This window comes from Caballeronia sp. LZ029 (genome assembly GCF_031451275.1).
In the GTDB taxonomy this organism is placed as follows: domain Bacteria; phylum Pseudomonadota; class Gammaproteobacteria; order Burkholderiales; family Burkholderiaceae; genus Caballeronia; species Caballeronia jiangsuensis.
In genome coordinates this window covers 799,356-912,144 of the sequence record NZ_JARUXO010000001.1, presented here as the reverse complement: position 1 = coordinate 912,144, position 112,789 = coordinate 799,356, and the positions used below count along the sequence as shown (strand labels likewise).

At 64.1% G+C, this 112,789-nt stretch carries 106 protein-coding genes, 3 tRNA genes and 2 pseudogenes (1 of these 111 running past the window's edge); 57 read left to right on the top strand and 54 right to left on the bottom strand.

The annotated features are described in order from the left end of the window. Nucleotides 1-1,603, top strand: the 3' portion of a protein-coding gene (locus QCE73_RS04265; protein WP_309879920.1) for an EAL domain-containing protein. 827 nt of this gene lie to the left of the window's left edge; 1,603 of the gene's 2,430 nt are visible here — the last part of the coding sequence; the start codon falls outside the window, past its left edge; it ends in the stop codon at nt 1,601-1,603. 8 nt (nt 1,604-1,611) lie between these two features. Here QCE73_RS04265 and QCE73_RS04260 read toward each other — a convergent pair whose 3' ends face one another. From QCE73_RS04260 to QCE73_RS04230, 7 genes and pseudogenes are all read right to left on the bottom strand, one after another. Continuing rightward, the gene (locus QCE73_RS04260; RefSeq protein ID WP_035506289.1) at nt 1,612-2,070 is read right to left on the bottom strand and encodes a CopD family protein; all 459 of its coding nucleotides are present in this window, start codon (nt 2,068-2,070) and stop codon (nt 1,612-1,614) included. 274 nt (nt 2,071-2,344) lie between these two features. Beyond that, nucleotides 2,345-2,587 (bottom strand): annotated as a pseudogene (locus tag QCE73_RS04255) (helix-turn-helix domain-containing protein); the annotation flags it as partial. Further along, nucleotides 2,574-2,705 (bottom strand): annotated as a pseudogene (locus tag QCE73_RS04250) (addiction module toxin RelE); the annotation flags it as partial. The pseudogenes QCE73_RS04250 and QCE73_RS04255, both read right to left, overlap by 14 nt. Nucleotides 2,706-2,771: 66 nt before the next feature. Continuing rightward, on the bottom strand, nt 2,772-5,090 hold the full coding sequence (parC, locus tag QCE73_RS04245) for a DNA topoisomerase IV subunit A (RefSeq protein ID WP_309879919.1): 2,319 nt from the start codon (nt 5,088-5,090) through the stop codon (nt 2,772-2,774). A gap of 38 nt (nt 5,091-5,128) precedes the next feature. Beyond that, nucleotides 5,129-7,108: a DNA topoisomerase IV subunit B gene (locus tag QCE73_RS04240; protein ID WP_309879918.1), complete on the bottom strand. Its 1,980-nt coding sequence runs from the start codon at nt 7,106-7,108 to the stop codon at nt 5,129-5,131. 257 nt (nt 7,109-7,365) lie between these two features. After that, nucleotides 7,366-9,300 carry an ATP-binding cassette domain-containing protein gene (locus QCE73_RS04235; protein ID WP_309879917.1) on the bottom strand — a complete coding sequence of 645 codons (1,935 nt, stop codon included), beginning with the start codon at nt 9,298-9,300 and terminating at the stop codon, nt 7,366-7,368. A 201-nt stretch (nt 9,301-9,501) separates the two neighbouring features. Further along, nucleotides 9,502-9,885 carry a DUF4399 domain-containing protein gene (locus tag QCE73_RS04230; RefSeq protein ID WP_371881110.1) on the bottom strand — a complete coding sequence of 128 codons (384 nt, stop codon included), beginning with the start codon at nt 9,883-9,885 and terminating at the stop codon, nt 9,502-9,504. 243 nt (nt 9,886-10,128) lie between these two features. Between QCE73_RS04230 and QCE73_RS04225 the strand changes: the two genes are divergently transcribed. After that, a complete protein-coding gene (locus QCE73_RS04225; protein ID WP_250483321.1) occupies nt 10,129-10,311 on the top strand; it encodes a rubredoxin in 183 nt (60 codons plus the stop codon). A 14-nt stretch (nt 10,312-10,325) separates the two neighbouring features. Here QCE73_RS04225 and QCE73_RS04220 read toward each other — a convergent pair whose 3' ends face one another. The 3 genes from QCE73_RS04220 to QCE73_RS04210 form a co-directional block, all read right to left on the bottom strand. After that, entirely contained in the window at nt 10,326-11,063 is a 738-nt protein-coding gene (locus QCE73_RS04220) for a class I SAM-dependent methyltransferase (protein WP_309879915.1), read from the bottom strand. Beyond that, entirely contained in the window at nt 11,063-11,860 is a 798-nt protein-coding gene (locus QCE73_RS04215; RefSeq protein WP_309879914.1) for a hypothetical protein, read from the bottom strand. The genes QCE73_RS04220 and QCE73_RS04215 overlap by 1 nt, the downstream gene beginning before the upstream one ends. A gap of 139 nt (nt 11,861-11,999) precedes the next feature. Next, nucleotides 12,000-12,074, bottom strand: a tRNA-Arg gene (locus QCE73_RS04210). Nucleotides 12,075-12,247: 173 nt separating this feature from the next. Between QCE73_RS04210 and QCE73_RS04205 the strand changes: the two genes are divergently transcribed. Next, nucleotides 12,248-12,553, top strand: coding sequence for a hypothetical protein (locus QCE73_RS04205; RefSeq protein ID WP_309879912.1), 306 nt, complete (start codon nt 12,248-12,250; stop codon nt 12,551-12,553). A gap of 7 nt (nt 12,554-12,560) precedes the next feature. Here QCE73_RS04205 and QCE73_RS04200 read toward each other — a convergent pair whose 3' ends face one another. Together QCE73_RS04200 and QCE73_RS04195 are read right to left on the bottom strand one after the other, a co-directional pair. Continuing rightward, the gene (locus QCE73_RS04200; RefSeq protein WP_309879911.1) at nt 12,561-12,725 is read right to left on the bottom strand and encodes a hypothetical protein; all 165 of its coding nucleotides are present in this window, start codon (nt 12,723-12,725) and stop codon (nt 12,561-12,563) included. A gap of 60 nt (nt 12,726-12,785) precedes the next feature. Further along, entirely contained in the window at nt 12,786-14,690 is a 1,905-nt protein-coding gene (locus QCE73_RS04195) for a TIM barrel protein (protein ID WP_309881906.1), read from the bottom strand. A 254-nt stretch (nt 14,691-14,944) separates the two neighbouring features. Here QCE73_RS04195 and QCE73_RS04190 point away from each other — a divergent pair, with 254 nt between their 5' ends. Next, nucleotides 14,945-15,802, top strand: coding sequence for a shikimate dehydrogenase (locus tag QCE73_RS04190; protein ID WP_309879909.1), 858 nt, complete (start codon nt 14,945-14,947; stop codon nt 15,800-15,802). Nucleotides 15,803-15,874: 72 nt separating this feature from the next. Here QCE73_RS04190 and QCE73_RS04185 read toward each other — a convergent pair whose 3' ends face one another. Continuing rightward, a complete protein-coding gene (locus tag QCE73_RS04185; RefSeq protein WP_309879907.1) occupies nt 15,875-16,555 on the bottom strand; it encodes a TetR/AcrR family transcriptional regulator in 681 nt (226 codons plus the stop codon). Between the two features lie 130 nt (nt 16,556-16,685). On the opposite strand from QCE73_RS04185, the gene QCE73_RS04180 reads away from it, so the two are divergent. After that, the gene (locus tag QCE73_RS04180) at nt 16,686-17,081 is read left to right on the top strand and encodes a hypothetical protein (protein ID WP_309879906.1); all 396 of its coding nucleotides are present in this window, start codon (nt 16,686-16,688) and stop codon (nt 17,079-17,081) included. Here the strand turns inward: QCE73_RS04180 and QCE73_RS04175 are convergent, their stop codons facing one another. Further along, a complete protein-coding gene (locus QCE73_RS04175) occupies nt 17,082-18,560 on the bottom strand; it encodes a sensor domain-containing diguanylate cyclase (RefSeq protein ID WP_309879905.1) in 1,479 nt (492 codons plus the stop codon). It abuts the gene before it with no gap. 326 nt (nt 18,561-18,886) lie between these two features. Here QCE73_RS04175 and QCE73_RS04170 point away from each other — a divergent pair, with 326 nt between their 5' ends. The 6 genes from QCE73_RS04170 to QCE73_RS04145 all read left to right on the top strand — a co-directional run bounded on the left by QCE73_RS04170 (nt 18,887) and on the right by QCE73_RS04145 (nt 23,049). Beyond that, complete coding sequence (locus tag QCE73_RS04170) at nt 18,887-19,390, top strand: YbhB/YbcL family Raf kinase inhibitor-like protein (RefSeq protein ID WP_238210150.1); 504 nt, start codon at nt 18,887-18,889, stop codon at nt 19,388-19,390. Nucleotides 19,391-19,490: 100 nt separating this feature from the next. Then, the gene (locus tag QCE73_RS04165; protein ID WP_238288135.1) at nt 19,491-20,858 is read left to right on the top strand and encodes an MFS transporter; all 1,368 of its coding nucleotides are present in this window, start codon (nt 19,491-19,493) and stop codon (nt 20,856-20,858) included. Nucleotides 20,859-20,973: 115 nt separating this feature from the next. Continuing rightward, on the top strand, nt 20,974-21,522 hold the full coding sequence (locus QCE73_RS04160; RefSeq protein WP_309879902.1) for a type 1 glutamine amidotransferase domain-containing protein: 549 nt from the start codon (nt 20,974-20,976) through the stop codon (nt 21,520-21,522). 23 nt (nt 21,523-21,545) lie between these two features. Then, nucleotides 21,546-22,064 (top strand): DUF4142 domain-containing protein, encoded by a 519-nt coding sequence (locus QCE73_RS04155; RefSeq protein ID WP_035506262.1) that lies wholly within the window; start codon nt 21,546-21,548, stop codon nt 22,062-22,064. Beyond that, nucleotides 22,061-22,423 (top strand): DUF1488 domain-containing protein, encoded by a 363-nt coding sequence (locus QCE73_RS04150; RefSeq protein ID WP_051627088.1) that lies wholly within the window; start codon nt 22,061-22,063, stop codon nt 22,421-22,423. Before QCE73_RS04155 ends, QCE73_RS04150 begins: the two co-directional genes overlap by 4 nt. A 53-nt stretch (nt 22,424-22,476) precedes the next feature. Continuing rightward, nucleotides 22,477-23,049, top strand: coding sequence for a glycine zipper domain-containing protein (locus QCE73_RS04145; protein WP_035506258.1), 573 nt, complete (start codon nt 22,477-22,479; stop codon nt 23,047-23,049). A gap of 59 nt (nt 23,050-23,108) precedes the next feature. On the opposite strand, the gene QCE73_RS04140 is transcribed toward QCE73_RS04145, so the two are convergent. Continuing rightward, nucleotides 23,109-23,354 carry a hypothetical protein gene (locus QCE73_RS04140; RefSeq protein ID WP_309879900.1) on the bottom strand — a complete coding sequence of 82 codons (246 nt, stop codon included), beginning with the start codon at nt 23,352-23,354 and terminating at the stop codon, nt 23,109-23,111. Nucleotides 23,355-23,540: 186 nt separating this feature from the next. On the opposite strand from QCE73_RS04140, the gene QCE73_RS04135 reads away from it, so the two are divergent. Continuing rightward, nucleotides 23,541-23,993, top strand: coding sequence for a PA2169 family four-helix-bundle protein (locus tag QCE73_RS04135; RefSeq protein ID WP_035506253.1), 453 nt, complete (start codon nt 23,541-23,543; stop codon nt 23,991-23,993). Nucleotides 23,994-24,098: 105 nt separating this feature from the next. On the opposite strand, the gene QCE73_RS04130 is transcribed toward QCE73_RS04135, so the two are convergent. Together QCE73_RS04130 and QCE73_RS04125 are read right to left on the bottom strand one after the other, a co-directional pair. After that, on the bottom strand, nt 24,099-24,332 hold the full coding sequence (locus tag QCE73_RS04130; protein WP_035506251.1) for a hypothetical protein: 234 nt from the start codon (nt 24,330-24,332) through the stop codon (nt 24,099-24,101). Nucleotides 24,333-24,656: 324 nt separating this feature from the next. Continuing rightward, the gene (locus QCE73_RS04125; protein WP_035506249.1) at nt 24,657-24,998 is read right to left on the bottom strand and encodes a BON domain-containing protein; all 342 of its coding nucleotides are present in this window, start codon (nt 24,996-24,998) and stop codon (nt 24,657-24,659) included. Nucleotides 24,999-25,450: 452 nt separating this feature from the next. Between QCE73_RS04125 and QCE73_RS04120 the strand changes: the two genes are divergently transcribed. Further along, complete coding sequence (locus tag QCE73_RS04120; RefSeq protein ID WP_309879899.1) at nt 25,451-26,938, top strand: RNA polymerase factor sigma-54; 1,488 nt, start codon at nt 25,451-25,453, stop codon at nt 26,936-26,938. Between the two features lie 111 nt (nt 26,939-27,049). Here QCE73_RS04120 and QCE73_RS04115 read toward each other — a convergent pair whose 3' ends face one another. The 9 genes from QCE73_RS04115 to QCE73_RS04075 form a co-directional block, all read right to left on the bottom strand. Further along, complete coding sequence (locus QCE73_RS04115; RefSeq protein WP_035506244.1) at nt 27,050-27,961, bottom strand: YihY/virulence factor BrkB family protein; 912 nt, start codon at nt 27,959-27,961, stop codon at nt 27,050-27,052. 137 nt (nt 27,962-28,098) lie between these two features. Further along, nucleotides 28,099-28,446 carry a hypothetical protein gene (locus tag QCE73_RS04110; protein WP_035506242.1) on the bottom strand — a complete coding sequence of 116 codons (348 nt, stop codon included), beginning with the start codon at nt 28,444-28,446 and terminating at the stop codon, nt 28,099-28,101. Between the two features lie 132 nt (nt 28,447-28,578). Beyond that, nucleotides 28,579-30,033, bottom strand: coding sequence for an alpha,alpha-trehalose-phosphate synthase (UDP-forming) (otsA, locus tag QCE73_RS04105; RefSeq protein WP_309879897.1), 1,455 nt, complete (start codon nt 30,031-30,033; stop codon nt 28,579-28,581). A gap of 191 nt (nt 30,034-30,224) precedes the next feature. Next, nucleotides 30,225-30,461, bottom strand: a complete 237-nt coding sequence (locus QCE73_RS04100) for a hypothetical protein (protein ID WP_035506237.1) — start codon at nt 30,459-30,461, stop codon at nt 30,225-30,227. A 224-nt stretch (nt 30,462-30,685) separates the two neighbouring features. After that, nucleotides 30,686-30,904, bottom strand: a complete 219-nt coding sequence (locus QCE73_RS04095) for a hypothetical protein (protein WP_309879896.1) — start codon at nt 30,902-30,904, stop codon at nt 30,686-30,688. A gap of 221 nt (nt 30,905-31,125) precedes the next feature. After that, the gene (locus QCE73_RS04090; RefSeq protein WP_035506232.1) at nt 31,126-32,529 is read right to left on the bottom strand and encodes a sigma-54 dependent transcriptional regulator; all 1,404 of its coding nucleotides are present in this window, start codon (nt 32,527-32,529) and stop codon (nt 31,126-31,128) included. A gap of 333 nt (nt 32,530-32,862) precedes the next feature. Then, the gene (locus QCE73_RS04085) at nt 32,863-33,099 is read right to left on the bottom strand and encodes a hypothetical protein (protein ID WP_309879895.1); all 237 of its coding nucleotides are present in this window, start codon (nt 33,097-33,099) and stop codon (nt 32,863-32,865) included. Between the two features lie 81 nt (nt 33,100-33,180). Next, nucleotides 33,181-33,498, bottom strand: a complete 318-nt coding sequence (locus QCE73_RS04080; protein WP_035506227.1) for a YqjD family protein — start codon at nt 33,496-33,498, stop codon at nt 33,181-33,183. A gap of 51 nt (nt 33,499-33,549) precedes the next feature. Then, a complete protein-coding gene (locus QCE73_RS04075) occupies nt 33,550-33,906 on the bottom strand; it encodes a hypothetical protein (RefSeq protein WP_238210133.1) in 357 nt (118 codons plus the stop codon). Nucleotides 33,907-34,491: 585 nt separating this feature from the next. Between QCE73_RS04075 and QCE73_RS04070 the strand changes: the two genes are divergently transcribed. The 3 genes from QCE73_RS04070 to QCE73_RS04060 all read left to right on the top strand — a co-directional run bounded on the left by QCE73_RS04070 (nt 34,492) and on the right by QCE73_RS04060 (nt 36,922). Then, complete coding sequence (locus QCE73_RS04070; RefSeq protein ID WP_187607176.1) at nt 34,492-35,559, top strand: sigma-54-dependent Fis family transcriptional regulator; 1,068 nt, start codon at nt 34,492-34,494, stop codon at nt 35,557-35,559. Nucleotides 35,560-35,846: 287 nt separating this feature from the next. Then, nucleotides 35,847-36,401, top strand: coding sequence for a hypothetical protein (locus QCE73_RS04065; protein WP_035506224.1), 555 nt, complete (start codon nt 35,847-35,849; stop codon nt 36,399-36,401). Continuing rightward, nucleotides 36,398-36,922: a hypothetical protein gene (locus QCE73_RS04060; RefSeq protein WP_238288141.1), complete on the top strand. Its 525-nt coding sequence runs from the start codon at nt 36,398-36,400 to the stop codon at nt 36,920-36,922. The genes QCE73_RS04065 and QCE73_RS04060 overlap by 4 nt, the downstream gene beginning before the upstream one ends. A 62-nt stretch (nt 36,923-36,984) precedes the next feature. Here the strand turns inward: QCE73_RS04060 and QCE73_RS04055 are convergent, their stop codons facing one another. The 4 genes from QCE73_RS04055 to QCE73_RS04040 form a co-directional block, all read right to left on the bottom strand. Next, nucleotides 36,985-37,386, bottom strand: coding sequence for a type II toxin-antitoxin system HicB family antitoxin (locus tag QCE73_RS04055; RefSeq protein ID WP_309879893.1), 402 nt, complete (start codon nt 37,384-37,386; stop codon nt 36,985-36,987). A 12-nt stretch (nt 37,387-37,398) separates the two neighbouring features. Further along, on the bottom strand, nt 37,399-37,599 hold the full coding sequence (locus tag QCE73_RS04050; RefSeq protein ID WP_309879892.1) for a type II toxin-antitoxin system HicA family toxin: 201 nt from the start codon (nt 37,597-37,599) through the stop codon (nt 37,399-37,401). Nucleotides 37,600-37,773: 174 nt separating this feature from the next. Then, nucleotides 37,774-39,123: an AAA-associated domain-containing protein gene (locus QCE73_RS04045; protein ID WP_035506214.1), complete on the bottom strand. Its 1,350-nt coding sequence runs from the start codon at nt 39,121-39,123 to the stop codon at nt 37,774-37,776. Nucleotides 39,124-39,135: 12 nt separating this feature from the next. Further along, nucleotides 39,136-40,899, bottom strand: coding sequence for an ABC transporter permease subunit (locus tag QCE73_RS04040; RefSeq protein ID WP_035506212.1), 1,764 nt, complete (start codon nt 40,897-40,899; stop codon nt 39,136-39,138). A gap of 730 nt (nt 40,900-41,629) precedes the next feature. On the opposite strand from QCE73_RS04040, the gene QCE73_RS04035 reads away from it, so the two are divergent. Both QCE73_RS04035 and QCE73_RS04030 read left to right on the top strand, forming a co-directional pair. After that, on the top strand, nt 41,630-43,315 hold the full coding sequence (locus QCE73_RS04035) for a diguanylate cyclase (RefSeq protein WP_309879890.1): 1,686 nt from the start codon (nt 41,630-41,632) through the stop codon (nt 43,313-43,315). 106 nt (nt 43,316-43,421) lie between these two features. Next, complete coding sequence (locus QCE73_RS04030; RefSeq protein ID WP_016344740.1) at nt 43,422-43,685, top strand: hypothetical protein; 264 nt, start codon at nt 43,422-43,424, stop codon at nt 43,683-43,685. Between the two features lie 31 nt (nt 43,686-43,716). On the opposite strand, the gene QCE73_RS04025 is transcribed toward QCE73_RS04030, so the two are convergent. Then, nucleotides 43,717-45,057 carry an ATP-binding protein gene (locus tag QCE73_RS04025; protein ID WP_309879888.1) on the bottom strand — a complete coding sequence of 447 codons (1,341 nt, stop codon included), beginning with the start codon at nt 45,055-45,057 and terminating at the stop codon, nt 43,717-43,719. Beyond that, a complete protein-coding gene (locus QCE73_RS04020; protein ID WP_035506204.1) occupies nt 45,041-45,763 on the bottom strand; it encodes a response regulator in 723 nt (240 codons plus the stop codon). Before QCE73_RS04020 ends, QCE73_RS04025 begins: the two co-directional genes overlap by 17 nt. Before the next feature lie 245 nt (nt 45,764-46,008). Between QCE73_RS04020 and QCE73_RS04015 the strand changes: the two genes are divergently transcribed. Then, a complete protein-coding gene (locus tag QCE73_RS04015) occupies nt 46,009-46,602 on the top strand; it encodes a periplasmic heavy metal sensor (RefSeq protein ID WP_035506202.1) in 594 nt (197 codons plus the stop codon). Between the two features lie 72 nt (nt 46,603-46,674). Here the strand turns inward: QCE73_RS04015 and QCE73_RS04010 are convergent, their stop codons facing one another. Further along, entirely contained in the window at nt 46,675-47,373 is a 699-nt protein-coding gene (locus QCE73_RS04010; protein ID WP_309879887.1) for a pirin family protein, read from the bottom strand. Nucleotides 47,374-47,830: 457 nt separating this feature from the next. Here QCE73_RS04010 and QCE73_RS04005 point away from each other — a divergent pair, with 457 nt between their 5' ends. From QCE73_RS04005 to QCE73_RS03990, 4 genes are all read left to right on the top strand, one after another. Continuing rightward, nucleotides 47,831-48,517 (top strand): histidine ABC transporter permease HisQ, encoded by a 687-nt coding sequence (locus QCE73_RS04005; protein WP_309879886.1) that lies wholly within the window; start codon nt 47,831-47,833, stop codon nt 48,515-48,517. Nucleotides 48,518-48,544: 27 nt separating this feature from the next. Continuing rightward, the gene (locus QCE73_RS04000; RefSeq protein ID WP_035506196.1) at nt 48,545-49,258 is read left to right on the top strand and encodes an ABC transporter permease; all 714 of its coding nucleotides are present in this window, start codon (nt 48,545-48,547) and stop codon (nt 49,256-49,258) included. A 27-nt stretch (nt 49,259-49,285) separates the two neighbouring features. Further along, nucleotides 49,286-50,065 carry an ATP-binding cassette domain-containing protein gene (locus QCE73_RS03995; RefSeq protein ID WP_309879885.1) on the top strand — a complete coding sequence of 260 codons (780 nt, stop codon included), beginning with the start codon at nt 49,286-49,288 and terminating at the stop codon, nt 50,063-50,065. Between the two features lie 553 nt (nt 50,066-50,618). Continuing rightward, entirely contained in the window at nt 50,619-51,767 is a 1,149-nt protein-coding gene (locus QCE73_RS03990; protein WP_035506350.1) for a porin, read from the top strand. A 560-nt stretch (nt 51,768-52,327) separates the two neighbouring features. On the opposite strand, the gene QCE73_RS03985 is transcribed toward QCE73_RS03990, so the two are convergent. From QCE73_RS03985 to QCE73_RS03970, 4 genes are all read right to left on the bottom strand, one after another. Continuing rightward, nucleotides 52,328-54,238, bottom strand: a complete 1,911-nt coding sequence (locus QCE73_RS03985; protein ID WP_309879883.1) for a bifunctional transcriptional regulator/glucokinase — start codon at nt 54,236-54,238, stop codon at nt 52,328-52,330. Next, the gene (gene pgl, locus QCE73_RS03980; RefSeq protein WP_309879882.1) at nt 54,219-54,929 is read right to left on the bottom strand and encodes a 6-phosphogluconolactonase; all 711 of its coding nucleotides are present in this window, start codon (nt 54,927-54,929) and stop codon (nt 54,219-54,221) included. The genes QCE73_RS03985 and pgl overlap by 20 nt, the downstream gene beginning before the upstream one ends. Nucleotides 54,930-55,059: 130 nt before the next feature. Next, on the bottom strand, nt 55,060-56,520 hold the full coding sequence (gene zwf / locus QCE73_RS03975; protein ID WP_035506191.1) for a glucose-6-phosphate dehydrogenase: 1,461 nt from the start codon (nt 56,518-56,520) through the stop codon (nt 55,060-55,062). A gap of 170 nt (nt 56,521-56,690) precedes the next feature. After that, nucleotides 56,691-57,059 (bottom strand): hypothetical protein, encoded by a 369-nt coding sequence (locus QCE73_RS03970; protein WP_309879881.1) that lies wholly within the window; start codon nt 57,057-57,059, stop codon nt 56,691-56,693. A 45-nt stretch (nt 57,060-57,104) separates the two neighbouring features. Between QCE73_RS03970 and QCE73_RS03965 the strand changes: the two genes are divergently transcribed. The 5 genes from QCE73_RS03965 (at nt 57,105) to QCE73_RS03945 (ending at nt 64,374) form a co-directional block, all read left to right on the top strand. Continuing rightward, complete coding sequence (locus QCE73_RS03965) at nt 57,105-58,358, top strand: ABC transporter substrate-binding protein (protein ID WP_035506190.1); 1,254 nt, start codon at nt 57,105-57,107, stop codon at nt 58,356-58,358. Nucleotides 58,359-58,539: 181 nt separating this feature from the next. Further along, the gene (locus tag QCE73_RS03960) at nt 58,540-59,478 is read left to right on the top strand and encodes a carbohydrate ABC transporter permease (protein ID WP_035506189.1); all 939 of its coding nucleotides are present in this window, start codon (nt 58,540-58,542) and stop codon (nt 59,476-59,478) included. Further along, the gene (locus tag QCE73_RS03955) at nt 59,468-60,325 is read left to right on the top strand and encodes a carbohydrate ABC transporter permease (protein WP_035506188.1); all 858 of its coding nucleotides are present in this window, start codon (nt 59,468-59,470) and stop codon (nt 60,323-60,325) included. Before QCE73_RS03960 ends, QCE73_RS03955 begins: the two co-directional genes overlap by 11 nt. Before the next feature lie 34 nt (nt 60,326-60,359). After that, nucleotides 60,360-61,478 (top strand): ABC transporter ATP-binding protein, encoded by a 1,119-nt coding sequence (locus QCE73_RS03950; protein WP_035506187.1) that lies wholly within the window; start codon nt 60,360-60,362, stop codon nt 61,476-61,478. Nucleotides 61,479-62,262: 784 nt separating this feature from the next. Continuing rightward, complete coding sequence (locus QCE73_RS03945; RefSeq protein ID WP_309879879.1) at nt 62,263-64,374, top strand: prolyl oligopeptidase family serine peptidase; 2,112 nt, start codon at nt 62,263-62,265, stop codon at nt 64,372-64,374. Nucleotide 64,375: 1 nt separating this feature from the next. On the opposite strand, the gene QCE73_RS03940 is transcribed toward QCE73_RS03945, so the two are convergent. Next, nucleotides 64,376-65,587 carry a Bcr/CflA family multidrug efflux MFS transporter gene (locus QCE73_RS03940; protein WP_309879878.1) on the bottom strand — a complete coding sequence of 404 codons (1,212 nt, stop codon included), beginning with the start codon at nt 65,585-65,587 and terminating at the stop codon, nt 64,376-64,378. A 151-nt stretch (nt 65,588-65,738) separates the two neighbouring features. Between QCE73_RS03940 and QCE73_RS03935 the strand changes: the two genes are divergently transcribed. The 8 genes from QCE73_RS03935 (at nt 65,739) to QCE73_RS03900 (ending at nt 72,936) form a co-directional block, all read left to right on the top strand. After that, nucleotides 65,739-66,227 (top strand): hypothetical protein, encoded by a 489-nt coding sequence (locus QCE73_RS03935; RefSeq protein ID WP_309879876.1) that lies wholly within the window; start codon nt 65,739-65,741, stop codon nt 66,225-66,227. A gap of 152 nt (nt 66,228-66,379) precedes the next feature. Further along, nucleotides 66,380-67,663 (top strand): glutamate-1-semialdehyde 2,1-aminomutase, encoded by a 1,284-nt coding sequence (gene hemL / locus QCE73_RS03930; RefSeq protein ID WP_035505435.1) that lies wholly within the window; start codon nt 66,380-66,382, stop codon nt 67,661-67,663. 18 nt (nt 67,664-67,681) lie between these two features. Beyond that, complete coding sequence (gene ribD, locus QCE73_RS03925; protein WP_035505432.1) at nt 67,682-68,794, top strand: bifunctional diaminohydroxyphosphoribosylaminopyrimidine deaminase/5-amino-6-(5-phosphoribosylamino)uracil reductase RibD; 1,113 nt, start codon at nt 67,682-67,684, stop codon at nt 68,792-68,794. A gap of 27 nt (nt 68,795-68,821) precedes the next feature. Then, nucleotides 68,822-69,436: a riboflavin synthase gene (locus QCE73_RS03920; protein ID WP_309879875.1), complete on the top strand. Its 615-nt coding sequence runs from the start codon at nt 68,822-68,824 to the stop codon at nt 69,434-69,436. Between the two features lie 146 nt (nt 69,437-69,582). Continuing rightward, nucleotides 69,583-70,746: a bifunctional 3,4-dihydroxy-2-butanone-4-phosphate synthase/GTP cyclohydrolase II gene (gene ribBA / locus QCE73_RS03915; protein WP_187607199.1), complete on the top strand. Its 1,164-nt coding sequence runs from the start codon at nt 69,583-69,585 to the stop codon at nt 70,744-70,746. Between the two features lie 52 nt (nt 70,747-70,798). After that, nucleotides 70,799-71,308, top strand: a complete 510-nt coding sequence (ribH, locus tag QCE73_RS03910) for a 6,7-dimethyl-8-ribityllumazine synthase (RefSeq protein WP_035505424.1) — start codon at nt 70,799-70,801, stop codon at nt 71,306-71,308. After that, the gene (nusB, locus tag QCE73_RS03905; RefSeq protein ID WP_035505419.1) at nt 71,305-71,742 is read left to right on the top strand and encodes a transcription antitermination factor NusB; all 438 of its coding nucleotides are present in this window, start codon (nt 71,305-71,307) and stop codon (nt 71,740-71,742) included. Before ribH ends, nusB begins: the two co-directional genes overlap by 4 nt. Beyond that, a complete protein-coding gene (locus QCE73_RS03900) occupies nt 71,743-72,936 on the top strand; it encodes a pyridoxal phosphate-dependent aminotransferase (RefSeq protein ID WP_309879872.1) in 1,194 nt (397 codons plus the stop codon). It begins immediately after the preceding gene. A gap of 69 nt (nt 72,937-73,005) precedes the next feature. Here QCE73_RS03900 and QCE73_RS03895 read toward each other — a convergent pair whose 3' ends face one another. Further along, entirely contained in the window at nt 73,006-74,151 is a 1,146-nt protein-coding gene (locus tag QCE73_RS03895; RefSeq protein ID WP_035505414.1) for a transglycosylase SLT domain-containing protein, read from the bottom strand. A gap of 588 nt (nt 74,152-74,739) precedes the next feature. Between QCE73_RS03895 and QCE73_RS03890 the strand changes: the two genes are divergently transcribed. Genes QCE73_RS03890 through QCE73_RS03880 form a run of 3 tightly spaced genes read left to right on the top strand, consistent with a single transcriptional unit; the run spans nt 74,740 to nt 78,003 of the window. After that, complete coding sequence (locus QCE73_RS03890; RefSeq protein WP_309879871.1) at nt 74,740-76,338, top strand: UbiD family decarboxylase; 1,599 nt, start codon at nt 74,740-74,742, stop codon at nt 76,336-76,338. Beyond that, on the top strand, nt 76,335-77,330 hold the full coding sequence (locus QCE73_RS03885; protein ID WP_309879870.1) for an asparaginase: 996 nt from the start codon (nt 76,335-76,337) through the stop codon (nt 77,328-77,330). The genes QCE73_RS03890 and QCE73_RS03885 overlap by 4 nt, the downstream gene beginning before the upstream one ends. Before the next feature lie 4 nt (nt 77,331-77,334). Next, complete coding sequence (locus QCE73_RS03880) at nt 77,335-78,003, top strand: LysE family transporter (RefSeq protein WP_309879869.1); 669 nt, start codon at nt 77,335-77,337, stop codon at nt 78,001-78,003. Nucleotides 78,004-78,013: 10 nt separating this feature from the next. On the opposite strand, the gene QCE73_RS03875 is transcribed toward QCE73_RS03880, so the two are convergent. From QCE73_RS03875 to QCE73_RS03865, 3 genes are all read right to left on the bottom strand, one after another. Continuing rightward, nucleotides 78,014-78,979 (bottom strand): threo-3-hydroxy-L-aspartate ammonia-lyase, encoded by a 966-nt coding sequence (locus tag QCE73_RS03875; protein WP_238288165.1) that lies wholly within the window; start codon nt 78,977-78,979, stop codon nt 78,014-78,016. Between the two features lie 128 nt (nt 78,980-79,107). Then, nucleotides 79,108-79,413: a hypothetical protein gene (locus tag QCE73_RS03870; RefSeq protein ID WP_035505397.1), complete on the bottom strand. Its 306-nt coding sequence runs from the start codon at nt 79,411-79,413 to the stop codon at nt 79,108-79,110. 338 nt (nt 79,414-79,751) lie between these two features. After that, a complete protein-coding gene (locus tag QCE73_RS03865; RefSeq protein WP_016344705.1) occupies nt 79,752-79,913 on the bottom strand; it encodes a hypothetical protein in 162 nt (53 codons plus the stop codon). 789 nt (nt 79,914-80,702) lie between these two features. Here QCE73_RS03865 and QCE73_RS03860 point away from each other — a divergent pair. From QCE73_RS03860 to trmB, 3 genes are all read left to right on the top strand, one after another. Further along, a complete protein-coding gene (locus QCE73_RS03860; RefSeq protein ID WP_035505394.1) occupies nt 80,703-81,263 on the top strand; it encodes a YggT family protein in 561 nt (186 codons plus the stop codon). Nucleotides 81,264-81,317: 54 nt separating this feature from the next. After that, nucleotides 81,318-81,392, top strand: a tRNA-Gly gene (locus tag QCE73_RS03855). Between the two features lie 76 nt (nt 81,393-81,468). Then, complete coding sequence (trmB, locus tag QCE73_RS03850; RefSeq protein WP_309879867.1) at nt 81,469-82,215, top strand: tRNA (guanosine(46)-N7)-methyltransferase TrmB; 747 nt, start codon at nt 81,469-81,471, stop codon at nt 82,213-82,215. Between the two features lie 80 nt (nt 82,216-82,295). Here the strand turns inward: trmB and QCE73_RS03845 are convergent, their stop codons facing one another. From QCE73_RS03845 to QCE73_RS03835, 3 genes are all read right to left on the bottom strand, one after another. After that, nucleotides 82,296-83,129: an undecaprenyl-diphosphate phosphatase gene (locus QCE73_RS03845; RefSeq protein ID WP_035505387.1), complete on the bottom strand. Its 834-nt coding sequence runs from the start codon at nt 83,127-83,129 to the stop codon at nt 82,296-82,298. A 63-nt stretch (nt 83,130-83,192) separates the two neighbouring features. Continuing rightward, nucleotides 83,193-83,786: a DUF1439 domain-containing protein gene (locus tag QCE73_RS03840; protein ID WP_309879865.1), complete on the bottom strand. Its 594-nt coding sequence runs from the start codon at nt 83,784-83,786 to the stop codon at nt 83,193-83,195. Between the two features lie 69 nt (nt 83,787-83,855). Continuing rightward, nucleotides 83,856-84,143, bottom strand: coding sequence for a YkgJ family cysteine cluster protein (locus tag QCE73_RS03835; protein ID WP_035505380.1), 288 nt, complete (start codon nt 84,141-84,143; stop codon nt 83,856-83,858). 137 nt (nt 84,144-84,280) lie between these two features. Here QCE73_RS03835 and hemN point away from each other — a divergent pair, with 137 nt between their 5' ends. The 10 genes from hemN to QCE73_RS03785 all read left to right on the top strand — a co-directional run bounded on the left by hemN (nt 84,281) and on the right by QCE73_RS03785 (nt 97,401). Next, nucleotides 84,281-85,663: an oxygen-independent coproporphyrinogen III oxidase gene (hemN, locus tag QCE73_RS03830; RefSeq protein ID WP_309879862.1), complete on the top strand. Its 1,383-nt coding sequence runs from the start codon at nt 84,281-84,283 to the stop codon at nt 85,661-85,663. A gap of 149 nt (nt 85,664-85,812) precedes the next feature. After that, a complete protein-coding gene (locus tag QCE73_RS03825; RefSeq protein ID WP_309879860.1) occupies nt 85,813-87,192 on the top strand; it encodes an amidase in 1,380 nt (459 codons plus the stop codon). 143 nt (nt 87,193-87,335) lie between these two features. Beyond that, complete coding sequence (locus QCE73_RS03820) at nt 87,336-87,854, top strand: disulfide bond formation protein B (RefSeq protein ID WP_309881904.1); 519 nt, start codon at nt 87,336-87,338, stop codon at nt 87,852-87,854. 265 nt (nt 87,855-88,119) lie between these two features. Next, entirely contained in the window at nt 88,120-89,637 is a 1,518-nt protein-coding gene (xdhA, locus tag QCE73_RS03815) for a xanthine dehydrogenase small subunit (RefSeq protein ID WP_309879858.1), read from the top strand. Further along, nucleotides 89,625-91,976: a xanthine dehydrogenase molybdopterin binding subunit gene (gene xdhB / locus QCE73_RS03810; RefSeq protein ID WP_309879856.1), complete on the top strand. Its 2,352-nt coding sequence runs from the start codon at nt 89,625-89,627 to the stop codon at nt 91,974-91,976. Before xdhA ends, xdhB begins: the two co-directional genes overlap by 13 nt. A 41-nt stretch (nt 91,977-92,017) precedes the next feature. Further along, nucleotides 92,018-93,034: a xanthine dehydrogenase accessory protein XdhC gene (gene xdhC / locus QCE73_RS03805; protein ID WP_238288178.1), complete on the top strand. Its 1,017-nt coding sequence runs from the start codon at nt 92,018-92,020 to the stop codon at nt 93,032-93,034. Nucleotides 93,035-93,074: 40 nt separating this feature from the next. Beyond that, nucleotides 93,075-94,097, top strand: coding sequence for an adenosine deaminase (locus QCE73_RS03800; RefSeq protein WP_309879853.1), 1,023 nt, complete (start codon nt 93,075-93,077; stop codon nt 94,095-94,097). A 5-nt stretch (nt 94,098-94,102) separates the two neighbouring features. Then, nucleotides 94,103-95,476: an NCS2 family permease gene (locus tag QCE73_RS03795; protein ID WP_309879851.1), complete on the top strand. Its 1,374-nt coding sequence runs from the start codon at nt 94,103-94,105 to the stop codon at nt 95,474-95,476. A 24-nt stretch (nt 95,477-95,500) separates the two neighbouring features. After that, complete coding sequence (gene guaD, locus QCE73_RS03790) at nt 95,501-96,829, top strand: guanine deaminase (protein ID WP_309879849.1); 1,329 nt, start codon at nt 95,501-95,503, stop codon at nt 96,827-96,829. A gap of 137 nt (nt 96,830-96,966) precedes the next feature. Further along, a complete protein-coding gene (locus QCE73_RS03785; RefSeq protein WP_404989762.1) occupies nt 96,967-97,401 on the top strand; it encodes a hypothetical protein in 435 nt (144 codons plus the stop codon). 12 nt (nt 97,402-97,413) lie between these two features. Here the strand turns inward: QCE73_RS03785 and QCE73_RS03780 are convergent, their stop codons facing one another. The 8 genes from QCE73_RS03780 to QCE73_RS03745 all read right to left on the bottom strand — a co-directional run bounded on the left by QCE73_RS03780 (nt 97,414) and on the right by QCE73_RS03745 (nt 105,563). Next, a complete protein-coding gene (locus tag QCE73_RS03780) occupies nt 97,414-98,478 on the bottom strand; it encodes a 2-aminoethylphosphonate aminotransferase (RefSeq protein WP_309879845.1) in 1,065 nt (354 codons plus the stop codon). Continuing rightward, on the bottom strand, nt 98,478-99,635 hold the full coding sequence (gene aepY, locus QCE73_RS03775) for a phosphonopyruvate decarboxylase (protein WP_309879843.1): 1,158 nt from the start codon (nt 99,633-99,635) through the stop codon (nt 98,478-98,480). The genes QCE73_RS03780 and aepY overlap by 1 nt, the downstream gene beginning before the upstream one ends. Further along, entirely contained in the window at nt 99,628-101,325 is a 1,698-nt protein-coding gene (gene aepX, locus QCE73_RS03770) for a phosphoenolpyruvate mutase (protein ID WP_309879841.1), read from the bottom strand. The genes aepY and aepX overlap by 8 nt, the downstream gene beginning before the upstream one ends. After that, nucleotides 101,322-102,098 (bottom strand): phosphocholine cytidylyltransferase family protein, encoded by a 777-nt coding sequence (locus QCE73_RS03765; protein WP_309879839.1) that lies wholly within the window; start codon nt 102,096-102,098, stop codon nt 101,322-101,324. Before QCE73_RS03765 ends, aepX begins: the two co-directional genes overlap by 4 nt. A gap of 23 nt (nt 102,099-102,121) precedes the next feature. Next, a complete protein-coding gene (locus QCE73_RS03760; protein ID WP_309879838.1) occupies nt 102,122-103,138 on the bottom strand; it encodes a flippase-like domain-containing protein in 1,017 nt (338 codons plus the stop codon). Continuing rightward, nucleotides 103,135-103,947, bottom strand: coding sequence for a 2OG-Fe(II) oxygenase (locus QCE73_RS03755; protein WP_309879836.1), 813 nt, complete (start codon nt 103,945-103,947; stop codon nt 103,135-103,137). The genes QCE73_RS03760 and QCE73_RS03755 overlap by 4 nt, the downstream gene beginning before the upstream one ends. Continuing rightward, on the bottom strand, nt 103,944-104,642 hold the full coding sequence (locus tag QCE73_RS03750) for a CDP-alcohol phosphatidyltransferase family protein (protein ID WP_309879834.1): 699 nt from the start codon (nt 104,640-104,642) through the stop codon (nt 103,944-103,946). Before QCE73_RS03750 ends, QCE73_RS03755 begins: the two co-directional genes overlap by 4 nt. Nucleotides 104,643-104,849: 207 nt before the next feature. Continuing rightward, nucleotides 104,850-105,563, bottom strand: coding sequence for a DUF4136 domain-containing protein (locus QCE73_RS03745; protein WP_309881903.1), 714 nt, complete (start codon nt 105,561-105,563; stop codon nt 104,850-104,852). 222 nt (nt 105,564-105,785) lie between these two features. Here QCE73_RS03745 and pepN point away from each other — a divergent pair, with 222 nt between their 5' ends. From pepN to QCE73_RS03720, 5 genes are all read left to right on the top strand, one after another. Then, the gene (gene pepN, locus QCE73_RS03740; protein ID WP_309879833.1) at nt 105,786-108,503 is read left to right on the top strand and encodes an aminopeptidase N; all 2,718 of its coding nucleotides are present in this window, start codon (nt 105,786-105,788) and stop codon (nt 108,501-108,503) included. A gap of 115 nt (nt 108,504-108,618) precedes the next feature. After that, nucleotides 108,619-109,638: a class 1 fructose-bisphosphatase gene (locus tag QCE73_RS03735; RefSeq protein ID WP_035505328.1), complete on the top strand. Its 1,020-nt coding sequence runs from the start codon at nt 108,619-108,621 to the stop codon at nt 109,636-109,638. A 53-nt stretch (nt 109,639-109,691) separates the two neighbouring features. Continuing rightward, nucleotides 109,692-109,767 (top strand) — tRNA-Thr (locus QCE73_RS03730). Between the two features lie 607 nt (nt 109,768-110,374). Continuing rightward, on the top strand, nt 110,375-110,524 hold the full coding sequence (locus QCE73_RS03725; protein ID WP_035505326.1) for a hypothetical protein: 150 nt from the start codon (nt 110,375-110,377) through the stop codon (nt 110,522-110,524). Between the two features lie 235 nt (nt 110,525-110,759). Then, a complete protein-coding gene (locus QCE73_RS03720; protein ID WP_309879831.1) occupies nt 110,760-111,362 on the top strand; it encodes a chorismate mutase in 603 nt (200 codons plus the stop codon). A gap of 7 nt (nt 111,363-111,369) precedes the next feature. On the opposite strand, the gene QCE73_RS03715 is transcribed toward QCE73_RS03720, so the two are convergent. Next, nucleotides 111,370-112,515, bottom strand: coding sequence for an exonuclease domain-containing protein (locus tag QCE73_RS03715; protein ID WP_309879830.1), 1,146 nt, complete (start codon nt 112,513-112,515; stop codon nt 111,370-111,372). Nucleotides 112,516-112,789 lie beyond the last annotated feature (274 nt).

The window sequence follows — 112,789 nt, the reverse complement described above, 5'->3', positions numbered from 1 at the left end:
CGATCCGATCGATCATGTGAAGCGCATCGTCTCGTACCGGCATATCGACGGCTATCCGCTCGGCGTGCTCGTCGGTCTCTCCGAGCGCGAAGAGATGATCGACTACAACCACACGCGCAATGTCTATCTCCTGATGGCGAGCTTCATCTCGCTCGCGATGCTCGGCTTCTTCGCGGTGGCGACCGGGCTCATCGGCAAGCTGCTCGGGCGCGAGCGCGAGATGACGCATCTCGTCGAATTCGACCTGCTGACCGGTCTGCGCAACCGCTATTCGACGCTGCGCGCGCTGAGGCAGGACGTGGCGCAGCCGGAGAACATCGGGCGGCTCGCGCTGCTCTTCATCGACCTCGACAACTTCAAGACGGTCAACGACACGCTCGGCCACAACGCCGGCGATATCGTCCTGCAGATGACCGCGTCGCGGCTCGCGGAGACGGTGGGGCAAAGCGGCACGCTCTCGCGCATCGGCGGCGACGAGTTCGTGGTCGTCGTGAAGGGCGACGACGTCGAACAGCGCGCGGTCACGCTCGCCGACGACATCGCGACGATGTTCGCCACGCCGTTCGACGTGCGCGGCAGCGCGTTCGTGCTCCATGCGAGCATCGGCATCGCGCTCTTTTCGGTATCGAACGAAAGCGAGATCGATCTGCTGAAGAAGGCCGATCTCGCGATGTACAGCGCGAAGGACGCGGGCAGGAACTGCTATCAGTTCTATTCGCCGCAGTTGTCGCATCGCGCGGACCATCTGATGAAGTGGGAGCAGCAACTGCGCGTCGCGCTGACGGAACAGCAGCTCTTTCTCGTCTATCAGCCGAAGATCGATCTCACGCGCCGCTGCATCACCGGTTTCGAGGCACTCGTGCGCTGGAATCATCCGCAGCACGGGCTCATTCCGGCGAACGAGTTCATTCCGGTGGCGGAATCGACGGGACTCATCGTCGCGGTCGGCGATTTCGTGATCTACACGGCGTGCATGCAGCTCGCGCAATGGCAGCGCGACGGTTATAACGGGCTGTCGCTCGCCGTGAACATTTCGGCCGTGCAGTTCTGGCGCGGCGACTTGCTGGAGACGGTCGCGCGCGCGATCGAGGCGAGCGGCATTCCGCCCGACAAGCTCGAACTCGAAATCACCGAGACGGTGATGGTCGAATATCCGGAACTCGTGCAGGAGAAGATCGTCGCGTTGAAGCGTCTGGGCGTGCGCATCGCGCTCGACGACTTCGGCACGGGCTATTCGTCGCTGTCGTATCTGAACCGCTTCTCGGTCGATACGCTCAAGGTGGATCGCTCGTTCGTCCAGGCGATTCCCGAGGACCGAAGCGTGTGCGTGATGGTGTCGGCGATCATCAATCTGGCGCGTTCGCTGGGGCTGACGGTGGTCGTCGAAGGCACCGAGCGCGAGGAGCAGATTACGTGGCTTGCGGCGCTCGGGCCGGTGGAAGCGCAAGGCTTCCTGTTTTCACGCCCCGTGCCGGCGGATGGCGTGCAGGCGCTGCTCGATCGCTTCGGCGTGTGCGGATGGCCGCGCGGACAATCGCCGCGCTCGCGCAACGATGCGGGCCGCGAATCGAGCGCCGCGCTCAGTGACGAGCGCGGCGGGTGACGGCTAACTCAGAACCCGCGCGACAGCACCGCTGTGCCGATCGTCACGACGCCCAGCACGAGATTGATCACGACGAGCCGTCTCACCGTCCCGACCGCCCTCGCCCCGTCGGGCCAGTTCTGCGCCTGCACCGCGCGACGGATGCGCGGAAACACGGCGAAGCGGATATGACCGAAGATCAGCATCATCACGATGCCGAGACCGGCCATCGCATGTAACGGCCACGCAGCGTGACCGCCGCCGAACTCCACGAGCAGGAACCCGCCGGTGAGCAGAATCACGATCACCGCGACGCCCACCCAGTTGAAGAACCGTGCGAAGACCGACTCCCAGAGCGGCAGACGCAGTTGCGGCGTGAGATCGCCGAGCGCGGGACGCAGACAGAAATGCGCGAAGATCATGCCGCCGATCCAAACGGCTACGCCGAGCAGATGCAGGAAGAGCGCCGCTTCGATGGCTTTGTTCATTGAGGATTCCGGATGCAGTTCAAGACTTGATGGACGGGTTGCCGTGACAGCCATGGGCAGACACCGCCGGACTTACGCCGAAGATTGAATATTGCGGCTGCAAAATCACGAGGCGAGCCGGTCGAACCCAGAACACTAAGAATACGAGTCGCGTAGGGAGTTCCCGCTTTTGGGGATTTTTATGATGCAACGCGCAATCACCGCGATGCCGCTCACCACGGTCACCGTATCGCTCGCAAACCTGAATTCCCCATCACGCGGCGAAAACAACTTCGACTCGTGCCAGCAACTCCAGCATCTTCGCCTCGCTGATGCCCCGGAACTGGCCGCGCAGTAGTTGCGATAGTTTGGGCTGACTGATGCCCAGCACCTCCGACGCGCGCTGTTGTGTCCAGCGGCGCGCCTTGATGATCTCGCCTATCTTGCTGGCGAGTTGCGCCTTGACGCGCATTTCGTCGGCATCGGCCGTTCCCAGGTCGGCATAGACGTTGCCGCTGCCCTTTTCAATCTCGATCATTGCGTTCTCCTGCGGCATGGTCCTGCGCAGCTTTCAGCCTTGCCCGAAAGATGTCGATGTCCGGTTTCGGCGTGGCGATGCCGTCTGTCGACCTCTTCTGGAAACAGGGCAATACAAAAGCCCGCACGAAGCGGGCTTTCAAGGCACGGAGCAAACGAACTCAAGGGATGCCAGATCGAAACCGTCACCCCTCAAACACCGGCCTCAACTCCATCACCTTCAGCGACGAATCCGGCGCGCGCCCCTTCCTCGCACGCTTGCCGAGATGCAGTTGCAACTGCGACCCGCTGAGCTTCTCGTCCTTCGCCTTCCCGCCACGCCCGGTGCCGATCATCATCACGCCACGCGCATCGAACGCGAGCGCCTGGCGCAGCGTTTCCTTCGCGTCGAGGCCCATCAGAATGACGCCGCGACCGCCGCCCGACAGCGTCTTCATCTCGTCCATACCGAAGACGAGCAGCTTGCCCACGCTCGACAGGCACGCGACATAGGTCGCGCCGTGAACGACAGGCATCGGCGCAAGCGGAGCCGCGCCTTCGTCGATCGTCATGAACGCCTTGCCCGCCTTCTGACGGCTCACCATGTCGCCGAGCTTCGCGAGGAAGCCGAAGCCATTGCTCGATGCGAGCAGCAACTGTTGCTCCGCATTCGCCGCGAAATAGTGCAGCAGATGCGTGCCCGATTCGAGCTCGATCAGCGACGTCACCGGCACGCCGTCGCCCCGCCCGCCCGGCAACGCCGACACCGGCACCGAATACACACGCCCCTTGCTGCCCCACGCGACCAGCGAATCCGGCGTGCGCGCGAGGAACGCCGCATAGAGTCCATCGCCCTGCTTGAACGTGAAGCCCGCCGGATCGAGTCCATGACCCTTCAACGCGCGCACCCAGCCCTTCTGCGACACGACGACCGTCACCGGTTCATCGACGACACGTGCCTCGAACGTCGCGCGCTTCTCCTGCTGAATGAGCGTGCGGCGATCGTCGCCGTATTGCTTCGCGTCGGCTTCGATCTCCCTGATGAGCACGCGCTTCATCGCGGCATCGCTGTTGAGCAGTTCTTCGAGCTTGGTCTTTTCGTCGCGCAAGTCGGACAGCTCCTGCTCGATCTTGATCGCTTCCATCCGCGCCAACTGACGCAGCCGAATCTCGAGGATGTCTTCAGCCTGCCTGTCGGTGAGATTGAAGCGCGCGATCAGCGCCTGCTTCGGCTCCTCCGATTCGCGGATGATGCGAATGACTTCATCGATATTCAGGAAGACGATCATCCGCCCTTCGAGAATATGGATGCGGTCGTTGACCTTGCCGAGGCGATGCTGCGTGCGCCGCGTCACGGTCACGAAACGGAAACCGATCCACTCGTGCAGAATTTCGACGATGCCCTTCTGACGCGGCCGGCCATCCGCGCCGATCATCACGAGGTTGATCGTCGCGTTCGATTCGAGGCTCGTATGCGCGAGCAGCGAATTGACGAACTCCGTCTGATCGATGCGGCTCGACTTCGGCTCGAACACGAGACGCACGGGCGCGTCCTTGCCGGACTCGTCGCGCACGGCGTCGAGCAGGCCGAGCAAGGTCTGCTTGGTCTGAACCTGCTCGGGCGTGAGCGTCTTTTTGCCGAGCTTGATCTTCGGGTTGGTGAGTTCCTCGATTTCCTCGAGCACCTTCTGGCTCGATACGCCCGGCGGCAATTCCGTGATGACGACCTGCCACTGGCCCCGCGCGAGCTCTTCGATCTTCCAGCGCGCGCGCACCTTGAGGCTGCCGCGGCCGGTCTCGTAAGCCGCCGAGATTTCCGCGGGCGACGAGATGATCTGCCCGCCGCCGGGGAAATCGGGACCGGGCACCTTCTCCATCAGACCCGCGTGGCCGAGCTTCGGATCGCGGATCATCGCGACGGCGGCTTGCGCGACTTCGCGCAGATTGTGCGACGGGATTTCCGTCGCGAGACCCACCGCGATGCCCGATGCGCCGTTCAGCAACAGGAACGGCAGGCGCGCGGGCAAAAGCTTCGGCTCTTCGAACGAGCCGTCGTAGTTCGGCATGAAATCGACCGTGCCCTGATCGATTTCATCGAGCAGCAAACGCGCGATGGGCGTGAGGCGCGCTTCCGTGTACCGCATGGCCGCCGCGCCGTCGCCGTCGCGCGAGCCGAAATTGCCCTGACCGTCGATGAGCGGATAGCGCATCGAAAAATCCTGCGCGAGACGCACGAGCGCGTCGTACGCCGATTGATCGCCGTGCGGGTGATACTTGCCCAGCACGTCGCCGACCACGCGCGCCGACTTCACCGGCTTCGCGCCGGACGCGAGGCCCATCTCGCTCATCGCGTAGAGGATGCGGCGCTGCACGGGCTTTTGTCCGTCGCAGACATCGGGCAGCGCGCGGCCCTTCACCACGCTCACCGCGTAGTCGAGATAAGCGCGCTCGGCGTAATCGCCGAGCGTCAGTTGTTCGCCGTCCGGTGCGGTCTGTTCGGCGAAGAGATCGTCTGTGATTCCCATCGAATATCAATATCCGTTGTGTGTTGCCTGAGTCGAGCTCAGATGTCCGCTTCGACTTCGTTGCCCTTCTCTTCGAGCCAGCTTCGGCGCGAGGCCGCTTCGCCCTTGCCCATGAGCATCGTCATGCGCGACACGGTGAGATCGAAGCCGAGATCGCCGAGGCCGACCGGCAGGAGGCGGCGCGTGTCGGGATTCATCGTCGTGTCCCAGAGTTGCTCCGCGCTCATTTCGCCGAGGCCCTTGAAGCGGCTGATGGTCCACGCGGTTTCCCGCACGCCGTCCTTGCGCAGCTTGTCGAGGATGGCTTCGAGTTCGCCTTCGTCGAGCGCGTAGAGCTTCTGCGCGGGCTTCTTGCCGCGCGCGGGCGCATCGACGCGAAAGAGCGGCGGACGCGCGACGCACACATGGCCGCGTTCGATCAGTTGCGGGAAGTGCTTGAAGAAGAGCGTGAGCAGCAGCACCTGAATGTGCGCGCCGTCGACGTCTGCGTCCGACAGGATGCAGATCTTGCCGTAGCGCAGATTCGTGAGGTCGATCTGATCGTCGGGACCGTGCGGATCCACGCCGATCGCCACCGCGATGTCATGCACTTCGTTGTTCGCGAAGAGGCGGTCGCGCTCCGTTTCCCACGTGTTCAGCACCTTGCCGCGCAACGGGAGAATCGCCTGAAACTCCTTGTCGCGGCCCATCTTCGCGGAGCCGCCCGCCGAATCGCCCTCGACGAGGAAAAGCTCGTTGCGCGCGATGTCCGTCGATTCGCAATCGGTCAGCTTGCCCGGCAACACCGCGACGCCCGAGCTCTTCTTCTTCTCGATCTTCTGGCCGGCGCGCGTGCGGGCCTGCGCCTGACGAATCACGAGTTCCGCGAGCTTCTTGCCGTACTCGACGTGCTGATTCAGCCACAATTCCAGCGCGGGCCGCGAGAACGACGACACGAGCTTCACCGCATCGCGGCTATTGAGACGTTCCTTGATCTGCCCTTGGAATTGCGGATCGAGCACCTTCGCCGACAGCACGAACGACACGCGTGCGAACACGTCTTCCGCGAGCAGCTTCACGCCTTTGGGCTGAAGGTTATGAATCTCGACGAAGTTCTTCACCGCCTGAAAAAGACCGTCGCGCAGGCCGGATTCATGCGTGCCGCCCGCGGGCGTCGGAATCAGGTTCACGTACGATTCGCGCAAGAGCGGCCCTTCCTCGCTCCACGCGACGACCCACGACGCGCCCTCGCCTTCCGCGAAGGTTTCCTCGGTGTTCTTCGAGCTTTCCGCATAGCGCTCGCCTTCGAACAGCGGAATCAGCAGGTCGCTGCCGCCCATGCCTTCGAGCAGATACCCGCGCAGGCCGTCTTCATACTTCCACGTCTGACGCTCGCCCGTCTTCTCGATGACGAGCGCCACTTCGACGCCCGGCAGCAGCACGGCCTTCGAGCGCAGGAGACGCTGCAACTCGCCGAGCGGCAGATTGGCGGAATCGAAGTATTTCGGATTCGGCCATGCACGCACGCGCGTGCCGCTTTTCTTGGCGCCGCGCTCGGCTGTGCGCGTCGTGAGTGCTTCGATGACGTCGCCGTTGGAAAACGCGAGTTGCGCGACCTTGTTGTCGCGCCAGACCGTTACTTCGAGGCGCGTCGCGAGCGCGTTCGTCACCGAGACGCCGACGCCGTGCAGACCGCCGGAGAACGTATAGGCGCCGCCCGCCGCTTTATCGAATTTGCCGCCCGCATGCAGCCGCGTGAACACGATCTCGACGACCGGCACGCCTTCTTCCGGATGCAGGCCGAACGGAATGCCGCGGCCATCGTCTTCGACGGAGACGGAATTGTCGTTGTGCAGCGTGACGATGATCTGCTTGCCGAAGCCGCCGAGCGCTTCGTCGGAGGCGTTGTCGATCACTTCCTGAATGATGTGCAGCGGATTCTCGGTCCGCGTGTACATGCCGGGCCGCTGCTTGACCGGCTCCAGGCCTTTGAGCACCTTGATCGATGCTTCGCTGTAGCCGGCTGCCTTGGCGTTCATGACGAGGCGTTTGCCTCGTTCAGTGCCTGTCGCCATTGCGCTGGATTTTTTCGTGGACATAGTTGAACGTTGATCCGGCTCTCGGGCGTTCTCGCGGGAAATGCCACAACGTGACGCCCGATCTGCCGGCGAATGCTTGATGAAAATGCCTGGCCGGATGCCTGTGAGCGAGGCGGAAAACCGCCCGCCGATCCGAGCCGCGCTAGGAGAATAGCGGTTTTCGCCCGCCGCGCCCACCTCGGACCGATAAAACGCGCCTACTTGCGTTTTGCTTCCAGCTCTTCCCAGCGTTCGAGCGCGACGAGCAATTCTTCTTCGATTGCCGCGTGGCGCTCCGACAGCCGCGCGCCTTCCTTCGCATCCTTCGCGAAGATCGAGCCGTCTTCGAGTTGTGCGCCGATCGCCTTCTGCTCTTCCTCCAGCTCGGCGATACGCCCCGGCAGCGCTTCCAGTTCGCGCTGTTCCTTGAACGACAGCTTCACCGTGCGCTGGGCGTTACGGCCCGCGGCGCTTTCCTTCGGCGTGTCGTCCTTCGGCGCTTCCTTCGCGGTCTGACGCGCCGCGTCTTCCGCGATACGCTCCGAACGTTCGCGCTGAATCTGCCAGTCTGAGAAGCCGCCGACATACTCGCGCCACATGCCGCCGCCCTCCGCGGCGAACACGGACGTCACCACATTGTCGAGAAACGCGCGGTCGTGGCTCACGAGCAACACGGTGCCGTCGTAATCCGCGAGCAGTTCTTCGAGCAGTTCGAGCGTGGGAATGTCGAGGTCGTTGGTCGGCTCGTCGAGCACGAGCACGTTCGCGGGCCGCGCGAACAGCCGCGCGAGCAACAGGCGATTGCGCTCGCCGCCCGAAAGCGAGCGCACAGGCGAACGCGCGCGTTCCGGTGCGAACAGGAAGTCGCCGAGATAGCTCATCACGTGCTTCTTCACGCCGTTCACTTCGACCCATTCGCTGCCGGGGCTGATGGTATCGGCGAGCGATTTGTCGAGATCGAGCTGCGCGCGCATCTGATCGAAGTACGCGACCTGAATGTTGGTGCCGATACGCACGCGGCCTTCGTCGGGTTGCAGTTCGCCGAGAATCAGTTTCAGCAAGGTCGTCTTGCCCGCGCCGTTCGGGCCGACGAGACCGATCTTGTCGCCGCGCATCACGGTGGCCGTGAAGCGGTCGACGATCGTGCGCTCGTCGTAGCGCTTCGTCACATCGGTCAGTTCGGCGACGATCTTGCCCGACTTCTCGCCCTGCCCGACATCGAGCTTCACGTTGCCCTGCACATTGCGGCGTTCGGCGCGCTCGTTGCGCATTTCCACGAGCCGCGCGATGCGCCCGACGCTGCGCGTGCGCCGCGCCTCGACGCCCTTGCGAATCCACACTTCCTCTTGCGCGAGCAGCTTGTCGAACTTGTCCTGCTCGATTTTTTCGACTTCGAGCTGCTGCGCCTTTCTCGTCTGATACGCGCTGAAGTTGCCCGGATACGAGAGCAGACGCCCGCGATCCAGTTCGACGATGCGCGTCGCCACGCGATCGAGAAACGCGCGATCGTGCGTGATGAACAGCAAACCGGTGCGCAACGTGACGAGCAGGTCTTCCAGCCAGCGAATGCCGTCGAAGTCGAGATGGTTGGTCGGCTCGTCGAGCAGCAGCACGTCGGGCTGCACGACGAGCGCGCGCGCCAGCGCCACGCGCTTTTTCATGCCGCCGGAGAGGTCGCCCGCGCGCGCGTCGCCGTCGAGGCCGATTTGCGCGAGCGTCGTTGCGACACGCGTGCGCCAATTCCACGCATCGCGCAAATCGAGCGCCGATTGCAGCGCGTTCATGCGCGTGAGCAAGGCGTCGTGCTGCGCGCCTTCGGGCGTATCGGCGAGGGCGTGCGCGACGGCGTCGTACTCGTCGAGCAGTGCGCGCGCATCGGTCAGGCCGGACGCGACGACATCGAATACGGAGGCGTCGAGATCGAACTCGGGCTCCTGCGGCACGTACACGGTCGTGAGCTCGCTCTGGCGCGTGACGAGGCCGTCATCGGGCGCGGCGAGCCCCGCGACGATCTTGAGAAGCGACGACTTGCCCGCGCCGTTGCGGCCGATCAGCCCGACACGCTCGCCCGCTTCGAGCGAGAAGTCGGCGTGGTCGAGCAATGCGACGTGGCCGAACGCGAGCTGCGCGTCCGAAATGAAATAAAGCGACATGGGAAAACCGGATGAATGGCGAAGAATCGGCGACGAACACGACGACCGATGGAAGCGGCCATTGTACCGGGCGCCGCGCCCGACAACGCACGACGCACGCGGCTTAAGCCGAACGGATGAGGCTTTGCAGCCCAAAAAACAGCAAGGCCGCCCGGATTCGATCCGTGGCGGCCTTCCCTTGTCTCGTACCGGAAAAACGCGTTACTTCACATGCACCTTGATGGTCTGGCTCATTTCCGGCCCGTAGGAACGGTGCGCGCCGTCGCCGAACTGCATCGTCAGCGTGTGATCGCCGGGCGGCAGCTTGACGTCGGCTTCGGTCTGGCCCTTGCCAAAGTGCAGCGACGTGTCGTTCGCCGGAATCACGGTGCCCTTCGGCAGCGCCTTGCCATCGATCAGCAGATGGTGATGGCCGGTGCCATCGGTCATCGTCCCCGCCGGCGCGATCGACATGCCGTCGACGCCGAACTTCACGTGCACGGGGCTCGTGACGGTCGCGCCATCCTTCGGCTCGATGAAATAGACGCGCGCCTGCGCATGCGCCGCGCCGGCGTATTGCGCGAGCAGGATCGCGCCTGTCAGCATCGCACCCAAGACCTTTTTGTTCATCGTTTTCTCCATGTTGTGAAACCGGTCGCTGGCGCGAATGCGGCGCCCGAGACCCAAAAAGCATACACCGGGCTTTCGGTTTGGCGGAATCGGGACCATCCTGCGGACGGTCCGTCCGGGGACGATCGCGCCGATTCCTGTAAGATGCCGGGTCGCCGCGCCGCGCATCGTCTTCGAGCGCACGCGGTCCGTTTATTTCTTTCGAATCAAGAGTCTGTCGTGAGCGAAGTCATCGAATTCAAGAGCTGGGTCTGCCTGATTTGCGGCTGGATCTATAACGAGGAAGACGGTCTGCCGGACGAAGGCATTCCCGCCGGCACCCGTTTCGGCGATATTCCCGGCGACTGGCGCTGCCCGCTGTGCGATGTGGGCAAAGCCGATTTCGTCGTCGTCGAGTTCTGATACTCACTGCTGTTTCACCGTGCCACCGCGATCAGCTCGCGGCTCGTTTCGTCCACCGGCGCGCGATCCCAGTCTCCGTACCAGTCGATACGCGCAAAACCCGCATCGGTCAGCAGGCTCGCGAGCGCGTCGAGCGTACGGAAGCGTAATTCGCTCGCGGCGCTCAACGTTTCTTCGGGCGCCGACGTGAAGCGATAGTACGTCGTGAACGCGGCGTGGCCTGTCGTCGAAGGATCGGGTTGCGCGTGCAGTTCCTGCCACACTTCCACCGTTCGTCCGTCCGGCGCTTCGACGCATCTCGATGAGCGCTCGCGCGTCCAGTTTTCCCACGCCCGCGCCGCCGGATTGCGGCTCTCGAACGCGATCGCGCCGCCCGGCCGGATCGCGCGGCGCGCAGCCCTGAGCGTCGATAAGAACGCCGCATCGTCGAGAAATATCTGCGCGACGTGGCCCGTCATCACGAGCAGATCCGCCATGCCGACGAACGGCAGCGCGCTCGCATCGCCTTCGATCCACGTCACCTTGTCGCCTTCGGGACGCGCCCGCGCGACACGCAGCATCTGCGCCGACGGATCGATGCCCGTCACGCGATGCCCGCGCTTCGCCAGTTCGCACGCGAGCAAGCCCGTGCCGCAGCCCAGATCGACGACATGTTCCGCCGACTCCGCCAGCGCGAGATAGAACGCCGTATCGGACGCGAACGGATTGAGAACATCGTATAGCGCGACGAGGCGCGGATCGTCGTAGAGCATCAGCGGCTCTGATACGCGAGGGCGTCGCGCATCGGCTGGCTGCCGACCATGATCGGGCCGGTGAACGGCGTATCGAGATCGAGGATCACGAGCACCGCCGATGCGATCGACAGCGCGCCGAGCATGATCGTCACGAGAGAGAGCGCGTTGCGCGGCGCGATCAGCCCGAAGCACAGAAAGATGATGAGCAGCCAGCAGACGAGTATCCGGTCGAACGGATAAGAAATCGATCCGTGCGCCTCTTCCACCAGCTTCCAGCGCAGCGCGATGAGTTGCTCGAAGCGCGCGGCGGCTTCGGCGGCAAGCTGGCGATGATAGTCGTCGTGCGGACGGAGCAGGCGCACTTCGCGCTGAGCCTTGCTCAAGATTGCGCCGAGCGTGTTGTTCGCGAGGCTGTCGGTGTCCTTCGACGGCTCGACGTTCGGATATTCGCCAAGCGGGTGCGGCTCGTTCGGCCACGTGCTCGCGAGCGCGCCCGCCGTGTACGAGCGCAGGAGTTCGCGTGCGTGATCGAGATCGGCGCCGTAATCGCGCATGGCGCGGTCTAGCTCGATGATCGAAGTCGCGTAGCTGCGCATGTCGTTGTTCGTGGTGTCGAAGATGGTTTTCGCCGATGCCGTCAGAAGGCCGAGCACGAGCGCCGCGAACGTGACCAGCATGCCGACGAGCAGCTGCACGAGCTGCACCGTCTCCTGCGCCTTGTGCTCTTCGGGCAGCAGCGGCCGCACGATCGCGCCCAGGCCCGTGCTGGCCAGCAGAAGAATGAAGACGAGCACCGCGGACTGGATTTCCGTCATGAGCGCGCGAGCCGAGATGGCGTGACCGAAGTGGTCGCATTATCGGCGGGAAAGCGCTCGCGGTCCAATGTGAACCGGATGAAGAGAAAAGCGCGATGGGACAGCGGCAGGAAGGCCGCGAAGGCGGCGTGTGGGATCGTGGTCCCCCCGGCAGGAATCGAACCTGCATCTAGCGCTTAGGAGGCACTCGTTCTATCCATTGAACTACGGGGAGTGGACCGCGCGTCGCCGACAGCGTCGGCAAGCGAGCGCAGAGTATAGCAAACGCTATCGGCGGCATCGGGGTCGGCGCGAAGAAATTCGAACGCGGCGGCGCGCGTCGGAAAAAACCGTCCGGCTAGGGTTTGCACCTATCAAGTTTCGCCAAGCCGCGCCGCCATCGGAGTAATGGACCCATTCCCCGATACCAAGCCGCAGGGCGCGTTCTCGGCGTTGCTGGCCGACCAGGACCTGACGCACCTCGAAAAGGTGCTGCGTCGTTCATTGTCGTGCGATCTCGGCGGGCCGTTGCTGCCGCCTTCGTACTGGCGCGAGCGGCTCGCATCCATCACGCGTCAGTCACATCTCTCTCACACGCAGATACAGACCGTGCACCGGTTGTATCTGCATATCGACGCATTCGAGGCGACGGCGCGCGAACACGAGCAGCCGCCGGCCGTCGCGGCCGGCGGCGGGAAAGCTCAAAGCGCCTGAACGCGCTTCAATGCCGATGCCTCAGCCACCACTCGCGCAACGGATGCCGGTGCGCTGGGTCTCGCGCCGCCACGCGCCTGCGATGTTCATCGCGCCAGTCCTGCGCGAGCAGCACGATGACGATCGTCGCCAGGCATGCGAGCCCGACGAAAATGCTCGGAAAATCCCACATGACGTCCTCCTGCTTTTCCCTGGCGCCATGTATCGATTTTAGGTCACGCGTAGCCCCGCTTCACGCCGCCTGACGCGCGCGCTGCTGCTGTTGCGCGTGCGCCGCGAGCCGCACCGCCGCGTTGGCCGCGCCGTAGCCGTCGTAGCCGCCGCGCCGCTCGATCACTTCGAGGAAGAAGCGCTGATCGAGCTGCTCCGTATAGGCGTGGAAGAACTCGCCGCCGCGCTCGTCGCGATCGTAGAGGATGTTGTGCTCGCGCATCTGGTCGATCTGATCGTCGGGCAGACCGAAGCGCGCGACGAGATCGTCGTAATAGTTGCCCGGAATGCGCAGGAATTTGACGCCGTCGGCTTCGAGGCGCGGAATCGCATCGAAGATATCCGGCGTGCTGAACGCGACATGGTTCAGGCCCGAGCCGCGATACGTCGATAACGATTCCGACACCGCCGTATACCGATCGACCGACGCATTCAGCGCGATACGCACCGAGCCGTCGCGGCTTCGCACCGCGCGGCTGCGCACGAGGCCGTACGGATCGGGCACGAGCACGGCGGCCTCGGTCTCGAAACCGAATGCGCTTCTGAAGAACAGCACCCATGTGTCGAGCGCGTCGGCGGGCAGCGACAGACACACGTGATCGATGCGCGAAAGCGGGCCCACTTCGTACGGTCCGTCGATGTCCGTCAGAATGAAGTCGGACTCCCACAGCGTCGGGCCGCCGGGCGATTCGTCGACGAAATAGTCGAGGCTGCCGTCGGGCGACTGCACGCCCGGCACCACGCGCTCATTCGGGCCGACTTGCCCCGAGAAAGGGGCCGAGCCGTACGCGGCGGCGCGCTCGAACGCCTGCTTCGCGTCATCGACGTGAAACGCCGACGCGCACAGCGACAAGCCATGCTTCTGAAAGAACGCGCTCGCGAACGAATCGGCTTCGGCGTTGAGCACGATCGACCCCGCGCCGTGTCGATACAACGCGACATCCTTCGAACGATGCTTGCCCGCGAGCCTGAAGCCGAGCCGGCCGAGCCATTGCGAAAGGTGCTCGCGCGTGGCGTCGTCGACGGCGAATTCGAGAAACTGAAAGCCGATGTGCTCGGGCGGCGCGGGCGGATTGAAGAGTTCCGGCGGCACGTCCTTGCCCGTCGAGACCATCAGTTCGCGTGTCTGCTCTTCGAGGAAACGCAGCGATCGATAACCATCCGCCGCGGTGATCGCGGTCGGCGCGGCGCGAAAGCCATCGTTGAAGATTTCAAGCGACAGCGGGCCCTTGTAGCCCGCTTCGAGCACGCGCGCCGTGAATCCGGCGACATCGAAAGCGCCCTGCCCCGGAAAACAGCGATAGTGACGGCTCCATTCGAGCACGTCCATCGCGAGCACGGGCGCATCGGCGATCTGCACGAACGCGATGCGATCGCCCGGAATCGACGCGATCTCTTCCACCGAATCGCAGATCGACAGCGTATGGAACGTATCGAGCGCGAGGCCCAGATTCGGATGATTCACCGCATCGACGAGCTTCCACGCGTGCTTGTACGAGTTCACGTAGCGGCCCCACGCGAGCGCTTCGTACGCGACGATCACGCCGGCGTCCGCTGCGATCTTCGCGAGCACGCCGAGCTGATCGACGAGCAGCGCGTCGTCGCGGATCGTATCGGGCGACACATTGCTGCACACGAGAATGCGGTCCGTGCCGAGTTCGTGCATCAGTTCGAACTTGCGCTTCGCGCGCTCGACGTTCTTCGCGAGCCGCTCGGCGCTCACGCCGTCGAAATCGCGGAACGGCTGAAACAGGTAGATCTCGAGGCCGAGATCGGCGCACATGCGGCGCACGTCGGCAGGCGTGCCGTCGAAATACAGCAGATCGTTCTCGAAGATCTCGACGCCATCGAAACCGGCCGCCTTGATGGCCCGCAACTTCTCGGGAAGCGTGCCGCTGATGGATACCGTTGCGATGGAAGTCCGGATTGAACGCAGCATCGCTGCCTCCTCGTTGCAATTCATTGAACGCGGGATGGATCGAAAGCGGTGCCTTCCAGTGTAGGCCGTCCGCATGACGGACGCGCGCAATCCATGTCAGTTTGCGAGATAATAACAAACTAACTAGACCGTACAAATTAGTGAAAACACGAACCGACAAGCCTCGCGCGTGCGTTCACACTGCGGCCTGATCAATCTCGCACTGCAGCATGCAGTGCTCATCCATGCCGGAGCGCGCTCGCATGACCAACAAGACTTCGTATCTCATCGGCCTGATCGGTTCCGGCATCGCCGGCTCGCTCACGCCCGCCATGCATGAAAAGGAAGGCGGCAACCTCGGGCTCGGCTATGTGTATCGGCGCATCGATCTTCAGGCGCTCGCGCTGGAGCCGTCCGCCCTGCCCGATCTGCTCGTCGCCGCCGAGCGCATGGGCTACGACGGCCTGAACATCACGTATCCCTGCAAGCAAAGCGTGATCCCGTTGCTCGATGAGCTCGACCCCGACGCCCGCGCGCTCGGCGCCGTGAACACGGTGGTGCTGAAGGACGGCAAGCGCATCGGCTACAACACCGACGGCTCGGGCTTCGCGCGCGCGTTCCAGCGCGGCCTGCCCGGCGCGCCGCTGGAACGCGTGGTGCAACTCGGCGCGGGCGGCGCGGGCGCGGCCGTCGCCCATGCCGCGCTGTCGATGGGCGCGCGCGAGCTCACGCTGTTCGATTCCGACGCGGCGCGCGCCGCCTCGCTCGCCGCCGAACTCGCGGCGCGTTTCCCGGATCGCGTCGTGAAAAGCGGCGGCGACCTGCGCGAAACGCTCGCCAGCGCCAGCGGCCTCATCCACGCGACGCCGACAGGCATGGCGAAGCTGCCCGGCCTGCCGCTGCCGGCGGAGTATCTGCACAAGGAATTGTGGGTCGCGGAGATCGTCTATTTCCCGCTCGAAACCGAGCTGCTGAAAGCGGCGAAGGCGCTCGGCTGCCGCACGGTGAGCGGCGGCGGCATGGCGGTGTGCCAGGCGGTCGATGCGCTGCGCATCTTCACCGGCCGCGAGCCGGATGCCGAGCGCATGTTCGCGCATTTCCAGACCTTGCTGGAAGGTTGAAACCCCGATAGCCATGAAAAAACGGCGGCCTCGCGAGAGTGCCGCCGTTTTGTTATGCGCGCGAGGAAAAGCTCAGCCGTCGCGCCGCATGTAGCGCGACACCGCATCGACGATCATCTCGCGATGACGCGCCCGCGAACGCGTGCCCGACGGATCGCGCCCGAACGCCGCGCCCCACGTATGACGGTTCGCCACGCGGTGAAAACAGAACGAGCTGATCATCAGATGCAGGTCGATCGGATCGACGTCGGCGCGAAACTTGCCCGCCTCGACACCGCGTGCGATGAGATCTTCGATGGTCTTCACGACCGTCGAATTGCGCGCCTTGAAGGTCTTCGATTGTTCGATGTACTTCGCGCCGTGAATGTTTTCGATGGTCACGAGGCGCACGAAATCGCGATGCTTGTCGTGATAATCGAACGTGAAACCGACGAATTCGCGCAGCGCTTCCGCCGGCTCCATTTCCGCGAGCTGCAGTTCCTGTTCGAGCGCGCGGATATCGCCGTAGACCTGCTCCAGTACCGCTTCGTACAAGCCTTCCTTGCTGCCGAAGTAGTAGTACAGCATGCGCTTCGTGGTGTTGGTGCGCTCCGCGATGGCGTCGACGCGCGCGCCCGCGAGGCCCATCGCCGAAAACTCCTGTGTGGCGATGTCGAGAATGTTCCGCTTGGTCTCCTCAGGATCGTACTTGCGCCGCCCTTGCTCCGTGGTCGACGAGGGCGCAGCAGTCGCGGCCTTGCTTCCTTTCTTCATTTTTCTGTCTGAGAACGGCGTTGAAAATCGATTCTAGCACGCGCTTTCGACGCATCCTCGCCATAACAGGCGCTCAATACGAAGGGCTTCACCTATAATTTTTTCACCCCGCAGACAAACCGAAAATCATATGCGCATCAAGCGTTCGCTCTTTCTGGCTCCCGCCATTCTGACCACCTGGTGTCTCTGCGCGACGGCGCAGACCGCGATGCCGCCGGGCCATCCGTCGTCGAAACAACTGATGGCCGCAGAAGGCGTGATGACGAGCGCGAACATCGCGCGCGGCGCGGCGGACGTCTGTCATATCGATGCCGCGAAGGTCGCGCGCTTCAAGGACGTCGTCCATACGAGCTATCCCGACGCACCCGATTTCGATGGCGAATGGAAGCTCGGACTCGCGCAGGCACAACCGACCGTCGATCGCTTCGAGAAGCTCAAGACGAGCAATCCGTCGGAGTATCAGAAGCAGATCGGCGAGGCGTGCCCGGCGCTCAATCGCGGCATCGACGAAGTCACGCAGCAGTAATCACGCGCTCTTGCCGTCGTAGTGCGCGCGTTTTTCCGCGTACATCGCGGCGTCGGCGCGTTGCAGCATCGGTTCGAGCCGCTCGCCCTCGTGCGCGGTCGCCGCGCCCATCGCGAAAGAAAGCGGATTGCCCGAATAGAACTGGTTGTTCACTTCGAGCAACTGGCGAATGCTCTCGATCACCGCGTCGCCGCCGCGCTCGTCGGTGCCCGGCAGAAGAATCATGAACTCGTCGCCGCCGATGCGCGCCGCCTGGAACGGCTTCTCCACCGCCTTGCCGAGCACTTCGCCCGCGCGGCGCAACAGCGCATCGCCGGCGGCGTGGCCGAGCTGGTCGTTGACGCCCTTGAGCCCGTTCACATCGACCGCGATCGCCGTCACCGGGAACGGGCCCTTGCGCTCGAGGCGATTGATTTCGTCGATATAGAACGAGCGGTTCTTGAGCTTCGTGAGCACGTCGTGCTTGCCGAGGAATTCCAGATACGCCTCGGCCTTCTTGCGCGCGGTGATGTCCGTCAGCGCGACGAGCACGAGATCCCAACGCGCCTCATGTCCCGGAAACACCGAGAACTGCAGATGCACGTGCACCTCGTTGCCTTCGAGCGAATAGTTGAGCACTTCGCGCTGATGGAAGAGCTTGCCGTCCCACAGATCGATCAACTGTTCCTGGAAGTGCTGCTGCATGTCGTCGCGGAACACGTCGGACAGGCGCGTGAGCAGTGTCGCCTTGGTCGGCGCGGCGAACATGCGCAGCGTGTGCTGATTCACGTCGAGCACGTGAATCTCCTGCATGCAGCGCTCGACGAACTCCGGATGAACGTTGGTGAACGTGCGAAAGTCGACGATGCCGCGCTCGCGCACATCGTCCAGCAGCGACTTCACGGAGCTGAAGTCTTCAACCCACAGCGACACCGGCGAATGCTCGAAGAGTCCGCGCGCATACAGCTCGCTCGCGGCGGCCGTGCGGCGCATCGCTTCGAGTTCGGTGATGTCCTCGATCGTGACAAGCACGCGCGTCCATGTGTCCTCGTGGCCCGGCAGGACGACCGCCTTGAGCAGCACGTCGAGGCGTTTGCCATCCAGCGTGTAGTTGACCGTCTGACTCACGAAGCGCGACTTGCCGGACCACAGTTGCTCCAGTTCGTCGATGTGCGTGGTGAGCATGTCGTCGCGGAACACGCGATCGAGGTTCTGCACGAGATCATCGACATCGCTTGCCTGGAACAGCGAGAGCGTGCGCTGATTGACCTTCACGACGCGAATGCGCGACGAACATTCGGCGATGCGTTGAGGGTTTTCGGCGAGAAACGCGCGCAGGTCCGCGACGCCCGCCGCGCGCCAGCGCTCGAACTGCTCGCGTACGGCGCTGAAATCCTCGAGCCAGAGCGACACGGGCGCGAGGTCGAACATGTCGGCATCGTCCTCCGGCACGCTCGCCGGCGTGAATTGACCGGCAGCGCGGCGCGGGTCGTTTGGCATGGTCATCCTTTCGGCTCGCGCCGGCTCAAAATGGTCCCTGGTTGATGCCTGAATTCATCTCATTATTGTAGCGCGCGCCGTATTTCCGGGGCCGAATCGCCCGTTTTGCGCATGTTTGTCGTAGCGTTCGCGCTCATGCCGGATATCGGGGGCGGATGCTACACTCGATTGGCCATGCCCTTGCCGCGCGCGCGTTTCACGCGTGTTTCATGCCGCGCAATCTCGGGCACGTTTGCTGCACCGCTCGGATGTGCGCGCGACATCGCGCGGTCCGATGCGCTGTGCCGCATCCATCCACATCGCTATAAGAAGGAGGCACGACTCTCATGGCTGATTTCCGCATCTGGTCCGACGAATTTCCCGCGAACGGCTTCATGACGCACGCGCAGGAATTCGACCAGCAAGCCTTCGGCGGTTCGGGCGAGAACATTTCCCCGGCGCTGCAATGGGAAGATCCGCCCGCCGATACGCGCAGTCTCGCGCTCACCGTCTACGATCCCGACGCGCCCACCGGCAGCGGCTTCTGGCACTGGATCGTCGTCAACATTCCGGCCGATGCGCGCTCGCTGCCGCGCAATGCCGGCAAGGCCGACGGCAGTCTGCTGCCGCAAGGCGCGCTGCAGCTTCGCAACGACTACGGCACGGTCGGTTTCGGCGGCGCGGCGCCGCCGCGTGGCGACAAGCCGCATCGCTATATCTTCCGCATCCATGCGCTGTCCGCGGAAAGCCTGCCGCTCGACGGAAACGTGACCAACGCGGTGGCGCGCTTCATGACTCACCTCAACGAGATCGACTCGGCGACCTACACCGGCCTTTACGAGTTGAAGTAAGCATCAGGACGTGGCGCGGACCCTTGCGGCCGCGCCGGCGTACAAGCCATTTGAAAACGGTGCGTCTTACAATGCGCCGCTCGCCACTGCCCGCCCATCGATGGATTCCGACCAAGGTCTGCCGCTGCCCCAGCGATACTGGGCCATTGCCGTCGTCGCGCTCGGCATCACGCTCGCGGTGCTCGACGGCGCCATCGCCAATGTCGCGCTGCCGACCATCGCGCGCAATCTGAACGCCTCGCCCGCCGACTCCATCTGGGTCGTCAACGCCTATCAGCTCACGATCACCATCTCGCTCCTGCCGCTCGCCTCGCTCGGCGATCGCATCGGCTACCGGCGCGTGTATATGGCGGGGCTCGCGCTCTTCACGGTGTCGTCGTTCGCGTGCGCGCTGTCCGGCTCGCTCGTCGCGCTCACCATCGCGCGCGTCGTGCAGGGCTTCGGCGCGGCGGGGATCATGAGCGTGAACACGGCGCTCGTACGCATCATCTATCCGCACGATCAACTCGGGCGCGGCGTGTCCATCAATGCGACGGTCGTCGCCATCTCGTCGGTGATCGGGCCGACGGTCGCCTCGGGCGTGCTCTCCGTCGCGACCTGGCCGTGGCTCTTCGCGATCAACGTGCCGATCGGCGTCGTGGCGTTCGCGATCGGCTGGAAGTCGATGCCGCGCACGCCGGGACATCGGCAGCCCTACGACTACATCAGCGCGATCATGAACGCGCTGTTCTTCGGCCTCGCGATCGTCGCGGTCGATGGCTTCGGGCACGGCGAGCATCGCCCGTATGTGATCGGCGAGATCATCGTGACGGCGGTCATCGGCTATTTCTTCGTCAAGCGGCAACTGACGCAAAGCGCGCCGCTTCTGCCCGTCGATCTGATGCGCATTCCGGTGTTCGCGCTGTCGGTCGGCGCGTCGGTGTGTTCGTTCTGCGCGCAGATGCTCGCGTTCGTTTCGCTGCCGTTCCTGCTGCAGAACAATTTCGGCATGAGCCAGGTCGAGACAGGCTTTCTGATGACGCCGTGGCCGCTCGTCATCGTGTTCGTCGCGCCGCTCGCGGGCGTGCTCGCGGATCGTTATCCGGCGGGGCTGCTTGGCGGCATCGGGCTCGCGATCCTGACCGTCGGGCTGGTGCTGCTCGCGAGCGTCGGCGCGCATCCGGACGCGTTCGATATCGCGTGGCGCATGGCCGTCTGCGGGCTCGGCTTCGGGCTGTTCCAGTCGCCCAACAATCGTCAGATGCTCGCTGCCGCGCCGCGTCATCGCAGCGGCGGCGCAAGCGGGATGCTCGGCACCGCGCGCCTCACCGGGCAGACGCTGGGCGCGGCGCTCGTCGCGCTGATCTTCGGCGTCGCGCCGAGGCAGGGTCCGGTGATCGCGATTGCCGTCGCGGCGGCGTTCGCGGCGGCCGCCGCCGTCGTCAGCGTGCTGCGCCTCACCGGCAAGCGCAGCATCGAGCCCGCCTGATCCGCGCTCTTTTCTCCCGATCCCCGCCGCTCGCTGGGCACAGCCTTTGCTGAAACTTCGAAAATAGATTCCGCCTGTGCGGAATCTTCGAAAACAGCAATGTAGGAGTGTGTTCATGGCGAATTCCCTCAACGGTTGCAAGGTCGCGATTCTCGCCGTCGATGGCTTCGAGCAGGCCGAACTCGTCGAGCCGCAACGCGCGCTCAAGGAAGCCGGCGCGCAGGTGGATGTCGTGTCGCAGAAGCCCGGCCAGATTCAGGGTTTCAAGCACGTTGACAAGGCCGGCAAAGTGAATGTCGATGTCACTTTCGACGTCGCCAACCCCGCCGACTACGACGCGCTCGTGTTGCCCGGCGGCGTCGTGAACAGCGACGCGATCCGCCTCGATGCGAAAGCGCAAAGCTTCGTGAAGGAAGCCGATCAGGCGAAGAAGCCGATCGCCGTGATTTGCCACGGCGGCTGGTTGCCGATTTCGGCGGGCATCGTCGCGGGCCGCACGATGACGAGCTGGCCGAGCCTTCAGGACGATGTTCGCAACGCGGGCGGCACGTGGGTCGATCAGGAAGTGCAGATCGACGGCAATCTCATCACGAGCCGCAAGCCCGATGATCTGCCCGCGTTCAACAAGGCGCTGATCGAAGCGCTGGGAAAGGCGCGCGCCTGATCCATCGCACCGGAGCGAAGCCGATGTCGAGACTATTGATCTCACTCACGTTGTCACTGGCCGCAATTTCGATGTCTGCGCCGGTCGCGCAGGCGCAAAGCGAAAAGCTCTCGCCGATCGATCAGCAGTTTCTTCAGGATGCTGGACAAGCGGGCGCGACCGAGCTTGCCGCGAGCAAGCTCGCGCTCACGCACGCGAGCGACCGGCAGGTAAGGGAATTCGCACAGCGAATGATCGTCGATCACACGAAACTCGCGCGCAATCTGGACGTGCTCGCGAAGCGTCATGGCATCACCGCGCCGGCCGCGGCGGATTCATCGCTGATCGGCAGCCTGCAAAATCTTCAGGGCGCGGAGTTCGACAAGGCCTATATTGAAAAGGTAGCCATGGACGGACATCAGAAGGCCGTTGCGCTCTTCACGAAGGAGAGCGAAAGCGGCATCGACACCGCGCTGAAGGCGGCGGCAGCCAAGGCGTTGCCGGTCATCAGCCATCACTACGAGATGGCGCAGCAGCTGGCGAAAGCGAAGGCGGCGTCATGAGCGTCGCGCATGTCGCCCAGCGCGCGGCCGCTTCCCGTTCCGCTTCCCGTCCGGCCTATGAGGACTCGACCATGCACATCACGTTTGCAGACGAAGCCCCCGTTTTCGACGGCGACGATCTCGCCATTCACTTTGCCGCGCTCATCGACGGCGAGCCGGTCGTCTGTTCGATCACCGCCGAAGCGCTCGAAGATCATTTCGGCGCGACGTCGGCTCGCGAAGAGGATCTGCTCGATGCGTACGCGCGCGGCACGGCGCGCATTCGCGCGGTGTGCGCCGAAGTGCTCGACGACAACGGCGGACAGCCCGCCGTGCTGAGGAGCGGATTGTTCCGCGTCGCCGGCATGGAGCCGGACTGAGCCGCTTACGCAACGCGACGCACCCCACTGACCCAAGCCAACAAGGAGGGAACATGTCACTGATCATTGCGGGCCGATTTCAGACCTTTCGCGCGGCCGAATCGGCAGCCCAGAAGCTCTTCGCGAAAGGCTTCGTGGAAGAAGACGTGACGCTCTTCTTCGTCAATCCGAGCGGCCAGCACGCGCGCTATCCCGTCGGCGGCGATGTCGGCACCGATGCGGGCGCGAGCGCGGCCCCCAAAGGCGCCGGCAAGGGCGTGACGATCGGCGCGGTCGCTGGCGCGGTGGTGGGTGCGGCGATCTTCGCGGTGTTTCATGCGCCGCTGCTCGTCTCGGTGATCGCGGCGGGCGTCGGTGCTTATGTGGGATCGCTCGTCGGCGCGATGTCGCATACGAAGAAGCCGAAGGACGCCGCACACGCCGAGGAGCCTGCGCGCCATGCGGGCGTGCTCGTCGCGGTGCACGTATCGCCGGAATCGCAGGATCAGGCCGCCGCGGCGCTGCGCGAGGCGGGCGGTATCGATATCGAGCGTGCGTCGGGTCGATGGAAACAAGGTCGCTGGAGCGATTTCGATCCGCTGCAGCCGCCGCATCCGGTGGGCGAGTTCGCGCACACGCGCGCCTGATTTCTCGATCCACCCATGACAAACGCCCGCTTCTCGCGGGCGTTTTTGTTTGCGACGCATCAGACCCAGGGCGTATGCGTTCTATTCGCCGGCATGGTCGCGCGCAGACGGCATTCGGCGGGCAGCACGCGCGCCTGGCCTTCGCTTACGGCGGGCGCTTCGCAGATACGCCCATAGTCGGCGTGCGATGCCTGCGCGGTTTGCGTATCGATGACGTGCTGACGGACATGCAAGCTCAGCGCGGACGCCGCCACCGCCACAAGTATCAGAAACTCGCGATGCGCGAGCCGGTTCAAGAATTTCACTGCGTTCTCCTGTTGCCGTGTCGTGCGCGCATCTCGTATCGGATGCGCGCTGTAGTGCCGTGTCGGCAGCAAATCGCATGCCCCGCCGCGAGCGATGCGGGCACGCCGCGTGCGTATTGAATCGGCGAGCCGCATCCCGCAGGGAGGCTGCGCAGTGGCAATGTCGAAACCAATGGGAGGTGTTATATGAGCACGAACGTCGTATCGGTACTCAACGATCTCGTCGAAACCTCGAAGGACGGGGAAAAGGGTTTTCTCAAGGCCGCAGAGGATACGCGTGATCCAAGCCTCAAGCTGCTGTTCCAGAATCGCGCGCAAAAGTGCGCGGAAGGCGCGCGTGAACTACAGGACGTGGTCGCGCGACTGGGCGGAAAGCCCGAAACCGGCGGATCGGTGGCCGGCGCGCTGCATCGCGGCTGGGTCGATGTGAAGTCGGCCGTGAGCGGCCATAGCGATCACGCGATTCTCGCCGAATGCGAGCGTGGCGAGGATGCCGCGAAGAAGAACTATCGTCAGGCGCTGGACAAGGATCTGCCTGCCGATGTCCGCGCGATCGTCGAACGCCAGTATCAGGGCGTGCTGGAGAATCACGATCGTATCCGCGATCTGCGCGATCAGTACGCAGCCGCGAAGTCCTGAAGCGATGACGCAAAAGCGGCCCGATGACGATCGGGCCGCATGAACGCAAACGGCCGCGCGATGCGGCCGTTTGTTCGTCAAGCGCAACGCGTGACGCGCATTACGTTACTGCGGCTGACCCTTGTCGTTCGTGCCGAGCGCCGAAGCCGCCGCCGCTGCCGACGCGCCCTTCAGCTTGTGCGCCTTGTCCTGCTGATGCAGATAGGTGCCCTTCTGCTTCTTCGCATGCGCGCCAGCATCCGCGCCTGCCGTGGCCGCATCGGACGCTGCCTGCGCAAACGCCGCCGTCGAGAATGCCAGCGCGAGCGCGCCGATCAATGCCATCTTTTTCGTCTTCATGAAGAGCTCCTGTTTTGCCGGGGCCTCTGAACGCCGGGCTACTGCGCATTCGTGAGCCACCTGTGTGAGTGCCGTCCTGAACGGTCGTACTCGTTTTTAAGTTTCGAAGTGCTGCGAGGTGATGCGCACTGCGTGAAGCGTCATGCGTGAACGTGCGACTGAAGCATCGGGCGATGCGACGCGAACCCTAGCCTCCATGCGAGAACCCGCGCTTCGTCCGATTCATCGCCGCTGATGGCGAATCGTCGAACCCCGCGCGGGTTCCGTACTGCTGGCACTCAACCGCGGCCCGCCGTGGCGAAGCCGGGCATACGAACTATGCCATTACTTGGCGGCAATTTTAAGATGGTTCTTCACGGAAGCAACACCCGACACGTTCGAGACGACTTCTTCGGCGGCGGTCTTGTCCTCCGCCGACGGCACCGTGCCCGTCAGCGAAACCACGCCCCCACGCGTCTTCACGTGGATATGCGTGGACTTGACGTTCTTGGCGCCGAGCAGCTCGGCCTTGACCTTCGTGGTGACGGCGCTGTCGTCGACCTTCTGGCCCATCGACGTGTCGGAACCGCTCGTCGACGACGCCGCAGTGGTTTGCGCGCCGACGTTAAGCGCGAACACGACACACGCGATACCACCGGCTGCCTTCAGGATTTGAGTCGTCTTCATGGCAATACTCCCATTTTTTCGATTTTGGTCTGGCGCCCCGTTCGCCTTTTTCGTGCGCGAGGCGGCTCTGCGATCACGTCCGCGCCGTAGCACGCGGATCGTGAACTTCGTACCGCAACTTGCGTGCCGGACCGACCGCACACGCTATCCGCCCGTCGCAACAGCGCGCTGAAAACGCCGCGCGGCAAGGCATTCGTGCGTCTGCGAACAAATCTTCGACGCTCGCAAAACCGTCCGCCACAGCGCACGCGACGCGGCCCGAAACGCGCGGCGCTTTTGTCTGAGCGCGTGTAAAAACTGCGTGAAAGCCGCGCGGAGAACCGTCCGGAAACGCCGGGCAGACTGCAAAAAACGTAGACGCGGCGCGAGCTTATCGAACGATGGCACGGCTGTTGCTTTACTGATCCGCAAACCTGCCCACTACGTCTAGAACAATCGAGGATTAGCAAGCAATGCCGCCTACACTCGAACTCCGCGCGAAACAAACCCTCGCGCTTACGCCGCGTCTGCAGCAGTCCGTGCGTCTCCTGCAACTCTCGTCATTGGAGTTCCAGCAAGAACTGCGCAACGCGCTCGACACGAATCCCTTTCTCGAATACGACGAGTCCCAGACCGACGACAACGCGCTCGGCGCCGACAACGGCAGCTCGATGGGCGAATCGGCCTCGTCGACCACGGACAGCAACACCGCCGAAGCCCCGCTCGCGTCCGAAACGAACATGGAAAGCGAGCAACGGTCCGATTCGGAATCGCGCGACGACTCCATGAACGAGTTCTCGTCCGATCCGTTCGGACGCGGCTCGTCGCGCAACAACGGCGACGGCGAAGGCTCCGATCCCGCCGACTGGGTGCGCATCGAGCCGTCGCTGCACGAAACGCTCCACGATGCGTTGCGTCTCTATCAGTTGAACGAGCGCGATCGCGCGATTGCGCAGCTCATCATCGAAGCACTCGATGACGACGGCTACCTGCGCCAGGAATTGAGCGAGCTCGCGAATGTCGTCGAGATCGAACCCGCGCTGCACGAGGACGAACTCAACATCGCGCTCAAGCTCGTGCAGTCGCTCGACAAGCCGGGCGTCGGCGCGCGCAATCTCTCTGAATGTCTGACATTGCAGCTCGAAGCGCTCGAAGAGGACACGCCGGGACGCGCGGTTGCACTCGAAATCGTCGGGCATCATCTGGAGCGTCTTGCACGGCGCGAACAGGCCGAACTGCAGAAGAAGATCGGCTGCAGCGCGGATGAACTGCGCATCGCGTGCGCGCTCGTGCGTCGCCTCGATCCGAAGCCGGGCGAGAACTACGGTCAGAGCGAGGACAACTACGTGGTGCCCGACGTCATCGTGCGCCCGGTGAAGAAGCAATGGGTCGTGACGATCAACCCGGCCGTGCTGCCGCGCGCGCGTATCCATCGCATGTACGCGGAGCTTTTCGCGCAATCGGCTGGCGCGAGCCGCTCGCCGCTCGCGCAGCAATTGCAGGAAGCGCGCTGGCTGATTCGCAACGCGCAGCAGCGCTTCACGACGATCCAGCGCGTCGCCGAATGCATCGTCTCGCATCAGAAGGCGTTCTTCGACTACGGCGAGATCGCGCTGAAGCCGCTCGTTCTGCGTGATGTCGCCGATGAGCTCGGCCTGCACGAATCGACCATCTCGCGCGCCACGGGCAACAAGTACATGTCCACGCCGCGCGGCATCTTCGAGTTCAAGCACTTCTTCCCGCGCGAATTGAGCACCGAAAGCGGCGGCACATGTTCGGCCGCGGCGGTGCGCGCGCTGCTCAAGGAAATGATCTCGAAGGAGAACACCCGCGATCCGCTGTCGGATGTGAGTCTCGCGAAGATGCTCGCGGATCAGGGCGTGATCGTCGCCAGGCGCACGGTGGCGAAGTATCGACATCTCATGAAAGTGCCGCCCGCGGAACTGCGCCGTCAGGCATGATGGTTTCACGCTCTCAAGCGCTCGGCGACGACCCGGTCAAGCGAGGCGCCTGAGCGACAGGAGCGTAATCGACAGGCCGTCCGTTCGCGGACGGCCTTTTTTTGTCCGCGGTCAGCGCCAGCCCGACGCCCGATGCGTGCGCTTTCTCGCAGCCGTCGCCGAAAGCTCCGCGCCGAGCAGAAACACCGCCGCCGAGTAATAAAGCCACATGAGGATGATCGCAAGCGAGCCCGCCGCGCCGAACATGTTCGCCGTGCCCGCGTGCGCGAGATAGAACGCGAAGAGCCGCTTGCCGCCTTCGAAAAGCAGCGCGGCGGCGGTCGCGCCGAGCGCGGCATCGGCCCAGCGCATGCGCGTCGTCGGCAGAAATTTGAGCAGCACGGTGAACGCGACCATCAGCACGCCGATCGATATCGCGCGCCGCGTGAGGCCCGACAGCACGATGAACGGACTGCCGTCGCCGAGTACCCAATGGCCGAGTATCTCGACGAGCGCATCGAGCACGAGCAGTATCGCGACGAGCAAACCGGAGCCGACCACGAGCCCGAACGACATCAGCCTCACGCGCAGCAGCGTGACGATGCTTTCGCGCGTGCTCACGGCGGGCGTCGGCCAGATGACATTGAGCGCGCTGTGCAGCGAAGAGAACGTCGCCGATGCGCCGATCAGCACGCCCGCAAGCGAGAGAATCGCCGTGCTGCGCGCGATGTCGGCATGCCACGCGTTCGCGACGATCGCCTCCAGAGTGTGAGCCGCGTCCACGCCCACGACGCCGCTGATCTCGTCGAAGAGCCGTCCTTGCACGGCATCGGCGCCGAAGAACACGCTCGCCACCGCGATCACGATGACGAGCGTCGGCGCGAGCGAGAAGGCGGCGAAGAATGCGATCGATGCCGAGAACATCAGGCAGTGATCCTGCGACCATTGCGTGATCGGATCGACGATCCACGAAAACCAGCCGAACCGCGACGTGCGGCCGGAAGCGACAGGCGCGGATTGAGTGGCGGAGACGTCCTGATCCATCGGCGGAAAGCGTGAGCGCGGCTTGAAGTGTCAATCGACGATGTTAGCCCCGCGCTGCGAATCGTGTGTAAAAAACGGCGCGCTCCACTGGAAGCGCGCCGCGTTCATGTTGCGTTGTGCCGCTGCGTGTCAGGGGCTCAGGGTCGATCGTCGGCCGGGTCGGCGTCCTCGTCGGCGAGGCCGCGAGCTTCGTCCTCGATCTCGTCGGGCAGGATATCGGCGTCGGCTTCGAGGTTGTTATCGCCGTCCGCCGACGCAGCTTCGCCGGTGCCGAAGCGGTCCGTATCGCTGTTCAACTCCGCTTTGGACTGGCCGAGCGCGTGCGCGTCGAGTTCATCTTCGATGTCGCCCGGATAGCGCTTTTCGCCCTGCACGTCCGAGCCGCTGTCCGACGAGTCGCTCGGGCCGAGCGCCCCGGTGCCGTGCCCTTTGCCGTATTCCGCGCCGTCGTCTTCGGGCGGGTTCAATGTACTTCCGCTCATCATGACCTCCTGGGATCGTGTCGATGATGAATCCGCAAGTCCCGTTCCGCGATCGTCCCCGCTTGACGCATGAAAAAACCCCGCGCTTCTTTCGAGGCGCGGGGCTGTATGTCAAAGACGACGTTTGGCGCGGGCTCAGGCCTTCGCCGCCGGGCGCCTGGCTCCGGTCGCGCCCTGCCTCACCGTATTGACGGTTTTTTCGGTCACCGATGTCGCGGTCGCGACGCTGCGCAAGTCCGACAGGAACGAATCGCGCCACACCGAAAGATTGTTCTCGCGCAACGGCGCCATCATGTCGGCGTGACGCGCCTGACGCTCGGCGAGCGGCATCGACAACGCGCGCTCCAGCGCTTCGGACATCTGCGACAGATCGAACGGATTGACGACGAGCGCGCCCGGCAATTGATCCGCCGCGCCCGCGAACTGCGACAGCACGAGCGCGCCCGGATCGGCCGGATCCTGCGACGCGACATACTCCTTCGCGACGAGATTCATGCCGTCGCGCAGCGGCGTCACATAGCCGACCTGCGAGAGACGGAACAGCGCCATCAGCAGATTGCGTTCGTATTTGCGGTTCAGATACTGAATCGGCGTCCAGTCGAGCTGAGCGAAACGCCCGTTGATGCGGCCCGCCTCGCCTTCCAGATTCTGGCGGATGCGCTGATAGGTCTGCACGTCCGAGCGCGTCGGCGGCGCGATCTGCACGAGCGACACGCGGCCATGCCAGCCCGGCGCGTTCAGCAGCAGCCGCTCGAACGCCTGAAAGCGCTCGACGAGACCCTTCGAATAGTCGAGCCGGTCGACGCTCATGATGAGCTTGCGCCCGTGCATGCTGTCGCGCAGGCTTTTCACCTGCTTGCGGTTCGCGAACTGGTCGGCGGCCTTCGCGATGGCGTCCGGATAGATGCCGATCGGATACGCGCCCACTTTCAGCATGCGGCCGAATGCCTGCAGCATGCCGTCGTCTTCGTTGAAGTGGCCGCGGCTCGTGCGCTCCACATAATCGATGAACGATTGCTTGTCGTTGTCGGTCTGGAAGCCGACGACGTCGTACTGGCACATCGCCGCGATCAGTTCCTCGTGCGGCGGCACGGTGCGCATGATCTCGGGCACCGGAAACGGAATGTGCAGAAAGAAGCCGATCGGATTCGCGACGCCGAGCTTTCGCAACTCCTGCGCGAACGGGAGCATGTGATAGTCGTGCACCCAGATGATGTCGTCGGGCTTGAGCATCGTCTTCAGCTTCGCGGCGAGGCTGGCGTTGACGCGCATGTAGCCCGCGTATTCCTCGCGATCGAAGCGCGAGAGATCATTGCGATAGTGAAACGTCGGCCACAGCGTGGCGTTCGAGAAACCTCGGTAATACTGGTCGTAATCGCGGCGCGTGAGTCCGACCGTCGCGTAGGTCACTTTGCCGCCTTTCTCGACGACCGGAGCGCCCGCCTCGCCGACGATCTCGCCGCTCCATCCGAACCACACGCCCCCAGTCTCCTTGAGCGCATCGAGAACGCCGATCGCGAGGCCGCCCGCGCTGGGCTTGCCTTCCTGGATCGGTGCGACGCGATTCGATACCACGATCAATCTGCTCATTACAGCATCACCTCATCAGTTGTCGTTGCATGCTCGAATTGGCGATCAAGGGTATGCAAAAGCTGTGCCTTTTTGTGGGTTTTTGTAAATGAAAGTTTGTATGGAGATGTTACGGACGAACAAAAATACGCGGCGAACGCACGCCGCGTAGAAATTTTTATTCTTGTGCCGGGTGCTTCCGCCGGCCGGAATCACGAGTCCTGCTCGGAGCCCAGGTCGCGTTGATAGTCGATCCCTTCGCGGCGCACGCCGCCCTGATTGTGCTCGCCATCGGGCGGCACGCCAGGCGCGGGGCGGTTCTGGCCGGCGGGATCGTGATCGGCGGGCGGCGCCGATGCGCCCTGGGCGCCGGCTGCCTTGGCGGCTTCGGCGCGCGCTTCGCGCTTGGAAGAATGACGCGCGGAGCGTCGGAGTGCGGGATGCCTCATGATGCCTCCAGAGAAGAAGGCCGTCGCGATAGTGACGTCGGCGGCGTCGGACCGTTGCGCTTGGGCAAGCGCGGCTTCAGAAAAAGCGACCGGCGACAGAACGCGTCGCCGGTCATTGTTGCACCATCCGTTGTAATCCCTACGCTGCGGATGGAAACTTATTCAAACCTTGCACGAATTCTGGGCATTGTCCAACGTCTGCAGTCCTGCGTCCTTCTGCGTTGCTAATACACGTGCGGTGTTTCGCCCGGTCCCGGCGGCGGATCGCCGATAGGCTGCGACGGCGGCTCGGGCGGCTCGCGCGTCGGATCCGGATTCGTGTCGGGCGGAATCGGCGCGGGCGGCGGCTGGTCGGGCGGCGTTACCGGCGGGTCCGGCGGCTGCGGCGTCTGTGCTTCGATACGGTGAACATCGGAAGCGCGATGGGACGGGCTGAGTGGCATGGCGGGCTCCTTGCGGTCTTGTGATCGTACTTTCGCCATCCGTCGGCGCCTGCGCGCCACGCGCGGATGTCATTCGATCGGCAGCAAGGGGCATGCCCCTCATGAGTCTCCGTTGCGCATCTCCTGTCACATTATCGGCGTAGAAAACGCGCCTGCCAATGAAAAACGCCTGCGCACTTTAAAAGCCGCAGGCGTTGTTTTCGTCTAAAGATAAGCGACGTTCAGGTATTTTCGCTATCTGCCTCGTTCATGTCGCCGCCTTCTCCGACCGCAGCCTTGTTCGCGTCCTCGCCGTATTCGACGAGCCGGTTATAAAGCGTTTTCAGGCTGATGCCGAGGATTTCGGCGGCGCGCGTCTTCACGCCGCCGCACTGGTCGAGCGTGGCGAGGATGAGCTGACGGTCGGCCTGCGCGAGCGAGGTGCCGAACGGAATGGTCACCGCCGTGCCCGCCGATGGCTTCGACAGCGAAATCTGCAGCGGCACCGTGGCCGTGCTGTCCGAATCCGTCGCCGACATGATGTACGCGCGCTGCACGTAGTTCTTCAGCTCGCGCACGTTGCCCGGCCAGTTGTACGACGCCAGCATCTCGCGCACGGCCGGCGGGAAGCCCTTTTTCGTGTTGTAGCGGGAATTCAGCTCGTCGAGGAACGCCTGTCCGAGCAATTCGACGTCCTTGCCCCGCTCGCGCAACGGCGGCAGGTTGATCGGGAATACGTTCAGCCGGTGATAGAGATCGAGGCGCAGTTTGCCTTCGAGCACGGCCTGCTCGGGATCGCGATTGGTCGCGGCGATGAGGCGCACGTCCGTCTCGAGTTCCTTGGTCGTGCCGACGCGCATGAACATGCCCGTCTCCAGGACGCGCAGCAACTTCACCTGAAGCTCGATCGGCATTTCGGTGATTTCGTCGAGGAACAGCGTGCCGCCGTTCGCGCGCTCGAAATAGCCCTTGTGCTGCCGATCTGCGCCCGTGAACGAGCCGCGCTCGTGGCCGAACATTTCCGATTCGATCAGGTTCGGCGAGATCGCGCCGCAGTTCACCGCGATGAACGAATGCTTGCGGCGCAGGCTGAGCTCGTGCAGCGTCTGCGCGGCGACTTCCTTGCCGGTGCCCGATTCGCCGATCAGCAACACCGACGCGGCCGTCGGCGCGACGCGGCCGATCTGGTCGTACACCGTTTGCATCGCGGGCGAATTGCCGAGCATCAGGCCGAAGCGGCCCATGCGGCGCAGCTCGCCGCGCAAGGTGCCGATTTCCGCTTTCAGGTCGCCGGCGCGCGGCAGGCGCGAGAGGATGGCCTTCACGCGCTGCATGTTGATCGGTTTGACGAGATAGTCGGTCGCGCCCATCTTGAGCGCGCTGACAGCCGATTCGACCGTCGCGTGGCCGGTTATCACGATGACCTCGACGCCCGAGCGCGGGTCGAGATCCTCGAAAAGATCGACGCCCGTGCCGTCGGGCAGCTTGAGATCGGTGAATACGACGTCCGGCGTCTGCCGCACGAGCTGAATGCGTGCCTCGCGCAAATCGCCGGCGGTGGCCGTCGTCAATCCGTCTTCGCCGATGATCGCGGCTAGCGCCTCGCGGGTACTGGGATCGTCATCGACAATCAATACGTGTGGCATTGCGTCTCGAATTCTTCCAAAGCGTTTTCAGGGTCACACGCCATGAAGTGGCATGGTCTTCTCCGTGCGGCATGGACGCCGTACGGGCCGGTGCGATTCGCGATGGCCGCCGATTAAAGGTAATCGCGCGACGCGAAATGCGCAAAAAATAGAATAATTTCCGATGATCCGCACGCTTGGTTCAAACCCAGCGTAAGTTTTTCCATTTAGACAACTTATGGCCGGAGTTTCACCGATTATAAGCGTTTATCACGCGAAAAAACGCACGCTGATTCAGCGCGCGTTTCTTTGGTCGCATCATTAAAAAGCGATAGCGGGTTGATGAAGTCCGGCTCAACTCCGCGGAAAATGCCACGCATCCGGAGTGCCGCCGACCACGCCATGGCCATTTACGACCTTCGCGCTTGCGCCAGTCGACGGGCTCAGCACCTTGCCGCCCTCGTCTTCCCAACGGTTCAGGTCACGCGCTGCCCGCCGTCCGGCGAGATCCTGCGATTGCACCCACTTCCACGCGAGAACGCTGCCTACTGCGAACAACGCGCCGAAAATTCCGATCGAGGGCCGTGCCATTGTGTTCTCTCCCATCATCAATAAAATTCGCCGACGCGTTTAAACGACGGCTCCGCGCATTCATGATGAATGCGCGGCGAATCAGCGGGAAACCAGAAGCCCCACCAGAAAGCCGACGCCCGCCGCAATGCCGAGCGACTGCCACGGATTGTCCTTCACGTATTTCTCGGTGCAATCGACGCCCGCGCGATAACGGCTTTGCGCGTTCGCCTGCGCATCTTCCAGCGCGCCGCGCGCCGAATCGACGTGATCGCGCAAACGCGTACGCAGCGCTTCGACGCCCTCGCCGGGCAGCGTCGCCGATAAACGCAGCAATTCCTCCGAATCGTTCAGCAGCACCTTGATGTCTTCGATGATCTTTTGCTTGCCCAACGCAAGCTGGACAGTCGTTTGACTCATAGGATGTAGTCCTCGCCTAATTGGGTTTGTCCGAGCGCGCCGATGCGACGATCAGCGCGTTTCGGCGACGGGAAGGCGGGGCACGGCAAGGCGCCCGCCCGCTTCGAGACGCGCGCGCAGGCTGCGCACGACGCCGCTTGCCATCAGCGCGCCGCCCATCGCGCCGAACACGAGGCTCGTCACGTTCGCGGCGCGTGCGAGCGCAGGCGTGCCCGCCGCATAGCCTAGCACCGCGCACATCAGCGCGGTGACGAGCGCGACGGCGGCCCAGTGATAGATGTCGATCGGCTCGCCCGTCACGAGTTCCTGACGATCGCCGCCCGAACCGTTCGCGCGTCGCGTGCGAAGCGGCCGTGTGGGCGTGGTGCGCTCGTGTGCGGGCCCGTCGAAAATAAAGAAGTCTTCCATGATGCTTTTGCCTCTCTCGCCCATTCTCGTGTGTGCGCCTCAGGGCGATGCTCGTCGGCGACTTTTCGAACAAGTATCACGATGACCGAGCTTACGCAGCTTTCGTGCCAGTGACGCTGAACCGAAGCCTGCCGCTCGCCCGCGACGCCGCGCCGCGATGATCGGGTAACAATTACGCTGTGCCTTTGTAAATTCTCGGTGCGTAAAGGAGAACCTTTCCGGAAGTGCGCCGCACTCACCGCGCGGTTCAGACAAAATGCGCCCCGCGCCGGCCAGCGCATTGCCGCAATGTCGTTGCGAATGGTTAAATAGCGTTTATGAGATAGGCTCGTCTGTAAACAATCGGCGCTGCGAAATACCCGATGCAGACGTTCCTGGACCGACGCACCACGAGGAAGAGCGCTCACGGCTAGCGTGAGCACGACGGGCAACGCGCACGGGCGCGTCATATGCCGATGCGCGCGGTCACCCACGGTTGCGCCGCTCGCGCGCGCCGAACCGCGCCACGCCGGCTGCACGACCGGGGGCGCCCGCGCAGGCCGCCGCCCGCCCACGACATACGCAGAACTGGAACGATCAGGACACATGGCGTCAACCGATCTGGATCCGCCGCCCACTGCGGTCGGAGATACACCCGCGCAAAGAAAGCGCAACACGGGAGAAGTGCCGGGCCTGAAGTCCTATGGACTGCTCTACGGCTCGTCGCCCGTGATGCTGGAGTTGTATGCGCAAATCGAACGCGTCGCCGCCACCGATGCGACGGCGCTCATCATCGGCGAGTCGGGCACCGGCAAGGAGCTCGTCGCCCGGACGATCCACGACCACAGCGCGCGCAAGGACGCGCCGTTCATCGCGGTGAACTGCGGCGCGATTCCCGATAACCTCATCGAAGCCGAACTCTTCGGTCACGAGAAAGGCAGCTTCACGGGCGCGGTGCAGGGGCGTATCGGCTATTTCGAGCACGCGAACGGCGGCACGCTCTTTCTCGACGAAGTCACGGAGATGTCGCCGGTGCGGCAGGTGAAGCTGCTGCGTGCGCTGGAAACGGGCACGTTCTTTCGCGTCGGCGGCAACGATCTCATCAGCTCGGATGTGCGCGTGATCGCGGCGACCAATCGCGATCCCGTCACGGCCGTGAAGGAAAACGGCTTGCGCGAAGATCTGATGTATCGCCTCGCGGTGTTCCCGTTGCGCGCGCCGCCGCTGCGCGAGCGCGATTCGGACCGCGAATTGCTCGCGCAGCATTTCCTCTCGGAGATGAACGCGCAGGAAGGCACGAGCAAGGTCTTTAGCAAACGCGCGCTCGACGTGCTGCGCACGTACTCATGGCCGGGGAACGTGCGCGAACTGAAGAACACGGTCTATCGCGCGTTCATTCTCGCGGAGAAGACGGTGGAGATCGCGCATCCGCATCTCGCGTCCCGGGTGAAGAAGCCCGTCACGCAGGGCGACGCGATGAACGTCTGGGTCGGCACGCCGCTCGCCGATGCGCAGAAGCAGATCATCCTCGGCACGCTCAAGCATTGCGGCGGCGACAAGCGGCGCGCGGCAAAGGCGCTCGGCGTGAGCCTCAAGACCTTGTATAACCGCCTCGGCGCGTACGAAAACGAAGATACCGAAGGCGGCGACGCGGCATCGGGCAGCGAGAACTGAATCGCCTGCCAGCTTTCATCGACATGACTTGAGAAGCGAGCGCGCACGGCCGCGCTCGCTTTTTTTGTCCGTGACGAAACGCGGATCGAGGCACATTTCGTGCGCTTGCAATTTCTTGCAATTTTCCCGAACCGGTAATTAGAAGCATGCTTCAAAATGCGCGAAGCCCGCGCACCGTGCCGATTTTGCGTTGCCGGGCGGCGACTTGAGAGCGAGACCTCAAGAAGATTCGAGCCCTCGAACCCCGATTGGCAAGCGTCGGGATACGGTAGACGAAGGAAAGCAACATGCAGATCAGGGTCCATCGGCGCAGCCCGCGCGCCGCCGCGCTCGCCGCGGTCATTTCAGGCGTCATCGCTTGCATGAGCCTCAGTGGATGCAACTCGCTCTATAGCGAAGGCGCGACAGCAGGCGCCGGTATCGCGGGCGCGGCGGTGGCGAACAGCGTCACCAGCAACGCCGCGGTGGCGACAGGCATCGGTCTAGGCGCGGTCGCCGCGGCCCGCGCGGGCGTGCAGTACACGCAGCGCGTCGCTCATACCAACACGCAGGATCAGATCGCGTCGGCCGCCGGTCCGCTCGCGGTCGGTGCGGTCGCGCCGTGGAAGGCGGTGCATTCGGTGCCGATCGAAGAAGACGAAAAAGGCCGCGTGACGGTGAGCCGCACGATCAGCAGCGGCGTGCTCGAGTGCAAGGAGATCGTGTTTTCCGTCGATCGCGACGCGACGAAGGACCGCGCGGCCGACAGCGCGTTCTACGTCGCATCGGTATGCCGTGACGGCGACAAGTGGAAGTGGGCCTCGGCCGAGCCCGCTACGCCGCGCTGGGGTTCGCTGCAATGACGCTGTCGCTCGACGTAACTCTGGCGCTGCGTCTCGGCATCGTCGCGGCGGGCGCGGCCGTATGCGTGTCGATGAGCGGCTGCGCATCGATCGGCGCCGCGGCGGGCGCGACGGCCGGCATCGCGACGGGCGCGTTCACGACGAATCCGGCCATCGGGCTGGGCGTAGGCATCGCCGTGCAGGCCGCCACCGACGAAGCCGTCAAGCGCGTCACCAAATCGCTGCATCAGGATCAGCAGGTCATGATCGCGGTGACGGCGGGCATCTCTCAGGTCGGCGAGACGAGGCCGTGGAAGGTCAAGCACACCTTGCCGGTCGAGAACGGTCACGGTGAAGTGCGCGTGCTGCGCGAGTTCGGCAGCGCGCTCGCGACGTGCAAGGAATTCGCGTTCTCGGTCGTCGATGGCGACGATGCGAAAGCGCCCGCCGAATGGTTCGTCGCGACGGCTTGCCAGCAGCCGAGCGGATGGAAATGGGCGTCGGCGGAGCCTGCGGTCGAGCGGTGGGGGAATTTGCAGTAGTTTCCCGGCGAGTCTTTTGGAAAGCGCGGTTTCCTGACGGACACCGCGCTTTTTTCATGGCTTCAGCCGTTGGCGATCGCTTCGAGCGCAACGCGCGCGAGGAAGCCGCTGCGGGTCTCGTGGCGCGCTTCGACATAGCTGTCGATCTTGCGCAGCACGAAGCGCGGCAGGCTGATGTTGATACGCTCCGGGCGGGAATCGAGCTTGGAGAGGTCCACTTCGACGAACGCCCAGATGGCCGTGGCGAAATCCGGATCAGCGATCAACTCCTCGATGCTTCGCGACGTGATCGAGACTTCCGCGCCGTCCTCGATGATCGTCTCGATGTGGAAAAAAATGGCCTCCTTCGCATTTTTGATCGCTTCGTCGATCGTATCTCCGGCTGAAAAAACGCCCGGCACGTTGGGCACGGTCACTCCGTAGCTGCTTTCAGGATCTTTATGAATGGCGAGGGCAAATTCCATTGTCCGGCTCCGTTACGACGAATACAGACGGTTTAGCATTCCGGCGCTTTTGAGAACCGATCTGGCCGTTCCGATCGCTACGTCTTTCTTTGGATGAACCACGGTCACGCGACCGATTTTGGTTCCATGTCTGAAGTGGTGATGACTGCCTCGCGTGCGCACGAGCTCCCAGCCGCCGTCCATCAGCATTCGAATCAAGCGCGATGAATCCATCTCGTCTCCGAATGCTGCGTGTGTAGCTTTACACACGCAGCAGTGATCTTCAAGACGAAAACGTTACGATTCGACGCGCTGCATGAACATTCAGCCAATCGGCCAACGCCAACGAAAAAGCGCGGTCCCGTCACCGGCAACCGCGCTCTCGAATCAACCCGAACCCAACCCCCTTCAAGCCTCCACATCCTCCAGACTCAGCATCTCCGTCTGGTCGTTATACGAGAAAATCTCCCCATAACGTCCCCAGTCGATGACCGCATCGAGCGTCTCCTGCGCGGCCTTGTCGGAGAGAAAGTCCTCCAGTTCCTGCTCGAAGCGCACGCGCGGCGCACGATGTCCCGGCCGCTCGTTCAGCACCTTCTTGATCCGCGCGGCCAGCGGCACGTGCCGTAGCAGATGCTCCGCGAACATCATCTTGCGCTCCTGCGTGCCGAACTCGGCGAACACGCGCGCTTGCGGCGTGAGGAAGATGTCGCCTTCGCGCACATCGGCGAAACCCAGATGCTGCAGCACTTCCGCGATCGGAAAGAGATCGTCGACTTCGAGATGAAGCGTGCGCGCGATTTCGGGCATGTCCGCGCGGCCGTGATACGGCTCGGCCGCGAGCGTTTCGATGAGACCCGCCATCAGGTTGGTCGAAACCGACGGCAGCCAGCTTCCCAGCTCGAGCCCCTTCTTCTTCGCTTCGTCCATCTGGCGCGCGGTCATTTTCGCGTAGATATCGTCGACGAGACGCCTGAACGCCGGGTCCAGACGATTGCGCGGATGCTTGAACGGCACCTTGATCTCGGCCATCACGCGACCGGGATTCGACGACAGCACCAGAATGCGGTCGCACATGAACACAGCTTCCTCGATGTTGTGCGTGACGATCAGCACCGACTTGATCGGCATGCGCCCTTGCGTCCATAGATCGAGCAGATCGGTGCGCAGGTTTTCGGCGGTCAGCACATCGAGCGCGGAGAACGGTTCGTCCATAAGCAGAAGCGTCGGATCGACGACGAGCGCCCGCGCGAAGCCCACGCGCTGGCGCATGCCGCCCGACAGTTCGCGCGGATACGCGTTTTCGAAGCCGTCGAGACCGATCAGGTCGATCGCGGCCAGCGCGCGTTCACGGCGCTCGCGCGCGCCCACGCCCTGCGCTTCCAGACCGGCTTCCACGTTCTGAAGCACGGTCAGCCACGGAAACAGCGCGAACGTCTGGAACACCATCGCGACGCCCTTCGCGGGTCCGCTCAAGGGCTTGTCCAGATAGGTCACTTCTCCGGCCGTCGGCTCGATCAGCCCGGCGATGATGCGCAACAGCGTCGACTTGCCCGAGCCCGAACGCCCGAGCAATCCGACGATCTCGCCTTCGCGCAGCGAGAGGTTGGCATCGTCGAGCACGAGCAATTCGCCCTGCGTCTTGTTGAAGCCGCGGCTGACGTTCGCCACGCGCAGGATCTCCGCGCCGAGTCGCGGCGGCGTGCCTTGCGGGCGCTGGAAGCCCTGCGCCGCCGACGTATTTTTCAGGTTCTGCATCGGAACTCGTCCTCAATCCAGCCGAAGCCTTGCTTCGGCGTAGGCGTATAGCGGGCGCCACAACAGTCGGTTGAACAGCGTGACGAACAGCGACATCACGGCGATGCCGAGAATGATTTTCGGGTAGTCGCCCGCGGCGGTCGTCTGAGCGATATAGGCGCCGAGGCCATGCGCGACGACCTCCGTCTTCCCCCACGACACGGCTTCCGCGACGATGCTGGCGTTCCACGCGCCACCCGAGGCGGTGATCGCGCCGGTGATGTAGTAAGGGAAGATGCCCGGCAACATGCACTTCTTCCACCACTGCCAGCCGCGGATCTGAAAGTTGCTCGCGGCCTCGCGATAATCGTTCGGATAGGACGACGCGCCCGCGACCACGTTGAAGAGGATATACCACTGCGTGCCGAGCACGATGAGCGGCGACAGCCAGATATCCGGGTTCAGATGAAAGCGCACGATCACCACGACGAACACCGGAAACAGCAGGTTCGCCGGGAACGCGGCGAGGAACTGCGCGAGCGGCTGGATTTTCTCCGCGAGCGCCGGGCGCAGGCCGATCAACACGCCGATGGGCACCCACACCACCGATGCGAGCGCGATCAGCACCACCACGCGCAAGAGCGTGATGAAGCCGAGCACGAACACGTGGCCGACTTCGCCCCAACTCACGCCGGTCGCGACGAACGACGCGACTTTCCATACGACGAACACCGTGATCAGCACCACGACCGTGCCCCACGCGATATCGCCCGCGCGCGTGGACGGCACTTTCGCGCGCAGCGGCAAGCCCACGTTCTCCAGCGCGCCCTGCAGCGACGGCAGCTTGATCGGCACGCGCGCGGCCTTCGCGAGAATCCAGCCCGCCGGCACGAGCAGACGGTGAATCAGGCGCGTGCGGCGGATCAGGTCGAGCAGCCACGACGACGGCTCGTCGCCCGAACTCGTGTTCTCCATGCGGAACTTGTCGGCCCATGCGACGAGCGGGCGGAACATCAACTGGTCGTAGGCCAGGATGACGATGGTCATCGCGAGAATCACCCAGCCGATCGCGCTCAGATTGCGCTCGCCGATGGCCGCGGCCAGATACGCGCCCACGCCCGGCAGCACGATCGTGCGGTTGCCGACCGTGATCGCCTCGGAAGCGACGACGAAGAACCAGCCGCCCGACATCGACATCATCATGTTCCAGATGAGGCCCGGCATCGAGAACGGCACTTCGAGCTTCCAGAAGCGCTGCCAGTTGGTGAGGTGAAAGCCGCGCGACACTTCATCCAGATCGCGCGGCACCGTGCGCAGCGACTGGTAGAAGCTAAAGGTCATGTTCCAGGCCTGGCTCGTAAAGATCGCGAAGATCGCCGCGCATTCGGCGCCGATCACGCGCCCCGGGAACATCGCGAGGAAGAACGTCACCGTAAACGAGATATAGCCCAGCACCGGCACCGACTGGAGGATGTCGAGGATCGGCACGAGCACGATCGACGCGCGCCTGCTCTTCGCCGCAAGCGTGCCGTAGACCAGCGTGAAGATGAGCGAGGCGACCATCGCCAGCAGCATGCGCAAGGTCGTGCGCAACGCGTATTCGGGAAGGTTCGCGGGGTCAAGCGAGATCGCCTGGGTCTGCAATGTCGAGATCGGCGCCAGCGTCTCGTGGAATCCGACGGCGGCGAGCGCGATGATGCAGATGATCATCGGGAACGCGACGAAATCCCAGCGGTTGGGCAGGATCCGCCAGGCCGACGCATTCGCCGTGCGATTCAGATTGAAACCAAATTCCATGCAAGGCCCTCCCCGTAAGGCTTTGTTCCGACCGCGCGTGCGCGGGATGTTGCTTGAGACGGCGAACGAACCGTCCGGCGGGCAAGAAGCCTTCGCCCGGAACGGCCTCATGCTCAACGCACGCGGCCGTCGATACGACGACACGTTCAGCACGAATGACGGCGCCGGGCAGCCGCCGCGTCAGACGTTTCCCCGCGCTGAACCGAGCGACACTACACCAACCCGTGTGACAGGCACAACCTTCATGCGGCCCGCCGCGCCATTCCTGCGATGTTTCTGTTGCTCTTCGGCACGGCATGGGCAAAATGAAGGGGCTGTCAGCGTCGAATGCGCCTCGCGCCCGCGTGCTTTCGCTTCCTTTCAGTCTGGCTGCGGCGCGCGCAGGTCGGATTGCCGGCGAACGGCGCTTTCGCGCGGCGCGCATCCGTTATGTTGGACGCACGTCGCACGCCTTCAGAAGGCACTTGATAGGCGGCGCAAAACATCGTCCAATCTTGGCTTATCACGAACAATAATTTGAGCGCCGATGCGATGCGAGACGCCCGATCCGAGCCGGAAAACCGCCTGAGCCACACTCGCCGCCCCGTTGCGAGCGAAAGCCGGAAAGCGGTTGACATGATGCGCTGCAATCCGCGCACCCGCCTAGCCCGCTTCGCGCAGACCGGACCGCTCGGGCGGCACGGCGCGTTGAGCCTGCGAACGGCGTGAACTTCCATTGCGCCCGAGATCGATGAACAAGCTCATCCTGCACCGTGTGATCGCGACGCTCGGCCTCGCGGCGCTGGCATTCGCGTGCTGGATTGCCGCCGGCTTGTTGTCGGACCGAATGGTACAACAGGAGATGACTTCGACGGTGCGCACCGAACGCCAGATGGCGGCGTCCATCGTCGACAACATGGCGCAGATCATCGCGAGCGATCTGGCGATGTCGCGCGCCATTCCCGCGACGCTCGCCCAGATGGACCTCACGCAGAGCGCGCTCGCGGAGTCGCGGAATTATGCCTCGAACCCGGCCGGGACGGAACTCGAACGCCGCAAGGACTGGACCGCGCGCCCCGCTCTCGCGAAGGTCAATCACTTCCTGCACGACGCGCAGGGCTTCTCCGGCCTCGACTCCATCTGGCTCGTCAACGAAAAGGGTTTCTGCATTGCATCGAGCAACGCGGGCGACGACGACAGCTTCATCGGCTACGACATGAGCGCTCGCGGCTATGTGGCGCGCGCGCTGCTCGGCGGCTTCGTCGAGATGTACGGCGTGGGGCGTCTGTCCGGCGAGCCGGGCATCTTCATCGCGGCGCCGGCTTACGAGGACGGCATCCTGGTCGGCGCGGTGATCGCGAAGGTGAGCATCGACCGGCTGCGGCACTGGGTCTCGCGCGCCGGCACCTTCGTGACCGACGAGAACGGCGTCGTCGTGATGGCGCACGACGGCAGGCTCGAATACGAAGCGATGCCCAATTCGCCCATCGCGCGCATGACCGAGCGCGAGCGCATCGAGCACTACCGGCGCGAGTCGTTTCCGGAGCTGCGCGTGGCGCATATCGGCGAGCAGATGCGCGCGTCCGAGCACTGGCTCGCGCCCGCGCTCGCGCAAACCTTCTACGCCGCGAACGGCAGCAACGTGCCCTCGCTCTACGACGAACGCACCGGCCTCAACTCGGGCCTTTCGGCGCATATCGTCCATCCGCTCACGAGCTGGCCGGAGATCAGCCGCAATCACAGCCGCGACCGCTTCCTCGTGTTTCTGACGATGCTCGGCGTCGTGACGCTCGCGATCGTGATCGCCACTTCGTACTCGCGCGAGCGGCGCCTGCACCGCGCGACGCGCGATCTCGCCGAGCAGTTGCAATCGGCCAATACGCTGCTTTCGGCCGAAGCGCGCCATGACGCGCTCACGGGCGCGCTCTCCCGGCGTTATTTCCTCGACACGCTGCGGCACGAAGTCGAGCTTGCGCGCTCGGTCGGCACGCCGCTTTCGGTCGCGATCGCCGATCTCGACCACTTCAAGCAGATCAACGATCGCTTCGGCCACGCGTCGGGCGACCGTGCGCTCGAACATTTCGTCGAAGTGTGCCGCGCGCAGCTTCGTCCGAGCGACGCGATCGGCCGGCTCGGCGGCGAGGAATTCGGCATTCTTTTGCCGCAAACCTCGCTCGCCGATGCGCAAGCCGTGCTCGAACGTCTGAGAAAGCGCTTCCATCACGAGCACTGCGCGCATCTGCCGGACGACGCGGTGCTGTCGGTGTCCATCGGCATCACGGAGCTCGCGCTCGACGATGCCCTCGAATGGATCCTCTCCCGTGCGGATCTCGCGCTCTACGAGGCAAAGTCCCGCGGGCGCGACCGCAGCGAAGTGCGCCCCGCCGATCCCGGCCCGTCCGCGCGGCACACGGAAGACACGCTCGCGGGCAAATGAGCGTCGTGGCATCGCACGGTCATGCGCATGTCGCGACGCGCAGGCATCCCGCAGGTATCATCGATATTCGAAATCGAATGCCGCTGGCGTGAATCGGGAGGTTTGCATGAAGGGAAATCTGGTCATCGTGTGCCGGGATCAGGACGCAGAAACGTTCGACCACCTGCTCGCCGAGTACGGCTCGTTTCAGACGCGGCTTTCGTCGACGACGTGGTTCCTGAAGATCGATCTCGCGCCCGAAGTGATTCAGGATGAGATCCTCTCGCGTCTCGGCAAATACACGACGCACTACATCTTCGAGGCGTCGACGGTGACGTACAACACGGTGGACAGCGAAGCGGCGTCGGCGCTGGAAACCCTCTTCGACTGACGCCGCGCCGCTCCTGCCACCTGGCGCGCCGTTACGACACGCGCTCTTCGTGCTGAGGGCCGGCGCGGCGTTCTTCCACCGGCCGCGTGGCGATATCGAACGGAAAGGTCATCGCGACCTGCAATCCGCCATCGGCACGATTGCCGATCTCGCACTCACCGCCCACGCGCCGCGCAAGCCGCTCGACGATGGCGAGTCCGAGCCCGCTATGTCCGCTGCCGCCACGCGCCGGATCGAGCCGCACGAACGGCCGGCTCGCCTTGATGAGATCGTCGGGCGCAATGCCCTTGCCGTGATCGGACACCGACAACACCCAGCCCCTGGCTTCCCGCCGCGTCTCGATGACGACCGGCGGCGCACCGTACGCATGCGCGTTGTCGAGCAGGTTCGACAAGAGCCGGTCGAGCGTGGCCGCCGGCAGCGCGAAAGCGGGGCCGGCTTCGAGTTTCAGGCGAATCGGCTGCGCGCCCGGCGATACCGCGCGATACGCCCGCGCGATCCGCTCGCACTGCTCGTCGACGGGAACGGGCTCGCTGCCGTCCGGGCGGTCGTGCGCGAACACGAGAAACTGATCGACGATATGCGCCATCGAATCGACGTCGCGCACGACGCCGTCGCGCATTTTCTTGTCGTCCATCATTTCGGCGCGCAGACGCAAGCGCGCGAGCGGCGTCTTCAGATCGTGCGCGACGCCCGCGAGCATCACGGCGCGGTCGCTCTCCGTCTGCGAGACCTCGCGGACCATCTGATTGAAACCGTGCGTCAACTGGCGCAATTCGCGCGGGCCGCGCTCGGGCACCGGCGGCGTCGGCTGGCCGCGCCCGAAGCGCCCGACCGCCTGCGCGAGCGAGCGCAGCGGATATTGCAACTGCCAAGCGCCGAATAGCGCGGCAAGCACGGCCGTCGAGAAAATCAGCGCGAGCCACACGAGCATGCGGTCGCGCGAGCGCGGCGGGCGCAGCGGCTGCACCGGCACGACGACCCATCCCGTGTCCTTCACGCCATGCACCCACACGCTGGGCGGGCCGCCAGGCTCGCTCAGGCGCACGTCGGTGCCATCGGGCAGACGGTCCTTCAGGTCCTCGACGAACCGCAGCAGCGGCGGCGGCATGTTCTCGTCGGGCTGCCTGGGCACGTCGGGACTCGCGAGCGCGACCACGCGCACGCGCGGCGGCAAAGGCTGATCCGGCGTATTGGCGATGTGCTGACGAACCGCCTCGACGAGGAAAACGGCTTCCTCAACGGCGAAGCGCGTCTGCACGTTGTCCCGCTCGAAGCGGATGATCGCAAACCACGCGACATGCGAGAGCACCAGCATGCCGATGACGATGACGACCAGCCGGCCGAACAGCGTGTCAATTGCCCGGCGCATTTTGCCCGCCGTCCGGCACGAACACGTAGCCGCGCCCCCGCACCGTCTGGATGAAGCGCGGCGCCGAAGGATCGGACTCGAGGATGCGGCGCAGGCGCCACACCTGCACGTCGATGCCGCGGTCGGTGCCGTCGTATTCGGGGCCGTGCAGCAGTTCGAGCAGGCGCTCGCGCGTGAGCGTGCGCATCGGGTTGTTCACGAAGATCTTGAGCAGCGCGAATTCGCTGCCGGACAGCGTGAGCGGCTTGTCGTCCTGTTGCAGCGTGCGCGACTGGAAATCCAGCCTGAAGCGGCCGAACGAATACGGCTCGCGCTGCTCGGGCGCGGCCGACGGAATCGTGCGGCGGCGGCGCAGCACGGCCTGCACGCGCGCGAGCAGTTCGCGCGGATTGAACGGCTTGCCGAGGTAATCGTCCGCACCCAGTTCGAGGCCGACGATCCGGTCCACGTCGTCCGCGCGCGCGGTCAGCATGATGACCGGGATGTCGTCGCCGGATGCGCGCAACTGTTTGAGCGCGGTCAGCCCGTCGACGCCCGGCATCATCAGATCGAGCACGATGAGATCGGGCCGCTCGCGTTCGATGCGGCGTTCGAGTCCACCGGCGTCATGCAGCACCGACACCTCGATGCCCTGCCGGACCAGATAGTCGCGCAGAAGGTCGCGCAGTTCGGCGTCGTCGTCGACGACAAGTATTTGCGTAGTCATGGGATGGAGTTTAGCGCGTGAGTCGGACCTCGATTGATGACAGGCCTGCCATAAGGGTTACGGGGTGTTACGACGAAAGCGGGGCGTAAACCCGCGTAACAAGCCTGAACCAGCCCGTAACACGCGCCCTGCCGCGAACCCCTACGCTGTGTTTCACCGACAAGCGCAAGACCTCGACACACCAACCGACACGTCGATCAAGGCCTCGTGGCTTCGGCATCGAAAACAATCAAGGGAGTATCAAGATGGCCAAGCAATATCGCATCCTCACCGCCGCCGCTGCTGCAATCGCGCTGACGTTCGGCACGGCCTACGCGGCCACCAGCGACGCGCCGACTGCGCCGCCCCCCGGCGGCCCGGCCATGATGGGCGGCCACGGCGGCCCTGGCGGCCACCGCATGGAAATGCGCATGCAGAAGCAACTGGACGAACTGCACGGCCAGCTCAAGCTGAACGCGGATCAGGAAAAGCTGTGGCAGACCGCGCTCACGACGATGAAGCAGAATCATCAGGCCATGCGCGAAAGCCACAAGCAGATGCGCGATCAGTTCAAGTCGATGGAAAGCCAGCCGATCCTCGACCTGAACGCGATGCACGCGGCGCACCAGAAGATCGAGGCGCAGAACGCGCAACTGCGCGAGCAGACCACGACCGCGTGGCTGAACTTCTACAACGCGCTGAACGACCAGCAGAAGACGACCGTCAGCACGGCGCTCAAGAAGCACTTCGCGAAGATGCACGAGCACGAGCAGAAGATGCATGAGCGCTGGGGCAAGCGCGGCGGCCCGGACGGCGCGCCGGGTGCGGCGGCGGGCGCATCGGCTACCGCGAAGCCGTAAGCGGCGGCTGCGGCAACAAAAAAGCCGCGGAGCATGACGCTCCGCGGCTTTTTTTCATCGGCGAACCGGGACTTACGCGAGGTCGAACAACAGCACTTCGGCGTTATCGCCCTTTTCGAGCGTGACCTTCGACACATCCTCGAGCTTCGCGGCGTCGCCGGCGCCGAGCGTCTCGCCATTCACCGTCACCGCGCCGCGCGCCACGTGCACATACACGCGGCGGCCCGCCGGCACATCGAAGTCGGCGCGTTCGTCGCCATTGAAGAAGCCCGCGAAAATCCGTGCGTCCGCGCCGATCCTGACCGAGCCGTCCACACCTTCCGGCGACGCGATCACGCGCAGCCGGCCGCGCTTTTCGTCATCCGCGAAGCGCTTTTCCTCGTAGCCCGGCGCGCCGCCCGGCGCATCCGGAATGATCCAGATCTGCAGGAAATGCGCGGTGTCCGTCGGTGAGCCGTTGAATTCGCTGTGACGCACGCCGGTGCCGGCGCTCATGCGCTGCACGTCGCCGGGACGGATCGTCGAGCCGTTGCCCATGCTGTCGCGGTGCGCGAGCGCGCCGTCGAGCACGTAGCTCACGATTTCCATATCGCGATGGCCATGCGCACCGAAGCCCTGCCCGCCCGCGACGCGGTCTTCGTTGATCACGCGCAGCGCGCCGAAGTGCGTATGCTCCGGATCGTAGTAATCGGCAAAGGAGAAGCTGTGATACGAGTCGAGCCAGCCGTGGTTGGCGTGACCGCGTTCGTTGCTGCGGCGAATCTCGAACATGATGTTTGCTCCCGCCCAAGGCGTTGTTTTGCGATGGAGAGAATGTAAGGGCGGCGGCGCTTCGAAACAACGCGCCCGCCGGCACTACATCGTTCCACCCATGCATGTAATCGGACTCTTCCGGCTTCGCCTCCGCGCGCGCGTCGGCTTCGGGTAAAATACCGCGCTTTTCGGGGTGGCGGCGGACGCGGATCGGCCGAGGCGCCGGAGAATCCGGCAGTCGCGAGCCCGCCGCCGCGCAGCAATTGCGCGTTGGCAGGGTTAGCAGCAACGGCAGCCCGCAATTTTGACCACATAGAATACCGTCCGCTGGACGCAAAGCAGGAGCGTGCCGGAGAAGGACAGCCGAAACGCGCGGGAAGCGCGCCGCCGGCCGGGAAAAGAGATGATGACATTCGTATCGCGCGCCGCGCCCGTCGCACTCCATGCACGTTAGGCACCTCACTAAGGAATCACCATGTTGCAAGGCTACGGTCCGCTGATCCTCGCGGGCACCTGGCAGACCGTCAAGCTGGCGGTGCTGTCGCTCGTGTTCGCCTTTGTGATCGGCCTGATCGGCGCGGCGGCGAAGCTGTCGAAAAACCGCGTGGCGTCGGGATTCGGCACCGTCGACACGACGCTCATCCGCGGCGTGCCCGATCTCGTGCTGATGCTGCTGCTGTTCTACAGCATCCAGATCTGGCTGAACCTGTTCACGGACGCGATGGGCTGGGATCAGATCGACATCGATCCGTTCCTCGCAGGCATCCTGGTGCTCGGCTTCATCTACGGCGCGTACTTCACCGAAACCTTCCGCGGCGCGTTTCTCTCGGTGCCGCGCGGCCAGCTCGAAGCGGGCGCGGCTTACGGCATGACGCCGTGGCAGACCTTCTCGCGCATCATGTTTCCGCAGATGATGCGTTTCGCGCTGCCGGGCATCGGCAATAACTGGCAGGTCATGGTCAAGGCGACGGCGCTCGTGTCGATCATCGGTCTCGCGGATGTCGTCAAGGCTTCGCAGGATGCCGGCAAGGGCACGCTGCGCTTCTTCTTCTTCACGCTACTCGCGGGCGCGGTGTATCTCGCGATCACCACGATCTCGAATCTCGTGCTGATCTGGCTGGAGCGGCGCTATTCCATCGGCGTGCGCAAGGCCGACCTCTAATCGGTCCATTCAAGAGCGGCAGGGATCATGATCGAAATCATCCAGGAATACTGGAAGAACTACCTCTTCACCGACGGCTACCGCATCACCGGTCTCGCGATCACGATGTGGCTGCTCGTCATCTCCATCGGCTTGGGCTTTTGTCTTTCGGTGCCGCTCGCGGTCGCGCGGGTGTCGAAAAACAAACTGCTGTCGCGCTCGGTGTGGCTCTATACCTACGTGTTTCGCGGCACGCCGCTCTACGTTCAGTTGCTGCTCTGCTACACGGGCCTCTACAGCCTGCAGGTCGTGCGCGACCACATGCTGCTCGCCGAGTTCTTCCGCAGCGGCATGAACTGCACGCTGCTCGCGTTCACGCTCAACACCTGCGCGTACACGACGGAGATTTTCGCGGGCGCGATCAAGGCGACGCCCTACGGCGAGATCGAAGCCGCGCGCGCATACGGCATGTCGGGCTTCACGCTGTATCGACGGGTGATTCTGCCGTCCGCGTTGCGACGCGCGCTGCCGTATTACAGCAACGAAGTCATTCTGATGCTGCACGCGACCACCGTCGCATTCACCGCGACCGTGCCGGACATTCTCAAGATCGCGCGCGACGTCAATTCGGCGACGTATCAGTCGTTCGAGGCGTTCGGCATCGCCGCCCTGCTCTATCTCTGCATTTCGTTCGCGCTCGTGTGGCTGTTCCGCCGCGCCGAGTATCGCTGGCTCGCTTATTTGCGGCCGCAAGGCAAATAAGACCATCGAGTCAGCCAAGGACACTTCATGAATTCCCAGATGCACAAGCTTTTCGTCGACGATATTCACAAGCAGTACGGCAGCAACGAAGTCCTGAAGGGCGTTTCGCTCAAGGCGAAGGCCGGCGACGTGATCAGCATCATCGGCTCGTCGGGCTCGGGCAAGAGCACGATGCTGCGCTGTATCAACTTTCTGGAACAGCCGAACCAGGGGCGCATCTTCGTCGACGGCACCGAAGTCCGCACGATGAAGGACAAGACCGGCGCGCTGAAGGCGGCGGACCAGAAACAACTGAGGCAAGTGCGCTCGAAGTTGTCGATGGTCTTCCAGCACTTCAACCTCTGGTCGCACATGAACGTGCTGGAGAACGTGACCGAAGCGCCCGTCAACGTGCTCGGGCTCTCGAAGAAGGAAGCCGAGGATCGCGCGCGCACGTATCTGGAGAAGGTCGGGCTCGCGCCGCGCGTGGAGAAGCAGTATCCGTCGCATCTGTCGGGCGGCCAGCAGCAGCGCGTTGCGATTGCGCGCGCGCTCGCGATGCATCCCGATGTCATGCTCTTCGACGAACCGACTTCCGCGCTCGACCCCGAACTCGTGGGCGAAGTGCTCAAGGTCATGCAGACACTCGCCGAGGAAGGCCGCACGATGATCGTCGTGACGCACGAGATGGCGTTCGCGCGCAACGTGTCGAATCATGTCGTGTTTCTGCATCAGGGGCGCATCGAGGAGGAAGGCCATCCCGATGCGGTGTTCGGCAATACGAGGAGCGAGCGCCTGAAACAGTTCCTGTCGGGCAGCCTCAAGTAGCACCCGGCGAAGGCCGGCTTCGATAACCTTCCACTCCAGAAAAGGCGCCCAAGAGGCGCTTTTTTTGCGTCCGGGCGCAGTTGTATCGACCTCTTTCGCGCCCTGCTCCGACCTAGCGCCACGACGCGCTCGCGTCAATAGGCGACAAACCTGACTCTGAAACTTACATCACCCTAAAGCCCTGATGGCATAAGGCTTTGCGGGGTGTTTCCCATGGTGTGGGTAGTGGGTCTATCACAAGGGCATTGCATTTTTGACACACACAGTCGCCTAACGTCAAATTTCTTTGGCGCTTATACCGTATTTTGTTAAATTGGTAACCAAAGTACCAAAACGAAGTACCCAAAAAGTAGTTTTACTTCAAAAGTCCAAAAGAAACTGAGGAACGACACCGATCGACGGGTCGGCGTCAGGTTCGCGCCCACGACGCACGAATCGCCTAGCACCACAGCCCGCGTGTCCTTCCTCTGAAAACAATTTTCGGTTGGGTGCGCTCGCATCGAACCACACAGCAGCACTTGGGTTCTATTTCTTGACAGGGTTGGAGGAGATGATGAAGAAAGCTTTGCTCGCGTCGGCAGCACTGCTGACGTTCAGCGCGGTCGCGCACGCTCAGAGCAGCGTGACGCTGTATGGCCGCCTGGACGCGGGGCTCGAATATATGAACGGTGTGCCGACCGGTCCGGCCGGCGCGCCTGCCACCGGCTCGTCGCACCGCTTCAAGGCGGAAAGCGGTGACTGGGGCACGAGCTTGTGGGGTTTGAAGGGCGTCGAAGATCTGGGCGGCGGCTACCGCGCCGTGTTCCAGTTGGAAGGCAGCTTCAACACCATGACGGGTCAAGGCCCGGGCGGCGGCGGTCTCTTTAATCGCTGGGCGACGGTCGGTATCGCGAACAATCAGTTCGGTACCCTGTTGCTGGGTCGTGAGCTCTTCATCTCCAACGGCGTGTGGGACTTCGATCCGTTCGGCCAGTCGAACTGGTCGTCGGCATCGCTGGTGCGTGGCCGCAACTGGCCGCAATCGAGCAACAACATTTCGTACCAGTCGCCGAAGTTCGCGGGCCTCGACTTCTACGGTCAGTACTCGCTCTCCAACGCGACGAACTGGAACGGTAACGGCACGACGCCGCAAGGCCGTGAAGCGGGCGCGTATATCACCTACACGACGCCGCTCTTCCAGATCCGCGGTATGTACGACGAAATCCGCAACCCGGCGAACGGTACGCTGGGCGGCGTGTACAACCCGATCGACGGCGGTTCGGGCGGCAACGGCGCGTACGCGTATTCGCGTGAATACACGGCGATGTTCAACGTGTTCCTCGGCCAGTTCAAGGTTCAGGGCGCTTACCAGGCGATCCGCAGCTCGGGCATGACGGGTCAATTGCCCGGCCAGCCGACCGCGCTCGATCACGAATGGGGCGGCGTGACGTGGCAAGCGACGCCGGCGGCAGCGCTGATCGCCGCGGTCTACCACGTGAACGGCAACAACGGCGCGGGCAACGCGACCATCTACACGGTCGGCGGCTCGTACAACCTGTCCAAGCGCACCCTGCTCGATCTGCAGGTCGCGACGGTGCAGAACAGCAAGACCGCGAACTACGGCCTGAACGCCAACAACTACGGTTCGGCTGCTTCGACGGACAACCCGTTCCCCGGCCACAGCCAGACGGGCGTGTACGCAGGTATCCAGCACTCGTTCTAATCGGCGAGTCTGACCAAAGAGTCTTTTTTAGAAGGTTTTCACGCTGCTGCGAGAGGCGCGTATCGGTGCGGTGCCCGAAAGGGTATCGCACCGTTTTTTATTTGGGCGCGCGCTTGGCTGGATACGCCATGCTTAGCATGACGAACATCGATCTGGACGCTTTTCGGCCCACGCACGACATTTGTCAGATCGACAATCTAAACGACAAAACCGCGCGTCATAACATGTAGTTCTGCTTCAAAAACCCCGAAAAACGAGGAATGCCTCCGATCATCGCGTCGTCGCGATGCTTCGGCGTGCGCACGTTCACGCGTGTCTTTCCTCGATAACCAGGTTCGGCCCGATGCGCCGGCATCAGGCCAGACAGCAGCCATCGGTTGGTTTTGCTCGCTGCGGCGGCACTGCGTGTGGGGCATCAAAGGGAAGCGGGGATCTGGGCGACGGTCGGTATCGCGAACGGCGTGTGGGACTTTTCCGAGCGAGCTATCGTCGCCGGGCCGCAAACAAAAAGGCCACCGATGTTTGCATCGGCGGCCTTTTGCATTGACGCGATAAAACGGCTAGTCCCGCGCCATCCCCGACGCCCCGTGGCTCAGCCAGTCGAGCACGGCGGCGGCATCATCGTCGCCTGACCGACGCGCCTTCGCGACCGTCTCGCTGATCTTCGCGCCCGGCTTCGGCGCGGCCCGGCGAATCGCCACGCCGACCGCGAGAATGTCGATGATCACGAGGTGCAGGATGCGCGAGATCATCGAAAGCTGCGACTCGCGGATTTCGATGTGATCCGTCTCCAGCGCCACCGTCGCGCGCTTGGCGAGCGGCGTGTTGCTCGACGTGATCGCGATGACCGTCGCGCCCTGCTGCATCGCCACTTCGAGCACGCGCAAAAGCTCCGGCGCCCTGCCCGACTTCGACACGGCCACGATCACGTCGCCCTTGCCGAGCAGCGCCGCCGACGCAGCCTGCATATACAGATCGCCGTAAGCAATGGTCGGAATGCCGAAGCGGAAGAACTTGTAGTGCGCGTCCTGCGCGACGATGTTCGAATTCCCGAGCCCGTAGAACTCGATGCGCCGCGCGCCGTTCAGGATATCGATCGCCCGCTCGACGTTCTCGAAGTTCAGATGCTCGCGCAACTGAAGGATCGCGGAGACCGTGTTGTCCAGCACCTTCGCGCCGAAATCGGTGGCCGTGTCGCCGAGATGCACCTGGCTGTGGCTCACCGGAATCGTGCCGGTCAGGCCGGTCGCGAGCTTCAGCTTGAAGTCGGACAGACCCTGGCAGCCGAGCGAGCGGCAAAAGCGGATCACGGTCGGCTGGCTCACGTCGGCCTTGCGCGCGATGTCGATGATCGGATCGTTGATGATCGAGCGCGGATGATTGAGCGCGAGATCGGCGACGCGCCGCTCGGCGGGCGTCAGCGCATCGCGCATCTGGCGAATGCGCTCGAACACCGCCGACGAACCGCTGTTCGCGCGATTCGACAACTGCTCGGAGAGAATCGCGGACACGCCGAGAAAGGCCGGATATTCCGCCGTGATGATGTACGTGGGAATGCCCGACAGATACTGCTGAAAGCGCCCTTTCGCCTCGAAACGCTCGCGAAACGGCGACTTGTGGAACAGCTCGCCCAGCTTGAGCACGATGCCGCCGCCGATATAGATGCCGCCCAGCGCGCCCAGCGTCACCGCGATGTTGCCCGCGAACGTGCCAAGGATCGCGCAGAAGCAATTCACGACTTCGAGCGCGAGCGCTTCGCCTTGCAGCGCGCGATTCGTGACGTCGGCGGCGTTGAAGTCGTCGGCGACCGTCACGTTGTCGCGCTCCGCGAGCGCCCGATAGATCAGCTCCAGCCCCTGCCCCGCGCACACGCGCTCGAACGACACGTGCGGAAACTTGCGGCGCGCATAACGGGTCACGAGGTCTTCGCGCTCGTCGAAGGGCGAGAACGTGGCGTGGCCGCCTTCGCTGCCGAGCGCGATCCAGCGGTCATCCGCCGGAATCAGACCCGACACGCCCAGTCCCGTGCCCGGTCCGAGCAGGCCGATCACGCTGTTCTGCCGGCGCGAGCCGCCGCCCACCTGCTCGCGCTGCGTGTCGGTCAGGCCGGGCAGCGCCATCGCGAGCGCGGTGAAGTCGTTCACGACGAGCAAGGTGTCGAAGCCGAGCGCGCGGCGCGTCGCCTCGATCGAGAAGCTCCAGTCGTGATTGGTCATCTTCACGTGATCGCCGTCGACCGGATTGGCGATCGCGATCGCCGCATGATTGACGCGTCCGACCTTCGTGTCCTTCAGATACTGCTGCATCACCTCCGCGATGCCGGGGTAATCGGCCCCCGGATACACGCGGATCTGCCCGATTTCGCCAGGCGCGGTCTCCAGCGCGAAGCGCGCGTTCGTGCCGCCGATGTCGGCGAGAAGCCGCGGTCCGTCGGCGTGCTGAGCCGCTGCCTTATGCACACCAGTAGACATCGAGCTTCACTCCTTCAGCGTGGGCCAGCGTCGAGATGGCGTTCTTTTGCGGGGCGGCGAGCGCCGCGTTCAGTACGTCGAGTTTCTTCTGGCCGGCGATGAAGAGATACACCTGTCCGATCTGCTTCAGCGCCGACATCGACAGGCTCACGCGCGCGTGCGGCGCCGCGCCCGGATGCACGGCGATGAAGCGCTCGGGCGTCGAGATCGCGACATCCCATTCGGGCGCGTCGGCGAAAATCGAGGCGGTATGGCCGTCCTCGCCCATGCCGAGCACGGCGACATCCGGCAGACGGCGGCGCGGATCGGCGTTCAGTTCGGCGATATGCGTTTCCAGCGGCTTGCCGGTATCGACGAGCGGCAGGAAATACGCCGATGCGCCCGCGTTCTGCAGGAGCGTGTCGCGCACGAGCTGTGCGTTGCTCGCGGAATCGGTCTCGGGCACCCAGCGGTCATCGACGAGCGTCACGTCGATGTGCGCCCAGTCGAGCGGCTCGCGCGAGAGCGTCTGCAAGAACGGCTTCGGGCTCGTGCCGCCCGATACCGCGAGCGTGGCGTGAGCGGTTTGCCCCGTGGTGCCGGCCGATGCCGCGCCTCGCGCCGCGAGGGACGCCTTGAGCGCGTCGCTCACGGCTTTCGCCAGCGCGTCCGAGTGGGCGCGCGGATCGTCGAAAGTGCGAAGCTCGATCATTGCTCCTCCTGCTTGTTCTGGTTTATCGATCCGCTTTGCTGCCCGCGCCGTCGCAACGACGGGCGAAGCGGTCTCTTGTATTCCCCATGTTCGCCGCGCACCTCTTCGGGGCCGCGTCGGCGTCACGCCATCAGTTTTCTTCTTCGAGCCAGCATGTGCCCGCCTGAGCGAGCATCGCGCTCGACGCCGCCGGCCCCCACGTGCCCGCCGCGTAAGGCTTCGGCTTGTTGGTGCCCGATGCCCACGCGTTCAGGATCGGCTCGACCCAGCGCCACGCCGCTTCCTGCTCGTCGCGCCGCACGAAAAGCGCGAGGCGGCCGTGAATCACGTCGAGCAGCAGGCGCTGATACGCCTCCATCTGTCCTTCCTTGAAGAACTGATCGAACGCGAGATCCAGATGCACGCTCGCGAGATTCATGCCTTCGCCGGGCTGCTTCGCGAGGCAATACAGACGGATGGACTCATTGGGCTGCAACCGGATCACGAGACGGTTCGAGCCCGCGCGCAATGCGTTCGCGCCGAGCGCCGAATGCGGCACCGCGCGGAAGTTCACGACGATCTCCGCGACACGGTCCGCAAGCCGCTTGCCGGTGCGCAGGAAGAACGGCACGCCCGCCCAGCGCCAGTTCTCGATCTCCACCTTCAGCGCGACGAAGGTTTCCGTCGTGCTGTCGGGACGCACGCCCGGTTCCGTTGCGTACGCCGGCACCGCCGTGCCCCGGACGACACCCGCATGATATTGCCCGCGCACCGCGACGCGGCTGATGTCGCGCTCGTCGATGGGCTTGAGCGCCCGCAGCACGCGCAATTTCTCGTCGCGCACGGAGTCGGAATCCATCGAGTGCGGCGGCTCCATCGTCACGATGGAGAGCAGTTGCAGCAAATGGTTCTGCACCATGTCGCGCAGCGCGCCCGTATTGTCGTAGAAGTCGCCGCGCGCTTCCACGCCCAGTTCTTCCGCAATCGTGATCTGGATGCTCTCGACCCATTCGCGGCGCCACAGCGGCTCGAACAGCGCGTTGCCGAAGCGCAGCGCGAGCAGGTTCTGCACCGGCTCCTTGCCGAGATAGTGATCGATCCGGTAGATCTGCTCTTCCTGAAAGATCTCGCCGACGGCGTCGTTGATCGCGTTCGACGATTTCAGATCGTAGCCGAGCGGCTTTTCGAGCACGATGCGCGAGTTCTGGTTCAAGCCGACAGCGGCGAGCGCGCGGCAGATCGGCACGAAAAGCTTCGGGCCGGTCGCGAGATAGAAGACGCGCGTGCCATCGAACTTTGCGAGCACGTCGCGCAGCAGGACGAAATCTTCCGCGCGCCCGAGGTCGAGCCCGACGTACTCGAAGCGATCGACGAAGCTGCGCCATACGGCGTCGTCGAGACCGTCCTTCGATACGTGCGGCTTCACGTGACTCTCGACCCACGCGCGATATTCGGCTTGCTCCATGGCTTCGCGCGCGACCGAAACGATCCTGCCCGCCGGATTGAGCATGCCCGCGCGATGCGCCTCGAAGAGCGCGGGAAGAATCTTGCGCATGGAGAGGTCGCCGGTGCCGCCGAAGAGTACGAAGATGAAGTTCGAGTCGCTTTGCATGAGTCTGAACGAGGGTTCCAGAACTGGATGTGAGTCGAATCGGGGCGTGCCGCCCAATGAGACCACGAATGTCGCCGTAGTCCGATAAAATTTTTTTTGACACTGAATTGTAGTTTAACTACAATCCAAATCAAGAGGAAATGTCATCGACGGAAAATAAGACATGTCAATCAGTCAAATCTGGTGACAGCTTTTTCCGGCCAGACGTTCTGTGCGCATGTTAACGGAGCCTGCGGATCGCCGCTTTTCGCAGAAAAGCGTCCCTTGCGGCTCTTGTGCGCCCGGCCTCGCGCCTCGCCGTCGAGCGGGTCCTTCGGGGCAAGTTTGAACGGCCCGGCAAAAATCAAAAGAGGAGACAGCCGTTGCGATTGAACCCACTCATCTCTTGAGAGCCGTGCGGCCGTAAATCGGTCTGCCGGCCCGGCACGCTGCGTTCGTGGTGACCCGCGCTGCCGCTTCCCCGCCGACATCGCCGATTTCCGGCCATCCAGTTTTGCCGTTTTTTTGACAACGCTTCTTACCCATGCTTCTGGCGGCATCGGGAGCCAATCGTTTCTTGTTCTGGTGTCTGGAGGAGATAAACAATGAAAGTCCGTAAGCTCATGGGCGCGCTGTGCGCCGCAGGTCTTCTGTGCGGCGCGACGGCGTCGGCGGTGCAGGCTGCCGAGGCTGTTTCCGTGCTGCACTGGTGGACGTCCGGCGGCGAATCCAAGGCTGTCGGCGTGCTGAAGGACGACATGACGAAGCAGGGTTACACCTGGAAGGACTTCGCTGTCGCGGGCGGCGCGGGCGCGGCCGCGATGACCGCACTGAAGACGCAGGTGATCTCGGGCAACGCGCCGTCGGCGGCGCAGATCAAGGGTCCGCTGATCCAGGAATGGGCCGAGCAGGGCGTGCTCGTGCCGATCGATTCCGTCGCGGGCGACTGGAAGAAGAACCTGCCGCCTGAGATCGACAAGATCATCCACGCGGACGGCCACTACGTCGCGGCGCCCTTCTCCGTGCACCGCGTGAACTGGCTGTACATCAACAAGGCCGCGCTGGACAAGGCCGGCGGCAAGGTGCCGACCAACTGGAACGAGTTCTTCCAGGTCGCGGACAAGATGAAGGCCGCGGGCATCATGCCGATCGCGATGGGCGGCCAGCCGTGGCAGGATCTGACGCTGTGGGAAGACGTCGTGCTGTCGCAGGGCGCTGACTTCTACAAGAAGGCGATCGTCGATCTCGACCAGAAGACGCTGACCTCGGACAAGATGGTTCAGGTGTTCGACACGGTCCGCAAGATCCAGGGCTATTTCGACAGCGGCCGCACGGGCCGTGACTGGAACCTCGCAACGGCCATGGTCATCAACGGCAAGGCCGGCATGCAGTTCATGGGCGACTGGGCGAAGGGCGAATTCGCCGGCGCGAACAAGAAGGCGGGCACGGACTACATCTGCGCGCCGGTGCCGGGCACGGACAAGGCCTACACGTTCAACGTCGACTCGTTCGTGTTCTTCCAGCAGAAGGGCCAGAAGGCCGCGACGCCGGGCCAGCTCGCGCTCGCGAAGACCATCATGACGCCGGAGTTCCAGGAGCAGTTCAGCCTGAACAAGGGATCGATCCCGGTTCGTCTCGGCGTGCCGATGGACAAGTTCGACGACTGCGCGAAGAAGTCCTACTCTGATGAACAGACGGCGATCAAATCGGGCGGCTATGTTCCGTCGCTCGCGCACGGCATGGCTCAGGGCGATGCAGTCGCCGGCGCCATGACCGACGTCGTGACGAAGTTCATGAATTCGTCGCAGGATTCGAAGAGCGCGGTCGCCGCGCTCGCGAACGCCGCCAAGACGAAGTAAGGCAGTTTCCGCCCGGCGCGTGTGCCCATGCATGCGCCGGGCGGCGCAAGACGCAGCAGGACTGCATCTGTAACGTCGCATCTTTCAGCGCCAGCAGGCATTCGCCACAGAAGCGCCTTTCAGTGCACCTAAACGCACCTCAACGCACCCAAGCGCCGGCGCATCTTCCAGGAGTCGAGTCGTGACTGCCTCCATCACCGCGGACAAGAAGCCGCAAAATCCGCCCCGTCGCGTCTCACCGACGGCGGCGCTCGCCGATCGCCTGATTCCGAAGCTGGTGCTCGCTCCCAGCGTCGTGATCGCGCTCGTTTTCGTCTACGGCTTCATCGCCATCACCGGGTATCTGTCACTCTCCGAATCGCGGCTCATGCCGCGCTACGATTTCGCGGGCTTGGACCGCTATCGACAGCTCTTCGCCAACGACGTCTGGTGGACTTCCGCCGCCAATCTCGGCTGGTTCGGCATTCCTTTCATTGCGATTTGCGTGTTCCTCGGCCTGTTCCTTGCGATCCTTCTCGACCAGAAGATCCGCAACGAAGGCGCATTGCGCGCGATCTTCCTCTACCCGATGGCGCTCTCGTTCATCGTGACGGGCACCGCCTGGCAGTGGATTCTGAATCCCGGCCTCGGTCTGGAGAAAGTGTTCCATGACTGGGGCTGGACGAGCTTCTCGTTCAACTGGCTGGGCGACCCGGACAAGGCGATTTTCTGCGTCGTGATCGCGGCCGTGTGGCAATCGACAGGCTTCGTGATGGCGCTCTTCCTCGCCGGCCTGCGCGGCGTCGACAGTGAAATCTTCAAGGCGGCGCAGATGGACGGCGCGGGATTGCCGACCATCTACCGCAAGATCGTGATTCCGAGCATGCGGCCGGTGTTCTTCTCCGTGCTGCTGATTCTCTGCCACATCACGATCAAGACCTTCGACCTCGTCGTCGCATTGACTGCGGGCGGGCCGGGCACGTCGTCGTCGCTGCCGGCGATCTTCATGTACACGTTCTCGTTCAACCGTGGTCAGCTCGGCGTGGGCGCCGCGTCGTCGATGATGATGCTCGCCACGGTCGTCGCGGTGCTCGTGCCGCTCATGTATCTCGAATCGAGGAGCACTCGCAATGCAGCCTAAGATGACCCTGAGCCGCGCCGTCATCTACGCGGTGCTCATACTTTTCGCGCTCTACTTCCTGTTCCCGATCTACGTGATGCTGTCGACGTCCTTCAAGGATCTCGACCAGCTTCGCACGGGCAACCTGCTCACGCCGCCCACGCACTTCACCTTCGATCCGTGGATCAAGGCGTGGTCGGGCGCGTGTACCGGCGTGCGTTGCGACGGCATGGAGCCGTTCTTCATGAACTCCGTGCGCATGGTGATTCCGGCCGTGCTGATCTCGTCGTTCATCGGCGCATTCAATGGCTATGTGCTCACGCACTGGCGCTTTCGCGGCGCGGACGGCCTGTTCACGATGCTGCTCGTCGGCTGCTTCATCCCCTTCCAGGCGATCCTTCTTCCGATGGCGCGCCTGCAGGGTTTTCTCGGCCTGTCGAACACGACGACCGGCCTCGTGCTGGTTCACGTGATCTACGGCATCGCGTTCACGACGATGTTCTTCCGCAACTTCTACGTGAGCATTCCGGCCGAGCTCGTGAAGGCGGCGCGCATCGACGGCGCGGGCTTCTTCACGATCTTCACGAAGATCCTGCTGCCGGTGTCGCTGCCGATTTTCATGGTCTGCCTGATCTGGCAATTCACGCAGATCTGGAACGACTTCCTGTTCGGTATCGTGTTTTCGGGCGTGGATTCCATGCCGATCACGGTCGCGCTGAACAACCTCGTGAACACGTCGACGGGCGTGAAGGAATACAACGTCGACATGGCGGGCGCGATCATCGCCGCATTGCCGACGATTCTCGTCTACATGATCGCGGGACGTTATTTCGTGCGCGGGCTGACGGCCGGCGCGGTGAAGGGTTAATCGACTTCGTTCGATAGAGATATAGAGGATTCACATGGCAAGCCTTTCCATCCGTGACGTGTACAAGACCTACCCGAACGGGGTGCCGGTTCTCAAGGGCGTCAACATCGACATCGAGGACGGTCAGTTCCTGATCCTCGTCGGCGGCTCGGGCTGCGGCAAATCGACCTTGCTCAACATGATCGCGGGTCTCGAGACCGTGACGCGCGGCGACATCATGATCGACGGCAAGACGGTCAACAATCTCTCGCCGAAGGATCGCGACATCGCGATGGTGTTCCAGTCCTACGCGCTCTACCCTTCGATGAGCGTGCGCGACAACATCTCGTTCGGCCTGAACATCCGCAAGGTGCCGAAGGACGAGCAGAAGAAGATCGTCGATCGCGTCTCGGAGACGCTGCAGATCGGTCATCTGCTCGATCGCAAGCCGGGGCAGTTGTCGGGCGGTCAGCGCCAGCGCGTCGCGATGGGCCGAGCGCTCGCGCGCGACCCCGTGATGTTCCTGTTCGACGAGCCGCTTTCGAACCTCGACGCGAAGCTGCGTATCGAGATGCGCTCGGAGATCAAGCTGCTGCATCAGCGCCTCGGCACGACGATCGTCTACGTGACGCACGATCAGATCGAAGCGATGACGCTCGGCGACCGCATCGCGGTGATGAAGGACGGCATCGTGCAGCAGTTCGGCGCGCCGCAGGAAATCTACGACTCGCCATCCAACCTGTTCGTCGCGGGCTTCATCGGCGCGCCGCCGATGAATTTCATCGCCGGCAAGCTCGTCGAATCGGGATCGGGCGTCGGCTTGCAGCTCGATACGGGCGTCGCGCAGAAGGTGTTGAATCTGCCGTTCGACGCGGGCCGCCTGCGTGGCAAGGTCGGTCAGGACGTGATCCTCGGTCTGCGCCCCGAGCGCATCACCGATTCGCGCAGCGCGCACGATGTGTCAGATGCGAGCCTGCAACCGGTCGATGTGCGCGTCGATGTGATCGAGCCGACCGGGCCGGACACGCTCGTGTTCGCGCAGGTGAATGGGAAGCGCATCGTTTCGCGTGTGCATCCGGCGTCAAATCCGCAGCCGACGTCGAACATGACGCTGCTGTTCGATGTGTCGAAGGCCGTGTTGTTCGATCCGCAGACGGAAGAGCGGCTGGCTTGAGGTTGTTGTTCGATTGATGAGACGCCACGGTTAGCCGTGGCGTTTTTTTTGGGGAGTTGGAGTGATTTGGATCGGCTGGGCTTTCGCCGGATCCCGGTTTCGTGTCGGTCTATTGGCGTTGCCCCTATGCGGGGCGGCAGTCACTTTCTTTGCTGCTGCAAAGAAAGTAACCAAAGAAACAGCTATCCCCAGCCTAAGCACTTCACACCGGCCGCGGCACAGACGATTGGCCTAATGGCCCGGCAGTAGAGAGTGCCCTCACAAGCAGACAAAGACTTGGACCGCGCACGGTCCGACTCATCGCACCACAGAACAAACTGGTTCAGCACCAAATAGCTCCAGCCCGCTACGCGGCCGATGGGTCAATCGGGTGCGCGTGCGCTTCTTCCTCGACGGTTTCCCTCGCATACCCAACGGCAGCGCGTAGCGCTGTGCCGAAGCTGTTTGGTGCTGAACCAGCGCCCTAAAACAACTAGCTTGTCAGACCGTGCGCGAGCCAAGCCCGATTGTTCCTTCGAGGGCGACACTTAGGCGAGTGCCACCGCGGGCTGGCAAGCATGGCCAACGTGCGTGTGACCGCGGGCGGTGAGAAGCTGCTTTCTTTGGTTACTTTCTTTGCAGCAGCAAAGAAAGTGACCCCCGCCCCGGGGAGGGGCAGTGCTAATAAACCGACACGAACACAGGCCATCCACAGAAGCCCGACGCGTCCCGAACCGACCGCGATACCCCCTTCGCCCCATTGCAGGCACAATCGTCGTTTTGCATTTCAAAGTGCCCGCATCGCATGACTCTCCCTACCACGCATCCCGAACCGACCTGGACTCCGTCGAACGCCCCCGACCCCTACATCGGCCTCGAAGCGCTCGACGATGCCCGCGTGCAAGCCTGGGTCGATAGCCAGAACCACCGCACCGAAACCGCGTTCGGCAACACGCCAGAAGCGCGCACACTCGCCGCAAGGCTCGAAAAAGCCTACACATCGCAAGACCGCATCGTGTCGTGCTCGCGCTATGGCGACTGGGCCTACAACACCTGGCAGGACGACGCGCATCCGCTCGGCATCGTGCGCCGCACGCCGTGGTCTTCGTGGCTGGAAGGCAAACCCGTGTGGGAAACGATCCTCGACGTCGACGCCCTCGACCTCAACACGCACGACAACGCCGACACCCGCTGGGCGCTAGCCGACTTCGACATGCGCTACCCCGACTACGATCGCGCGCTCGTGAGCCTGTCGCCGGGCGGCTCGGACGCGTGCATGGTGCGCGAGTTCGATATCGCGTCGAAAAGCTTCGTCGCCGATGGCTTCGTGCTGCCCGATGTCGGCAAGCACGATATCTCGTGGATCGATCGCGACACGGTCTATGTCGGCTGGGACGACAGCAAGACGAACCCGCGCCCCGCCCTCACGACCTCCGGCTTTCCGCGCGAAGCGCGCCGCTGGAAGCGCGGCACGCCGCTCGCGGACGCGCCCGTCGTGTTCGACGGCAACCGGCGCGATGTATCGGCGGGCGTGGACTACGATCCCATCGAAAAGCTGCATCTCGCGTCGCGCGCCGTGTCGTTCTATGACACGCTCAATTATTGGCTCGACGAGACGTCGAACGAATGGCGTCAATACGACCTGCCGGCGCACGCGGAAATCGAGCACTGGAACGGCTGGCTGTTCGTGACGCCGCGCAAGTTCTGGAACGCGGGCGGCCGTCGCTACGCGCCCGGCACGCTGACCGTGATCCGGCGCGACGCGTTTCTCGATGGCTCGCGTCACTTCACGCCATTGTTCACGCCATCCGATCGGCTCGTGCTTGCCGGCATCGACTTCACGAAACACTGGCTGATCGTCTCGCAGATGGACGACGGCACGCCGCGCGTCACGCTGCTGCGCCCGCCCGCGACGCTCGAAGGCGAGTGGCAGGCGCGCGGCTTCGCGCTGCCGGAAGCGAGCCAGTCCTGGGTCGATTCGATCGACAGCGAGCGTGACGACACCGTGCTCATCCACGTCGAGCACTTTCTGACGCCGCCGTCGCTGTATCACGCCGATCTCGCGAACGACGCGCCGTGGCAACTGCTCGCGCGTCTTCCCGCACAGTTCGATGCGACGGGCCTCTCGGCCGTGCGCCGCCACGCGGTCGCGCCGGACGGCGAGCGCATTCCTTATTGGCTGATCGGACGTGACGTCGATACGCGCACGGACGCGCGCCCTTGCCTGCTCTACGGTTACGGCGGCTTCGAAGTCGCGCTCGATCCCGGCTACGACGCGACAACCGGCATCGCGTGGCTCGAACGCGGCGGGCTTTACGCGGTCGCGAACATTCGCGGCGGCGGCGAATTCGGTCCGGCGTGGCATCAGGCGGCGTTGCGCGAGAATCGCCAGATTTCCTTCGACGATTTCAGCGCGGTAGCCGAGGCGCTCATCGATACGGGCGTCACCACGGCCAAGCAACTGGCGATCCGCGGCGGCAGCAACGGCGGCCTGCTCACGGGCGTGTGCATGGTCCAGCGGCCCGAGCTTTTCGGCGCGGTGCTGTCGGAAGTGCCGCTGCTCGACATGGCGCGCTTTCACTTGCTGCTGCAAGGGGCATCGTGGATCGACGAATACGGCGACCCCGACGACGCCGCCGATCTGCATCATCTGATGGCGTACTCGCCGTATCAGAACGTGAAGGCGGATGTTGCGTATCCGCCGGTGCTTTTCACGTCATCGACGAGCGACGATCGCGTGCATCCCGGCCACGCGCGCAAGATGGCCGCGAAGATGCAGGCGCAGGGTCACGCGAACGTCTGGTATCAGGAAACCGGCGACGGCGGACACGGCGCGGGCGTCGAGCCCGAAGCGATCGCGCAGGCGGAAGCGGCCGCGTTCACGTTCCTCGCATCGACGATCGGGCCGCTCGCCTGATTCAGACCTTTACCGGCACCGCATGCGAGCGCAGCACCAGCGTGCGCCCGGCAAAGGTCAGCACGCCGCATACGCCGATCACGATACCCATGCCGTGCGGCGATACATCGTGAAAGAACCCGACCGCGAGACTCGCGAGCGCGCCGAGCGCGAGTTGCATCGCGCCGAAGACGGCGGCGGCCGCGCCCGCGTTGCGCGGATAGCGGTGCATCAGTTCGGTCGTGCAATTGGCCGACAGCAATCCGACCACGCCGACGACGAAAAACAGCGTCGCCACGATCGACCACAAGCCGCCCCAGCCCGTCAGCGACACGAGCGCGACCGCGAGCGCCGCCGCGACGCTCACGACCGACGCGGCCGAGATCATCTTCATCGCGCCGACGCGGCCGACGAACTTCGTGTTGAGCACATTCCCCGCGATGATCCCGATGATGTTCAGCCCGAACAGCAGCCCGTAGTACTGCGGCTTCACGTGGAAGTAATCGATATAGACGAACGGCGTCGCGGTGATGTACGCGAACATCGACGCGAACGCCATGCCGCCGCACATCATGTGGCCCCACGTGACGGGATCGGTCAGCAGATGGCCATACGCGGCGAACGACTTGCCCACCGCCGCGCTCGCGCGCTTCTCTTTCGGCCAGGTCTCGGGCACGCGCAGAAAGGCGGTCACCGCGCAGGTCAGGCCGAAGAGCGTCAGCGCGACGAACACGACCCGCCAGCCGCCGAGCAGCAGCAATTGCCCGCCGATCAGCGGCGCGAGCAACGGTCCGATCGACGTGACGATGGAAAGCATCGACAGCACGCGGGCGGCGTCGCCCGGCTCGTGGGCATCGCGGGCGATGGCGCGCGCGAGCACCGACGCCGCGCCCGCACCGAGCGCCTGCAGAAAGCGCACGAGGACGAGCGCATCGATGGAAAACGCCACCGCGCAGCCGATGCTCGCGAGCGCGTACAGCGCGATGCCCCCGAGCAGGACGGGCCGGCGGCCGTAGGCGTCGGACATCGGGCCATAGAGCAGCATGCCGAACGAGAAGCCGAACATGAAGCTCGTGAGCGTGCTCTGCGCGGCGGCCGGGCTCGTGCCGAACGAGGCGGCGAGCGAAGGCAGGCTCGGCAGATACATGTCGATCGACAGCGGGCCGCACGCGGCGAGCGCGCCGAGCAACAGGATCAGCCGGCCATCGGGCCGGCGACGGGTGGTGTCGGACATGGAGTTCGCAAGACGGGGATGAGTGGATGCGACACGGCCTCGTGCCGCGCAAGCGATCGGTCATTGTACGCGACGCCCCGCCGTGATCCGGCCCTGAGCGCCGCGTTGCGCTAAGCTCGTCTCTCGTTTTCCTTCCCATTCCATCGACGCGATGACCGCCTTTCTGCTGATCTGGAGCCCCAAAAAGTGGCCGTGGCCCGAGTTGCCCGACATCGCGCGGCGCGTCGCCGTGGGCGATGCCGTCGCCGACGTGTGGGGCTGCGGGACCGCGCGCGGGCTCCTGCCGGGCGATCGCGTGTTCGTGCATCGCGTGTCGCAGGAGCCGAAGGGCGTGTTCGCGTCGGGCTGGGTGACGCGCGCGCCTTACGAAGTGCCCGACGCCGCGAGCAAACGCGGCTACCGGCTGTGCATCGACTTCGTGTACGACTGGCTCGTCGATGCGCACGAGGAAGTCGTCGTCACGCGCGACGAATTGCGGGCGCATCCGTTCTCCGTGCAGACGTGGGACGCGCAGATGTCCGGCACGCTCATCAAGCCGATGGCCGAGGGCGCGCTGGAAAAGCTCTGGACCGCGCGAACCGGACGTCGCTCGCAGCCTCCCGCGCCGTCCGCGCCCGCGAAACGATCATCGTCGTCATAGGCGCGACACCGCCCGTTCGCAACGACTCCGGTACAATTTCAGCATCGTTTTTTCGCGCCGGACCGCGCGTCTCGCACGCCGCGCTCGTCGCCGCGCGAGCCCGGTCCGCCCTTCGCGATTCCCGCTTCCACTTTCAGCGCAGGCCTTCATCCATGTCCAAGAATCAAGTTCTCTTCGAACGCGCCCAGCGAACCATTCCCGGCGGCGTGAACTCGCCGGTGCGCGCGTTCCGCTCGGTCGGCGGCACGCCGCGCTTCATCGAGCGCGCAGAAGGCGCGTATTTCTGGGATGCGGACGGCAAACGCTATATCGACTACATCGGCTCGTGGGGCCCGATGATCCTCGGCCACGTCCATCCCGAAGTGCTCGACGCCGTGCAGCGCGTGCTCGCGAACGGCTTTTCCTTCGGCGCGCCGACGGAAGCCGAAATCGAGATCGCCGAGGAAATCTGCAAGCTCGTGCCGTCGATCGAACAGGTGCGCATGGTCTCCTCCGGCACCGAAGCGACGATGAGCGCGCTGCGCCTCGCGCGCGGCTTCACGAACCGCAGCCGCATCATCAAGTTCGAGGGCTGCTATCACGGTCACGCGGACAGCCTGCTCGTGAAGGCCGGCTCCGGCCTGCTGACGTTCGGCAATCCGACTTCCGCGGGCGTGCCCGCCGATATCGCGAAGCACACGACCGTGCTCGAGTACAACAACGTCGAGCAGCTCGACGAGGCGTTCAGGGCGTTTGGCGCCGAGATCGCGTCGGTGATCGTCGAGCCGGTCGCGGGCAACATGAATCTCGTGCGCGCGACGCCCGAGTTCCTCAACGCGCTGCGCGAGCGCTGCAGCGAGTACGGCGCGGTGCTGATCTTCGACGAAGTGATGTGCGGTTTCCGCGTCGCGCTCGGCGGCGCGCAAGAGGTCTACGGCATCAAGCCGGACCTCACGTGTCTCGGCAAGGTCATCGGCGGCGGCATGCCGGCGGCGGCATTCGGCGGACGCCGCGACATCATGGCCCATCTCGCGCCTTTGGGCGGCGTGTATCAGGCAGGCACGCTGTCGGGCAATCCGATCGCCGTGGCCGCGGGCCTCAAGACGCTGCAACTGATCCAGCGCCGCGGTTTCTACGACGATCTCGCGAAGCAGACGCGCAAGCTGGTCGACGGCCTGACGGCCGCCGCCCGCGATGCGAAAGTGCCCTTTTCCGCGGATTCGATCGGCGGCATGTTCGGCCTGTATTTCATGGATGCGGTGCCGGGCAGCTTCGCGCAGATCCAGCAGGGCGACACTAAACGCTTCAACGCGTTCTTCCACGCGATGCTCGATGCAGGCGTGTACTTCGCGCCGTCGGCGTTCGAAGCGGGTTTCGTGTCGAGCGCGCACGACGACGCCGTGATCGACGCGACCATCGACGCCGCGCGCGGCGCGTTCGCGTCGCTCGCCGCCTGACGCTCGCGGACCGCGCCGATGTTCTCGCAAACCGACTTCACCCACATGGAGCGCGCGCTCGCGCTCGCCTCGAAGGGCATGTACACGACCACGCCGAATCCGCGCGTCGGCTGCGTGCTCGTCAAGAACGGCGAAGTGATCGGCATGGGCTACACGCAGCCGGCCGGCCAGGATCACGCCGAAGTGCAGGCGCTCAAGGACGCCCGTTCGCGCGGCAAAGATCCGCGCGGCGCGACGGCGTATGTGTCGCTCGAACCGTGCAGCCATTTCGGGCGCACGCCGCCGTGCGCGCACGCGCTCATCGACGCGCGCGTCGAAAAAGTGATCGCCGCGATGGAAGACCCGAATCCGTCGGTGTCCGGTCGCGGCCTCACGATGCTGCGCGATGCGGGCATCGACGTGCGCTGCGGGCTGCTCGCGAACGAGGCGCAGGAGATGAACATCGGCTTCGTGTCGCGCATGACGCGCCGCCGTCCGTGGGTGCGCATGAAAGTCGCGGCCACGCTCGACGGCCGCACCGGCCTGCCGACGGGCGAAAGCCAGTGGATCACCGGCGAGGACGCGCGCGCCGACGGCCACGCGTGGCGCGCTCGCGCCTGCGCGATCCTGACGGGCATCGGCACGGTGCGCGAGGACAATCCGCAACTGACCGTGCGCGCGGTGGACACGCCGCGCCAGCCGCAACGCGTGCTGATCGACAGCCGTCTCGACGTGCCGAAGGAAGCGCGCATTCTCGAAGGCGCGCCGCCGTGGATCTTCCATGCCGCCGACGCCGATCCGGCGCGCATCGACGCGCTGCGTGAGAAAGGCGCGGACCTGATCGAGCTGTCGAACGAGCACGGCAAGGTCGATCTGCCCGCGATGCTCACCGCGCTCGCCGATCGCGGCATCAACGAGTTGCACGTGGAAGCGGGTCACAAACTGAACGGCTCGCTGCTGCGCGAGGGCTGCGTCGACGAATTGCTGGTGTATCTCGCGCCGAGCCTGCTGGGCAACGCGCCCGGCATGTTCGACTTCGCGCCGCCCGCAACGCTCGATGCGCGGCCGCATCTGAAATTTCATCGTATCGACCGGCTGGGCGACGATCTGCGCATACTCGCGCGCTTCGTCGAGTCGATCGCTGCGAGCTGATTGCACACCGATTCAAGGAACGAAGCGATGTTTACAGGAATTGTCGCGGCGGTGGGCCGCATCGAGAAAGTCACGCCGCTCGGTTCGGAGCCGGAAGCGGGCGTTCGTCTGACGGTCGCCGCGGGCGATCTCGATCTCGCCGATGTCGAACTCGGCGACAGCATCGCGATCCAGGGCGCGTGCATGACGGTGATCAGGAAGTCGGCCGATGCATTCGATGTCGACGTGTCGCGCGAAAGTCTCGACAAGACGGTCGGGCTCGGCGATGCGGGCATCGAAGTGAATCTGGAGAAGGCGTTGCGCGCGCACGACCGGCTCGGCGGGCATCTCGTCTCCGGCCACGTCGATGGACTGGGCGTCGTGTCGAAATTCGAGCCCGTCGGCGAATCGCATGAATTGCGCATCGTCGCGCCGAAGGACATCGGCAAATATCTGGCTTACAAAGGTTCGGTGACGGTGAACGGCGTGAGTCTCACCGTGAACTCCGTCAGCGACCGCGCCGACGGCTGCGAGTTTTCCATCAACCTGATTCCGCATACCGTCGAAGTCACGACGCTCAAGGCGCTCGCCAAAGACGCGAAGGTCAATCTGGAAATCGATCTGATCGCGCGCTATGTCGAACGGATGATGAGCGCGCAGTGATCTGAGCCTCTTTTGCCGGGCGCCGGGGCTGCTCGTTTTGCAACGAAGCCCTCCCGCCCGACTGCCCGCCGATTTCAGCGACTGTCCATCGGCCGTGGCGTAAAATACGCGCTTTCCCCAAACCGGACCCCGCACGGGACGTCATCATGTCGCTCGCCTCCACTCCTGAGATCATCGCTGAACTGAAAGCCGGCCGGATGGTGATCCTCGTCGACGAAGAAGACCGCGAAAATGAAGGCGATCTCGTCGTCGCCGCCGAATTCGTCACGCCCGAAGCCATCAATTTCATGGCGAAGCACGGCCGCGGCCTCATCTGCCTCACGCTCACGCAGGAGCGCTGCAGGCAACTGAATCTGCCGCTCATGACGCACCGCAACGGGACGCAGTACGGCACGGCCTTCACGGTCAGCATCGAAGCGGCCGAAGGCGTGACGACCGGCATTTCCGCCTCGGACCGGGCGAAGACGATCGCCGCGGCGGTCGCGCACGACGCGCGCGCCGAGCATATCGTGCAGCCGGGCCACGTGTTCCCGATCATGGCGCAGCCGGGCGGCGTGCTCGTGCGCGCGGGCCACACGGAAGCCGGTTGCGACCTGACCGCGCTCGCGGGTCTCACGCCCGCCGCGGTCATCTGCGAGATCATCAAGGACGACGGCGAGATGGCGCGCCTGCCGGACCTCATCGAATTCGGCCAGCAGCACGGCATCAAGATCGGCACGATCGCCGATCTGATCCACTACCGGAGCCGCACCGAATCGATCATCGAGAAAGTCTGCGAACGCACGATGCAGACCGCGCACGGCCCGTTCCGCGCGGTGCTGTATCGCGACGAGCCGACGCACTCGCCGCATATCGCGCTCGTGCGCGGCACGCCGCATCCCGACCGCGACACGCCGGTGCGCGTGCACGAGCCGCTCTCGGTGCTCGATCTGCTCGAAATCGATTCGTCGACGCACTCGTGGACCATCGACGCCGCCATGAAGGAAATCGCCGCGCGCGATCTCGGCGCGATCGTCATGCTTAATTGCGGCGACACGAAGGAACATCTCGTCGACGTGTTCCGCGCGTTCGACCAGAAGGACAAGGCGGCCGAACTCAAGCGCCGCCCGATCGACTTCAAGACCTATGGCATCGGCGCACAGATTCTGCGCGATATCGGCGTCGGCAAGATGGAAGTGCTCGCGACGCCGCGCAAACTCGGCAGCATGTCGGGCTACGGGCTCGAAGTGACGGGCTTCGTGCCGATGCCCGGCTGCCCGGCCACCGCCGCGCCGACGGAAACCGCCATCACCCAGTTGCGCTCGGTCTGAGACCGCCGGCCGCACAACCCTATTCCACACAATTCCAAGGGAAGGACCATTCATGGAAATCGGACAATACCAGCCGAATATCGACGGCGACGGCCTGCGCATCGGCATCGTGCAGTCGCGCTTCAACGAACCGGTGTGCAACGGCCTCGCCGACGCGTGCATCGAGGAGCTGGAGCGCCTCGGCGTGATCGGCCAGGACGTGCTGCTCGTCACCGTGCCGGGCGCGCTCGAAATTCCGCTCGCGCTGCAGAAGCTCGCGGAATCCGGCCAGTTCGATGCGCTGATCGCGCTCGGCGCCGTCGTGCGCGGTGAGACGTATCACTTCGAGCTCGTGTCGAACGAAAGCGGCTCGGGCATCTCGCGCATCGCGCTCGATTTCGGCATTCCGGTGGCGAACGCCGTGCTGACGACCGAGAACGACGAGCAGGCCGTCGCCCGCATGACCGAAAAGGGCCGCGACGCCGCACGCGTGGCGGTCGAAATGGCGAATCTCTCCGTCGCGCTCGAACAGCTCGACGGCGACGATGAAGACGAAGACGAAGAAGACGAGGACCGCGCATGAAGAGCGCTCGACGCCGTTCGCGCGAACTCGCGACGCAAGGGCTTTATCAATGGTTGCTGTCGGGTGCGCCCGCCGGCGAAATCGACGCGCAACTGCGCAACGCGCAAGGCTTCGACAAGGCCGATCAGGCGCATCTCGACGCGATCCTGCATGGCGTGATCAAGGAATCCGCCGCGCTGTCCGAGCAGTTGCAGCCGTGCCTCGACCGCCCGATCGAGCAGTTGTCGCCGGTCGAGCGCGCGGTGCTGCTGGTGGCCGCGTTCGAGTTCAAGCACCACATCGACGTGCCGTATCGCGTCGTCATCAACGAGGCGGTCGAGCTGACGAAGACCTTCGGCGGCTCGGACGGCTACAAGTATGTGAACGGCGTGCTCGACAAGCTCGCCGTCGCGATGCGTCCCACCGAGGCGCAGGCGCGCGGACGCGGAGCCTAAATGAACCAGGGTGCGGAACCGCTCGTCCGGCTTGCGTCGCGTGTCGATGCGATCGAGCCGTTCTATGTGATGGAACTGATGAAAGAGGCTCAGGCGCTCGAGCGCGCGGGCCGCGACATCATCCACATGAGCATCGGCGAGCCGGACTTCACCGCGCCCGAGCCCGTGATCCACGCCGCCGCCGATGCGTTGAAGCGCGGCGTCACGCAATACACCAACGCGCTCGGCATCACGCCGCTGCGCGAGGCGATCGCGCGGCATTATCGCGATACGTTCGGCCTCACCGTTGACCCGGAGCGCATCGTCGTCACGGCGGGCGCGTCGGCGGCGCTCTTGCTCGCGTGCATGGCGCTCGTCGATCACGGCGACGAAGTGCTGATGCCCGATCCATGCTATCCGTGCAACCGGCATTTCGTGTCGGCGGCGGATGGCAAGCCGGTGCTCATCGCGAGCGGTCCGGCCGAGCGCTTTCAGTTGACGGCGGAGCATGTCGAAGAAAACTGGGGACCGGCCACGCGCGGCGTGCTGCTCGCGTCGCCGTCGAATCCGACGGGCACATCGATCGAGCCGGACGAACTCCGGCGTATCGTCGATAAGGTGCGTGCGCACGGCGGCTTCACGATCGTCGACGAGATCTATCAGGGTTTGAGCTACGACGCGAAGCCGGTGTCCGCCCTCTCCTTCGGCGACGGTGTCGTCACCGTGAACAGCTTCTCCAAGTACTTCAACATGACCGGCTGGCGGCTCGGCTGGCTCGTCGTGCCGCCTGCAATGGTGAGCGCGGTCGAAAAGCTGTCGCAGAATCTGTTCATCTGCGCGTCGGCGCTGGCCCAGCACGCGGCGCTCGCGTGTTTCGAGCCGCAGACGATTGCGATCTACGAATCGCGCCGCCTCGAATTCAAGCGGCGGCGCGATTACATCGTGCCGGCGCTGCGTTCGCTCGGCTTCGGCGTGCCGGTGGTGCCCGACGGCGCGTTCTACGTCTACGCCGATACGACGACGGTTCATCACCCCGCCGCCGGCAACAGCGACGCGCTCACGCATTCGATGCTCCACGACGCGGGCGTCGTGCTCGTGCCGGGCGTGGATTTCGGCTTTCATGCGCCGGAACGCTACATCCGTCTGTCGTATGCGACGGCGTACTCGAAGCTGGAGGAAGCGGTCGAGCGGCTGGGCACGCTATTCCGCCGATAAAAGCGCATCGCAGGAACGAAAAAAGGGCACCTCGAAAGGTGCCCTTTTTCTTTGCGTCCGACGAAAAGCTTAAGCGCCGAACTCCGCCGATGCGACGTGCTTCGTTTCCGCGTCGCCTTCGTCCTGCGAGACCGACTTCTTCGAATCGATGGTCACGTGAACGCGCTTGTCCGCGGCGGTCGAGGCCAGAACCTGCTTCGGCGCGGCCTGAACCGGCGCTTGCGGCGCGTTGATCGGCACGTTGCGGCCGCGCGCGACATCGCGCAGACGCGTACGCTCGGCCAGCACCTTCGCGCCGTAACCGCCGTCGTCCTGCGTCGACGAGCCGACGTAGTAGCGCAGACCACCCGCAACCGAACCGCCGCGCGCGATGCAATCCTTCAGCACGAGCGCGCCGACCTTGATGTTCGCGAGCGGATCGAGCGCTGCGTGCGAGCCGCCGAAGTATTCGAACTTGTCGGAATGAACCTTCGACATCACCTGCATCAGGCCCTGAGCGCCGACGCCGCTTTCAGCGTACGGATTGAAGCCCGATTCGATCGCCATGACGGACAGCAGCAGCAGCGGATCGAGCCCGACTTCGCGGCCCGTGTCGAACGCGGCGCGAACGAGTTCTGCAACCGGCTCTTCGGCCACGCGATAACGCCGCGCGATGAAGTTCGAAACGAGCTTCTGCTCGCGCGTCGAAACGAGCACCCGGTCGTCGCGTGCGTCGGCGACGACACGTTGCGCGGGGATCATGCTCGCCAGCATGCCGACGGACGGCATGGTGCGCGGGTCGAGCCCGTTGGGCGACACGGCGAGGCTGATGCCGCCGGTGAGCTGATGCGTGCTTGCGTCGTCGCCGGCTGCGGCGCCGAGCGATGGCCCCGTCGACGGCGCCTTGCGGCTGTCCGACGGCGCGGTGTTCGCGGCGACGTTCACGGGCAGCGAGGCGTCTCCAGCCGGATGATGCACCGCCGAGAACGGCGGCAGCGGCTGGCCCGCGAGCAGGCGGGCCGGTCCCGCCTGAACGGCGGCCGACACGAAAGGCATGATCTTTGCGGCAAAGTTCGTGCGCCACGAAGGCAGCAACCACAGTGCGAGCGCGCTGACGACGGCGGCACAACCGACCATCGCGAAGACATGGTGACTCAAACGGCGTCCGCGACGGAGCGCGATGCGCATGATCTGCGCGGCGCGGGTGTCGGAACCCCACCAAACCGAAGTGTTCATCGATACTCCCAATGTTGCATGATTTGCGCAGATGAATACGAATAAAGCGCGTATTCGGAGCGCAAATCAGACACCGCTCGCTCTCGGCAAGCGTAAGCGGCATCGGGGATACGGCATGCGCCGTCTGGAAAGCCGACCCGGCAAAAGACTGCCGGGTTGCGCGGCACGAACTGCGTGCCCTCAATGCGCGGGTGGCCTTCCACGCGAAAAACCGGCGTGAGAAACGCCGGCATGACAACCAAACACCATGAATCGCCGGGCAGGAGCGGCGCAGGCGACGCATGTTGCGTCAAGAAAGACCTGAGGCGAAGGTAAAAAGTTTCAAAACCTGCAAGAGATGCGAGCTGATTCTATCAGGGTTTAATTATCCGTCAATGCTAAAGACTTGTGTTTCAATTACTTACAGTTATATTGAACAGCGTTCAGCACTCGAAAACCACGTCCGCCGGGCGATTCCCAGCGGAATTTGCTGAATGTCGCCCAACGCACCGACGCTGTCGCAGGTAAAATCGACAATCGCCTTGCGCGCAGCCGTCCCGCCCGTCGAGTCTCGTGCTCCGGCGGCTTCGAGTCCAATTTCGACCATCGATGAAATACAAAGATCTGCGCGACTTCACTGCCCGCCTCGAGGCGATCGGTGAACTTCGCCGCATCCGGCAGCCCGTTTCCCCCGTTCTCGAAATCACCGAAATCTCCGATCGCGTGTTGCGCGCGAGCGGACCCGCTCTGCTGTTCGAAGCGCCCACCGGCCACACGATGCCCGTGCTCGCCAACCTCTTCGGCACGACGCGGCGCGTCGCGCTCGGCATGGGTATCGAAACCGAAGCGCAGAGCGGCGCCGATGTCAGCCTCGGCAGCGACGTCGCCGCGCTGAGTTCGCTGCGCGATGTCGGCAGGCTGCTTTCCGCGCTCAAGGAACCCGAGCCGCCGAAAGGCCTGAAGGACGCGGGCAAACTGCTCTCGCTCGCGAAGGCCGTGTGGGACATGGCGCCGAAGTCGGTCAGCGCGCCGCCCTGCCAGGAAGTAGTGTGGGAAGGCCAGGACGTCGATCTCAACCGGCTGCCGATCCAGACATGCTGGCCCGGCGACGCCGGACCGCTGCTGACGTGGGGACTCACCGTCACGCGCGGGCCGAACAAGCCGCGCCAGAATCTCGGCATCTATCGGCAGCAGCTCATCGGGCGCAACAAGCTCATCATGCGCTGGCTCGCGCATCGCGGCGGCGCGCTCGACTTCCGCGAATTCGCGCTCGCGAATCCCGGCAAGCCGTATCCGGTGGCGGTCGTGCTCGGCGCCGATCCCGCGACGATCCTCGGCGCCGTGACGCCCGTACCCGATTCGTTGTCCGAATATCAGTTCGCCGGCCTCTTGCGCGGCTCGCGCACCGAACTCGCGAAGTGCCTGACGCCGGGCGTCGATACGCTTCAGGTGCCGGCGCGCGCCGAGATCGTGCTCGAAGGCTTCATCTATCCGCAAGACGGCACGCCGCCGCCCGCGCCCGAAGGCGCGCCGCCGCGTCCGTCGGCGTCCGCGGCGGCGAAATACGAACATGCGCTCGAAGGTCCATACGGCGATCACACCGGCTACTACAACGAACAGGAGTGGTTCCCGGTCTTCACCGTCGAAAAGATCACGATGCGCCGCGACGCGCTGTTCCATTCCACCTACACCGGCAAGCCGCCCGACGAGCCCGCGGTGCTCGGCGTCGCGCTGAACGAAGTGTTCGTGCCGCTCCTGCAGAAGCAGTTCACCGAGATCACCGATTTCTATCTGCCGCCCGAAGGTTGCAGCTATCGGATGGCGATCGTGCAGATGAAGAAGAGCTACCCCGGCCACGCGAAGCGCGTCATGTTCGGCGTGTGGAGCTTCCTGCGGCAGTTCATGTATACGAAGTTCATCGTCGTGGTGGATGAGGACGTGAACGTGCGCGACTGGAAGGAAGTCATCTGGGCCATCACGACGCGAGTCGATCCGACGCGCGACACCGTGATGGTCGACAACACGCCGATCGACTATCTCGATTTCGCGTCGCCGGTGGCGGGCCTCGGCTCGAAGATGGGACTCGATGCGACCAACAAATGGCCTGGTGAGACGAATCGCGAGTGGGGCCGCCCGATCGTCATGGATGAAGCGGTGAAGCGTCGCGTCGATGCGCTGTGGACTGAACTCGGACTGGATAAATCATGATCGCGGCCACGCTTTATCGAGGCGATGTCATCGAGAACACGCACACGGCGCACGTCGCGGTTGTCGATGCGAACGGGCGCATCGTGCATTCCTTCGGCGATCCGCATCGCGTGACGCTGCCGCGCTCGGCGGCGAAGCCCGCGCAGGCGCTCGCGGTCATCGAAACGGGCGCGCTCGAGCGCTTCGGTTTCACCGACGAAGACCTCGCGCTGATGTGCGGATCGCATAGCAGCGAGCCGCGCCATATCGAGCGCGCGCTCGCGATGCTCGCCAAATCGAACGCGAGCGAAAGCGATCTGCGCTGCGGCGGCCATCCGCCGATTTCGGACGCCGTGTTCAAGGACTGGATCAGGCGCGACTTCACGCCGACGGCCGCGTGCAGCAACTGTTCCGGCAAGCACGCCGGCATGCTCGCGGGCGCCCGGGCGATGAACGCACCGCTCGCCGATTACCACTTGCCCGATCATCCGCTCCAGGCGCGCGTGAAGCAGACGGTCGCGCACGCAGTCGATCTCGCCGACGACGACGTGCAATGGGCCATCGACGGCTGCAATCTGCCGACGCCCGCGTTTCCGCTCGACCGTCTCGCGCGGCTCTATATGAAGATCGCCGCCGCGCCGGAAGGCTCGCCGCTCGGGCGCATCCATCGCGCGATGACGTCGCATCCGGAACTCGTCGCGGGCGAAGGACGCTTCTGCACGCTGTTGATGCAGGCGTTCGGCGGCGCGCTCGTCGGCAAGACGGGCGCGGATGCGAGCTATGCGATCGGCGTGCGCCGCGATGAAGGTCCGATCGGCATCGCGGTGAAGGTCGAGGACGGCAACACGTCGGTGCTGAACGCGGTGGTCGTCCATGTGGTCGATACGCTTTGCATCGGTACGCAACAGCAGCGCGACGCGCTCGCCGCCTTCCGCAATCCGCCGACGCGCAACACGATGAACGTGCCGACCGGCCGTCTCGACGTGAGCTTCACGCTTCACAACCATCAATAAAAACATGCACTCGTGGTCGTTGCTGTCGGACGGTTTTTTTCTGTCGCTGTCGCTGTGTCTGGATATCGGGATCGCCAATGTCGCGATCATTTCGCTCGCGCTGTCGCACGGCTTCAAACCGGGGCTCGTGCTCGGCCTGGGCACGTGTTTCGGCGATCTCGTCTACGCGATGCTCGCGCTCGCGGGCATGTCGGCGCTGTTGCAGTTTTCCGCGGTGCGATGGGTCGTGTGGATCGGCGGCGCGATCGTCCTGCTCTTCCTGACGTGGAAGATGGCGCGCGAGGCGCTCAATCCCGCGTCCGCGCCGCCCGTCGAAGGCGAGGCGGATCTCACCGTGCCGCGTCCCCGGCACTTGAAAAGCTTCCTGCGCGGATGCCTGCTCGCGGTGTCGTCGCCGAGCGCGATCCTGTGGTTCGCGGCGGTCGGCGGCGCGCTCATCGCCAAGTCCGGCGCGACGGGTCCCGTCTCCGCGTCCGTGTTTCTGATCGGCTTCTTCTGCGGCGGACTCGGCTGGACGATCTTCATCTGCACGCTCGCGAGCCACGGCAGAAAGCGCGCCGGAACCCGCCTCCTGCGCGCGTGCCACGTGATGTCCGCCGCGCTCTTCGCGTACTTCGCGTACAGCGTGATCGTCAACGGCTACCGCGATCTGATCGTCAACGCGACTTCATGACGACGCGCCATCACGCGACGAACTGAGCCAGCTTCGCGAGATCGACGTTGCCGCCCGACACGATCACGCCGACCCGCTTGCCTTCGACCGGCACGACCTTCTGCAGCACGGCCGCTGCCGCGAGACAACCGGTCGGCTCGACGACCATCTTCATGCGTTGCGCGAAGAAGCGCAGCGTCTCGATCAACTGCGCGTCGCTGACGGTGACGATCCGGTCCACGTGACGCTGGATGATCGGGAAGTTGTATTCGCCGACATGCGTGGACGCGGCGCCATCGGCGATGGTGCGCGGCACGTCGATATGCACGATCTCGCCGCGCGCGAGCGATTGCTGCGCGTCGTTGCCCGCTTCCGGCTCGACGCCGATCACCTTGCAGTCCGGCGACAGCGCCGCCGCCGCGAGCGCGCATCCGCCGATGAGCCCGCCGCCGCCCAGACACACGAACAGATAATCGAGCGGACCGGTTTCCTCGATCAGTTCCTTCGCCGACGTGCCCTGCCCCGCGATGACATGCGGATGATCGTAAGGCGGAATCAGCGTCATGCCGCGCTCCTCGGCGAGCTTGCGGCCGATTTCCTCGCGGTTCTGCGTGTAGCGGTCGTACGTGATCACCTCGCCGCCGTAACCGCGCGTCGCTTCCATCTTCGCGGCGGGCGCGTCCTCGGGCATCACGATCGTCGCGCGGATGCCAGCGAGCTTCGCGGACAGCGCGATCGCCTGCGCGTGATTGCCCGACGAGTAGGTGATGACGCCGGCGGCGCGCTGCCGGTCGTCGAAATGCGAGAGCGCGTTGTACGCGCCGCGAAACTTGAACGCGCCCATGCGCTGGAAGTTTTCGCACTTGAAAAAGAGCGACGCGCCCGCGATGGCATCGGCGGTGCGGGAAGTCAGGACGGGCGTGCGATGGGCGACGCCCTCGATGCGCCGGGCGGCATCGGCGACGTCATCGAAAGTCGGGGCGGGAAGAGAGGACATTGGCATGAGAGCGCGACGTGAAGGGGATCACCATTCTCCCAGTTCCATCGGCGGAATTCAAAAGCGCCCTTCAAACGAAAAAGGCGATGCAAAGTTGCATCGCCTTCAGGATTCGTCGCTCGGACCGATCAGTAACGCCAGCCCGGACCGTGACGGTAGTAGCCGTGATGCCGGTAGTACGGACGGCCGTAGTAGCCATAGCCACCGCCGTAGCCACCCACGACGACGGCAGGCGGCGGCGCATACACCACGGGCGGCGGCGGCGCGACGTACACGGGCTGCGGCGGAGCCACATAGACCGGTGCAGGCGGCGCGGCATAGACCGGATAGGCCGGCACCCCGATGCCCACGCCAATAGAAACGTGCGCCTGTGCGGCACCGACGAAACCGGCACCGAGCGCACCAGCAACCAACAAACCACCGAGCTTTTTCACTTTCGTTCTCCTCGCCGCTTCGCGTGTTGGCCGATTCCCACGGCTCACGAGTGACGGTATGAGATCAATTTATCGAAAAACACGGTCGGTCGCAGGAGCCATTTGTTGCAAATTGCAAGTTCCTTAACGTCGGCGCGAATTTGAAAGGCCGGCGTCGCCTGCAAGTGCACGCGGATCGGCCGTTCGGCGGAGGTCTGCGCCGTGTGCGCGACGTTGCGCGATTCGAGCGCTTAAAACCGCGTAACTTATATTTACAAATGAACGAAAAAGCCCCGCCGGACAATGCATCCGGCGGGGCTCTTAATGTATTGCGCGAAAGTCTTAAAACGACGCGCGTTTCAGCCGACTTTCACATAAGCGAATTCACGCGTGACGTTTGGCGGAACATACGCCCCACCGATCACGACCCGGGGCGTCAGGCGCTTTTTCTGGTCCCACCAGCGACGCCGCTGGGCCTGGCTCAAGAATCGCAGATGCTTTCGATAAGAGAAAATGCTCATGGCGACCTCCGAACGTAGCGAATGAAACCTGAAGGGAGAGCGACGGCCTTGGCCGCATGCCGCCTCCCGCTGAATCCGTGTTCTGTTTAGTATTGAGCGCCTGTCCGTTCCTCGATGTTCGCAAAGAAACCAATCATTCAAGTAGATGTGCGCCTTACCACACACAGCAGAAAATATGCCCTTTGGGGCCGGGGAAAAGCTGCCAATAGAAACAATAGCGCGCTGCGCTTCGACTTGCTCTTTCGCTTTCCGTATTTATATCCTGCCAGTTTTGCGTGAAATGCGCCTTTTCGCGATCGTCTCAAATTGGCAACACTAGGGTTTTCAGTTGCTGGCGTCGGGTGCCCAAACCGGCCGCGTCGACGACTTTCACTTGCCTTTCATGTGATTGTCCGGAGAATCGCTTCCGCCACGTGCGACAACGTCCCCAAGCCGCATTAAAGCCATGTTATGGTGACGTCCGGCACCCCATCAGGCACGCCTGCTGGGCGGGGAATTCGAGTCGCCGCATGCAGTGAATCGCGAAGCTTCATCGAACGGCACGGGTCCATACGCGCGGATCGCGCATGATGCGCCGCGCACCGCGTTGGCTTCGGCACGATATTCAAGTCCAGAGAACGAACAATGATCAAGGTCAGCATTCCCGATTCGCGCCGCGCAGGCGGCCGCCGCTCCGAGACCACCATCAGGCGGATCTTCGCCCGCTAGCGCCTCCGCTTTCCTTCACCTTTTCGTCAATACGACCCGGCGCAAGTCGCGACACTGCGCACGCATCCTAGAGGACCCGAGATGTTCGGCGATATCGCCCGTTTTCTGCTCAACACCCTGTTCACCCTGTTCGGCGCGGCGCTCCTGCTTCGCGCGTGGATTCAGGTCGTGCGCATGCCGCCCTACAACCCCGTTTCGAACGCCGTGATGCAGGCGACCAACTGGATCGTCCTGCCGCTGCGCAAGATTCTGCCTGGCGGAAAGATCGACTGGGCAAGCATCGTCGCGGCGTTCATCGCATCGGCTGTGTATGTCACGCTGATGGTCGTGCTCGCTGGCGTCGATCCGACGCTCATGGTGCCGATCCTCCTGCTCGTCGCGCTGCTGACCGTCGTCAAGTGGGCGCTGAATCTGATCATCTGGGTGACGATCCTGATGGCGCTGCTTTCATGGCTCAATCCGCAATCGCCGGCGATGCCGCTGCTGTACCAAATCACCGCGCCGTTCCTCGATCCGCTGCGGCGCATTCTGCCGCGGCTCGGCGGCATCGATCTTTCGCCGATCCTGCTGTTCGTGATCGTGCAGGTGCTGTTGATGGTCGTGACGCGCGTCGCCGTATCGATGACGCTGTTCGGGATCTGAGCCGGAAGCGCAATTGCGCCTCGCGGCGCGTTGCGCTTACAATAGCCGCCTCATGCGGGCGTCGTATAATGGCCATTACCGTAGCTTCCCAAGCTACAGACGTGGGTTCGATTCCCATCGCCCGCTCCAGACATCCAGCGAAAGCCGCCCCGAGTCACGTTTGGGCGGCTTTTTAGTTTCGCGCATCTGTTTCCAGCATCGCCTCATGAACCACGATCCCCACGACGACGCCGGCGCCGACGGCAACGATCAGCCCGACGTCAACATCGGCGAAGATGCCACGCTGCGCCATCGCCGCATCCGCAGTTTCGTCACGCGGGCGGGCCGTGTATCGCCGGGCCAGCAGCGCGCAATCGACGATCTCGGTCCGCGCTATGTCGTGCCCTACACGCCGCAGCCCGGCGACTGGGATGCGCTCTTCGGCCGACAGGCGCCGCGCGTGCTGGAGATCGGCTTCGGCATGGGCGCGACCACCGCGGAGATCGCGGCCGCGCGTCCCGGCGATGACTTCATCGGCGTGGAAGTGCATGAGCCTGGCGTCGGCGCGCTGCTCAAGCTGATCGGCGAGCAGGGGCTCGGCAATATCCGCATTCTTCAGCACGACGCCGTGGAAGTGCTCGAACACATGATCGCGCCCGACAGTCTCGACGGCGTGCACATCTATTTCCCCGATCCCTGGCACAAGGCGCGTCATCACAAGCGCCGCCTGATCCAACCGAAGTTCGTCGCGCTGCTCGTGTCGCGCATGAAGCCGGGCGGCTATATCCATCTCGCGACCGACTGGCAGAACTATGCCGAGCAGATGCTCGAAGTCCTGTCCGCCGAGCCTGCGCTGGAAAACACCGCGGACGGCTACGCGCCGCGCCCCGATTTCCGTCCGGTGACGAAGTTCGAGCGACGCGGCCTGCGGCTCGGACACGGCGTGTGGGATTTGATGTTCCGCCGCCGCTGAAACGACGCTCAAGCGCCGCGCACAAACGAAAACGCCACGGCAAGCCGTGGCGTTTTGCATGGTGCGCGGCGAAAGCGCGGTCAGTCGGCCCAGCTCAGACCGCCGCTGTATCCGACGATCAGGATCAGCAGACCGAAGCCGATGCGATACCACGCGAACGCGGTGAAATCGTGCGACGCGACGTAGCGCAGCAGCCAGCGTATGCAGACGAAGGCGCTGACGAAGGCCGCGACGAGACCGATCGCGAACAGCCCGAAATCGTCCACGGTCAGCGTGCGCCAGTACTTGGCCATTTCGTAGAGCGTCGCGCCGAAGATGATCGGAATGGCGAGGAAAAACGAAAACTCCGTGGCGACGCGTCGTTCGAGGCCGAACAGCATCCCGCCGATGATCGTCGCGCCGGAACGCGAGGTGCCCGGAATCAGCGCGAAGCATTGCGCGAGACCGACCTTGAAGGCATCGGCGTAGGAAAGATCATCGACGGAATGCACGCGCGGGGCGACGGCGCGTTCGCGCTGCCGCGACTCCGCCCACAGAATCACGATGCCGCCGACGATCAGCGCCACCGACACCGGCACCGGCGAGAACAGCACCGACTTGATGCCCTTCTCGAAAAGCAGACCGAGGACGATGGCCGGAATCGTCGCGATGATCACGTTCAGCGTGAAGCGCCGCGCGTCGGCGCGCACGGGCAGGCCCGTGACCACCGAGCCGATCTTCGCGCGATATTCCCAGCAGATGGCGAGAATGGCGCCGAACTGGATGACGACATCGAAGGTTTTCGATTGCGCGTCGGTGAAATTCAGCAAACTGCCCGCCACGATCAGATGCCCCGTGCTCGAAACCGGCAGAAATTCGGTCAAGCCCTCCACGACGCCCAGAATGAGCGCCTTCACCATCAATATCCAGTCCATCCGTTCAGCCCTTGTCGCCGTTATCGCCGTTGCTTGTGGAGCACATTGCGCAGAGATTTCGACTCACTTCTCAACAATCTGCACACGTATGCCGTTTGTAAGGACTGTGATTGTACCGGGTTCGTAAGACACGCCGGCGAACTGGAGTTCCTCGGGCTTGAACGTGTGAATCGGATAGCGGTCGAGCAGCTGCGCCGCGAGTTGCGCGCCGACCGACGCAATCTGTTGGTTGTACTGCGCGGCGTCACCACTGAACTGCGCATTGTCAACGGATGGCGAAACGAGAATGACCGAGCGGCTCGGCGCGTCGTAGGCGAGTTGCGTCGAGAGCGTGAACGCGCCGATCACGGGATTCGGCATGAACGGCGTGGACAGACGCGCATCGACACGCACCGTCACGCGATTGCGATCCGGCGCCATGCCGACGACCGGATTGCTCAGGACGACATCGAATATCTGGGAAGCCGTGCGTTGCAGCGGGAACTTGCGCGCGACCGCGTCCTGCACCTGCTGTGTCGAAAATGTGTAGTGATCCGGAATGAAGGGGAATATCGAGTTCGAGGCGGATTGTGCCTCCGATGTGAATGCGAGTGCCGACAGGGACAACAGTCCTGCGAGCACGAACCGGCGCCGCAGCGGCGCGACGGGTTCCGTCATGCGTAATCCTCCAAAGCTTTATTCAAGTCTGCGCCGCGTGGCGCGGTTCGGAACTTCGACTGCGGATCGTCAAGACAGTTGCGTGGGCCGCGTCTGCGCTTCCAGCCGTTCGATCCACGTCAACGCATATTCACGCGTCTCGCCGCACATCTCGCCGGACGGCTGCAAACCGGAACAACACGCCGGCCTGCGCGGATCGCCGAAAATCCTGCAGCGCAGATCGTCGCCCAGTTGGACGCAGCGCTCGCCCGCGCGCTTGCCATGCGGCATCCCCGGAATCGGGCTCGAAATCGAAGGCGCGATGCAGCACGCACCGCACGCTTCCCGGCAGGCATGAGACGAAGAATCGATCGACATGGCGACACTTAACCGCGCAAAAAGAAACGATATTGTCCCACGCCTCATCTTTGCGCTTCGTCAAATCGCTGCGACGGTATCACGCGAATGTTGCGCTCATCGCCCGATTACACTCGGACGATTCCCAGAGATCCGACATGACTGCCGCCGCTCCGTTCTTTCGTCCCGATCTGCTCGCGCGCTACGACGCGCAAGGCCCGCGCTACACGTCGTATCCGACCGCCGTCCAGTTCACCGACGCGTTCGACCCCGCGCATTATCGCGAAGCCGCGAGCAAGGCGAAAGCGAACGCCGATCTATCGCTGTATTTCCACATCCCGTTCTGCGACACCGTCTGCTTCTACTGCGGCTGCAACAAGATCGCGACGAAAAATCGTGCGCACGCACGCCCCTATCTCGACCGGATGAAGCGCGAACTCGCGCTGCAGGCCACGCTTTTCGACACCTCGCGCCCGGTCACGCAGCTTCACTGGGGCGGCGGCACGCCGACCTTCCTCTCGCACGACGAGATGGCCGAACTGATGTCCGCGACGCGCGAGCATTTCAATCTCGTCGCCGACGAGCGTGCCGAATATTCGATCGAGGTCGATCCGCGCGAGGCATCGCCGGCGACCATCGCGTTGCTGCGCGAGCTTGGTTTCAACCGATTGAGCCTCGGCGTGCAGGACTTCGACGAGCGCGTGCAGCGCGCCGTGAATCGCGTCCAGCCGCGTGAAATGACGGAGATGGTGCTCGACGCCGCGCGCAACAACGGTTTCAAGTCCGTGAGCGTCGATCTGATCTACGGGCTGCCGCATCAGAGCGTCGAGAGCTTTTCGCGCACGCTCGACGCGATCATCGATCTGAAACCCGATCGCGTGTCCGTGTTCGGCTATGCGCACATGCCGTCGCTCTTCAAGATGCAGAAGCAGATCGATGAAAGCGCGCTGCCCTCGCCCGCCGTGCGCCTCGCGATTCTCGAACGTGTGATCGCGCGCATGTGCGAAGCGGGTTATGTGTACATCGGCATGGATCATTTCGCGCTGCCCGGCGACGAGCTCGCGCGCGCGTTCGAAGCCGGCACGCTACAGCGCAACTTTCAGGGCTACAGCACGCGCGCGGATTGCGATCTGATCGGCATCGGCGCGTCGTCGATCGGCAAGATCGGCGATGTCTACGCGCAAAACGCCCGCGAACTCGCCGATTACACCGCCGCGATCGACGCGGGCGAACTCGCCATCACGCGCGGCGTGCGACTTTGCGCCGACGACGAACTCCGCCGCGACGTCATCATGCGTCTCATGTGCGGCGGCGAGCTGCGTTTCGCCGATGTCGCGGCGACGCATGGCATCGAATTCCCGTCCGCTTTCGCCGATGAACTCGCGCGCCTCGCCCCGATGGCCGACGACGGTCTCATCGACCTCTCGCACGACGCGATCCGCGTGCTGCCCGCCGGACGCATGCTGGTGCGCAACGTCGCGTCGGTATTCGACCGCTATCTGGGACAGGCGAGCCTGCGCCGTTTCTCGCGCACGATCTGAGCGGTGTTCGATCGGCGTCGGTGGCTTAGAATGACAGCCACCTTGGACGCCCCAGGTTTGCGACACGGCGCGTCCATCCACTCACTGCCGATGCGAAGCGCCGGGCGTGCCCGGCCTTCTCGCATGAGGCAACGCCACTGCCCGACGCCATGCCCACCACTTCGCCGCAGTTCGCCCCGCTTGCCCAACTCGCCGTCGATCTGAAAAGCGGCCGCACGACGAGCCGCGCGCTCGTCGAGGCGGCGCTCGAACGGATCGCCGATCCTGCGGGCCAAGGCTCGACCGTCTTCCTCCATGTCGATGCCGAACACGCCCGCGCCGCCGCCGATGCCCACGACGCACTGCGCCGCGCCGGCACCGTGCTCTCGCCGCTCGCGGGCATTCCGGTGTCGATCAAGGATCTCTTCGATATCGAAGGCGAAGTGACGCGCGCCGGCTCGAAAGCGCTGCGCGATGCGCCTCCCGCCAAGGCCGACGCCGTCGCTGTCGCGCGCCTGCGCCGCGCGGGCGCGGTGATCGTCGGGCGCACCAACATGAGCGAATTCGCCTTCTCCGGCCTCGGACTCAACCCGCATTACGGCACGCCGCGCTCCCCGTGGCACGCCGACGTGCCGGGCGACGCGCGCATCGCGGGCGGGTCGTCGTCGGGTGCGGCGGCGTCGGTGGCGGACGGCATGGCCGCCGTCGCGCTCGGCACCGACACCGGCGGCTCTATCCGCATTCCCGCCGCGCTGTGCGGCCTCACCGGCTTCAAGCCGACCGCGAGCCGCATTCCGAAGCAAGGCGGCGTGCCGCTCTCGAAGACGCTCGATTCGTTCGGGCCGATCGGCACGTCGGTCGCGTGCTGCGCGCTCGTCGACCGCATTCTCGCCGGACGCGACCCCGGCGTGCCCGCGACGCGCCCGCTCGACGGCGTGCGCCTCGGCGTGCTCACGAACTACGTGACCGATGGCGTCGAATCTCCCGTCGCGAGCGCGGTCGCCGCGGCGATCAATCATCTGGCCGCCGCGGGCGCGCTGGTGGAAGACGTGCGTTTCGCGCCGCTCGACAGACTGCCGGAAATCAGCCGCTATCCGCTCGTGGCGATCGAGGCGTACGCGTGGCACCGGAAGCTGATGGCCGAGCGCGGCGACGAATACGACCCGCGCGTGCTCGCGCGTCTGAAGCGCGCGGAAGCGGCGAGCGCGGCCGACTACATCGACTTGTGCGAAGCGCGCGACGCGATGATCGAGGCGGCCCGCACGACGCTCTGGCAGCGTTTCGACGCGATCGTCTGTCCGACGGTGCCGGTGCTGCCGCCGCGCATCGCCGATCTGGAAGCCGACGACGACGCCTTCACGCGCACCAACGCTCTGATCCTGCGCAATCCGACCGCCTTCAATTTTCTCGATGCCTGCGCGCTATCGTTGCCCTGCCATCCGCGCGGCGAGGCGCCCGTCGGCCTGATGCTCGCGGGCGCGCCGAACGCCGACGACACCCTGCTGTCGATCGGACGCGCGGTCGAAGCCGTGCTGGCGACGACGCGCTGAGCGGCCCGAAAACCGTCAGAACATCGCGGCTGATTTTGCGTATCGGGCGTTCGCGCTAGAATTCACCGCGATACCCACGCAACTCAGGTGCTTCCTTCTCGAATCGTTGCGAAATAATGAACAACTCTTTGAATCACTTCACGATGCATCAGGACGACCGGGTGATGCGCCGCGAGCGCCGCCTGCTCGTATTGCTTGGTTTCGTCAGTCTCGGTCTCGTCGGCGGCGCGCTGTATCTGCAATTCTTTCACGGCGAAGATCCCTGCCCGCTGTGCATCATCCAGCGCTATTTCTTCGTGCTGATCGCGATCTTCGCGTTCCTCGGGGCGGCGTTCCGCAACTGGCGCGGCATCGCGCTGCTGGAAACGCTCGTCGCGATTTCCGCGCTCGGCGGACTCGCCACCGCCGTGCGTCATGTGTATGTGCAATCGCATCCCGGCTTCAGTTGCGGTTTCGATGCCCTCCAGCCGATCGTCGACGGTCTGCCGCCCGCAAGCTGGCTGCCGCAGGTGTTCAAAGTCGCGGGTCTGTGCGAAACGCCGTATCCGCCGATTCTCGGTCTGTCGCTGCCGCAATGGTCGCTCATCGCGTTTGCGCTGATTTTCGTGCTGGTCGCGGCCAGTATCCGTTTCAAGCGCAAGCTGCGTTCGACGGTCCGGTAAATTCTTCCGGGCGGCCTCTCTGCGCCGCCCGCTTCTTCCCCGCTTCATCGCGTTTCGCACGCATCCCCTTTCCCGCATCAGCGCATCCGCATAATCTTGATACGTACCCGGCAATATTTTTGGGATATTGGGGTGTTAAGGTCGCGTCTGGATGGCGATCTACGTGCGCGCAGTCCGTTTCGCTCAAAGGCAGCTTTCTCATGCAACCCATGAGGCGAACGGAAACCGCGTAACGCGCGCCCGGTCCGCAATGTCTTCCTGAATCATGACAACGCAAACCATCCGCTTTCTCCAACGCGGCGCCGTGCGCGAGATCGGCGACGCGCCCGCCACGCGCACGGTGCTTCAGCATCTGCGCGAGAACGCGCTTTGCACCGGCACGAAAGAAGGCTGCGCCGAAGGCGATTGCGGCGCATGCACCGTCGTGATCGGCGAACTCGACGCTTCCGGCGCGCTCGCGCTCAAGGCCGTCAACGCGTGCATCCAGTTTCTGCCCACGCTCGATTCCCGCGCCCTTTTCACCGTCGAAGATCTGCGCGGCGCGGATGGCGCGCTGCATCCGGTGCAGCAGGCGCTCGTCGACTGTCACGGCTCGCAATGCGGGTTTTGCACGCCGGGCTTCGTGATGTCGCTGTGGGCGCTCTATCACCAGCATCCGCGCGATGCGGGCCTGCCGTCGCGCGATGAAATCGCCGCCGCGCTCTCGGGCAATCTGTGCCGCTGCACGGGTTATCGGCCGATCGTCGATGCCGCGCAGCGCATGTTCGAGTATCCGCGTCCACCCTTCGATGCCGACGCCATCACGCAACACTTGATTGCACTGAAGCGCGCGCAGACCTTCGAATACCGCGCGTCCGATACTTCCGGTCCGCACACGTTCCACGCGCCCGTCACGCGCGCCGAATTCGCCCGATTGCGCGCCGCGCATCCGAACGCGCGCCTGCTCGCGGGCAGCACCGATGTCGGCCTGTGGGTCACGAAGCAGTTTCGCGATCTCGGCGATGTGCTGTATATCGGCAACGTCGACGAGCTGAAGACGATCGAACGCGACGCGCAAACGCTGACGATCGGCGCGGCGGCCTCGCTCGAAGACGCGTATGCCGCGCTCGCCGCCGACTATCCCGAGCTGGCCGAACTGTGGACGCGCTTCGCGTCGCGGCCGATCCGCAACGCGGGCACGCTCGGCGGCAATGTGGCGAACGGCTCGCCGATCGGCGATTCGATGCCGGCGCTCATCGCGCTGAATGCGGAACTCGTGCTGCAGAAGGCCGATAAAACCCGCACGATGCGCCTCGACGCGTTCTATCTCGGCTATCAGAAGACCGCGCTCGATGCAGGCGAATTCGTCGCGGCGATTCGCGTGCCGCGTCCGGTCGCGGCGCTGCGCTTTCGAACCTACAAGGTGTCGAAGCGTTACGACCAGGACATTTCGGCGGTGTGCGCGGCGTTCGCGATCAGGCTCGACGAAAGCCATCGCGTAACGGATGCGCGCATCGCGTTCGGCGGCATGGCGGCGACGCCCAAACGCGCGGCGCAGGCCGAAGCGGCGCTCATCGGCCACGAATGGAACGAAGCGGCGGCACGCACCGCGATGGCCGCACTCGACGCCGATTTCCAGCCGCTCACCGACATGCGCGCATCGAGCGCCTATCGTGCGAAAGTCGCGCGCAACGTGCTTTGGCGGTTCTATCTGGAAACGCGTCCGGACGCTCCGCTCGCGCTTGCCGAGGTGAACGCCTTCGCGTACGGCGCGCATGTGGAGGAAGCGCCATGGACCGACTGACCGAACCGATGGTGCTCGACGCCGCCGGGGCCGCGCTGCCGCACGAATCGGCGGCGCTGCACGTGAGCGGCGAAGCGATCTACACCGACGACATCCCCGAGTCGCGCGGCACGCTGCACGCGGCGCTCGGTCTGTCGCGGCACGCGCATGCGCGCATCGTGTCGCTCGATCTGGATGCGGTGCGCGCTGCGCCCGGCGTCGTCGCGGTGCTGACGGCCGCGGACATCCCCGGCGAGAACAATTGCGGTCCGGTGCTGCACGACGATCCGATTCTCGCCGCCGATGAAGTGCAGTACCTCGGCCAGCCGGTATTCGCCGTCATCGCCGAGAGTCACGATCTGGCGCGCCGCGCCGCCGCGCTCGCAAAAAGCGAGGATGTCGTACGCTACGAGCCGCTCGAAGCCGTGCTCACGCCGCGCGAAGCGAAGGCGCGCAACCAGTTCGTGCTGCCGCCGCTCCATCTGCGCCGCGGCGACCCGGACGGACGCATCGCGGCGGCGAAACATCGGCTCGCAGGCGAGTTCGAAGTGGGCGGGCAGGAGCAGTTCTATCTCGAAGGACAGGTCGCCTACGCGATGCCGAAAGAGCAGGACGGCATGCTCGTCCATAGTTCGACGCAGCATCCGAGCGAGATGCAGCAGGTCGTCGCGCACATGCTCGGCTGGCCGACCCACGCCGTGCTCTGCGAATGCCGGCGCATGGGCGGCGGCTTCGGCGGCAAGGAATCGCAGTCGGCGCTGTTCGCGTGCGTGGCGTCGCTCGCGGCGCATCTGCTGAAGCGTCCCGTGAAGCTGCGCGCCGATCGCGACGACGACTTCATGATCACCGGCAAGCGTCACGACGCGGTCTACGAATACGAATGCGGCTTCGATGACGACGGGCGCATCGCCGGCGCGCGCGTCGAGATCGCGTTGCGGGCGGGCTATTCGGCGGATTTGTCGGGCGCGGTCGCCACGCGCGCCGTGTGCCACTTCGACAACGCGTACTACCTGAGCGATGTCGATATCCGCGCGCTGTGCTGCAAGACCAACACGCAGTCGAACACCGCGTTTCGCGGCTTCGGCGGCCCGCAAGGCGCGCTCGTGATGGAAGTGATGCTCGACGAGATCGCGCATCGGCTGAAACGCGATCCGCTCGACGTGCGGCGCGCAAATTATTACGGCATCGGCGATCGCAACGTGACGCCTTACGGTCAGCCGGTCGAGGACAACGTGATCGCGGCATTGACCGACGAACTCGTCGCGTCGAGCGAGTACCAGACGCGCCGCGCCGACATCGCCGCGTTCAACGCGAAAGGCGGCGTGCTCCGGCGCGGCGTTGCGTTCACGCCGGTCAAGTTCGGCATTTCGTTCAACGTGCCGTTTCTGAACCAGGCGGGCGCGCTCGTGCACGTCTACAAGGACGGCTCCGTGCTCGTCAATCACGGCGGCACGGAAATGGGCCAGGGGCTCAACACGAAAGTCGCGCAGGTCGTCGCGAGCGTGCTCGGCATCGGCTTGCAGCGCGTGCGCGTCACGGCGACCGATACATCGAAGGTCGCGAATACATCGGCGACGGCGGCATCAACGGGCAGCGACCTGAACGGCAAGGCCGCCGAAGCCGCGGCGCTCACGATCCGCGCGCGTCTCGCCGAACTCGTCGTGAAGCAGCTCGGCGGCAATGCGGCCGATGTGCGTTTTCATGGCGGCGTCGTGGACGTGAACGGCGGGCAGATGCCGTTCGATCAGCTCGTCGCGGCCGCGTATCTCGCGCGCGTGCAGTTGTGGTCGGACGGTTTCTATTCGACGCCGAAGGTTCACTGGGACGCGAAGACGCTGCAAGGCCATCCGTTTTACTACTTCGCGTATGGCGCGGCGGTGTCGGAAGTGGTCGTCGATACGCTCACCGGCGAGTGGAAACTCCTGCGCGCCGATCTGCTGCACGACGCGGGACGCTCGATCAATCCGGCGATCGACATCGGCCAGGTGGAAGGCGGCTACATCCAGGGCATGGGCTGGCTCACGACCGAAGAACTGTGGTGGAACCGCGACGGCCGCCTGATGACGCACGCGCCCTCGACCTACAAGATTCCGGCCGTCAGCGACGCGCCCGCGATCTTCAACGTCGCCCTCTTTCGTAATGCCGGCAACGACAACGCCGAGCCGACGGTTTTCCGCTCGAAAGCGGTCGGCGAGCCGCCGCTGTTGCTGTCGTTCTCGGTGCTGCTGGCGATTCGCGCGGCGATCGCATCGGTGACGCCCGATTCGACCGACGCGCCGAAATTGCGCGCGCCCGCGACGCCCGAAGCAATTCTCGACGCGCTGACTGTCGGGGCCGAAGAAGCCGCCCCGGTAAACTAGCGCCTGCGACGACGCACAACGACATTTTTGGAGCTCACTCGATGCAAGTTTGGCTGAACGACCTGCAACACCTGCTCGCGCACGGCGACGCCGTCGTGCTCGTGACGGTCGCGCGTGTCGAAGGCTCCGCGCCGCGCGAGCCGGGCACGAAGATGATCGTCACGCGCGAGGACGCGCGCTATACGATCGGCGGCGGCCATCTGGAATGGAAGGCCATCGAGACCGCACGGCAAGTGCTGAAGGACGGCATGCGCAGCCCGCGCATGAGACGGCTGGAGCGTTTCGCTCTCGGCCCGAGCCTCGGCCAGTGCTGCGGCGGCGCGGTCGTGCTCGCGTTCGAGCGGCTCGACGTGGCGGATCTGAACTGGGTGACGACGCTTTCGAAACGCACCGCGCAGGGGTTGTCGACCGTGCGCAGCGTCTCGTTCGCGCCGATGCCCGACGCCGTCATGCTCTCCGATCCCGAACCGGGCGCAACCGACGCCGACTGCCTCTTGTGGGACGGCGCCGGTTTCGACGAGAGCGGCGCGCTGCTCACCGAAACCATCGCGCCGCGCGACTTCCAGGTCGTGCTGTTCGGCGCGGGTCATGTGGGCGCGGCGCTCGTGCGCGTGCTCGCGACGCTGCCGTGCCACGTGACCTGGGTCGACGAGCGCGACGCCGCGTTTCCCGCGCCGCAGTTCGTGCCGGACAACGTGACGATCGAGCCGAACGACGCGCCCGACGAAGCCGTGGACCGCGCGCCGCCCCACACGTACTACATCGTGATGACGCACAACCACACGGTGGACCTCGCGCTGGCGGAATGCATCCTGAGACGCGGCGACTTTGCGTTCTTCGGCATGATCGGCTCGTTCACGAAGAAGAAGCAGTTCGAGCACCGGCTCGCGGCACGCGGCATCGACCCGGCGCTCATCGCGCGCATGGTGTGTCCGATCGGCATCGACGGCATCGTCGACAAGGCGCCCGAAGTGATCGCCGTTGCAGCGGCAGCCCAACTGCTGCAGGCGGTCGAAGCCAATGCTTCGAGCCACGCGTCATCGCAACAGACCGCCTGACCCACAGGCGCAACCGTAGCCCCAACACAACAAAGCCCACATGAATCCCACACTCGCCGACAAGATTGCGCGCGCGCCAAAAGCCGAGTTGCATATCCATATCGAAGGGTCGCTCGAACCGGAGCTGATTTTCGCGCTCGCGAAGCGCAACAACGTGAAGCTCGCGTACGACTCGATCGATGCGCTGCGCGCCGCCTACGCGTTCACCGACCTGCAATCGTTCCTCGACATCTACTACGCGGGCGCGAGCGTGCTGCTCACCGAGCAGGACTTCTACGACATGACGATGGCCTACGTCGAGCGCGCGCTCGCGGACCACGTCGCGCACACGGAAATCTTCTTCGATCCGCAGACGCATACGGAACGCGGCGTAGCGATCGAAACGGTCGTCGCGGGCATCGATGCCGCGCTCGCCGAAGGTGAGAAGCGCGGTCTTTCGAGCAGGCTGATTCTCTGTTTCCTGCGCCATCTTTCCGAAGAAGACGCGCTCGCGACGTACGAAAGCGCATTGCCTCTGTTCGACAAGTACGCGCATCGGCTGATCGGCGTCGGGCTGGATTCGTCGGAGCGCGGCCATCCGCCGTCGAAGTTCGAGCGCGTGTTCGCGAAGGCGCGCGAGCGCGGTCTGAAGCTCGTCGCGCATGCGGGCGAGGAAGGCCCGCCGTCGTATGTGTATGAAGCGCTCGATCTGCTGAAGGTGGATCGCGTCGATCACGGCGTGCGCAGCATTGAGGACGCGGCGCTCGTCGCGCGTCTCGCGGATGCGCGCATCGCGCTGACCGTGTGCCCGCTCTCGAACCTCAAGCTCTGCGTGTTCGACGACATGACCAAGCACACGCTGAAAGACCTGCTCGATCAGGGCGTCGCGGTGATGATCAACTCCGACGATCCCGCGTACTTCGGCGGCTACGTCAACGCGAACTACTTCGCGATCGTCGATGCGCTGAAGCTCACGGATCACGAGGTCTACACGCTGCTTAAGAACAGCCTGGAAGCCTCGTTCGTCACCGAAGAAGAACGCGACGCAATGGTCGCGCGCCTGGATCAGCACTGGAAGCAGTAAAGCGCATGGAAACCACAGCAACAACACCACAACAGGACACGACGGCGCTCGAACGCTTCTTCGGCATTCGCGCGGCGGGCTCGCGCACGAAGACGGAAATCGTCGCGGGCATCACGACGTTCCTCACGGCGATGTACATCATCGTCGTCAATCCGGGCATTCTTTCGCAGGCCGGCGTGCCGTTTCCGGCCGCGCTGACGGCGACCGTCATCGTCAGCTTTCTCGGCAGTTGCGCGATGGGCCTGTACGCGCGCAATCCGGTGCTCGTCGCGCCGGGCATGGGCATGAACGCGCTCTTCGCGTTCGTGATGGTTCACGGCGGCAAGATGCCGTGGCAGACCGCGCTCGGCTGCGTGTTCTGGTCCGGCGTGATCTTCGCGGTGCTCGCGGCATTCAACGCGCGCAAGCTCGTCGTCGATGCGATTCCCGCGAATCTGCGGCACGCGGTGTCGTGCGGCATCGGCCTGTTCATCAGCCTGATCGGTCTCGTGAACGCGAAGTTCGTCGTCGGCGATCCGGTGACGATCGTGCATTCGGCGTCGCTGAATCCCGTCGTCATCACGTTCCTGATCGGCCTCGCCGTCACGACGATCCTCGTCGCCCGCAAGGTCACCGGCGCGCTGATGCTCGGCATCGTGTTCACGACGATCATCGCGATTCCGATCGGCCGCTTCTGGGGCGACGGCACCGCGTACTGGCCCGCCGCGATCGCCACCAAAACGCTCGTCAACTGGAACGGCCTCGTCTCCGCGCCGGACTTTTCGGCGGTCGGACAGCTCGATCTCGTCGGCTCGCTGAAGGTCATTTACTGGCCGTTCATCTTCGTGATGCTGTTCACGTCGTTCTTCGACGCGCTCTCCACGTTCATGGCGATTTCCGAAGCCGGCAAGCTCTACGACCGCGACGGCAATCCGCGCAACATCCGCCAGTCGATGATGGTCGATTCCTTCTCCGCGCTCGTTTCCGCGCCGCTCGGCACGAGCCCGGCGAACGCGTATATCGAATCCGCGGCGGGCATTTCGGCGGGCGGGCGCACGGGACTCGTCGCCGTGGTCGCGGGCCTGTGCTTCCTGCCCTTCCTGTTTCTTTCGCCGCTGCTGTCGCTCGTTCCGGCGATCGCGACCGCGCCCGCGCTCGTGCTCGTCGGCGTGTTCATGATGGAAGCGATCACGCAGATCGAATGGCATCGCTTCGATGAAGCCATTCCCGCGTTCCTCGCGATGATCCTGATCCCGCTGACCTACTCGATCACCGATGGCGTCGCGTACGGCTTTCTCGCGTTCGTCGTGCTGAAATCGGCGACGGGGCGCGCGAAGGAAATCAAGCCGGCGATGTGGATCATCGCCGCCTTCTCACTCGTGCTGCTTTCACAGCTTTGAACCCAGAAACGGAGACGTTGCATCATGACTCAAACCGCCTACCGCGCCCAGTTGCTGACCTTCCGGGAAGATCCCGCGCATGCCGCTGACGGCGCGGTCTACGAGGCCGATGGCCTTCTGCTCGTCGAGGACGGCAAGGTGGTCGCGGCAGGCGCGTATGCGTCGCTGCGCGACAAGATCGCCGCCGACGCGACCGTCCTCACCATGCGCGACAAGCTGATCGTGCCGGGTTTCATCGACTCGCACATTCACTATCCGCAGACGGACATGATCGCGTCGCCCGCGCCGGGCCTGCTGCCGTGGCTCAACACCTACACGTTCCCGACCGAGCGCGGTTTCGAGAATCCGGCGGTCGCGCGTGAAACGGCGAGCTTTTTCATCGACGAACTGCTCGCCTGCGGCACGACGACCGCGCTCGTGTACTGCACGGTGCACAAGCAATCCGCCGATGCGTTCTTCACCGAAAGCGAGGCGCGCAATCTGCGCATGGTCGCGGGCAAGGTGCTGATGGACCGCAACTGCCCCGAGTTTCTGCGCGACACGGCGCAATCCGGCTACGACGACAGCGCGGAACTCATCGCGCGCTGGCACGGCCGCGGACGTCAGCATTACGCGCTGACGCCGCGTTTCGCACCGACATCGACGGAAGCGCAACTCGAAGCGTGCGGCGTGCTCGCGCAAAAGCATCAGGACGTGTTCATCCAGAGCCACGTCGCGGAGAACACGGACGAGATCAAGTGGGTCGAGAGCCTCTTTCCGGGGCATCGCAGCTATCTCGACATTTACGATCACTACGGCCTGCTGCGTCGGCGCGCGGTGTACGGCCACTGCATTTATCTCGATGAGCGCGACCGCGAGCGCATGGCGGAAACCGGCGCGGTGGCGTCGCACTGCCCGACTTCGAATCTGTTCCTCGGCAGCGGCCTGTTCGACTTCGAGAAGGCGGGCGAGTCGAACATGCCCGTGGCGCTCGCGACGGATGTCGGCGGCGGCACGTCGTTCTCCATGCTTCAGACGATGAACGAGGCGCACAAGATCGCGCGCCTGACCGGGCATCATCTGACCGCGACGCGCATGTTCTGGCTCGCCACCACGGGCGCCGCGCAGGTGCTCGAACTCGACGACAAGATCGGCACGCTCAGCCCCGGCAGCGAAGCGGATTTCGTCGTGCTCGATCCGAACGCGACGCCGCTGCTTGCGCGCCGCACGTCGCGCACGGAATCGCTGGAAGAACTGCTGTTCGCGTTCGCGCTGCTCGGCGACGATCGCGCGGTGTTCGAAACGTACGCGGCTGGCAAACGCGTGCATTCGCGCGACAAGCGCAACACGGCGAGGCTGGAACTGGCGGCCTGACGCGCTATCGATGATTCATCCGGCAAGCGGCCTGCGGGCCGCTTTTTTGTTGGCCCAGCCACGCGCCCGCGACGATTCGTGCAGATTCCTTGCAATCTCGCTAAAGTGCAAGCTGTCCTGAACATCGCGTCAACATGATGCACGTCGCCCGATCCTGTCGAATCGCCCTGGCCGTGACGCTCGCGTCACTCGGTACGCTCGCGCATGCGAAGTCGATCGACGCGCAACTCGATTGCAAGTCGACCGCGCATGATTTCGTCGCGCCGTTGCAGCAGGACGGACTGCTCGAAACGAAGCCGATGCGCGTGGAGCCGAACTCCGTCAACGCGTTCAAGCCGGTGAAAGGCGCGACGCTGACGGCTTACGGCTTCAAGGTTTATGTGGTCGTCGCGTACCAGAAGGACGACCCGATCTTCAAACTCGGCAAGGGCGAGCCGATCGCCGATTCGGCTTACGGCGTGGTCGTGTGGGGCGGCGATAAGGAGGTCGAGCAGCAGGTGCGCGCCGCGGGCAGCGACGCGGATGTGCACCACGTCGCGCCCTTCATTACGGCGATTTTTTGCAAGCAGTGAGCGGCGCTTAGCTTAGCGCAGCAACGCCACGAACGACGAAATCAACCGGTCCATATCGTGCGCATCGAGCGCGCCCATCGTCGAAATGCGGAACAGTTCCTTCGACAACCCGCCCTGCCCCGCGTAAATCACGAAGCCCTTCGCCTTGAGCGCATCGTGCAGCGTTTCATACTTGACGCCCGCAGGCAGCCGATACGCCCGCAACACCACCGACGACTCCTCGGGCGACAACGCGCTGTCGATGCCGAGCGCCGCCAGCCCCGCCCGCACCTGCTCCGCGAGCTTCGCGTAACGCGCGTGACGCGCACGCCAGCCGCCTTCCTCTTCGAACTCGCGCAGCGCTTCGACGAGCGCGTAATACGCGTGAACGGACGGCGTGAACGGCGTATTGCGCTCGTCCTGCAACTTCGCGAGTCGCGCAATGCCGAGGTAGTAATTGCGGCTCGCCGCTTTCGCCAGCCCATCGCGGCGCGCGATGACGAACGCCGCGCCCGGCACGCCGTGCAGGCATTTGTTCGCGGTCGCGGCGATAGCGGCGATGCCGCCGCCGTCGAAATCGATCGCTTCGGCGCCGAAGCTGCTCACCGCGTCGAGCAGCAGGCCGATGCCGCGCTCCTTGCACGCGCGCGACAACTGATCGATCGCGTTCAGGCGGCCCGTCGTCGTTTCGTGATGGATGATCGCGACGTTCGTGAACGGCTTGCTGTCGAGCAGCGCGATGATCGCGTCGATGTCCGGCGCCTGCATCCACTCGTATTTGGCGACTTCGTACTCGATGCCGTATTGCTTCGCGATCTGCGCGATGCGATCGCCATACACGCCGTTCTCCACGACGAGCAGGCGCCCGCCTTCGGGCACGAGACCGGCGATCATGCTTTCGACGGCGGCGGTGCCCGAGCCCGTCATCAGCACGGCGCTCCACACGGCCGGATCGAGTTCGTAAGCGGCGACGAGACGCTTGCGCGCCTCATCCTGCAAATCGAAAAACTCCGGCTCGCGATGGCACAAGTCGGTTTGCAGCAGGCTCTTGCGCACGCGTTCGCTCAGCGTGACAGGACCCGGATTGAGCAGCAGCATCAACGGTCTCCAATGTGTTGTTGCAAACGCGCACGCACGTCCTCGGGCGTGATCTTCGGGCGCGGCAGATCGCCCGGCGTGCCGGTCCTGATCGACAGGCGCGCGAAACGTGCGCCGTTCACGTCTTTCGCGTCGAAGAGACGATCGATCACGCCGATATCGTCGCCGTCGAGCGCGAGCGCGTAACCACACGCCGACGCGATCGACGCGAAATCGACTTCCCGCGACACCGTCGCCTGGCCGCCCGTCGATTCGTGCGCGCCGTTGTCGAGCAGCAAGTGAATCAGATTCGACGGTCCGTACGCACCGAGCGTCGCGAAAACGCCCATGCGCATGAGCGCCGCGCCATCGCCGTCGAGCGCGACGACGCGCAGGTCGGGACGCGACAGCGCGAGGCCGAGCGCCATCGGCGTGACGCAGCCCATCGAGCCGACGAGATAGAGCTGGTTCTCGCGGTCGTCGATCGCGTAAAGCTCACGGCCGCAGAAACCGGTCGACGCGAGCACGACGGTCGTGTCCTTCGGCGTGTTGGCGATGACTTTTTGCAGCGCGTCGTGGCGCGTCACGCGCTCGCCTTCGAAGCGCTCAACGGTCGCGGGATGCGCATTGGCGCGCACGCCCGACAAACCCGTCTTCTTCAACTCGTAAGGCGCGACGCTGCCCTTCTGCATGACGAGCGCATACGGACGGCCGGCGCTGTCCATGTACTCCGTCGCGCGGTCGAGCGCCGGGCCGATCTGGTCGGCTTCCGTCGGGAACAGCTCCCACGGAATCTCCATCGTTTCGAGCATCTGCGGCGTGATCGGACCCATCAGCGCGTGCTGCGGCTCGTCGTGAACGCCCGGCTGGCCGCGCCATGTGACGATCAGCAATTGCGGCAGACGGAACGTCCATGTCAGCGACGTCAGCGGGCTCACCGCGTTGCCGAGACCGGAGTTCTGCATCATCGCGATGCCACGGCGCTTGCGACCTGCGCCGAGTTCGACTCCAGCGATCAGCGCGACCGCATCGCCCTCGTTCGCCGCCGACACGTAATGCAGCGACTCGTCCTGCAACACGTAATTGATGAAGGGCGTGAGAAACGAGCAAGGCACGCCCGCGTACCAGTCGAAACCACGCTCGCGCGCGGCCTCGACGAACTCGGCGGCCTCAATCACGCGCGTTCTCCGAGCCTTCCGAACCGATGGGCGTCTGACCGTGCGCGAAATCGCCCGCGCGACGGAAATCGTCGAGATCGTTCACGCCGCGCCAGTGGCCGTGCACGTACTGCACTTCGATCTTCTGGCCCGCGGCGATCAGCGCGTTGAGCAGCGCGGCCATGTCGAGCTTGTCGAAATCGGCGCGCTGTTGCAGCGTGTCGAGCGTCGCGAGCAGCCGTTCGCGCGCACCGGCGCGCACCTTGATGAGGCCCATCCAGCGGCCCTGCGGTGCGCGGCCGTCCGTCAGCGCCTGGCCCGCGCCGACCACGCTGTCGAGCCACACTTTCTGGCCGAACAGCGCGCGGTCGTCGGCGGTCGAGCAGTACGCGAAATCGGTCGCGGCAGCGCCCGCTTCCGGCGCCTGCGACGAATCGACGACCACGCAGAAGTCGCTGTCCGACTCGGTCAGATCGCGCAGGATATAGCTGCGGAACAGCAGGTCGCCGTAGGAAATCACGGTGTCGCCGTTCATGTGCTTGACGGCGCACGCGAGCGATGCCAACTCGCCCGTGGTGTCGTGCCGCTCGTTGACGACGAGACGGATGCCGCCCTTCTCGATCGCATCGGCGCGATAACCGCCGACCACGGTGATGTCGTTGATGCTTTCCTTCTTGAACGCCTCGACAAGGTGACGCAGAAGCGGCTTGCCCGCGACCGGCAGCATCACTTTCGGACGCGCTTCGGTCAACGCTTCGAGGCCCGCGCCACGGCTCGCCGCCAGCACGATCGCGCTGCGCTTTTCGTTGGCCGCGCTCAGATAGATGTTTTCGGCGGCCGAGTACTCGTCCGCGTCCTGCAGACGGAAGATCTCATTCACCGACGCGATGCGGTCTTCCACGTTCACGAGCGTCTCGCTGTCGTGAATTTCCTTCGCGATGGCCTGCATCGCAGAAACCGCGCCGCGAATCAGATGGTTCGCCCAGATCACGCAACTGATGCCGGCCTGACGGAACGCGTCGGTCGGCGTGCTGTAGTACTTCGTCGGCACGATGATGAGCGGACCGCGCCCGGCCCACTCGCGCGCGAACGTCAGAATTTCGTCGGGCTTCGACAATTTGCTGTGGATCAGGATCGCGTCCGCGCCCGCCTGGCGATACGCCTCGGCGCGCTTGAGCGCTTCTTCCATGCCCCAGCCGGCGATCAGCGCTTCCACGCGCGCGACGATCGAAAAGTTCGGATCGCTCTGCGAATCCTTGCCCGCCTTGATCTTGCCGCAGAACTCGTCGATGTCGGCGAGCGGCTGCGCTTCGCCGTTGATGAAGCTGTTGGTCTTCGGAAACTGCTTGTCCTCGATACACACGCCCGCGATGCCGCGCTGCTCCAGCTTCTTCACGAGACGGCGCACATTGTTGAAGTTGCCGTAGCCGGTGTCGCCGTCGAGCAGGATCGGCAGATCGCTCGCGTCGGCCATGAATTCGAGGTTGTCGACGACCTGCGTCCAGCTCGCCTCGTTGTTGTCGCGCACGCCGAATTGCGCAGAGATCGACAGGCCCGAGCCCCAGATCGCCTTGAAGCCCGCTTCCCTCGCGATGCGCGCCGAAATGCCGTTGTGCGCTTCCATCAGGAATTCGAGGCGATTGCTTTGCAGCATCTCGCGCAGGCGCATGGTGCGCGAATAGCCGACGGGAATGTTTTCGGGTGCGTTCATTGTTGGGATGCTCCTGCAAACTGACGCAGCGCGTTCAATTGCGGCAGCACTTCATCGGCCGCGCGCTTCACGTCGTTCTGAAAATCGATTTCGATCCACGGTGCGCCGGTCACATCGGCGATATCGAACACGTGGGACTTTTCCAGCAACAGATCGCGCACCGCTTCTTCATGCGGCATCTTCGCGCGGCCCGTCGCCACGTAATCGGCGCAGATGTCGGCGAGACGCGTGGCCGTCGCGTGATCGAAGCGGAAGAAGCCCACCGATTCACCGATGGTGTCGTACTTGAGACCCGCCGCCACCTGCTTGCGCAGTTCGACCGGCACGCCGTTCTCGACGCACAGCTTCACCGGTTCGTCGCCGGCTTCGAAATCGCGGTCGATCAGCAGGCGATTCACCGAACCACCCGCGACGAGCGGTTCGAAGATGCGTTCGTCGTAGAGCACGTCGGCGTCCATCAGAAGGACATCGCCGCCGCGCGTCATCGCGTCGCGCGCGGTATGCACGGACAGCACGCTGCCGAGCGTGAATTCTTCGTTGACGACGATTTCAGTCTTCGGCTTCCAGTCGATGGATGCGAGTTCGGCTTCGATCTGCTCGCTCTTGAAGCCGGTGACGAAGACGACTTCATCGACATTCGCCGACTTCAAAAAGTGCAGATGACGCTCCAACAGCGAAGCATCGCCAAAGCGAAGCAGACATTTCGGCTTTTGCTGGCCTTCGGGCTGAACGAGGCGCAAGCCCATCCCGGCCGCAAGAATAATTGCGCGCATGCTTGTGTTCCCTTCTGGGTGGGTCAGTCGATATCCGGCACGCGCGCGAGACGGCGGCGCTGCCAGCCTTTTTCAACGAAATGCAGATAGACGATGCCCGGCACGCCGAGCAGCAGTTCACGCGCGCGCTTGGCGAGCGACAGCGCGAGCGCCGCCTCGGGCGGCAGGCCGACCAGACGCGCGAGCAGCAGATAGCCGCCTTCCTGCACGCCGAGCGAGCCGGGAATGGCGAAGGCCGCGCCGCGAATCGCCTGGCCGAGACTTTCGAGCAGCAGCGCTTCCGCCCAGCCGACCGGATGACCGAGCAGATGCAGTGCGAGCCACACTTCGCCCGTGCCGACGATCCAGCCGACGAGACTCAGGCCGAAGCTCGACGCCACCTTGGCGCGCTCGCGATACATCTCGTGCACGGCGGCATCGACGGCTTCGGCGCGCGTGACGAGCGACGACCAGTCGCGCTTGGCCGAGAATTTCGCGGCGATTCCCGACGCGAAGCGCATCGCGCGGCCGAAAAGACCGCGCCGCTGCGCGAGATAGAAACCGAAGATCATGAGGCCGATCACGCCGATCACCGCCAGCACGGCGATCGTCACCGTCGACGACGAGCCGCCCGACGCGTAACCCGTCAGCAGCACGACGCCGATCAGCGCGAAGAGCAGTTGCGCGACGGTCTGCATCGTCGTGCTCACGGTGATGACGGCGGCCGCGTCGCGCGCGCGCATGCCGCGTTGCGCGAGATAGCGGACCATCAGCATCGGTCCGCCGATCTGGCCCGCGGGCATCAGGCTGTTCACCGATTCGCCGGCCCAGCGCGCGAGCAACGCGTCGAGCAGGGACACGTCGCGCTGACGGTCGGCGAAGAGCACGCTGATCGCGCCGGCATCGATGACGAGCGGCACGAAGTGAAAGGCCGCGACCGCGAGCAAGCCCCAGCCCGCCGCGGCCAGCGTCGATGCAACCGATCCGAAGCCTTGCCAGCCGAGCAGCGCGACGAACAGCACCACGCCGACCGACAGCAGGAATGTGCCCGCGCGGCTCATGCCAGTCCGTTCTTGCCGCCCTTGCGGCGAAAGACCTGCCTGAACCCGAAATACGCGATCGAGTCCTTCATGTTCGAGATGAAACGCTGGAACGGACGCATGTTGGGGTTCGTCACGTACTCGAACGTGAGCGACACGCGCATCTCGTTCTCGCCGAGCGGCGTCACGCGATGGCGCAGCTTGTCGCCGTCGAAGAACACGAACGCGCCGGGCGGATATTGCACCGAGCCCGGCTGATCCGGAATGCCGGGCGTCTTCGTGTGCAGTTCGTAGTCGAGCTTGCAGGAGGAATCGTCGATCACGCCGAGCAGGAGCGTGTAGCGGCGGCCGTCGTAGTACGAGGTGTCGTAATGCCAGCCGATATGGTCGCCCGGACGCGTGTAGAAATAGAGCGCGTAGGCGTGCGGATCGTCTTGCGGCGAGAGTTGCAGCTTGTCGCCGGTGATCGACTCCAGCCACTTGATGAGCGCGTCCGACCGATACAGATCCGCGATGAACGGCGCGAGCTTGTCGAGCGTATGGCGGCTCACGCTGCCGCCCGCCTTGTGACCCGGCAGATAGTTGCGGTTCACGGACGGCATCACGTCATGAACGGCGGCGATCAGGCGCTCGGTGAAATCGCGCGGCAGGAAATCTTCGATGTAGAGAAACGAGCCTTGCTTGCCGTATTCGTCGCGCAGCTTCGGCGTGGGCAGCGTGGCAAGCCGCGCGGTCATGATCGAATCGATGTCGTGCTTCGACGGGCGGCTCACCGCCGGCCCATGCGCAGGTTGCGTCAGCGTGTTGTCCGGAGTTGCCGTATCGCTCATCTCACCGCCTGGAAATCGTTGCCGTCTTTTGCAGGGGACGCCTGCGCGCGGCGTTTCAACTGCGAGCTCACACGCTGATAGTCCACCGCCACATAGATGGCGAAGAGCGGCGCGCCGATCGCCGCCGCGATCAGAAACGGCGTCATGCCGTTCAGAAGCGTCACGACCGGCAGCAGGTACAGCACGTCTTCCGTTTCGAATCCGGCCATCGACGCCTGCTTCGTGCCGGACTTGCCGACCATCGACTCGATACGCATGCGCAGAAAGAAGATCAGCGCGACCGCCACGCCCGCGATGCCGCCGAGCCATTGCGCGGGCACGGGCATCGACGGGTGATGCACAGCGACGTAAAACCCGATGCCGAGAAAGAGCAGCACGGTCACGAGCGCGTCGCACGCGAGGTCATAGAGATGGCCGATCTTGCTCGACTGTCCGCTGATGCGGGCGAGCTCGCCGTCGGTGTGATCGACGAGGTTCGACAGCGCGATCAGCAGCGCGCCGAGCGTGCACATCCAGAACTGACCGAGCGACAAAAAATACGCCCCGGCCAGGCCGATGGCGAGGCGCAGCGTGGTCAGATGGTTGGGCGTTACCGGCGTGCCGACGAGCGGCGTGACGAGGCGGCGTGCGAGCCGCGCATCCCATGTGGTGGGCTCGGGAACGGCTTCAGGACGGGGCGGACACGATTTTGTCATCCCGGAAATATATCGCTAATTCGCCGAAGCTGCATATATTGCGGCCCGGCGTCGCGTCGATAATTCCCTGTTTAGTCAAGGCCACCAGGCGTTTTTCAAACTTTCGCCGGAGCCGGGAAAAGAATCGGGCCCGGCACGCCACGGCAATAATTTCCGACACGTTTTCACGACGATGCGACGGCGCGCGGTCGTCGCACGCCCTCTCGATCAATCGACGGTTTTGGCCGCGGGCGCGGGCGCCACGCCGCCGTTCGAACCGGCCGCCGCCGTTTCGTTGGAGATGCCGCCGTTCTTGTCGACGGGCAGCGTCACCGTGCGCACCGTGCCGTTGCCGAGCGGGAAATCCGCGAGCGCGCTGCGCACGAGGTAAGGCATCGCCTGATAGAGCGACGCGTCGCCGGTCGAGTTGACCGCCGTCACCTTGTACGTCTCGCGACCGGTCTTGCGGTCGTTCATGCGGATCTGCAGCGCGTGGATATAGACCGGATAGCTCTGGTCGACGTAACCCGTCGCACCCCACGGGCCGTATGGTCCCCAGCCGCCCCACGGTCCGCCCCAGTACGGACCCGCGCCCCACGGACCGTACATCGGCCACGGATCGTAGTAGACCGGCTGACGCACGGTCACCGTGTCGCCGCGAATCGAATAGGCGATCGCGATCTGATAGTTCGCGCTCGCCTCGGGCACTTGCCGGAAGTTGTATTTCGACAGCTCGTTCGCGACGAGCGTCTCGTAGGTCGTCTGCTCGATGCTGTTCTGCTGCTCGCCCTTGCGCGCGAACGCGTACGTGCGCGTCGTGTCGCTGCCGCTCCAGTCCGAGAACGCGGTGACCTGCGTCTGGACATAGGTGGTGCAGCCCGCGAGCCACATCGCCAGGATCAGCGCGGCCCATCGGGCGAGCGCCTTGATCGGGAAATTCATGGTCATCCTCACTTCGGTGAGCACCCTTCTCAGTTATAGACAGCACCGCCGTGACCCGCACGGCGGCGTCCTGTTTTGTGGGTTCCACGACGCGCTGCGCCGCCCGATTCACGATCTCCGGACGGCTTGTACAATGGTTCGACCAGGCGCGCATGCGTTGGTGCGCTCGACCTGCGCACACGAGACGCCGCCGCCGTTCAATCCAAACATGAAGATCTTGCCATGTCTACCACGACCGCATCCGCTGTGATTCGCCGCCAGGACTACACGCCGCCTGCTTTCCTGATCGACTCCGTCGCGCTCGAGTTCGATCTCGTGCCGGCGCGCACGGTCGTGAAGAACACGATGAAGCTGCGCCGCAACCCGGACGCCCAGGGCGATGCGTCGCGCCTCGACTTGATGGGCGAGCAGCTCGAATTCGTGAGCGCGGCGATCGACGGCGTCGTGCACGCGGATGTCCGTGTTCATGAAAACGGTCTGTCCATCGGCAATATTCCTGCCGATGCTTTCGAGCTTAGCATCGAGAGCATCTGCAATCCGGCGGAGAACACGACGCTCTCCGGACTTTATGTCTCCAGCGGCAACTTCTTCACGCAGTGCGAAGCGGAAGGCTTTCGGCGCATCACCTATTTCCTCGATCGCCCCGACGTGATGGCCACTTACGTCGTCACGCTGCGCGCCGACAAGAGCGCGTATCCGGTGTTGCTGTCGAACGGCAATCTGATCGAGGAAGGCGATCTGCCCGACGGCCGCCACTTCGCGAAATGGGAAGACCCGTTCAAGAAGCCGAGCTATCTGTTCGCGCTCGTCGCGGGCAAGCTCGTGTGCATCGAGGAGCGCATCCGGTCCGGATCCGGCAAGGAGAAGCTGCTGCAGGTCTGGGTCGAGCCGCACGATCTCGACAAGACCCGCCACGCGATGGACTCGCTCATCCACTCGATCCGCTGGGATGAAAAGCGCTTCGGGCTGGAGCTGGATCTTGACCGCTTCATGATCGTCGCGGTGAGCGACTTCAACATGGGCGCGATGGAGAACAAGGGCCTCAACATCTTCAACACGAAATACGTGCTCGCGAATCCCGAAACCGCGACGGACACGGACTTCTCGAATATCGAAGCCGTGGTCGGCCACGAGTACTTCCATAACTGGACGGGCAACCGGGTGACCTGCCGCGACTGGTTCCAGCTCAGTCTGAAGGAAGGCCTGACGGTGTTCCGCGATCAGGAATTCTCCGCCGACATGGCCGCGGGCGATGCCGAAGGCGCCGCGAGCGCGGCCGCGCGCGCGACCAAGCGCATCGAGGACGTGCGCGTGCTGCGTCAGATGCAGTTCGCCGAGGACGCCGGCCCGATGGCGCATCCGGTGCGCCCGGAAAGCTACGTCGAGATCAACAACTTCTACACGATGACCGTCTACGAAAAAGGCTCGGAAGTCGTGCGGATGTATCAGACGCTCTTCGGCCGCGACGGCTTCCGGCGCGGCATGGATCTCTATTTCCAGCGCTTCGACGGCCAGGCGGTGACCTGCGACGATTTCCGTCACGCGCTCGCCGATGCGAATCAGCGCGATCTCGCGCAGTTCGAGCGCTGGTACAGCCAGGCCGGCACGCCGCGCGTGGCGGTCCGCGCGCACCACGACGCCGCGAACGGGCGCTACACGCTGACGCTCACGCAGGGTTACGGCGATGGCTCCGAAGCCGCGCGCGACACGCAGGAAGGTCCGCTGCTGATTCCGTTCTCGGTCGGTCTGATCGGCCGGAACGGCGCGGATCTTCCGCTGCGTCTCGAAGGCGAGAAGGAGCCGAACGGAACGACGCGCGTGCTCGAATTCACGGAGCGCGAGCAGTCCTTCACGTTCGTCGATGTGAACGAAGCGCCGCTGCCGTCGCTTCTGCGCAATTTCTCGGCGCCGGTGATCGTCGAATACGACTATACGAACGACGAGCTCGCGTTCCTGCTCGCGCACGACAGCGATCCGTTCAACCGCTGGGAAGCCGGCCAGCGTCTCGCGACGCGCGAGCTGCTCGCGCTGGCCGGACGCGCGGCCAAGGGCGAGGCGCTCGCCATCGACGAACAGGTGATCGCCGCGTTCGCACGCGTCCTCGACGACACCACGCTCACGCCCGCGTTCCGCGAACTCGCGCTGATGCTGCCGTCGGAAAGCTATCTCGCCGAGCAGATGGCCGTGTCCGATCCGGCCGCCGTGCACGCGGCGCGCGTCTTCATGACCCGCCGTCTCGCGTCGCAATTGCGCGACAAGTGGCTCGCGACGTATGAAGCGAATCGCACGCCGGGTGAATATCGTCCGCTGCCGGAAGATGCGGGCAAGCGCGGCCTGAAGAATCTCTCGCTCGCCTATCTGAGCCAGCTCGACGATCCGCGTGAAGCCGTCGGGCTCGCGCAGGCGCAATACGATGCCGCCAACAACATGACGGACCGCTCGGCGGCGCTCTCCGCGCTCTTGCTCGCGAGCGCGACGAAGGGCGCGGATGCGACCGTGGCAGACGCGGCGCTCGCGGACTTCTATCGGCGTTTCGAGAACGAGGCGCTCGTCATCGACAAATGGTTCGCGCTTCAGGCGACCCAGCGCGGCGGCCCGGATCGCAAGGTGATCGAGATCGTGCGCAAGCTGATGCAACATCAGGCGTTCAACATCAAGAACCCGAACCGCGCGCGCTCGCTGATCTTCAGCTTCTGCAGCGGCAACCCGGCACAGTTCCACGCAGACGACGGTTCAGGCTACGCGTTCTGGGCCGAACAGGTGATCGCGCTCGACGCGCTCAATCCGCAGGTCGCGGCGCGTCTCGCGCGCGGGCTCGAACTGTGGCGTCGCTTCACGCCGCGCTTGCGCGAGAAGATGCACGCGGCGCTGAGCGAAGTCGCATCGAAGGCGAAATCGCGCGACGTGCGCGAGGTCGTCGAAAAGGCGCTCGCGGCCTGAAGGCTGTTTTGCGACCGCCGCGTGAAGTTTTGGCGCGGCGGTCGCTGTCACATGGGGTGGCCGGGTCGAGCGGTTAGAATCGTGAATATTCGTCTAACGCTCACGGAGCCCTAGCATGTCCTCCATCTCCAGCCGCACCACGCTGTCGAAGTACCTCATCGAACAGCAGCGTGAACACCAGAACCTGCCGGCCGATCTCCGTCTGCTCATCGAAGTCGTTGCGCGCGCGTGCAAGCAGATCAGCTATCACGTGAGCAAGGGCGCGCTCGGCGAAGCGCTCGGCTCAGCCGGCAGCGAGAACGTTCAGGGCGAAGTGCAGAAAAAACTCGACGTGCTCTCGAACGAAATCCTGCTCGAAGCCAATGAGTGGGGCGGCAACCTGGCCGCGATGGCATCGGAAGAAATGGAAAAGATCTTCCCGATTCCGAATCGCTATCCGAAGGGCAATTACCTGCTGACGTTCGATCCGCTCGATGGCTCGTCGAACATCGACGTCAACGTGTCGATCGGCACGATCTTTTCGGTGCTGAGTTGCCCGGACGGCGTCGAGCCGAGCGAAGCCGCGTTCATGCAGCCGGGATCGCAGCAGGTCGCGGCGGGCTACGCCGTTTATGGCCCGCAGACGGTGCTCGTGCTGACGACGGGCCACGGCGTGAACTGCTTCACGCTCGACCGCGAACTCGGCTCGTGGGTGCTCACGCAGCGCGACATGACGATCCCGGACGAAACGCGCGAATACGCGATCAACGCGTCGAACGTGCGTCACTGGTACGAGCCGGTGCAGCGCTATATCGACGAGCTGAACGCCGGCAAGGACGGCGCGCGCAAGGAAGACTTCAACATGCGCTGGATCGCGTCGATGGTCGCGGATGTGCATCGGATCCTGAATCGCGGCGGCATCTTCATGTATCCGGCCGATAAGCGCGATCCGTCGAAGCCCGGCAAGCTGCGCCTGATGTACGAAGCGAACCCGATGTCGTTCATCGTCGAGCAGGCCGGCGGCGCCGCGACCAACGGTGAGCAACGCATCCTCGATATCGTTCCGACGAGTCTGCATCAGCGCGTGGCCGTGTTCCTCGGCTCGAAGAGCGAAGTGGATCGTGTGACCCGCTACCACCTCGAAAAGAAAAATTGATTCAGGGTATTGCCAAAACGAGAATGTGGTCGCTATAATCTTGTTTCTCTGATGCCGGAATAGCTCAGACGGTAGAGCAGCGCATTCGTAATGCGAAGGTCGGGGGTTCGATTCCTCTTTCCGGCACCACAAGATTCAGGCAGCATCAAAAAACCCGCGATTACGCAAGTGATCGCGGGTTTTTGCTTTTGGGTCGATCCTGTGGAACGCGAGCAACGGGTTTCGCGCTTTTTGCAACGAACGTCGAGTTCGTACACGGGATTGCGATGCCAGCCGAAATCGGCTTCACCGATTTCACGAGCCGCCGCTCCGCGCACCTGATTCGCCTTATATGTGCGCTTTCGTACAACAACGAGCCATTTTCCGCTCCGCACCATCAAGCGTCAACGCTGGTTTCCCGGTATCGTTATATCCATAGAGGAAAAGCTACAGTTTAAGTACGCAACGGCTGTGCTTCGCGCCGAGCCATGCTGGGTGGGCTCTCGGGGCTGCCGTAAAAACTGTACTTTTTGCAGCAAGTAAGCACCGGCAAGCAATTACCGATATTGACCGGTCCGAAACACGAACGATCATGCGTTGAACATCGAATCGCGCGAATGGACTCAAGCCGAAGCTTTCGCGATCCGATAACGCATCTATAGAGAGAACCGTATTTGGTATTTCGGCTGCATGTGGCGGCGCAAAAGCTGCATCGGCCAAGTTGGCGCAATTGTTGTAGTCATTGAGGAGAGAAATCATGGACGCAAAACCGACCAAAATCCCGACGCCCGACACAGTGCACTGTCCGGATCCGGAACCGGTTGGCGTCGAGTTTCTCGCGACGGAGCTGCCCGAGCATGTGCGCGCGTTCTTCGACGAACAGCGCAACTCGGCGCAGTCCAAATAGGCGGAGATACTGGATCACGCCGTCGTCGTGAGAACGACGCCCGCTGCGCGCGGCGCACTCGGACCGTCCGGTCCGGACATGGCTCAGGCCAGGACGCGTCGCGCCCCTCGTTCATGACCGCATTCGGGCGAGTCGTGCAGTGCGGCTCGCCTCGTCGATTCGTCTTCCATCAATTGGCTGCTGTCGTTCAGATTTGAGGGCGGTGCGCTATTCTGGCGCTTTTGCCCGGATACCGATGCGCCGCCGATCGAACTCATCCCTCCTCGCCTCCGCCGCTTTCGCCTGCGTGCTCGCGCTCGCCGCGCCCTCATCCGTGCACGCGGACGGCGACGATACGCCGTTCACCAACCTCATCGCACTCGTGTCGCAACGGCTCGCGCTCGCGGAACCCGTCGCGCGCTGGAAGTGGGCGCATCAGGAGCCGATCACCGACGCGCCGCGCGAAGAGGCGTTGCTCAAGCATGTCGAAGAAAAGGCGTCGGCCGCGCAAGTCGATCCTGAATTCGCGAGGCAGTTCTTCCGCGATCAGATCGAAGCCAGCAAGGATGTGCAGAACGCGCTCTTTGCCAACTGGCGTGCGCTGAAGGCGGCGCCGGAAGGATCGCCGCCCGATCTCGCGAAGGACACGCGGCCGAAGCTCGATCGGCTCACGCAGTCGCTCGTGTCGGCGCTTGCACATGTCGAACCGATTCGTCATGCGGAGGACTGTCCAGTGCGGCTCGCCGAAAGCATCGCGCGCTGGAAGCATTTGACACGCTACAACTCGTCGATGAACGCGCCACTCATGCACGCGCTCTCGCACGTGTGCGCGTCGGGCGGCGTGGGCGCGGTCGGCTGATCGCGCCTCAGACCGTGGACGCAACCGTTCCGCAGGCGATGGGTGTCACGGCGAGTCCGCGCGCGAGACGCTCGCTCAAAATGCGATAGGTCGACAATTCGAACGCGGGTGACTCGGCGCTCGCGTGCAGCGCGCCGGCCTGCCCCAGCGCGCTGGCGGTGCCGAGATAGCACCAGTTGTCGATGACATGCCACGCGCGTTGCCCGGATGCCTCATCGCGCTCTTCGATCGCGATCGCGCCCGCGTAAGGCCACGGCGCGCCGCGGGCATCCCCCGGACGCGACTTCGGCGCGCGATTGTGCGCCGGACGCGCGCTCGCTATCCATTGCGCCTCGGCCAGCAGCGCGCCGATTTCGCCGCCCGTCGCTCTCCATTCGAGGCGGCGCACGAGCGCCGCCAGACGCAGATCTTTCGCCGAACGTCGCGGGCCGACGAGATGCGAGCGCACGCGCTGACGCAAGCGCACGCTTCGGCCCGCATAGAGCGGCGTGTCGTCGTCGCCATAGAACATGTAGACGCCGCAGCCCGCGACGATCTGCTCGATCGTGTCTTCGTCGATGTGCGCCGCGAGTTGGAATCGGCGCGTCACGCGTTCGAGGTGCGCGCGCATGACATCCTGCGTGTTTGCGCGATGCAGGTGTTGCCAGAACTGCCATAGCAGGTCGGCGTCGGCCAGCGCCCGATGTCGCGCCGAAGGCACGAGCGCGTGGCGCTCGACGAGTGCATCGAGGCCGTGACGGCTTTCCGCCGGATAGATCGCGCGGGAAAGCTGCACGGTGCAGAGCACGTCCGGCGCGAAGCGAAGGCCCATGCGCCTGAATTCGCCTTTGAGGAAGCCGTGGTCGAAGTGCGCGTTATGCGCGACGAAGAGCCGGCCGTTCAACCGTTCGAGCAAACCGGATGCGAGTTGTTCGAACGTCGGGGCATCGCGCACCATCGCGTCGGTGATGCCCGTCAATTGCTGGACGAACGCAGGAATCGGCTTTTGCGGGTTGACGAGCGATGACCATTGCGAGATGCCCGACGGCCCCGCCTCCACGATGCCGATCTCGGTGATGCGGTCCACGCCGAACGTGGCGCCGGTCGTTTCGAGATCGACGAATACGATGCGCTCGGATGGAAAGACAAGGTTTGCGGACAGATCAGGATGCATCGTGGACGGCGAAGGCGGCGCGGTGAGCGTCGGTGTGGAACGTTGGCTGGATTGCCCATTCTAACGCAGCGTCGGATCGAGGACTTTGGTCACGGAAGTCGCGGATGGCGGCTGGTTTGGATTATCTCCAGGCGCCCAAAGAATTCAGCGCGACGGAGCTGTGCTGAATCTGATCTTTTGTCTTTCTATTATTCAGCCTCTGCTGATTTATTCTTATCGCAATAGCGGATAACCCGTAATAGAATTCCCGAATTAACAGAGTGTTCGGTCACGT

Coding starts and splice junctions, on each gene's coding strand:
- QCE73_RS04260 (WP_035506289.1), bottom strand. CDS start 2,070: ATGAACAAAGCCATCGAAGCGGCGCTCTTCCTGCATCTGCTCGGCGTA.
- parC (WP_309879919.1), bottom strand. CDS start 5,090: ATGGGAATCACAGACGATCTCTTCGCCGAACAGACCGCACCGGACGGC.
- QCE73_RS04240 (WP_309879918.1), bottom strand. CDS start 7,108: ATGAACGCCAAGGCAGCCGGCTACAGCGAAGCATCGATCAAGGTGCTC.
- QCE73_RS04235 (WP_309879917.1), bottom strand. CDS start 9,300: ATGTCGCTTTATTTCATTTCGGACGCGCAGCTCGCGTTCGGCCACGTC.
- QCE73_RS04230 (WP_371881110.1), bottom strand. CDS start 9,885: ATGCTGACAGGCGCGATCCTGCTCGCGCAATACGCCGGCGCGGCGCAT.
- QCE73_RS04220 (WP_309879915.1), bottom strand. CDS start 11,063: ATGCTCTACGACGATCCGCGCCTCGTCGCGCTATACGATGTTCTCAAT.
- QCE73_RS04215 (WP_309879914.1), bottom strand. CDS start 11,860: ATGACGGAAATCCAGTCCGCGGTGCTCGTCTTCATTCTTCTGCTGGCC.
- QCE73_RS04205 (WP_309879912.1), top strand. CDS start 12,248: ATGGACCCATTCCCCGATACCAAGCCGCAGGGCGCGTTCTCGGCGTTG.
- QCE73_RS04200 (WP_309879911.1), bottom strand. CDS start 12,725: ATGTGGGATTTTCCGAGCATTTTCGTCGGGCTCGCATGCCTGGCGACG.
- QCE73_RS04190 (WP_309879909.1), top strand. CDS start 14,945: ATGACCAACAAGACTTCGTATCTCATCGGCCTGATCGGTTCCGGCATC.
- QCE73_RS04185 (WP_309879907.1), bottom strand. CDS start 16,555: ATGAAGAAAGGAAGCAAGGCCGCGACTGCTGCGCCCTCGTCGACCACG.
- QCE73_RS04180 (WP_309879906.1), top strand. CDS start 16,686: ATGCGCATCAAGCGTTCGCTCTTTCTGGCTCCCGCCATTCTGACCACC.
- QCE73_RS04175 (WP_309879905.1), bottom strand. CDS start 18,560: ATGCCAAACGACCCGCGCCGCGCTGCCGGTCAATTCACGCCGGCGAGC.
- QCE73_RS04170 (WP_238210150.1), top strand. CDS start 18,887: ATGGCTGATTTCCGCATCTGGTCCGACGAATTTCCCGCGAACGGCTTC.
- QCE73_RS04165 (WP_238288135.1), top strand. CDS start 19,491: ATGGATTCCGACCAAGGTCTGCCGCTGCCCCAGCGATACTGGGCCATT.
- QCE73_RS04160 (WP_309879902.1), top strand. CDS start 20,974: ATGGCGAATTCCCTCAACGGTTGCAAGGTCGCGATTCTCGCCGTCGAT.
- QCE73_RS04155 (WP_035506262.1), top strand. CDS start 21,546: ATGTCGAGACTATTGATCTCACTCACGTTGTCACTGGCCGCAATTTCG.
- QCE73_RS04150 (WP_051627088.1), top strand. CDS start 22,061: ATGAGCGTCGCGCATGTCGCCCAGCGCGCGGCCGCTTCCCGTTCCGCT.
- QCE73_RS04145 (WP_035506258.1), top strand. CDS start 22,477: ATGTCACTGATCATTGCGGGCCGATTTCAGACCTTTCGCGCGGCCGAA.
- QCE73_RS04135 (WP_035506253.1), top strand. CDS start 23,541: ATGAGCACGAACGTCGTATCGGTACTCAACGATCTCGTCGAAACCTCG.
- QCE73_RS04130 (WP_035506251.1), bottom strand. CDS start 24,332: ATGAAGACGAAAAAGATGGCATTGATCGGCGCGCTCGCGCTGGCATTC.
- QCE73_RS04125 (WP_035506249.1), bottom strand. CDS start 24,998: ATGAAGACGACTCAAATCCTGAAGGCAGCCGGTGGTATCGCGTGTGTC.
- QCE73_RS04120 (WP_309879899.1), top strand. CDS start 25,451: ATGCCGCCTACACTCGAACTCCGCGCGAAACAAACCCTCGCGCTTACG.
- QCE73_RS04115 (WP_035506244.1), bottom strand. CDS start 27,961: ATGGATCAGGACGTCTCCGCCACTCAATCCGCGCCTGTCGCTTCCGGC.
- QCE73_RS04110 (WP_035506242.1), bottom strand. CDS start 28,446: ATGATGAGCGGAAGTACATTGAACCCGCCCGAAGACGACGGCGCGGAA.
- otsA (WP_309879897.1), bottom strand. CDS start 30,033: ATGAGCAGATTGATCGTGGTATCGAATCGCGTCGCACCGATCCAGGAA.
- QCE73_RS04100 (WP_035506237.1), bottom strand. CDS start 30,461: ATGAGGCATCCCGCACTCCGACGCTCCGCGCGTCATTCTTCCAAGCGC.
- QCE73_RS04095 (WP_309879896.1), bottom strand. CDS start 30,904: ATGCCACTCAGCCCGTCCCATCGCGCTTCCGATGTTCACCGTATCGAA.
- QCE73_RS04090 (WP_035506232.1), bottom strand. CDS start 32,529: ATGCCACACGTATTGATTGTCGATGACGATCCCAGTACCCGCGAGGCG.
- QCE73_RS04085 (WP_309879895.1), bottom strand. CDS start 33,099: ATGGCACGGCCCTCGATCGGAATTTTCGGCGCGTTGTTCGCAGTAGGC.
- QCE73_RS04080 (WP_035506227.1), bottom strand. CDS start 33,498: ATGAGTCAAACGACTGTCCAGCTTGCGTTGGGCAAGCAAAAGATCATC.
- QCE73_RS04075 (WP_238210133.1), bottom strand. CDS start 33,906: ATGGAAGACTTCTTTATTTTCGACGGGCCCGCACACGAGCGCACCACG.
- QCE73_RS04070 (WP_187607176.1), top strand. CDS start 34,492: ATGGCGTCAACCGATCTGGATCCGCCGCCCACTGCGGTCGGAGATACA.
- QCE73_RS04065 (WP_035506224.1), top strand. CDS start 35,847: ATGCAGATCAGGGTCCATCGGCGCAGCCCGCGCGCCGCCGCGCTCGCC.
- QCE73_RS04060 (WP_238288141.1), top strand. CDS start 36,398: ATGACGCTGTCGCTCGACGTAACTCTGGCGCTGCGTCTCGGCATCGTC.
- QCE73_RS04055 (WP_309879893.1), bottom strand. CDS start 37,386: ATGGAATTTGCCCTCGCCATTCATAAAGATCCTGAAAGCAGCTACGGA.
- QCE73_RS04050 (WP_309879892.1), bottom strand. CDS start 37,599: ATGGATTCATCGCGCTTGATTCGAATGCTGATGGACGGCGGCTGGGAG.
- QCE73_RS04045 (WP_035506214.1), bottom strand. CDS start 39,123: ATGCAGAACCTGAAAAATACGTCGGCGGCGCAGGGCTTCCAGCGCCCG.
- QCE73_RS04040 (WP_035506212.1), bottom strand. CDS start 40,899: ATGGAATTTGGTTTCAATCTGAATCGCACGGCGAATGCGTCGGCCTGG.
- QCE73_RS04035 (WP_309879890.1), top strand. CDS start 41,630: ATGAACAAGCTCATCCTGCACCGTGTGATCGCGACGCTCGGCCTCGCG.
- QCE73_RS04030 (WP_016344740.1), top strand. CDS start 43,422: ATGAAGGGAAATCTGGTCATCGTGTGCCGGGATCAGGACGCAGAAACG.
- QCE73_RS04025 (WP_309879888.1), bottom strand. CDS start 45,057: ATGCGCCGGGCAATTGACACGCTGTTCGGCCGGCTGGTCGTCATCGTC.
- QCE73_RS04020 (WP_035506204.1), bottom strand. CDS start 45,763: ATGACTACGCAAATACTTGTCGTCGACGACGACGCCGAACTGCGCGAC.
- QCE73_RS04015 (WP_035506202.1), top strand. CDS start 46,009: ATGGCCAAGCAATATCGCATCCTCACCGCCGCCGCTGCTGCAATCGCG.
- QCE73_RS04010 (WP_309879887.1), bottom strand. CDS start 47,373: ATGTTCGAGATTCGCCGCAGCAACGAACGCGGTCACGCCAACCACGGC.
- QCE73_RS04005 (WP_309879886.1), top strand. CDS start 47,831: ATGTTGCAAGGCTACGGTCCGCTGATCCTCGCGGGCACCTGGCAGACC.
- QCE73_RS04000 (WP_035506196.1), top strand. CDS start 48,545: ATGATCGAAATCATCCAGGAATACTGGAAGAACTACCTCTTCACCGAC.
- QCE73_RS03995 (WP_309879885.1), top strand. CDS start 49,286: ATGAATTCCCAGATGCACAAGCTTTTCGTCGACGATATTCACAAGCAG.
- QCE73_RS03990 (WP_035506350.1), top strand. CDS start 50,619: ATGAAGAAAGCTTTGCTCGCGTCGGCAGCACTGCTGACGTTCAGCGCG.
- QCE73_RS03985 (WP_309879883.1), bottom strand. CDS start 54,238: ATGTCTACTGGTGTGCATAAGGCAGCGGCTCAGCACGCCGACGGACCG.
- pgl (WP_309879882.1), bottom strand. CDS start 54,929: ATGATCGAGCTTCGCACTTTCGACGATCCGCGCGCCCACTCGGACGCG.
- zwf (WP_035506191.1), bottom strand. CDS start 56,520: ATGCAAAGCGACTCGAACTTCATCTTCGTACTCTTCGGCGGCACCGGC.
- QCE73_RS03970 (WP_309879881.1), bottom strand. CDS start 57,059: ATGCCGCCAGAAGCATGGGTAAGAAGCGTTGTCAAAAAAACGGCAAAA.
- QCE73_RS03965 (WP_035506190.1), top strand. CDS start 57,105: ATGAAAGTCCGTAAGCTCATGGGCGCGCTGTGCGCCGCAGGTCTTCTG.
- QCE73_RS03955 (WP_035506188.1), top strand. CDS start 59,468: ATGCAGCCTAAGATGACCCTGAGCCGCGCCGTCATCTACGCGGTGCTC.
- QCE73_RS03950 (WP_035506187.1), top strand. CDS start 60,360: ATGGCAAGCCTTTCCATCCGTGACGTGTACAAGACCTACCCGAACGGG.
- QCE73_RS03945 (WP_309879879.1), top strand. CDS start 62,263: ATGACTCTCCCTACCACGCATCCCGAACCGACCTGGACTCCGTCGAAC.
- QCE73_RS03940 (WP_309879878.1), bottom strand. CDS start 65,587: ATGTCCGACACCACCCGTCGCCGGCCCGATGGCCGGCTGATCCTGTTG.
- QCE73_RS03935 (WP_309879876.1), top strand. CDS start 65,739: ATGACCGCCTTTCTGCTGATCTGGAGCCCCAAAAAGTGGCCGTGGCCC.
- hemL (WP_035505435.1), top strand. CDS start 66,380: ATGTCCAAGAATCAAGTTCTCTTCGAACGCGCCCAGCGAACCATTCCC.
- ribD (WP_035505432.1), top strand. CDS start 67,682: ATGTTCTCGCAAACCGACTTCACCCACATGGAGCGCGCGCTCGCGCTC.
- QCE73_RS03920 (WP_309879875.1), top strand. CDS start 68,822: ATGTTTACAGGAATTGTCGCGGCGGTGGGCCGCATCGAGAAAGTCACG.
- ribBA (WP_187607199.1), top strand. CDS start 69,583: ATGTCGCTCGCCTCCACTCCTGAGATCATCGCTGAACTGAAAGCCGGC.
- ribH (WP_035505424.1), top strand. CDS start 70,799: ATGGAAATCGGACAATACCAGCCGAATATCGACGGCGACGGCCTGCGC.
- nusB (WP_035505419.1), top strand. CDS start 71,305: ATGAAGAGCGCTCGACGCCGTTCGCGCGAACTCGCGACGCAAGGGCTT.
- QCE73_RS03900 (WP_309879872.1), top strand. CDS start 71,743: ATGAACCAGGGTGCGGAACCGCTCGTCCGGCTTGCGTCGCGTGTCGAT.
- QCE73_RS03895 (WP_035505414.1), bottom strand. CDS start 74,151: ATGAACACTTCGGTTTGGTGGGGTTCCGACACCCGCGCCGCGCAGATC.
- QCE73_RS03890 (WP_309879871.1), top strand. CDS start 74,740: ATGAAATACAAAGATCTGCGCGACTTCACTGCCCGCCTCGAGGCGATC.
- QCE73_RS03885 (WP_309879870.1), top strand. CDS start 76,335: ATGATCGCGGCCACGCTTTATCGAGGCGATGTCATCGAGAACACGCAC.
- QCE73_RS03880 (WP_309879869.1), top strand. CDS start 77,335: ATGCACTCGTGGTCGTTGCTGTCGGACGGTTTTTTTCTGTCGCTGTCG.
- QCE73_RS03875 (WP_238288165.1), bottom strand. CDS start 78,979: ATGTCCTCTCTTCCCGCCCCGACTTTCGATGACGTCGCCGATGCCGCC.
- QCE73_RS03865 (WP_016344705.1), bottom strand. CDS start 79,913: ATGAGCATTTTCTCTTATCGAAAGCATCTGCGATTCTTGAGCCAGGCC.
- QCE73_RS03860 (WP_035505394.1), top strand. CDS start 80,703: ATGTTCGGCGATATCGCCCGTTTTCTGCTCAACACCCTGTTCACCCTG.
- trmB (WP_309879867.1), top strand. CDS start 81,469: ATGAACCACGATCCCCACGACGACGCCGGCGCCGACGGCAACGATCAG.
- QCE73_RS03845 (WP_035505387.1), bottom strand. CDS start 83,129: ATGGACTGGATATTGATGGTGAAGGCGCTCATTCTGGGCGTCGTGGAG.
- QCE73_RS03840 (WP_309879865.1), bottom strand. CDS start 83,786: ATGACGGAACCCGTCGCGCCGCTGCGGCGCCGGTTCGTGCTCGCAGGA.
- QCE73_RS03835 (WP_035505380.1), bottom strand. CDS start 84,143: ATGTCGATCGATTCTTCGTCTCATGCCTGCCGGGAAGCGTGCGGTGCG.
- hemN (WP_309879862.1), top strand. CDS start 84,281: ATGACTGCCGCCGCTCCGTTCTTTCGTCCCGATCTGCTCGCGCGCTAC.
- QCE73_RS03825 (WP_309879860.1), top strand. CDS start 85,813: ATGCCCACCACTTCGCCGCAGTTCGCCCCGCTTGCCCAACTCGCCGTC.
- QCE73_RS03820 (WP_309881904.1), top strand. CDS start 87,336: ATGCATCAGGACGACCGGGTGATGCGCCGCGAGCGCCGCCTGCTCGTA.
- xdhA (WP_309879858.1), top strand. CDS start 88,120: ATGACAACGCAAACCATCCGCTTTCTCCAACGCGGCGCCGTGCGCGAG.
- xdhB (WP_309879856.1), top strand. CDS start 89,625: ATGGACCGACTGACCGAACCGATGGTGCTCGACGCCGCCGGGGCCGCG.
- xdhC (WP_238288178.1), top strand. CDS start 92,018: ATGCAAGTTTGGCTGAACGACCTGCAACACCTGCTCGCGCACGGCGAC.
- QCE73_RS03800 (WP_309879853.1), top strand. CDS start 93,075: ATGAATCCCACACTCGCCGACAAGATTGCGCGCGCGCCAAAAGCCGAG.
- QCE73_RS03795 (WP_309879851.1), top strand. CDS start 94,103: ATGGAAACCACAGCAACAACACCACAACAGGACACGACGGCGCTCGAA.
- guaD (WP_309879849.1), top strand. CDS start 95,501: ATGACTCAAACCGCCTACCGCGCCCAGTTGCTGACCTTCCGGGAAGAT.
- QCE73_RS03785 (WP_404989762.1), top strand. CDS start 96,967: ATGCACGTCGCCCGATCCTGTCGAATCGCCCTGGCCGTGACGCTCGCG.
- QCE73_RS03780 (WP_309879845.1), bottom strand. CDS start 98,478: ATGCTGCTGCTCAATCCGGGTCCTGTCACGCTGAGCGAACGCGTGCGC.
- aepX (WP_309879841.1), bottom strand. CDS start 101,325: ATGAACGCACCCGAAAACATTCCCGTCGGCTATTCGCGCACCATGCGC.
- QCE73_RS03765 (WP_309879839.1), bottom strand. CDS start 102,098: ATGCGCGCAATTATTCTTGCGGCCGGGATGGGCTTGCGCCTCGTTCAG.
- QCE73_RS03760 (WP_309879838.1), bottom strand. CDS start 103,138: ATGAGCCGCGCGGGCACATTCCTGCTGTCGGTCGGCGTGGTGCTGTTC.
- QCE73_RS03755 (WP_309879836.1), bottom strand. CDS start 103,947: ATGAGCGATACGGCAACTCCGGACAACACGCTGACGCAACCTGCGCAT.
- QCE73_RS03750 (WP_309879834.1), bottom strand. CDS start 104,642: ATGACAAAATCGTGTCCGCCCCGTCCTGAAGCCGTTCCCGAGCCCACC.
- QCE73_RS03745 (WP_309881903.1), bottom strand. CDS start 105,563: ATGAATTTCCCGATCAAGGCGCTCGCCCGATGGGCCGCGCTGATCCTG.
- pepN (WP_309879833.1), top strand. CDS start 105,786: ATGTCTACCACGACCGCATCCGCTGTGATTCGCCGCCAGGACTACACG.
- QCE73_RS03735 (WP_035505328.1), top strand. CDS start 108,619: ATGTCCTCCATCTCCAGCCGCACCACGCTGTCGAAGTACCTCATCGAA.
- QCE73_RS03725 (WP_035505326.1), top strand. CDS start 110,375: ATGGACGCAAAACCGACCAAAATCCCGACGCCCGACACAGTGCACTGT.
- QCE73_RS03720 (WP_309879831.1), top strand. CDS start 110,760: ATGCGCCGCCGATCGAACTCATCCCTCCTCGCCTCCGCCGCTTTCGCC.
- QCE73_RS03715 (WP_309879830.1), bottom strand. CDS start 112,515: ATGCATCCTGATCTGTCCGCAAACCTTGTCTTTCCATCCGAGCGCATC.